Origin of the sequence: Mesorhizobium sp. BR1-1-15 (assembly GCF_020165475.1) — a bacterium.
Lineage (GTDB): Bacteria > Pseudomonadota > Alphaproteobacteria > Rhizobiales > Rhizobiaceae > Mesorhizobium.
This window is the reverse complement of record NZ_JAIUIF010000011.1, coordinates 1-115343: the sequence shown is the minus strand read 5'-3', so window position 1 is coordinate 115343 and position 115343 is coordinate 1. Positions and strand designations below refer to the sequence as shown.

General features: G+C 62.3%; 104 protein-coding genes, 2 tRNA genes and 3 pseudogenes (1 of these 109 running past the window's edge). 39 read left to right on the top strand and 70 right to left on the bottom strand.

Going from position 1 to position 115343, the window contains the following annotated elements; genetic code table 11:
* A protein-coding gene (locus LB541_RS19430; RefSeq protein ID WP_224619358.1) for a GumC family protein crosses the window boundary here: on the bottom strand, positions 1-657 show its start. 1593 nt of this gene lie to the left of the window's left edge; 657 of the gene's 2250 nt are visible here — the first part of the coding sequence; its start codon is at positions 655-657; its stop codon lies beyond the left edge, outside the window.
* Between the two features lie 253 nt (positions 658-910).
* Here LB541_RS19430 and LB541_RS19425 point away from each other — a divergent pair, with 253 nt between their 5' ends.
* From LB541_RS19425 to LB541_RS19410, 4 genes are all read left to right on the top strand, one after another.
* Positions 911-1474, top strand: coding sequence for a polysaccharide biosynthesis/export family protein (locus tag LB541_RS19425; RefSeq protein ID WP_140493982.1), 564 nt, complete (start codon positions 911-913; stop codon positions 1472-1474).
* Positions 1475-1483: 9 nt separating this feature from the next.
* Positions 1484-2614: a glycosyltransferase family 4 protein gene (locus LB541_RS19420; protein ID WP_224619356.1), complete on the top strand. Its 1131-nt coding sequence runs from the start codon at positions 1484-1486 to the stop codon at positions 2612-2614.
* Between the two features lie 93 nt (positions 2615-2707).
* A complete protein-coding gene (locus LB541_RS19415) occupies positions 2708-4243 on the top strand; it encodes an undecaprenyl-phosphate glucose phosphotransferase (protein WP_224619353.1) in 1536 nt (511 codons plus the stop codon).
* Entirely contained in the window at positions 4240-5514 is a 1275-nt protein-coding gene (locus LB541_RS19410; RefSeq protein WP_140493988.1) for an O-antigen ligase family protein, read from the top strand. Before LB541_RS19415 ends, LB541_RS19410 begins: the two co-directional genes overlap by 4 nt.
* 80 nt (positions 5515-5594) lie before the next feature.
* Here the strand turns inward: LB541_RS19410 and LB541_RS19405 are convergent, their stop codons facing one another.
* The 3 genes from LB541_RS19405 to LB541_RS19395 form a co-directional block, all read right to left on the bottom strand.
* Entirely contained in the window at positions 5595-6104 is a 510-nt protein-coding gene (locus LB541_RS19405) for a ferritin-like domain-containing protein (protein ID WP_140493990.1), read from the bottom strand.
* A gap of 118 nt (positions 6105-6222) precedes the next feature.
* Positions 6223-6825 (bottom strand): DUF4142 domain-containing protein, encoded by a 603-nt coding sequence (locus LB541_RS19400; protein WP_140493992.1) that lies wholly within the window; start codon positions 6823-6825, stop codon positions 6223-6225.
* Positions 6826-6874: 49 nt separating this feature from the next.
* Positions 6875-8272, bottom strand: coding sequence for a cytochrome B6 (locus tag LB541_RS19395; RefSeq protein WP_140556988.1), 1398 nt, complete (start codon positions 8270-8272; stop codon positions 6875-6877).
* A gap of 389 nt (positions 8273-8661) precedes the next feature.
* On the opposite strand from LB541_RS19395, the gene LB541_RS19390 reads away from it, so the two are divergent.
* Positions 8662-8738: transfer RNA gene (locus LB541_RS19390), tRNA-Pro, on the top strand.
* Between the two features lie 46 nt (positions 8739-8784).
* Here LB541_RS19390 and LB541_RS19385 read toward each other — a convergent pair.
* Complete coding sequence (locus tag LB541_RS19385) at positions 8785-9246, bottom strand: YbaK/EbsC family protein (RefSeq protein ID WP_140521801.1); 462 nt, start codon at positions 9244-9246, stop codon at positions 8785-8787.
* A 138-nt stretch (positions 9247-9384) separates the two neighbouring features.
* Positions 9385-9669 carry a helix-turn-helix domain-containing protein gene (locus LB541_RS19380; protein WP_140521799.1) on the bottom strand — a complete coding sequence of 95 codons (285 nt, stop codon included), beginning with the start codon at positions 9667-9669 and terminating at the stop codon, positions 9385-9387.
* Positions 9670-9954: 285 nt separating this feature from the next.
* On the opposite strand from LB541_RS19380, the gene LB541_RS19375 reads away from it, so the two are divergent.
* Together LB541_RS19375 and LB541_RS19370 are read left to right on the top strand one after the other, a co-directional pair.
* Positions 9955-10566 (top strand): hypothetical protein, encoded by a 612-nt coding sequence (locus tag LB541_RS19375; RefSeq protein ID WP_224619351.1) that lies wholly within the window; start codon positions 9955-9957, stop codon positions 10564-10566.
* A gap of 220 nt (positions 10567-10786) precedes the next feature.
* Positions 10787-10972 carry a hypothetical protein gene (locus LB541_RS19370; protein WP_140494001.1) on the top strand — a complete coding sequence of 62 codons (186 nt, stop codon included), beginning with the start codon at positions 10787-10789 and terminating at the stop codon, positions 10970-10972.
* Positions 10973-11255: 283 nt separating this feature from the next.
* Here LB541_RS19370 and LB541_RS19365 read toward each other — a convergent pair whose 3' ends face one another.
* The 7 genes from LB541_RS19365 to LB541_RS19335 form a co-directional block, all read right to left on the bottom strand.
* A complete protein-coding gene (locus LB541_RS19365; RefSeq protein WP_140494003.1) occupies positions 11256-11558 on the bottom strand; it encodes a hypothetical protein in 303 nt (100 codons plus the stop codon).
* Between the two features lie 98 nt (positions 11559-11656).
* Entirely contained in the window at positions 11657-12196 is a 540-nt protein-coding gene (locus LB541_RS19360) for a MerR family transcriptional regulator (RefSeq protein ID WP_140494005.1), read from the bottom strand.
* Positions 12197-12420: 224 nt separating this feature from the next.
* Positions 12421-12744, bottom strand: a complete 324-nt coding sequence (locus LB541_RS19355; RefSeq protein WP_140494007.1) for an integration host factor subunit alpha — start codon at positions 12742-12744, stop codon at positions 12421-12423.
* A 100-nt stretch (positions 12745-12844) separates the two neighbouring features.
* The gene (locus LB541_RS19350; RefSeq protein ID WP_140494008.1) at positions 12845-13816 is read right to left on the bottom strand and encodes a beta-ketoacyl-ACP synthase III; all 972 of its coding nucleotides are present in this window, start codon (positions 13814-13816) and stop codon (positions 12845-12847) included.
* A gap of 9 nt (positions 13817-13825) precedes the next feature.
* Positions 13826-14896, bottom strand: a complete 1071-nt coding sequence (gene plsX, locus LB541_RS19345; protein WP_140494009.1) for a phosphate acyltransferase PlsX — start codon at positions 14894-14896, stop codon at positions 13826-13828.
* Between the two features lie 119 nt (positions 14897-15015).
* A complete protein-coding gene (locus LB541_RS19340) occupies positions 15016-15564 on the bottom strand; it encodes a YceD family protein (RefSeq protein WP_224619349.1) in 549 nt (182 codons plus the stop codon).
* Entirely contained in the window at positions 15561-16109 is a 549-nt protein-coding gene (locus LB541_RS19335) for a ubiquinol-cytochrome C chaperone family protein (RefSeq protein WP_140494013.1), read from the bottom strand. Before LB541_RS19335 ends, LB541_RS19340 begins: the two co-directional genes overlap by 4 nt.
* Before the next feature lie 114 nt (positions 16110-16223).
* On the opposite strand from LB541_RS19335, the gene LB541_RS19330 reads away from it, so the two are divergent.
* The gene (locus LB541_RS19330) at positions 16224-16739 is read left to right on the top strand and encodes an outer membrane protein assembly factor BamE (protein ID WP_140494015.1); all 516 of its coding nucleotides are present in this window, start codon (positions 16224-16226) and stop codon (positions 16737-16739) included.
* Positions 16740-16982: 243 nt separating this feature from the next.
* On the opposite strand, the gene LB541_RS19325 is transcribed toward LB541_RS19330, so the two are convergent.
* Positions 16983-19124 (bottom strand): sodium-translocating pyrophosphatase, encoded by a 2142-nt coding sequence (locus LB541_RS19325; RefSeq protein WP_140521791.1) that lies wholly within the window; start codon positions 19122-19124, stop codon positions 16983-16985.
* Between the two features lie 230 nt (positions 19125-19354).
* On the bottom strand, positions 19355-19855 hold the full coding sequence (locus LB541_RS19320) for a DUF2165 family protein (protein WP_140494019.1): 501 nt from the start codon (positions 19853-19855) through the stop codon (positions 19355-19357).
* Between LB541_RS19320 and LB541_RS19315 the strand changes: the two genes are divergently transcribed.
* Positions 19827-20168 carry a hypothetical protein gene (locus tag LB541_RS19315; RefSeq protein ID WP_224519177.1) on the top strand — a complete coding sequence of 114 codons (342 nt, stop codon included), beginning with the start codon at positions 19827-19829 and terminating at the stop codon, positions 20166-20168. The genes LB541_RS19320 and LB541_RS19315 overlap by 29 nt on opposite strands.
* 25 nt (positions 20169-20193) lie before the next feature.
* On the opposite strand, the gene LB541_RS19310 is transcribed toward LB541_RS19315, so the two are convergent.
* From LB541_RS19310 to LB541_RS19290, 5 genes are all read right to left on the bottom strand, one after another.
* A complete protein-coding gene (locus LB541_RS19310) occupies positions 20194-20943 on the bottom strand; it encodes an ABC transporter permease (protein WP_140494023.1) in 750 nt (249 codons plus the stop codon).
* The gene (locus LB541_RS19305) at positions 20940-21878 is read right to left on the bottom strand and encodes an ABC transporter ATP-binding protein (RefSeq protein ID WP_140515705.1); all 939 of its coding nucleotides are present in this window, start codon (positions 21876-21878) and stop codon (positions 20940-20942) included. The genes LB541_RS19310 and LB541_RS19305 overlap by 4 nt, the downstream gene beginning before the upstream one ends.
* Complete coding sequence (locus LB541_RS19300) at positions 21875-23038, bottom strand: ABC transporter permease (RefSeq protein WP_140656123.1); 1164 nt, start codon at positions 23036-23038, stop codon at positions 21875-21877. The genes LB541_RS19305 and LB541_RS19300 overlap by 4 nt, the downstream gene beginning before the upstream one ends.
* Before the next feature lie 316 nt (positions 23039-23354).
* Positions 23355-24266, bottom strand: a complete 912-nt coding sequence (locus LB541_RS19295) for an ABC transporter substrate-binding protein (RefSeq protein WP_140494029.1) — start codon at positions 24264-24266, stop codon at positions 23355-23357.
* A gap of 79 nt (positions 24267-24345) precedes the next feature.
* Complete coding sequence (locus tag LB541_RS19290; RefSeq protein ID WP_181165181.1) at positions 24346-24555, bottom strand: hypothetical protein; 210 nt, start codon at positions 24553-24555, stop codon at positions 24346-24348.
* On the opposite strand from LB541_RS19290, the gene LB541_RS19285 reads away from it, so the two are divergent.
* Entirely contained in the window at positions 24472-25044 is a 573-nt protein-coding gene (locus tag LB541_RS19285; protein ID WP_140494031.1) for an NADPH-dependent FMN reductase, read from the top strand. The genes LB541_RS19290 and LB541_RS19285 overlap by 84 nt on opposite strands.
* A gap of 14 nt (positions 25045-25058) precedes the next feature.
* On the opposite strand, the gene LB541_RS19280 is transcribed toward LB541_RS19285, so the two are convergent.
* From LB541_RS19280 to LB541_RS19220, 13 genes are all read right to left on the bottom strand, one after another.
* On the bottom strand, positions 25059-26273 hold the full coding sequence (locus LB541_RS19280) for an MFS transporter (protein WP_140494033.1): 1215 nt from the start codon (positions 26271-26273) through the stop codon (positions 25059-25061).
* Complete coding sequence (nusB, locus tag LB541_RS19275) at positions 26270-26770, bottom strand: transcription antitermination factor NusB (protein ID WP_140494035.1); 501 nt, start codon at positions 26768-26770, stop codon at positions 26270-26272. The genes LB541_RS19280 and nusB overlap by 4 nt, the downstream gene beginning before the upstream one ends.
* On the bottom strand, positions 26767-27261 hold the full coding sequence (gene ribH / locus LB541_RS19270) for a 6,7-dimethyl-8-ribityllumazine synthase (RefSeq protein WP_140494037.1): 495 nt from the start codon (positions 27259-27261) through the stop codon (positions 26767-26769). Before ribH ends, nusB begins: the two co-directional genes overlap by 4 nt.
* A gap of 237 nt (positions 27262-27498) precedes the next feature.
* Positions 27499-28116, bottom strand: coding sequence for a riboflavin synthase (locus tag LB541_RS19265; RefSeq protein WP_140515697.1), 618 nt, complete (start codon positions 28114-28116; stop codon positions 27499-27501).
* Between the two features lie 11 nt (positions 28117-28127).
* Positions 28128-29252 carry a bifunctional diaminohydroxyphosphoribosylaminopyrimidine deaminase/5-amino-6-(5-phosphoribosylamino)uracil reductase RibD gene (gene ribD / locus LB541_RS19260; RefSeq protein WP_411969798.1) on the bottom strand — a complete coding sequence of 375 codons (1125 nt, stop codon included), beginning with the start codon at positions 29250-29252 and terminating at the stop codon, positions 28128-28130.
* A gap of 2 nt (positions 29253-29254) precedes the next feature.
* Complete coding sequence (nrdR, locus tag LB541_RS19255) at positions 29255-29734, bottom strand: transcriptional regulator NrdR (protein ID WP_010915593.1); 480 nt, start codon at positions 29732-29734, stop codon at positions 29255-29257.
* Between the two features lie 139 nt (positions 29735-29873).
* The gene (locus LB541_RS19250; protein WP_140494043.1) at positions 29874-30458 is read right to left on the bottom strand and encodes a hypothetical protein; all 585 of its coding nucleotides are present in this window, start codon (positions 30456-30458) and stop codon (positions 29874-29876) included.
* Positions 30459-30539: 81 nt separating this feature from the next.
* Entirely contained in the window at positions 30540-31853 is a 1314-nt protein-coding gene (gene glyA, locus LB541_RS19245; RefSeq protein ID WP_140494046.1) for a serine hydroxymethyltransferase, read from the bottom strand.
* A gap of 181 nt (positions 31854-32034) precedes the next feature.
* A complete protein-coding gene (locus LB541_RS19240; protein WP_224619347.1) occupies positions 32035-33675 on the bottom strand; it encodes a Na+/H+ antiporter in 1641 nt (546 codons plus the stop codon).
* Between the two features lie 163 nt (positions 33676-33838).
* Complete coding sequence (locus tag LB541_RS19235) at positions 33839-35092, bottom strand: murein L,D-transpeptidase (protein ID WP_140494050.1); 1254 nt, start codon at positions 35090-35092, stop codon at positions 33839-33841.
* Positions 35093-35441: 349 nt separating this feature from the next.
* Entirely contained in the window at positions 35442-35957 is a 516-nt protein-coding gene (ldtR, locus tag LB541_RS19230) for a transcriptional regulator LdtR (RefSeq protein ID WP_013896002.1), read from the bottom strand.
* 237 nt (positions 35958-36194) lie between these two features.
* A complete protein-coding gene (locus LB541_RS19225) occupies positions 36195-36617 on the bottom strand; it encodes a DUF6163 family protein (RefSeq protein ID WP_224619344.1) in 423 nt (140 codons plus the stop codon).
* Entirely contained in the window at positions 36614-37657 is a 1044-nt protein-coding gene (locus LB541_RS19220; protein ID WP_140521769.1) for an enoyl-CoA hydratase/isomerase family protein, read from the bottom strand. The genes LB541_RS19225 and LB541_RS19220 overlap by 4 nt, the downstream gene beginning before the upstream one ends.
* A 195-nt stretch (positions 37658-37852) precedes the next feature.
* Here LB541_RS19220 and LB541_RS19215 point away from each other — a divergent pair, with 195 nt between their 5' ends.
* The 3 genes from LB541_RS19215 (at position 37853) to LB541_RS19205 (ending at position 40672) form a co-directional block, all read left to right on the top strand.
* Positions 37853-38683, top strand: a complete 831-nt coding sequence (locus LB541_RS19215) for a DUF2066 domain-containing protein (RefSeq protein ID WP_140560571.1) — start codon at positions 37853-37855, stop codon at positions 38681-38683.
* Between the two features lie 88 nt (positions 38684-38771).
* Positions 38772-39803, top strand: a complete 1032-nt coding sequence (gene hemB / locus LB541_RS19210; protein WP_224619343.1) for a porphobilinogen synthase — start codon at positions 38772-38774, stop codon at positions 39801-39803.
* 221 nt (positions 39804-40024) lie between these two features.
* Positions 40025-40672 (top strand): dihydrofolate reductase family protein, encoded by a 648-nt coding sequence (locus LB541_RS19205; RefSeq protein WP_140557014.1) that lies wholly within the window; start codon positions 40025-40027, stop codon positions 40670-40672.
* Positions 40673-40762: 90 nt separating this feature from the next.
* Here the strand turns inward: LB541_RS19205 and ppk2 are convergent, their stop codons facing one another.
* Entirely contained in the window at positions 40763-41683 is a 921-nt protein-coding gene (gene ppk2, locus LB541_RS19200; protein ID WP_140494062.1) for a polyphosphate kinase 2, read from the bottom strand.
* A 239-nt stretch (positions 41684-41922) separates the two neighbouring features.
* On the opposite strand from ppk2, the gene LB541_RS19195 reads away from it, so the two are divergent.
* Together LB541_RS19195 and LB541_RS19190 are read left to right on the top strand one after the other, a co-directional pair.
* On the top strand, positions 41923-42966 hold the full coding sequence (locus LB541_RS19195) for an aldo/keto reductase (RefSeq protein WP_140515679.1): 1044 nt from the start codon (positions 41923-41925) through the stop codon (positions 42964-42966).
* Positions 42967-43046: 80 nt separating this feature from the next.
* Positions 43047-43193 carry a hypothetical protein gene (locus tag LB541_RS19190; RefSeq protein WP_140494066.1) on the top strand — a complete coding sequence of 49 codons (147 nt, stop codon included), beginning with the start codon at positions 43047-43049 and terminating at the stop codon, positions 43191-43193.
* A gap of 27 nt (positions 43194-43220) precedes the next feature.
* On the opposite strand, the gene LB541_RS19185 is transcribed toward LB541_RS19190, so the two are convergent.
* Both LB541_RS19185 and LB541_RS19180 read right to left on the bottom strand, forming a co-directional pair.
* Complete coding sequence (locus tag LB541_RS19185) at positions 43221-43454, bottom strand: DUF982 domain-containing protein (protein ID WP_246670991.1); 234 nt, start codon at positions 43452-43454, stop codon at positions 43221-43223.
* A gap of 130 nt (positions 43455-43584) precedes the next feature.
* Positions 43585-44250 carry a GntR family transcriptional regulator gene (locus LB541_RS19180; RefSeq protein WP_140494070.1) on the bottom strand — a complete coding sequence of 222 codons (666 nt, stop codon included), beginning with the start codon at positions 44248-44250 and terminating at the stop codon, positions 43585-43587.
* Positions 44251-44368: 118 nt separating this feature from the next.
* Here LB541_RS19180 and LB541_RS19175 point away from each other — a divergent pair, with 118 nt between their 5' ends.
* Positions 44369-45622: a multidrug efflux MFS transporter gene (locus LB541_RS19175; protein ID WP_224619341.1), complete on the top strand. Its 1254-nt coding sequence runs from the start codon at positions 44369-44371 to the stop codon at positions 45620-45622.
* 36 nt (positions 45623-45658) lie between these two features.
* The gene (locus tag LB541_RS19170) at positions 45659-46024 is read left to right on the top strand and encodes a DUF423 domain-containing protein (protein WP_140515673.1); all 366 of its coding nucleotides are present in this window, start codon (positions 45659-45661) and stop codon (positions 46022-46024) included.
* A gap of 15 nt (positions 46025-46039) precedes the next feature.
* Here the strand turns inward: LB541_RS19170 and LB541_RS19165 are convergent, their stop codons facing one another.
* A complete protein-coding gene (locus tag LB541_RS19165; RefSeq protein WP_181165119.1) occupies positions 46040-46189 on the bottom strand; it encodes a hypothetical protein in 150 nt (49 codons plus the stop codon).
* 64 nt (positions 46190-46253) lie between these two features.
* Positions 46254-46397, bottom strand: coding sequence for a hypothetical protein (locus LB541_RS19160; RefSeq protein WP_140494076.1), 144 nt, complete (start codon positions 46395-46397; stop codon positions 46254-46256).
* Between the two features lie 164 nt (positions 46398-46561).
* Here LB541_RS19160 and LB541_RS19155 point away from each other — a divergent pair, with 164 nt between their 5' ends.
* The gene (locus LB541_RS19155) at positions 46562-47638 is read left to right on the top strand and encodes a substrate-binding domain-containing protein (RefSeq protein WP_224619339.1); all 1077 of its coding nucleotides are present in this window, start codon (positions 46562-46564) and stop codon (positions 47636-47638) included.
* Positions 47639-47653: 15 nt separating this feature from the next.
* Here the strand turns inward: LB541_RS19155 and LB541_RS19150 are convergent, their stop codons facing one another.
* Entirely contained in the window at positions 47654-48832 is a 1179-nt protein-coding gene (locus tag LB541_RS19150; RefSeq protein WP_140560565.1) for an OpgC family protein, read from the bottom strand.
* 201 nt (positions 48833-49033) lie between these two features.
* On the opposite strand from LB541_RS19150, the gene LB541_RS19145 reads away from it, so the two are divergent.
* Positions 49034-49693, top strand: a complete 660-nt coding sequence (locus LB541_RS19145; RefSeq protein WP_140494082.1) for an alpha/beta hydrolase — start codon at positions 49034-49036, stop codon at positions 49691-49693.
* A gap of 24 nt (positions 49694-49717) precedes the next feature.
* On the opposite strand, the gene LB541_RS19140 is transcribed toward LB541_RS19145, so the two are convergent.
* Positions 49718-50338, bottom strand: coding sequence for a TetR/AcrR family transcriptional regulator C-terminal domain-containing protein (locus tag LB541_RS19140; protein WP_224619337.1), 621 nt, complete (start codon positions 50336-50338; stop codon positions 49718-49720).
* An 80-nt stretch (positions 50339-50418) separates the two neighbouring features.
* On the opposite strand from LB541_RS19140, the gene LB541_RS19135 reads away from it, so the two are divergent.
* Entirely contained in the window at positions 50419-51609 is a 1191-nt protein-coding gene (locus LB541_RS19135; RefSeq protein ID WP_224619336.1) for a TCR/Tet family MFS transporter, read from the top strand.
* Between the two features lie 24 nt (positions 51610-51633).
* Here the strand turns inward: LB541_RS19135 and sthA are convergent, their stop codons facing one another.
* Positions 51634-53022, bottom strand: coding sequence for a Si-specific NAD(P)(+) transhydrogenase (sthA, locus tag LB541_RS19130; protein ID WP_140494088.1), 1389 nt, complete (start codon positions 53020-53022; stop codon positions 51634-51636).
* Positions 53023-53223: 201 nt separating this feature from the next.
* On the opposite strand from sthA, the gene LB541_RS19125 reads away from it, so the two are divergent.
* From LB541_RS19125 to LB541_RS19115, 3 genes are all read left to right on the top strand, one after another.
* A complete protein-coding gene (locus LB541_RS19125; protein ID WP_140494090.1) occupies positions 53224-53694 on the top strand; it encodes an RDD family protein in 471 nt (156 codons plus the stop codon).
* Between the two features lie 138 nt (positions 53695-53832).
* Positions 53833-54597, top strand: coding sequence for an arginyltransferase (locus LB541_RS19120; RefSeq protein WP_140494092.1), 765 nt, complete (start codon positions 53833-53835; stop codon positions 54595-54597).
* A gap of 126 nt (positions 54598-54723) precedes the next feature.
* Positions 54724-55620, top strand: a complete 897-nt coding sequence (locus LB541_RS19115; protein WP_140515659.1) for a DMT family transporter — start codon at positions 54724-54726, stop codon at positions 55618-55620.
* On the opposite strand, the gene LB541_RS19110 is transcribed toward LB541_RS19115, so the two are convergent.
* Positions 55608-56807 carry an AI-2E family transporter gene (locus LB541_RS19110; RefSeq protein WP_140515657.1) on the bottom strand — a complete coding sequence of 400 codons (1200 nt, stop codon included), beginning with the start codon at positions 56805-56807 and terminating at the stop codon, positions 55608-55610. The two genes, LB541_RS19115 and LB541_RS19110, sit on opposite strands and share 13 nt — an antisense overlap.
* Before the next feature lie 243 nt (positions 56808-57050).
* A complete protein-coding gene (parC, locus tag LB541_RS19105; RefSeq protein WP_140557024.1) occupies positions 57051-59303 on the bottom strand; it encodes a DNA topoisomerase IV subunit A in 2253 nt (750 codons plus the stop codon).
* Between the two features lie 312 nt (positions 59304-59615).
* On the opposite strand from parC, the gene LB541_RS19100 reads away from it, so the two are divergent.
* Positions 59616-60806: a hypothetical protein gene (locus LB541_RS19100; RefSeq protein ID WP_140557026.1), complete on the top strand. Its 1191-nt coding sequence runs from the start codon at positions 59616-59618 to the stop codon at positions 60804-60806.
* Between the two features lie 123 nt (positions 60807-60929).
* Here the strand turns inward: LB541_RS19100 and aspS are convergent, their stop codons facing one another.
* Both aspS and LB541_RS19090 read right to left on the bottom strand, forming a co-directional pair.
* Positions 60930-62720, bottom strand: coding sequence for an aspartate--tRNA ligase (aspS, locus tag LB541_RS19095; RefSeq protein WP_224619393.1), 1791 nt, complete (start codon positions 62718-62720; stop codon positions 60930-60932).
* A 179-nt stretch (positions 62721-62899) separates the two neighbouring features.
* A complete protein-coding gene (locus LB541_RS19090; protein ID WP_140624643.1) occupies positions 62900-63766 on the bottom strand; it encodes a LysR family transcriptional regulator in 867 nt (288 codons plus the stop codon).
* Here LB541_RS19090 and LB541_RS19085 point away from each other — a divergent pair.
* The 3 genes from LB541_RS19085 (at position 63766) to rnd (ending at position 67341) form a co-directional block, all read left to right on the top strand.
* Positions 63766-64770, top strand: a complete 1005-nt coding sequence (locus tag LB541_RS19085) for a DMT family transporter (protein ID WP_318012625.1) — start codon at positions 63766-63768, stop codon at positions 64768-64770. The two genes, LB541_RS19090 and LB541_RS19085, sit on opposite strands and share 1 nt — an antisense overlap.
* A 99-nt stretch (positions 64771-64869) precedes the next feature.
* On the top strand, positions 64870-66114 hold the full coding sequence (locus LB541_RS19080; RefSeq protein WP_140494106.1) for an MFS transporter: 1245 nt from the start codon (positions 64870-64872) through the stop codon (positions 66112-66114).
* 75 nt (positions 66115-66189) lie between these two features.
* Positions 66190-67341, top strand: coding sequence for a ribonuclease D (gene rnd / locus LB541_RS19075; protein WP_140631518.1), 1152 nt, complete (start codon positions 66190-66192; stop codon positions 67339-67341).
* Positions 67342-67371: 30 nt separating this feature from the next.
* On the opposite strand, the gene LB541_RS19070 is transcribed toward rnd, so the two are convergent.
* From LB541_RS19070 to LB541_RS19050, 5 genes are all read right to left on the bottom strand, one after another.
* Positions 67372-67791, bottom strand: coding sequence for an MAPEG family protein (locus LB541_RS19070; RefSeq protein ID WP_140557035.1), 420 nt, complete (start codon positions 67789-67791; stop codon positions 67372-67374).
* A 29-nt stretch (positions 67792-67820) separates the two neighbouring features.
* Positions 67821-68450 (bottom strand): hypothetical protein, encoded by a 630-nt coding sequence (locus LB541_RS19065; RefSeq protein ID WP_140494112.1) that lies wholly within the window; start codon positions 68448-68450, stop codon positions 67821-67823.
* On the bottom strand, positions 68401-69903 hold the full coding sequence (gene guaB, locus LB541_RS19060) for an IMP dehydrogenase (RefSeq protein ID WP_140761638.1): 1503 nt from the start codon (positions 69901-69903) through the stop codon (positions 68401-68403). Before guaB ends, LB541_RS19065 begins: the two co-directional genes overlap by 50 nt.
* A 137-nt stretch (positions 69904-70040) precedes the next feature.
* A complete protein-coding gene (locus LB541_RS19055) occupies positions 70041-70490 on the bottom strand; it encodes a PIN domain-containing protein (protein WP_140515645.1) in 450 nt (149 codons plus the stop codon).
* Entirely contained in the window at positions 70487-70732 is a 246-nt protein-coding gene (locus tag LB541_RS19050) for a type II toxin-antitoxin system Phd/YefM family antitoxin (RefSeq protein WP_140521745.1), read from the bottom strand. Before LB541_RS19050 ends, LB541_RS19055 begins: the two co-directional genes overlap by 4 nt.
* A 209-nt stretch (positions 70733-70941) precedes the next feature.
* On the opposite strand from LB541_RS19050, the gene LB541_RS19045 reads away from it, so the two are divergent.
* The gene (locus tag LB541_RS19045) at positions 70942-72363 is read left to right on the top strand and encodes an MFS transporter (RefSeq protein ID WP_140494120.1); all 1422 of its coding nucleotides are present in this window, start codon (positions 70942-70944) and stop codon (positions 72361-72363) included.
* Between the two features lie 6 nt (positions 72364-72369).
* Here LB541_RS19045 and LB541_RS19040 read toward each other — a convergent pair whose 3' ends face one another.
* Positions 72370-73167: an RlmE family RNA methyltransferase gene (locus LB541_RS19040; protein ID WP_224619334.1), complete on the bottom strand. Its 798-nt coding sequence runs from the start codon at positions 73165-73167 to the stop codon at positions 72370-72372.
* 343 nt (positions 73168-73510) lie between these two features.
* Positions 73511-74860 carry a Ppx/GppA phosphatase family protein gene (locus LB541_RS19035; RefSeq protein WP_224619333.1) on the bottom strand — a complete coding sequence of 450 codons (1350 nt, stop codon included), beginning with the start codon at positions 74858-74860 and terminating at the stop codon, positions 73511-73513.
* A gap of 426 nt (positions 74861-75286) precedes the next feature.
* On the opposite strand from LB541_RS19035, the gene LB541_RS19030 reads away from it, so the two are divergent.
* Positions 75287-76219, top strand: a complete 933-nt coding sequence (locus LB541_RS19030) for a lysylphosphatidylglycerol synthase domain-containing protein (RefSeq protein WP_140494126.1) — start codon at positions 75287-75289, stop codon at positions 76217-76219.
* A gap of 123 nt (positions 76220-76342) precedes the next feature.
* A tRNA-Gln gene (locus LB541_RS19025) sits at positions 76343-76416 on the top strand.
* On the opposite strand, the gene LB541_RS19020 is transcribed toward LB541_RS19025, so the two are convergent.
* From LB541_RS19020 to LB541_RS19010, 3 genes are all read right to left on the bottom strand, one after another.
* The gene (locus LB541_RS19020; RefSeq protein WP_224619332.1) at positions 76384-77973 is read right to left on the bottom strand and encodes a recombinase family protein; all 1590 of its coding nucleotides are present in this window, start codon (positions 77971-77973) and stop codon (positions 76384-76386) included. The two genes, LB541_RS19025 and LB541_RS19020, sit on opposite strands and share 33 nt — an antisense overlap.
* Positions 77974-78055: 82 nt before the next feature.
* Positions 78056-78286 carry a hypothetical protein gene (locus tag LB541_RS19015; RefSeq protein ID WP_224619331.1) on the bottom strand — a complete coding sequence of 77 codons (231 nt, stop codon included), beginning with the start codon at positions 78284-78286 and terminating at the stop codon, positions 78056-78058.
* A 92-nt stretch (positions 78287-78378) separates the two neighbouring features.
* Positions 78379-78969, bottom strand: coding sequence for a hypothetical protein (locus tag LB541_RS19010; RefSeq protein WP_224619330.1), 591 nt, complete (start codon positions 78967-78969; stop codon positions 78379-78381).
* Between the two features lie 136 nt (positions 78970-79105).
* Between LB541_RS19010 and LB541_RS19005 the strand changes: the two genes are divergently transcribed.
* From LB541_RS19005 to LB541_RS18995, 3 genes are all read left to right on the top strand, one after another.
* Complete coding sequence (locus LB541_RS19005) at positions 79106-79342, top strand: helix-turn-helix transcriptional regulator (protein WP_224619391.1); 237 nt, start codon at positions 79106-79108, stop codon at positions 79340-79342.
* Between the two features lie 281 nt (positions 79343-79623).
* A complete protein-coding gene (locus LB541_RS19000; RefSeq protein WP_224619329.1) occupies positions 79624-80523 on the top strand; it encodes a hypothetical protein in 900 nt (299 codons plus the stop codon).
* Positions 80524-80916: 393 nt separating this feature from the next.
* On the top strand, positions 80917-82524 hold the full coding sequence (locus LB541_RS18995; protein WP_224619328.1) for a DUF4435 domain-containing protein: 1608 nt from the start codon (positions 80917-80919) through the stop codon (positions 82522-82524).
* A gap of 424 nt (positions 82525-82948) precedes the next feature.
* On the opposite strand, the gene LB541_RS18990 is transcribed toward LB541_RS18995, so the two are convergent.
* From LB541_RS18990 to traA, 4 genes are all read right to left on the bottom strand, one after another.
* Entirely contained in the window at positions 82949-84142 is a 1194-nt protein-coding gene (locus LB541_RS18990; protein WP_224619327.1) for an IS91 family transposase, read from the bottom strand.
* 3 nt (positions 84143-84145) lie between these two features.
* Complete coding sequence (locus LB541_RS18985) at positions 84146-85054, bottom strand: tyrosine-type recombinase/integrase (RefSeq protein ID WP_224619325.1); 909 nt, start codon at positions 85052-85054, stop codon at positions 84146-84148.
* A 207-nt stretch (positions 85055-85261) separates the two neighbouring features.
* The gene (locus LB541_RS18980) at positions 85262-85477 is read right to left on the bottom strand and encodes a helix-turn-helix transcriptional regulator (RefSeq protein ID WP_224619324.1); all 216 of its coding nucleotides are present in this window, start codon (positions 85475-85477) and stop codon (positions 85262-85264) included.
* A 129-nt stretch (positions 85478-85606) separates the two neighbouring features.
* Positions 85607-88654 carry a Ti-type conjugative transfer relaxase TraA gene (traA, locus tag LB541_RS18975; RefSeq protein WP_224619323.1) on the bottom strand — a complete coding sequence of 1016 codons (3048 nt, stop codon included), beginning with the start codon at positions 88652-88654 and terminating at the stop codon, positions 85607-85609.
* 172 nt (positions 88655-88826) lie between these two features.
* Between traA and LB541_RS18970 the strand changes: the two genes are divergently transcribed.
* A complete protein-coding gene (locus tag LB541_RS18970; RefSeq protein WP_224619322.1) occupies positions 88827-89153 on the top strand; it encodes a conjugal transfer protein TraD in 327 nt (108 codons plus the stop codon).
* A 1-nt stretch (position 89154) separates the two neighbouring features.
* Positions 89155-89403, top strand: a complete 249-nt coding sequence (locus LB541_RS18965) for a conjugal transfer protein TraD (protein WP_224619321.1) — start codon at positions 89155-89157, stop codon at positions 89401-89403.
* 61 nt (positions 89404-89464) lie between these two features.
* Here LB541_RS18965 and tnpC read toward each other — a convergent pair.
* The 7 genes and pseudogenes from tnpC to LB541_RS18930 all read right to left on the bottom strand — a co-directional run.
* Positions 89465-90604, bottom strand: a pseudogene (gene tnpC, locus LB541_RS18960) (IS66 family transposase); the annotation flags it as partial.
* A gap of 69 nt (positions 90605-90673) precedes the next feature.
* The gene (gene tnpB, locus LB541_RS18955) at positions 90674-91000 is read right to left on the bottom strand and encodes an IS66 family insertion sequence element accessory protein TnpB (protein ID WP_263488153.1); all 327 of its coding nucleotides are present in this window, start codon (positions 90998-91000) and stop codon (positions 90674-90676) included.
* A 26-nt stretch (positions 91001-91026) separates the two neighbouring features.
* A pseudogene (gene tnpA, locus LB541_RS28705) lies at positions 91027-91383 on the bottom strand (IS66-like element accessory protein TnpA); the annotation flags it as partial.
* 425 nt (positions 91384-91808) lie between these two features.
* Positions 91809-94889, bottom strand: coding sequence for a tetratricopeptide repeat protein (locus tag LB541_RS18945; RefSeq protein WP_224619319.1), 3081 nt, complete (start codon positions 94887-94889; stop codon positions 91809-91811).
* Positions 94873-95883, bottom strand: a complete 1011-nt coding sequence (locus tag LB541_RS18940) for an AAA family ATPase (protein WP_224619318.1) — start codon at positions 95881-95883, stop codon at positions 94873-94875. Before LB541_RS18940 ends, LB541_RS18945 begins: the two co-directional genes overlap by 17 nt.
* Positions 95880-97244 carry a TIR domain-containing protein gene (locus LB541_RS18935; protein WP_224619317.1) on the bottom strand — a complete coding sequence of 455 codons (1365 nt, stop codon included), beginning with the start codon at positions 97242-97244 and terminating at the stop codon, positions 95880-95882. Before LB541_RS18935 ends, LB541_RS18940 begins: the two co-directional genes overlap by 4 nt.
* A gap of 818 nt (positions 97245-98062) precedes the next feature.
* Complete coding sequence (locus tag LB541_RS18930; protein ID WP_224619315.1) at positions 98063-99142, bottom strand: IS630 family transposase; 1080 nt, start codon at positions 99140-99142, stop codon at positions 98063-98065.
* 511 nt (positions 99143-99653) lie between these two features.
* On the opposite strand from LB541_RS18930, the gene LB541_RS18925 reads away from it, so the two are divergent.
* Both LB541_RS18925 and LB541_RS18920 read left to right on the top strand, forming a co-directional pair.
* Positions 99654-100220 carry a hypothetical protein gene (locus tag LB541_RS18925; RefSeq protein ID WP_224619313.1) on the top strand — a complete coding sequence of 189 codons (567 nt, stop codon included), beginning with the start codon at positions 99654-99656 and terminating at the stop codon, positions 100218-100220.
* Positions 100221-100245: 25 nt separating this feature from the next.
* Entirely contained in the window at positions 100246-100698 is a 453-nt protein-coding gene (locus LB541_RS18920) for a hypothetical protein (RefSeq protein WP_224619311.1), read from the top strand.
* A 501-nt stretch (positions 100699-101199) separates the two neighbouring features.
* Here LB541_RS18920 and LB541_RS18915 read toward each other — a convergent pair.
* From LB541_RS18915 to LB541_RS18905, 3 genes are all read right to left on the bottom strand, one after another.
* The gene (locus LB541_RS18915; RefSeq protein WP_224619309.1) at positions 101200-101949 is read right to left on the bottom strand and encodes a hypothetical protein; all 750 of its coding nucleotides are present in this window, start codon (positions 101947-101949) and stop codon (positions 101200-101202) included.
* 78 nt (positions 101950-102027) lie between these two features.
* Complete coding sequence (locus tag LB541_RS18910) at positions 102028-102645, bottom strand: glycoside hydrolase family 108 protein (RefSeq protein WP_224619307.1); 618 nt, start codon at positions 102643-102645, stop codon at positions 102028-102030.
* A gap of 36 nt (positions 102646-102681) precedes the next feature.
* On the bottom strand, positions 102682-105483 hold the full coding sequence (locus LB541_RS18905; RefSeq protein ID WP_224619305.1) for a CHAT domain-containing protein: 2802 nt from the start codon (positions 105481-105483) through the stop codon (positions 102682-102684).
* 577 nt (positions 105484-106060) lie between these two features.
* Between LB541_RS18905 and LB541_RS18900 the strand changes: the two genes are divergently transcribed.
* Both LB541_RS18900 and LB541_RS18895 read left to right on the top strand, forming a co-directional pair.
* Positions 106061-109879, top strand: a complete 3819-nt coding sequence (locus LB541_RS18900; RefSeq protein WP_224619303.1) for a WD40 repeat domain-containing protein — start codon at positions 106061-106063, stop codon at positions 109877-109879.
* A gap of 666 nt (positions 109880-110545) precedes the next feature.
* Positions 110546-110854, top strand: a pseudogene (locus LB541_RS18895) (transposase); the annotation flags it as partial.
* Between the two features lie 678 nt (positions 110855-111532).
* Here LB541_RS18895 and LB541_RS18890 read toward each other — a convergent pair.
* Entirely contained in the window at positions 111533-115273 is a 3741-nt protein-coding gene (locus tag LB541_RS18890; RefSeq protein WP_224619301.1) for a TIR domain-containing protein, read from the bottom strand.
* Positions 115274-115343: the final 70 nt, after the last annotated feature.

The window sequence follows — 115343 nt, the reverse complement described above, 5'->3', positions numbered from 1 at the left end:
CTCGGCATCCCTGACCTGCTTCTGCAAATCGGCGATCTCGGGAGCCAGGAAGTCCGCCGCGGCGGTGTTGGATTCGAGCTTGGCCGCGCCCTGCCCGGCAATGTAGGCGGCGGCAATGGCATCGGGGATAGCAGCCGCGAGCTTGGGATCTTCCGAGGAGAACTCGATGGCGATGATACGCGTCTTTTCGACGCCATAGACGTTGAGCTTCTCGCGCATCTTCTTCAGGACGCGCTCATCGACCGGGATATCCAGGGGATCGTTCTTCAACCCCACCAGGATCAGCAGGCGGCTGAGAGGCGACATATCGACAGTTTCATCGAATTCGTGCAATCGCGACAGATCAAGCTTCTGCGCCACCCGCTTCAGGATTTCGTTGGACGAAATGATCTGGACCTGGGTGGCGACGCCTTGCTCATCGAGGATCGGCTTGTCGCTGTCATTACTGCCGGCGGGGCGCGTGTAGACGGATTCACGCGTATCGATCTGAACCTGCGTCTGGGCCTTGTAGTGCTTGGTTGCCAGCGAAGCGAGCGCAAACGCCAACCCGGTGACCACCAGGGAGACGACCAATATTCGCAGCCAGTTCCTCGCCAGGCTGGCGAAGAGCTGCCTGAGATCGACGTCAACGTCTGCGGCCGTGGACTGAACGGACATGCATCCTACTCCGATACGGATCGCATGCACCGTAAACAACTATGGTAACTCAGCCGTTAAGATCACAGCAAGCTTCCGCTAGGACTTACTGGGAGGCGCCAAGCAAAATCGCCAAAGTTGTAAAACTCCTGTCGATCGATGCCGTATCGGTCGTACCCTTTACCGGCCATTAACCCTAACAGGACGATAACGGACGCGCTCTCAGATGTTTGCTGCGACGCCGCAGCGGCCAGTCGAAGGTATGTGTCCTGTCATGAAAAGCACTGCTTCCCTCTTTCGCGCGCTGCTTGCCGTGTCGATGCTTGCTGGCTGCTCCAGCTACCGGCCGACGCCGGCCGCCTTCCACGAGGTGCTCGATCAACCCTATCGCCTGGGCGCCGGTGACCGCGTCCGCGTCACCGTGTTCGAACAGGACGGGCTGACCAACACCTATAGTGTCGACCAGTCCGGATATCTCTCCTTCCCGCTGGTCGGTGCCGTGCCGGCGCGCGGCCACACCGCCCAGCAGATGGAAAAGGAAATCGCCGACAAACTGCGCCAAGGCTATCTGCGCGATCCCGATGTTTCCGTCGAGATCGACCGCTACAGGCCTATCTTCGTCATGGGCGAAGTGGGCGCCGCCGGCCAGTATTCCTATGTGCCCGGCCTCACCGTTCAGAAAGCCGTCGCCATTGCCGGCGGCTTCACGCCGCGCGCCAACCAGGAAAGCGTCGACATCACCCGAGATATCAACGGGAAGGTGATGACCGGCCGGGTTGTTACGTCGGACCCGCTGCTGCCCGGAGATACCGTCTATGTGCGCGAACGTCTGTTCTGACGAACACACGTGGCGGACAAACTCAGGATCGTCCATTGCTTTCGTTCACCTGTCGGCGGGATATTTCGGCATGTGCGGGACCTCGCGGAAGCTCAGGTCGCCGCCGGCCATTCGGTCGGCATCGTGTGCGATTCGACCACAGGCGGGGAATTCGAGGAGCGCTTGTTCGATCGGATGAAGGCCATACTGGCGCTCGGCATCCATCGCACGCCGATGCAGCGCCATGTCGGACTGGGGGATCTCGCCTCGGCCTGGCGCACCTACGGAATCATCAAGGAATTGCGGCCGGACGTGCTGCACGGGCACGGCGCCAAGGGTGGCGCCTATGCCCGTCTGTTCGGCTCACTGTTGCGGGTATCAAGGTCTCGCGTAGCCCGCCTTTATTCGCCGCATGGCGGTTCTCTCCACTATGACGAGAGCACGTTCACGGGAAAGCTGTTCTTCGCGCTCGAGCGATCCATGGCTCACTTCACCGACTGTCTGCTGTTCGTCTCGGACTATGAGCGACGCACCTATCGCAGGAAGGTCGGCGAGGCGCCCATTCCGAACGCGCTGATCTACAATGGCCTGCGCGCGGCTGAGTTCGACCCCGTTCCGGAGAAGCCCGGAATGGTGGACCTGCTCTACATCGGCATGATGCGTGACCTCAAGGGACCCGACATCTTCATCGACGCGCTGGCCCTTGCGGGGACACGGCTCGGACGCCCGCTGGGCGCGGTCATGGTGGGCGACGGCGACAACCTGCCTCGGTACCGCGCGCAAGTGAGGCGGCTCGGGCTTGACGGCAATGTGCGTTTCCTGCCGCCGATGCCGGCCAGGGATGCCTTTGCGCTGGGCGCGCTGGTCATCGTTCCTTCGCGCGCCGAAGCATTGCCGTATGTCGTGCTCGAGACGCTGGCGGCGGGAAAACCGATGATCGCCACGGCCGTTGGCGGCATACCGGAGATCTTCGGCGCCGATTCCCCTGCCCTGATCAGACCTGATCCGTTGCAGCTTGCCGACAAGATCGCCGAAGCGCTGGCCGATCCCGCCGCCTATCGAAAACTGATGCCCGATCGCGCCGATCTGGAGGCACGCTTCGGAGCCGATGTCATGGCTGCCGAGATCGAGAAAGCGTATTTCGCGGCGCTGGCCAAATAAACCACCGGCCCAAGCCCTTCCAAAGCCGCGCGTTGTTTCAAGGGTTTCTTAGCTCTCTTTTGCTATTGCCTGGGGGAAGCTTGCGGAAATCCCATGAACGAGATCGATCCCGTGCACCGCATTTCGGCAGAGGCTGTGCGCAAACTCGACACCCCGACCGATGGCGGCATGCCGGGCGGCATGAATGATGTCGCCCGTCAGGTCGCCTCGCAATACCGGCGCGATACGATGTCGCCGATCATGGTCAGCGGCGTCCTGCGGATGGTCGAGTTCGCAGTGCTGTTCCTTTCCGGCCTCGGCGTCTATTTCTACTTTGTCGGCTTCTTCAACTATTTCGCCTGGCAATATCCGCTGACGATCGCCGCCGCGTCGTTCCTTGCAGTGGTGCTGCTCGACGTCACCGATTGCTACCAGATCGTCTCGCTCGTGCGGCCGATCGCCAATTTTGGACGTTTGCTGCTGGTCTGGGCCGGCACGTTCGCCCTCATGGCGCTGACGGCATTCGTGATGAAGATATCTGAAAACTATTCACGATTGCTGTTCGGCACCTGGTTCGCCGTCGGTTTCATTCTCATCTTCGGCCTGCGGCTGGTGATGTCGAAGCTGATCCGGCGCTGGGCGCGCGACGGCCACATGGAGCGGCGCGCCGTCATCGTCGGCGGCGGCAAGGCAGCGGAGGTCCTGATCCGCTCGGTCGAGAGGCAGCCCTACAACGACATCCGCATTTGCGGCATTTTCGACGATCGCAGCGACAAACGCTCGCCGCCTATCGTCGCCGGCTATCCCAAGCTCGGCACAATCTCGGAGCTGATCGAATTCGCCCGCATCGCCCGCATCGACATGCTGATCGTGTCGCTGCCGCTGACCGCCGAATCGCGCGTGCTGCAATTGCTGAAGAAACTGTGGGTGCTGCCGGTCGACATCCGGCTGTCGGCGCATTCGAACGCGCTGCAGTTTCGTCCACGCGCCTATTCCTACATCGGCTCGGTGCCGATGCTCGACATCTTCGACAAGCCGATCAACGACTGGGATTCGGTGGCCAAGCGCGCCTTCGACATCGTTTTCAGCCTGATCGGCATCGTCGTGTTCTCACCGGTGATGCTGGCGACCGCTATCGCCATCAAGCTCGACAGCAAGGGACCGGTGCTGTTTCGCCAGAAGCGGCATGGTTTCAACAATGAGGTGATCGAAGTCTACAAATTCCGCTCGATGTATGCCGACCGGTCGGACCCGACCGCCAGACAGACGGTCACCAAGAACGACCCGCGCGTTACCCGCGTCGGCCGCTTCATCCGCAAGACCTCGATCGACGAGCTGCCGCAGTTCTTCAATTCGCTCTTGGGTTCGCTGTCGCTGGTCGGCCCGCGGCCGCACGCGATTGCCGCGCAGTCGCACAACCTGCTCTACAACGAAGTGGTCGACGGCTATTTCGCGCGCCACAAGGTCAAGCCCGGCGTTACCGGCTGGGCGCAGATCAATGGCTGGCGCGGCGAGATGGACACCAACGAGAAGATCCGCATGCGGACGGAATACGACCTCTATTATATCGAGAACTGGTCGATGCTGTTCGACCTGCGGATCCTGTTCCTGACGCCGATTCGGCTGCTCAACACGGAAAACGCCTATTGAGCGCGGTCACCCATGACCTGCCGCGCGCGGCGGTCAATGCGAAGCTGATCGCGCTGATTTCCTCGGGCGCGGTCGGGCTCGGCATCCTGCTTTCCGGCTTCGTCATCAGCGAGCCGGCTCCTTACGAGATCTACATGGCCGGCCTGATCGCCATCTGGGCGCTTTTCGGTTTGAGGATTTCGCACGCGGCCGCGCCGCTGCTGGTGCTTCTGGTGACGATGAATATCGGCGGCATGATCGCCATGACGCAGATGTCAGACCTCGCCAACACGCCGCTCTACCTTGCAGTGTCGCTGTTTCTCGCCTTCAGCGCGGTCTTCTTCGCATCGGTCACCGCCACGCAGCCGAGCCTCTACCGGCTGATCTTCATTGCCTATGTCGTATCCGCGGTGATGACTTCGCTACTCGGCATAGCAGGGTATTTCCATGCCTTCCCGGGCGCGGAGATGTTCACCAAATACGACCGCGCCGCAGGCGCCTTCCAGGACCCGAACGTGTTCGGGCCGTTCCTGGTGCTGCCCGGCATCTATCTGCTTTATCTGCTGCTGACCGGGCCGGTCTCGCGCATGCCGCTGCTGGCGGTGCCGCTGCTCATCATCACATCAGGCATCTTCTTTTCCTTCTCGCGCGGCGCGTGGGGCATGTTTGCCGTCTCTGCCGTTCTGCTCACCGGCTGTCTGTTCCTTCAGAGCAACAGCGGCATGTTCCGGCTGCGCGTGGTGGTGATGACCATCGCGGCATTGTCGCTGCTGGCGATCGCCATGATCGTCATCCTGCAGCTGCCCGGCGTGGCGGAGATGTTCTCCAACCGTGCCCATCTCGAACAGAGCTACGACACCGCCCGCCTCGGCCGCTTCGCCCGCTATGCGATCGGCTTCCAGATGGCGATGGAGCATCCGTTCGGCATCGGGCCTCTGGTGTTCGGCACCATCTTCGGCGAGGACACCCACGATATCTGGCTGAAGATGCTGATGGACTATGGCTGGCTCGGCTTCGTGTCGTTCCTGACGCTCGTCATCTGGACGATATGTGCCGGATTCCGCATCCTGCTGCGCGACCGGCCATGGCAGCCTTATCTCCTGTGCGCCTATGTCGCCTTCATCGGCAATGTCGGGCTCGGCACCTTCATCGATATCGACCATTGGCGCCACGTCTACCTGCTGCTCGGATTGGTCTGGGGCGCGATCGCGCTGGAACACCGTCATCAGCGGCAATTACGGCTGGCGATGCCGAAAGCTTCACGTGACCGCGGAGCGCTATCGGCTCGATAGTCGCCGCCGCCGACAGGCAGCGCGCGCTGCCGCTGTCGCACGATCATGGCCGGCGAAATTCGACGCGATGACAGGCCCGATTATCGTTTTGCGGCATCGCTGTCGGCCGCGGCGCGAGACAGGAACATCTGCGTCGTCTCGGCGAGATGGCTCTTGAGCCAATCCGCCATCGCCTCCTCTTCGCGCAGATTCTGCTCAGACACACGCGCCACCTCGGCCTCCCCTTCGGCGTTGGCCGCGGCGATGAGCATCGTGTAGGAGGCAATCTCCATATGCTCGAAAGTATAGCTGGCGAGCGAGCCCTTCATCACCTCGTCGCCGGCAAACACGCCGCTGATCGACTGGGCCATGGCGGTGAGCTTGCCGCCTGCGTCTTTCATCGCGGAGGATCCCTCTCCGATCCGGTCAAGACAGCTTTTGAGGCGCGAGGCCTGCTGCCGCGTCTCGTCGAGATGCTGACGGATGCGGTCGCCGAGTTCCGGATAGCTTTCGAGGCGTGACAGTTGCCCGGAGAGCATCGTCTCGGCCTGCTCCTCCATGGCGTGAGCGTCTCTCAGCCACTGTATCAACCAGTCGCGCGATTGTGTCATGAAGCTCTCCCTTTGGGTTGCTCGCCCAAACCGCGAGCGGAGAGGATGGCTCCGCCCGGGCTATGGCAGGTTCGGCCAGAGGCGCTGCCAACGCGCGGATTGGCCGCCGACGCGACGGTCACTTCTTGCTCTGGCCCGAGGCATCGGCCAATGCCGGGTTCACCAGCTTGCTGCGGACGTCCCGCGCCATTCGCAGATGCTCCAGTACGGCCGGCAGGATATCCGAGGCGAAATGCTGGACATCCGGATCCTGGCCGGAGCCGATCTCCCATTCAAGGAGTTGCACAGTCTTCTGATGCTCGACGATCTGGCCGCTGATGTAAGCCAGATCGAATTCGACGCCTGTAAGCTTTTCCAGCCTGGTACGCATCTCCTCGTGCTCGGCATCCAGCCCAGGCGGAAGCGGCATCTTGGCCGCTTCGGCGAGCGACTTCAGCCTGTCGTTCGCCCTCTGGTGGTCGTCAACCATCCTGCGGGCAAAGTCTTTCACCGCGGCATTTTCGGATTTTCCGGCAAGCTCGCCGAAGCGGACCTCGGCCAGACCGCCAGCAGCGGTAAGCTGCGCGAACAGCCGGTCCTGATAGTTGGTTTGGTGAGGCATTGGCTTGCCGGGAGATTCCTTCATCGTGTCCGGCGCCATGCCAGCCGGATTGCCGAACTGGGCGAAGGCGGTGGCGGCAGGCAGAAGCGCAAGCCCCACGACAGTTGCGAGTAGACGCATGCGAACCTCCTCGGGAAGCGTATCGCGCCGGATATCACGGCGCGCTTTCTCAGAGCACGAGCAGATAGGCGACCAGCGCGTCCTTTTCCGATTGGTCGAGTTTGGTGCCCAGCACCAGATTGAAGAACTCGACCGTGTCGGCGAGCGTCATCAGGCGGCCGTCATGCAAATAGGGCGGCGTGTCCTTGATGCCGCGCAGCGTGAACGTCTTGATCGGACCGTCGGGAAGCTCGACCATGTCGTTGACGGTCTGTCCTGGCTTGTAGAAACGATCGAGCTTCAGATCGTGCATGTTGTTGTCCATGAAGGACGTCTGCGGATTGTGGCATTGGGAGCAGCGGCCCTTGCCCATGAACACCGCTTCCCCTTTCAATTCCTCTGCTGACGCCAGTGCCGGATCGAGGCGGCCAAACGGATCGAGCTTAGGCGCCGGCGGGAAATCGATGATGTTTTGCATCTGTGCCATCATCGCCACCTGGTTCGGGCGGTCAGGCAGGTTGACGCCCTTGCGGGTGGCACTGACATGATCGCCATTGAAATACGCGGTGCGCTGCTCGAATTCGGTGAAATCCTCCACGGACCGCAATGAGCGCTTCGATCCATGTATCTGCTGGTTGAAGAGGCCGCGCAGACTGGTGGTGTCGAGACGGAAGCGCGCCGCCTGCGGCCTGATGTCGGGTGTCTGATGGAAGGCGGCGTTAGTGTTGAAATTGGAATGGCAATCAAGGCAGGCGACACCCATGCTCTGGCCAGCGACCTTGCGGTCCTCGGTCTGATTGAACTCTTCCTGCGGGAATGGCGTCAGCAGAAGCCGCAAACCCTCCATCTGTACTGGGGTGATGATGCCGTTCATGATCTCGTAGTAATTGCGGATGGTAAGCAGTTCGCCGCGCGAGACATCGCCGAGTTCAGGGTGGGTGGTCAGGAAAATCGGTGGCGGGAATTCGGGCGTCAGGTGATCGGGAAGATCGAAATCGACGTCGAAGCGGCGCAGATCACGGCCTTCCTGGCGGCCGATCTCGCGGATTTCCTTCTCGGGAAACACTTGGCCTCCGGCAGCCTGCTTGACATGAGGTAGCGGCAGGAAGCCAGCCGGCAGAAGACCCTGGTCACGAATATCGCCGGGGCTCATCGAGCTTAGCCTGTCCCAGGTCGAGCCACCCGCCAGCTTGACCCTGACGCCACCCTGGACCGGCTTCTTGCCGTCGGTCATCATCACGCCCGGTATCGGACGGTCAGCCAGATCATAACGTTGCTCCAAAAGCTTCTTCTGACGCTCCATCACGCCAGGCTTCTGCGCCTCGTCATCGGCTTTCACCGCGGAAAAGGGCTGGCTCGGCAATGGCCGATAGGTGATGTCAGGAGGCAGCGGATCCGAGAACGCACTGATGCTGGCCGCCGCGACGATGATCGCGCACGGAAGGCCGATATGGAGTTTGCCGGTCATTTCGTCCCTCCTAAGTTCCCCGGACGGTTGCCAAACCGGACCGGGGGCGGTTTGTTCCAAGGCGGGAGTTGGCGAAAGGGAATTTATTTCCGCCACCGGATTGAGCCATCGCCGGGCCCGTCATCTCTGAATGCAGGGCGACATCTTCCCCGCCTCGAACGGCGACGCCACGTTTGGAAAGCAATTCCCGGCCAAGAGGGCCCCGACAGGTGGAGGCATTTACTCTGAAGGAAGCCTTGCTCATGGCATGGTCCACGGAGCGACCCGGGAACGCCCGTGGGACTTCCGGTCAGGTTTGACGCGATTTATCGGCGATGGTTGGTTCTGCTTCCGGAGGCGGTTTTAGCGCTTGCGCGCCAAGCCTCGAATATATATGGCTTTGCGCGGTCCGGAGTGTAGCGCAGCCCGGTAGCGCACTTGACTGGGGGTCAAGGGGTCGTCGGTTCGAATCCGGCCACTCCGACCATTTTAAACAAGGACTTACCCCCAAAGTCCGTCTCATCTATCGCCATCTACCCCTGGCACACATCGACCCATTCGGCGCCGGTGAGATCAGCCATGCGTTGCGGTGCGATGCGCACCGCCGCGTTGGTGGCGCCGGCGGCGGGCACCACCTCTTCGAAACCGCGCAGCGACACGTCGCAATAGACCGGCAGCGGCGCCGGCAGGCCGAACGGGCAGACACCGCCGACCGGATGGCTGGTTGCCTCGATAACCTCAGCGGCCTCCAGCATGCGCGGCTTGCTGCCGAACCGATCCTTGAACTTGCGATTGTCCAGCCTGGCGGTGCCGCTGGTCACGACCAGCATGGTGCGTTCGCCGACGCGAAGGCAGATCGTCTTTGCGATCTGTGCCGGCAACACGCCGTGCGCCTGCGCAGCCAATGCTACGGTTGCCGAACTCGCGTCAGTCACGATCACGTCGATGTCAGGCGCCTTGCTGGCAAAGAAGGCACGAACGGATTCCAAGCTCATCGAAACCCCGCGGATCGAAATGACGAAGCAGCAAGCTAGGCCGGCGCGTCCATAAACACGTGCCGAAGCCTTCAGTCACGGCAAACAGAAAACCCGCCAAGGTCCCCGGCGGGTTTTCGAACATGCATGGCACTGGCGCTACAGCGCGGGGCGGTCTTGCGCGGCCCGCGCCTGCACGGCCGTGCCGAGCAGCGCCTCCTGAGGAAGCCGAAGCGCCGACGCAATACGGCGCAGTTGCGACGGATCGGCCGTCCTGCCGTTCTCGATATCCTCGATTTCGTCGACCGACAGACCGGTTGTCAGGGAAAGCTCCTCGACACTGTATCCCTTGGTTTCCCGAATCGTTCTGAGGGCGCTATGGCCTTGCCCGGCTTCGCTGGCAACCAGTTCCGGGAGGGGTTCGCGCTTTGCACTGTATGGCATTGGCAACTCCGTTGGCTGAAAGAGTTTGATGAAAATGGTGTTGCCTGAGACGGCGAGAACATGCCCGCTTGCGGGTGATTTGCCAAGTCACAAACTGGCCGTCACAGCATCGTGAACCATGCCTGGCGGACGCCGCTCGCAACCGCTCTCGATCAAGTTCTTTTGAACACCTGATCACCTCGTCCCTCGATGATTTTTACGACCCCGTTCGTTGGTTCAATTGCGCCGGCGCGAAACCCAAGACGTTGCCGGCGCGGCTGTCATTTTCCTGAAAGGATCGATGCGATGAAATTGCGGACAATCATGATCGTGCTCGGCACGCTTTCCAGCCTTGGCCTTGCTGCAACCAGCGCGCCGGCGGCAGACACGGTGCGGGTGCGCGGCGTCGTGGCCAGTTCCGACCAATCCCAGCTGACGGTGAAAAACCGCCAGGGTGGCATGGATAAGATCAAGCTCGCTGCCGGATGGAAGATATCGGGCGTCGCGGGCGCGTCGGTAAAGGACATCAAGCTCGGCGATTTCCTCGGCATAGCATCCCTGTCGAAGGCCGATGGCGGCAGCGGCGCGCTCGAGGTCGTGGTGTTTCCCGCAGCCTTGAAAGGCACGGGCGAAGGCGACCGCGCCTGGGACCTCAAGCCCAACAGCCGCATGACCAACGGCACCGTCGCCGACGTGACCGACGTGAATGGCCGCGCGGTGACGCTGACCTATGACAACGGCCAGACAAAGAAGATCTCAATCCCCGACAAGACGCCGGTCGTCACCTTTGCGCCGGCCACGCCGGCCGATCTCAAGCCCGGCGCGCCCGTCGTGGTCACCGCGACGCGCGGCGCCGACGGCACGCTGAGTGCCAACCGCGTCGTGGTCGGCAACAATGGCGTGGTCCCGCCCATGTAAGCCGGTTGCGTCTGCGGCCCCGTACCGAAATTTCTCCCGCTCATCGGCGCTGTGGGCTCAGCCTGTCGGTGGAGCCCACAGCCTTCGCCGCCAGACACATTCCAGAAACAAAATTCTATATTCGGGAAATACTGACGAAAAAAAACGGGAGCGTAATCCCGCTCGCGGCGAACAGGCTGTTGGCCTGATTCAGATTGCCTGCGAAAAAAGGAAGATATCCATGAAGAAGTCCCTCCTCTCGGCCCTCGGGCTTGCAGTTGCACTTGCATTCACCATGCCAATTCTCGGCGCGACCAGCGCTGATGCGGCGCCGATGCACAAGCATCACCGTCATCATCGCAAGCACCATCGCAGCCACCACTACCATCATCACCACCACCACAAGGTTATGGGCAAGAAGGCCTGAGCTTAACCGACTGCCAATGAGAAGACCGGCTTTGGCTTCTTGTTCGAAGCCGGTCTTCTCCTGGTTTCCTCCGGATACGCGCCGTATCAGCGCGATCTCGCAGCGCTACAACGAGCGCCTGCTCTGACGAAAAAACCCCTGTTCGTGCTGCAGACCGACAAGCTGGGGCTATGGCCCTTTTTTCGTGGCACCCACAGGCGCCGCTGTCCTAAACCGGGTGCACTTTCGGGCAACATGAATCGCCCGCGCACCGATCCAGCGGAACCGAGGAACAAAATAAAGGTCAGCGCCGGCTGAACAGCAGACTGGCGACCAGACCAAGCACCACAAAGCCGATCGCCGCGGCCGCCGCCGGATGCTCGCGGGCGGATTTCTCGATCGCCCTGCCCCGCTCGCGGATCGCCGGCAACGCATCGTGCAGACGTTCCGCAAGGTCGGAATACGTGTCAAGCGCCGCGTCGCGACCGTCTTCGTAATAGGCGCCGCCCCGCCTGGACGCAGCCTTCTTCAGGGCCGCCAATTCCCTGGAGAGTGCAGCGACCCGCCTGTCGAGATCGACGTCCGAGAGGGTCGAGAATAATGCCATGATGCGTTTCCTTGTCTGCTCAAGCCTTGTCTTGCTCAAGAAAACGTAACGCATCACCCAAAGGCGGGTTCCCGTTTCAGGCGCCGGCCGGTTGCCCGTCAGCGCACTTGGTCGAGGAGGCGCTTGCATTCGAGGAGGTCGAACAACGCTTCCTGCAACAGCGCGCGATTGTCCCGCGACAGTTTCGAAGCGTCCGGCTGGACCGGGCCTTCCTCGTCGCTCTTGCCAAGACCGAAGAAACGGCGGCTGGGCTTGACCCTCGGCTGGCCAACCAGTTCGTCATCTCCGCCGCGCGGCTGCGCTGCCGCCGTCAACGGCACCTGGTCGGCCTGCTTTCGTTGCGAGATCGCCTCGACGGCGGCCATATCGCCATTGCCGATGGCAACCAGGAAATGGTTGCCGTTTTCGCGCAACAGCTTCTGCACGCCCTTGATGGTGTAGCCCTGGTCGTAGAGCATATGGCGAATGCCCTTGATCAGTTCGACATCCTGCGGCCGGTAGTAGCGGCGGCCGCCGCCGCGTTTCATCGGCTTGATCTGGTTGAAACGCGTTTCCCAGAAGCGCAGCACGTGCTGCGGCAGATCGAGGTCTTCGGCGACCTCGCTGATGGTGCGAAAGGCGTCAGGGCTCTTGTCCATGGGCGAAATCCTCACACTGGAGCATGATCCCGGGACATGGGAACCGGCGTTCGAACGAGATGCCCTCGACAGGAGGGGAGCTCATTCCGGCTGCGCGTAACGATCACGCGGAACACCAATCCGGCCATGTTGCCGAATCGGGTCTCATTTCAGCGGTTTGTGAGGCAATATTCAAGCCCGGCATCATCGCAAGGCCTGTTTTCAACCGTGCATTTGCAGCGAGCCTACTTGCCGCCCTTTGCCTTGCCGCTCTGGTGGGAGCGCAAGATGCGGTTCTTCAGCACGTTCGACGACTTGAAGGTCATCACCCGGCGCGGCAGGATCGGCACCTCTTCGCCGGTCTTGGGATTGCGCCCGATGCGCTCGTTCTTGGAGCGGACGTGGAACGTCGCGAAAGACGACAGTTTCACCGTCTCGCCACGGACGATCGCCTCGCAGATCTCGTCCAGCACCGCCTCGACGAGTTCGGCCGATTCCGTGCGCGACAAACCTACCTTGCGGTAAACGGCTTCGGCAAGGTCGGCGCGCGTAAGTGTCTTTCCCCCCATGCGACCGTCCCATCAGCTCAAACATAAAATCGACACAACAGCGGCAGAGCCTAAGTAATTGATCCGGCAAGGTCAAGGACCGAACCGGACCGTTCGGCACTTACCAGCGAAGCAGAACCGCGCCCCAGGTGAAGCCGCCGCCCATCGCTTCCAGAAGCACAAGGTCGCCCTTTTTGATGCGGCCATCGGCAACAGCCACGGAAAGCGCCAGCGGCACGGAAGCAGCCGAGGTGTTACCGTGCAGATTGACCGTCACCACCACCTTTTCCTCAGCTATCCCGAGCTTCCTGGCGGAAGCGTCAATGATCCGTTTATTGGCCTGATGCGGCACGAACCAGTCCAGGTCGTCGGCGGTGATGCCGGCCTGCGAAAACGTCGCCTCGATGACGTCGGTGATCATGCCTACCGCATGTTTGAAGACCTCGCGGCCTTCCATCCTGAGGTAGCCGACCGTTCCCGTCGTCGAAGGCCCGCCGTCGACAAAGAGCTTGTCCTTGTGCGCGCCGTCGGAGCGCAGGCTCATCGCCAGCACGCCGCGGTCGGCAATACTGCCGCCCCCTTCGCCGGCTTCAAGAACCAGGGCGCCGGCGCCGTCGCCGAACAGTACGCAGGTCGAGCGATCGGTCCAGTCGAGGATGCGCGAAAAGGTTTCCGAGCCGATCACCAGCACGCGCTTGGCCAAGCCGCCGCGAATATAGAGGTCGGCCGTGGTTACCGCATAGACGAAACCCGAGCATACCGCCTGCAGGTCGAAGGCAAAGCCGTGATGCATGCCGAGCCGGTTCTGGATCTCGACGGCCGTGGCCGGAAAAGTATTGTTGGGCGTCGAGGTCGCCAGCACGATCAGGTCGATGTCTCCGGGCGTCAGGCCGGCATCGGCGAGCGCTGCGCGCGCCGCCGCCTCACCCAGCGAAGCGGTGGTCTCGTCGTCGGCCGCGATATGGCGCTGGCGGATGCCGGTGCGCTGGGCGATCCACTCGTCCGAGGTTTCGACCATGCCTTCAAAGTCGGCATTCTTCATGATGCGGCGGGGCAGCGCGGCGCCCATGCCGCGCACGACTGATCTGATCAAAGTTCTTTCCTATTCCTTTGCGTCGCTGACGACGTCGGATTTCCTAGATGTCTGGGCATGCGGATTGCGCGCATGGAACAAGTCCAGGTCGGCCTCGATGCGGTCGAGCAGATTGTTGCGCACCATATCGTAGCCGAGTTCGATGGCGGCGGCGAAACCATCCGAATCGGCGCCGCCGTGGCTTTTCACCACAATGCCGTTCAGCCCCAGGAAAACGCCGCCATTGGAGCGGCCGACATCCATCTTTTCGCGCAGGCGATCGAACGCGCCCTTGGCGAAGATATAGCCGATCCTGGCCATCAGCGTACGGCTCATCGCCGCCCGCAGGTAGCCGCCAATCTGGCGCACCGTGCCTTCCGCCGTCTTCAGGGCGATGTTGCCGGCGAAGCCTTCGGTGACGACGACGTCGACCACGCCCTTGCCGATATCGTCGCCCTCGACGAAACCGTGATAGTTCATCGAGGCCATATTGGCTTCACGCAGCATGCGCCCAGCCTCCTTGACCTCTTCCTGGCCCTTGATCTCCTCGACGCCGACATTGAGCAGGCCGACACTGGGCCGCGAGACGCCGAAGACCGATCGGGCCATGCCGGTTCCAAGGATGGCAAAATCAATGAGCTGGTGCGCATCCGCGCCAATGGTGGCGCCGACGTCGAGGACCACGCTTTCGCCGCGCAGCGTCGGCCAAAGTGCCGCGATCGCCGGGCGGTCGATGGTGGCCATGGTGCGCAGGCAGAATTTCGACATCGCCATCAGCGCGCCGGTGTTGCCGGCCGAGACGCAGGCGTCCGCCGTACCCGACTTGACCGCCTCGACAGCCTTCCACATCGATGACTTCCAGCGGCCATGGCGCAGTGCCTGGCTCGGCTTGTCGTCCATCCTGACGGCCACCTCGCAGTGGAAGAATTCGCTCACACCGGCCAGCTTGGGAAATTTGGCCAGTTCGGGTCGTACGGCCTCCTCCCGCCCGTAGATGACGAAGCGGACGTCGGGACGGCGGGTCGCGACCGTCATGAGCGCCGGAATGACCACGGCTGGTCCGTGATCGCCGCCCATGGCATCGATGGAAATCCTGATCACGCGGTATTCATCTCACGGTTTTGCTTAGGCGGCGGATCGTTTTAGTGATCGCGAAGGTTCGGCGAAAATAGCGGTTTTGGACATTCGCACAACCGACTTTTCCGTCGCGGGTGAGGTTTTCAGGATTTTCCCAACAGCGACCGCAGTTTCTGCTGAAATTCATTCTCCACCGGTTCGGCCTCGCGGCCGGCATCAAGCGACGCACCCGGCTTGCGCGGATAAGGATCGATGGCCAGTCCGAAGAACTGCTCGGCGAGTGCCCCGACATCGATCGTGTCGCCTGAAAATGTTTCGGGACTGTCAGGTCCATCCGCGTCGAGTAGGATCTCGCCGCCGCCTTCGAATCCCTGTCGTCCAAGCTTGGAATCCTCGGGCAGGAACAGAGCCTCGAATGATTCGTCGATATGCGCCCCAACCGGATCGAGGGTGACGATACAGGCCTGGGTGATGTCGGCCTCGACCCGGCCGCTGACCTTCACGCCATTGCGTTTCCACGGCGTCACCAGGAATTCGGCACGGTAGGCCTCGACCGAGAGCAAGCTGTGCTCTTCGGCGAGTGTTGCGCGCTGGGTGGCGTCGGCCTCGATGACCACCGGCAAGCCCTTCTGCGGCAGGCGGGCGACGTTGGCAAAAAACGATACCGGACTTTGCGGATCGGTGTGCTTCATCGATCTGCCTCCTGGGCGAGCGGAAAGGTCACCGTGCCGGAGACGATCGCCCGGCACGGCTGCGTGGCCAGCCGGTTGCGGGCATCGGCGACATAGTCGGACAGTCGTGACGCTTCCGCCCAGGCCGCGGCGTCGGGCCGGACATTGCGTGCAAGGGCGGCGGTGAGCCCATCATGATCATTGCGCTCCAATGCGTCGTCATAGGCGGCGGTGCGGCCATAAAACATCTTCGCCAGCTTTTTCATGCGCTTGGGCACTCCGACATCGCCAATGCCGAGTTCCCGCAGCGAATGGTCGACGTCGAGGAAAAACTCGTCGATCAGCACCTGCGCGATCTCCTGCGCCACGCCGTCTTCCCCACGCAGCCGGTGCTGGACCAGGAACATGTGCAGCGACAGCATTTCGAAACGCCCAAGCGGCGTGTCCGGCACATTCCAGTGGGAATAAAATACGGTCTGCCGCGCGGCCGCCACGATTTGTGCGTAAAGCGCGTCGGTGATGGCGCGGTTGGCGTGGCGTTCGCGACCAAAAAGGCGCTGGAACATGGGGATGGTCTCCGGGGACCGTTTGTTGAATTGGCCTTGTTGCATCGGCAAGCAAGCTGGTTTACCGGTTTTGCGGCCCAGCGCAAGTTGCGGCGATATAATGGAGAATTGTTGTTGCGCGCGCTGAATTTCAAGTCGACCTTCTCTTCCAGGCCCGCTGGCGCGATCTCGCTGCTGGCCATCATTGCGGCGCTTTCGGCCTGCAACAGTTCCAAGATGATCGGTGATCTGAACCCCAGCGAAACGCTGACGCAGGGGTATGTCATCGATCAGCAGGCGATCGATTCGGTGCCGGTCGGCTCAAGCCGCGAGCAGGTGCTGCTCGCGCTCGGCACGCCCTCGACGACGGCGACCTTCGACAATGAGGCCTTCTATTACATCTCGCAGACTCGCAAGCGCTACGTCGCCTTCGACAAGCCGCGGCTGATCGATCAGCATGTGCTGGCGGTTTATTTCGGGGCCGATGGGCGGGTCACCCAGATCGCCAATTACGGCCTGAAGGACGGCAAGATCTTCGATTTCATATCGCGTACCACGCCGACTGGCGGCAAGGACCAGAACTTCCTCAGCCAGATCATCAACGGCGCCAGCAAGCTGGCGCCCGGCATTCCCGGCGGCGGCACTCCCTGATCTCAGACCCGCCTCCCCTTGGGGATGGCAGCACCATCTCAGGCGACCAAAAACCCGTGGGAGCGATCCCACGGGTTTTTGTTATCATGGGGCGGGAGAGGCCGGCTCGTCGGCGATGGGCAGACAGCGACGGCAGGACGCGGACGCAGCCGTTGAAATTCGTTTTCCCCCTTCCAAAACCGCCGTCAAATAAAAACCCGCGGGGATTGCTCCCCGCGGGTTTTCAATGTCGAGCTTTGCCGCTCAGCCGTGCGCCAGCACCGCCAGCAGCAGGAGCGCCACGATATTGGTGATCTTGATCGCCGGGTTGACCGCCGGGCCGGCCGTGTCCTTGTAGGGATCGCCGACCGTATCGCCGGTCACCGAGGCCTTGTGCGCCTCGGAACCCTTCAGGTGCTTGATGCCGTCCTTGTCGGTGAATCCGTCCTCGAACGACTTCTTGGCGTTGTCCCAGGCGCCGCCGCCCGAAGTCATCGAGATGGCGACGAACAAGCCGTTGACGATGACGCCGAGCAGAGAGGCGCCGAGAGCCGCAAAGGCCGACGCTTTCGAGCCCGAGATCAGCAGCACGCCGAAATAGACGACGAGCGGCGCCAACACCGGCAGCAGCGACGGGATGATCATTTCCCGGATCGCCGCCTTGGTCAGAAGATCTACCGCGCGCGCATAGTTCGGCTTGGACGTGCCGGCCATGATGCCCGGGTCGTCACGGAACTGCTTGCGCACCTCCTCGACGATGGCGCCCGCCGCGCGGCCGACGGCCGTCATGGCGATGCCACCGAACAGATACGGGATCAAGCCGCCGAAGATCAGGCCGGCGACGACGTAGGGGTTGGAAAGATCGAAGGAGACCTCGCCCATGCCCTGGAAGTAGGGATATTTGTCGCCATTGGCGGCAAAGAATTTCAGGTCGTTCGAATAGGCCGCGAACAGCACCAGTGCGCCGAGGCCCGCCGAACCGATGGCATAGCCCTTGGTCACCGCCTTGGTGGTGTTGCCGACCGCGTCGAGCGCGTCGGTGGAGTGGCGCACTTCCTTGGGCAGGCCGGCCATTTCGGCGATGCCGCCGGCATTGTCGGTGACCGGGCCAAAGGCATCGAGCGCGACGATCATGCCGGCAAGGCCGAGCATGGTGGTGACGGCGATCGCCGTGCCGTAGAGGCCGGCGAGCTGATAGGTCGAGATGATGCCGCCGACGATGACGATGGCCGGCAGTGCCGTCGATTCCAGAGAGACCGCAAGGCCCTGGATGACGTTGGTGCCGTGCCCTGTCACCGAGGCCTGGGCGATCGAGTTGACCGGACGCTTGTTGGTGCCGGTGTAGTACTCGGTGATCACGACGATGAGACCGGTCACCACGAGGCCGATCAGGCCGCAGATGAACAGGTTCTTGCCGGTGATGACCATGCCGGCGACAGTGCCGACCTCGCCCCAGCCAAGCGTGGCCGAGGTGGCGACGCCCAAGCCCACGATGGACAACAGGCCGGTGACGATCAGCCCCTTGTAGAGCGCGCCCATGATCGAACCGTTGGAGCCGAGCTTGACGAAGAAAGTACCGACGATCGAGGTCAGGATGCAGGCGCCGCAGATAGCGAGCGGATAGAGCATCGCGGCACTCAGAACCGCGGTGCCGCCAAAGAAGATGGCGCCCAGCACCATGGTGGCGACGACTGTCACCGCATAGGTCTCGAACAGGTCGGCCGCCATACCGGCGCAGTCGCCGACATTGTCGCCGACATTGTCGGCAATGGTGGCGGGGTTGCGCGGATCATCCTCGGGAATACCAGCTTCGACCTTGCCGACCAGATCGCCGCCGACATCGGCACCCTTGGTGAAGATGCCGCCGCCGAGACGGGCGAAGATCGAGATCAGCGAGGCGCCGAAGCCGAGCGAAACCAGCGAGTCGATGACGATACGGTCATTGGGCTGAAGCCCCATGAAATGGGTGAGGATCAGGTAGTAGATCGACACGCCAAGCAGGGCAAGGCCGGCAACAAGCATGCCGGTGATGGCGCCCGACTTGAATGCGATGTCGAGGCCGGCGGCAAGGCTGTTGGAAGCGGCCTGTGCCGTGCGAACATTGGCCCGCACCGAAACATGCATGCCGATGAAGCCGGCCGCGCCCGAAAGCACGGCCCCAATCAGGAAGCCGATCGCGGCGGTGATGGACAGCAGCCACCAGGCGAGCAGCAGCACGACCACGCCGACGATGGCGATGGTGGTGTACTGGCGCGCCAGATAGGCTTGCGCGCCCTCACGGATGGCGGCGGAGATTTCCTGCATGCGTGCATTGCCCTGGTCCGACGCGAGGACCGAACGTGTCGCCCAGATGGCGTAAAGGACAGAAAGCAGGCCGCAGGCGATGACGGCGGAAATTATGGTCATGCCGGGTTTTCCTCGATTGCTGGCCCAAAAGAACCCCTCCCTGGGCCGTTGAGACAAAGACGGAATCCCGTGCGCGGAATCCCCCTCTTCGCAGCGGTGTATGCGAAACAGGGCCGCGAACGTCAAGATATTGTTCGGTTTTTGCCCGGCTTTCGCCCAAAAGAGCCAGACGGCGGCAGGTGTCGCCATGCCGCTGCTGCTTTATATCGATTGAAATCACGGATCAGCACTCAGGTTTGGCGCAGATCACCGTCTGGCTGGATGACGAAGATCAGCACCGCCAGCATGGTCATGTAGAACATGAATGCCTTCTGCTGGCCGTTCCAGATGCTCGATTGCCACATGGCGAACCACTCGCCGCCCACCACCATAAATCCAAGATACCAGATCAGGAATCCCATCGTCGCGGCGATAACGGCGAATTTCTTGGCATCGTTGAAAACCTCTCCGCTGGCATTGCGCGCTTGCCACAGGTTCCAGGCCGCGATCAGGTAGAGCAGACAGGTCAGCGCCTCGCCGGCGATGATGAGCCAGTAGCCCGTCGTCCATAGCGAGGGGTTGGTGATCGAGCGATACATCAGCGCGTTGCCGGGAAAGGTCGTGTCCATGCTCAGCACGTGCTGGACAAAGGCGAAGTTTGACCCGTAATCGGTGACGTTGCCGAAAGCGACAAGAAAGGCGAAAGCCGCCAGACAGAGACACATGACGATCTTGGAGAAGCGCAAGGTCATGGCAAGAACTCCTGCTGAAGGATCGGGGCATCGGCCCAATCAATCGCCGAGTCCCGAAGATCGCGCAACTGGCAGGCGGGTGTTGATTACGCTCACGGCCAGCGCAAGACATTATGCCGGCAAGCAAGTCATCGCCGAACCCATCGAGGCGCTGCAGCTCGGCAGCGATTGCGCCGTGGGTGATCTTGTCTCGCTCGTGAAAGCCGGCACACAACACGACTTTGCCGTCATCTGCCGCCGCTGGATCTGCAAAGAGCAAGGCATCGAACTCGAACTGACGCTCGACCACCCTGCCCGTTCAAGTGGACGTTGAAAGATCGGAGCACCGGGACAGAAGCCTACTCGGCCTGGCGCCCCATGCGCCGCGCGGCATAGCGTTCGACCGCCGACAACCCATCATAGATCAGCACGGCCAAGGCGGCGACGATCAGGCCGCCCTGCAAGATGAAAGCGAGATTGTTGGACAAGAGCCCGGCAATGATCACCTCGCCCAATGTCTTCGCTGCAACCGTCGAGCCAATGGTGGCGGTGGCCAGGCTGATAACCACCGACAGCCTTATCCCGCCGAGGATGACCGGCGCGCTGAGCGGCAATTCGACCTTCAGCAGCCTTTGCCAACCGGTCATGCCGGCACCGCGCGCCGCTTCCATGACATTGCCGGGCAACGTCGTCAAGCCGGTCAGCGCGTTCTCGAAGATCGGCAGCAGACCATAGAGGAACAATGCGATCAGCGTCGGCTTCTCGCCGAACCCGACCGCCGGCACGGCAAGCGCCAGCACCGCCACCGGCGGGAAAGTCTGGCCGATATTGACCAGGCTGCGTGACAGCGGCAGGAATTCGGCGCCGGCAGGCCTGGTGACCAGGATGGCGAGCGCGACCGCCACGATGGTGGCGGCGAGCGTGGCGATCAGCACGGTGCGCAGGTGCAGCAGCATCAGCGTCAGCAGGCTACCCTGATTGTAGATCACCGGCGCGCCGTTCTCGGTCAGCGGCTTGAGCAGCGGCTCGAACCAGCCGGGACTGGTGACGAAAGCGACCAGCAGCACCACCAGCGCAAGCCTGAGCAGCAACGGCAGCCAGGCTTTCATGCCGGCCTCGCCGCACGCTTCACCAAGCCGTCGACGGTAACGCGACCGAGCGGCTTGCCGTCGGCATCCTTGACCGGCAGCGCCGGGCGGCCGGACCAGAGAAGTTCGGCCAGCGCGTCGCGCTGGCTGGCGTCGCCAGGAATCGCCTCACCTTCCGCCGCGCCCTTTTCGACTGCGTCGCGCACGCGGCCGAGCGACAGCAGCCGAAACGGTTTTTCGCTGGCGCCGACCAGGGTCTCGACGAAGCCGCTGGCCGGCCTCGCCAGTATCTCCGCCGGCCTGGCATATTGTACCAGCTTGCCGGCATCCATGACGGCGATCTTGTCGCCCATATGCACGGCCTCTTCCATGTCGTGGGTGACGAGGATGATGGTGGTGCCGAAGCGCCTCTGGATCGCAAGCAGGTCTTCCTGCGCCTTGGTGCGGATGATCGGGTCAAGCGCGCCGAACGGCTCGTCCATCAACAGCACGTTGGGTTCGGCCGCGAGCGCGCGGGCGACGCCGACGCGCTGCTGCTGGCCGCCGGAGAGCTCGTGCGGGTAGCGCGGGCCGTAGGCCTGCGGGTCGAGCTGATAGAGCGTCATCAGTTCGTCGACGCGCGCCTTGATGCGATCCTTATCCCAGCCAAGCAGCACCGGCACGGTGGCGATGTTCTGCGCCACCGTTCGGTGCGGGAACAGGCCGTGGCCCTGGATGGCGTAGCCGATGCTGCGCCGCAGCTCGTAGCCGGGCACCGAGCGGTTGTCGGCGCCGTCGAGCTTGATGACGCCGGAAGTCGGCTCGACCAGCCGGTTGATCATGCGAAGCAGCGTCGTCTTGCCGGAGCCCGAGGTGCCGACGATGACGCAAAGGGTGCGGGGCTCGATGATCATCGAGACTTCATCGACCACCGTGGTCGCATCGTAGCGCTTGGTAATGCCTTCGATCTCGATCATGCGGGGTCCGCCCTGCGCTTGGTTGAGGTCATTTCGATCACCGCGTCGAGAATGATGGCAGCAGCGAAGGCGAGCGCGACCGTCGGCACGGCGCCAAGCAGCACCAGGTCCATCGCGGTCTGGCCGACGCCCTGGAAGACGAACACGCCGAAGCCGCCGCCGCCGATCAGGGCAGCGATGGTGGCGAGGCCGATGTTCTGTACAAGCACGATGCGGATGCCGGTGAGGATCACCGGGAAGGCCAGCGGAAACTCGACGCCGAACAGGCGTTGGCGATCGGTCATGCCCATGCCGCGCGCCGCGTCATTGGCGGCACGCGGCACACCGGCAAGGCCGACCACGGTGTTGGCGACGACCGGCAGCAGCGAATAGAGGAACAGCGCCACGAACGCAGGTGCCGTTCCGATGCCGCGGATACCGAGCGCGGCCGCTCCCGGCACATGCGCCGCCACCCAGCCGAGCGGCGCGATCAACAGGCCGAACAGCGCGATCGAGGGAATGGTCTGGACGATGTTGAGCACGTTGAGCACGCCGGCGCGCAGGCGCTCGACGCGATGGCACAGGATGCCGAGCGGCAGGCCCAGTATCACCGCCGCCGCCAGCGAACCGAGCGCCAGCGTGACATGTTTGGCGCCCTCGGCCCAGAAACTGTCGGCACGGTTGAAATATTCCTTGAGGATCGAAAGGCTGTCCCAGGATCCCGATATCAGCAGCAGCCCGATGGCGAGCGCGGCAACGACAAGCACGCCGACACGTGACCAGGGAGACAGGTTCATTCTCGTCAGCACGTCGGCCAGCAGGAGGGTAAAGGCGAAGATCAGCAGCCAAAACCCGGAGGCGGGCGAAACGCGCGCGAAGGTATTGCCTGCCGGGGTCAGGAATGTCCCGGTGACGCCGATCAACAGCGCGAGAGCCGCCAGCGTGATCACGCTCGCGGCAAGGCGCAGGACGAGCGGCGTTTTCAGCAGCGCGACAAGCGCGGCTGTGACAACGATGGCCAAAAGCAGCGGGCCGGCCAGTGCCGGAAGTGCCTCTACGATCGAGCGCGCCTGGCCGGGCACGATGCGATTGGCGCGGAACGTGGCGAAGGGTGCTACGAAAGCCGCATAGGCAGCGATCGCGGCGATGACCACGCCGAGCTTGTCGAAGCGGAGGGTCATGGCTGCCCCTCAAAGGGGGAAATCTGCCACGAGGTACACAGTTGGCTGGCGACTGGCGAAAGCCGACGCGATTTCCGATCTCCCCCCTTGCGGGGGAGATGGCCGGCAGGCCAGAGGGGGGTGTGAAGGATCGCCAACTTTCGAGCGTCGGCTTGTTCGAAAACGGTCCTATCCGAGCGCGCAGCTGTGACGAGTTGAGAGGTCGGCGGGACAGCACCCCCCTCTGTCCTGCCGGACATCTCCCCCGCAAGGGGGGAGATCGGCAGCTTCCAGAGGGGGGCGCCTCGCACCAGCATCACGGTCAGCTAAGCGCTGACTACTTCAAGAACCCATTCTTCTTCAAAAAGTCTTCCGCCACACCCTTGACCGGCTCTCCGCCGACCTGGACGCGGCCGTTGAGTTCCTGCAGCGTGATGAGGTCGAGCTTGGCGAAGACCGGCTTCAACAACGTCTCGATCTCGGGATGCTCCTTCAGCACCGCCTCGCGGATGATCGGCGCCGGCTGGTAGACCGGCTGCACGCCCTTGTCGTCGTCGAGCACGACCAGCCCGGAGGGCGCGATGCCGCCGTCAGTGCCGTAGACCATGGCGGCGTTGGCGCCATTGGTCTGGTTGGCTGCCGCCGCGATGGTCGCGGCCGTGTCGCCGCCGGAGAGCGTGATCAACTGGTCAGGCTTCAACGTGAAGCCGTAGGTGGTCTGGAACGCCGGCAGGGCCGCGGCTGAATTGACGAACTCGGCCGAGGCCGCGAGCACCACCTTGCCGCCGCCGGCGACATATTTGCCGAAATCGGACAGGGTGGCGAGCTTGTTGGTTTCGGCCACCTCCTTGCGCAGTGCGATCGCCCAGGTGTTGTTGGCCGGCGACGGCGACAGCCAGACGATCTTGTTGGCGTCGTAATCGAGCTTCTTGGCCGTCTCATAGGCCTTGGCGGCGTCCTTCCAGACCGGGTCGTCGGCCTTCTCGAAGAAGAAGGCGGCATTGCCGGTGTATTCGGGATAGATGTCGATCTCGCCGGCGGTGATCGCCTTGCGCACTACCGGCGTGCCGCCGAGCTGGATGCGGTCAGTGGTCTTGATGTTGTTGGCGTTGAGGACGAGCTGGATGATATTGCCTAGCACGCCGCCCTCGGTGTCGATCTTTGAGGAAACAACCACCTGAGCATTCGCCGATGCCGCCGTGATGCCGAGCGCGAGCGCCGCGCCAGCCAGAAGCTTGATTGAAAACATTGTGAAAATCCCTTGCTGTGAACCGGAATTCGGTGCCGCATATGAGCACGGCTCCAACGTCTCGTCGGGGCACACGGTTTCATAACAAGTGGTACAGACGCAATATTTTTGTTCGGAAGGCCAATTGCGACGCGACGCTGGCGATCTGCTGCCATCTGGCGGATAATGCGGTGAGGGTGCGGGTGGCAAACACGGAGAGCGTGTCATGGCCATACACAAAGTCGGTTACCTCATCGGCAGTCTTGCCCGGGAATCCATCAACCGCAAGCTCGCGAAGGCGCTCGTTCAACTTGCCCCTCCCGAACTCGACATGACCGAAATCGCCTTCAAGGATCTGCCACTGTACAGCTACGACTATGACGCCGACTTCCCACCGGCAGCCCGGGATTTCAAAAAGGCGATCGCCTCCGTCCAGGCCGTATTGTTCGTCACCCCGGAGTACAACCGCTCGATCCCTGGTGGATTGAAGAACGCAATCGACTGGGCCAGTCGGCCCTACGGCAAGAATTCGTTCGCGCGCAAACCGTCGGCTGTCATCGGAACATCGCCGGGCGCCATCGCGACCGCCGTCGCCCAACAAAGCCTTCGAAGCGTTCTGAGTTTCTGCAATTCGCCCCAGATGAACGCGCCTGAAGCCTACATACAGTTCACGCCGGGGCTGATCACCGACGACGGCGAGGTGACGGTCGAATCCACTGAGGACTTCCTGCGCAACTACATGGCTGAGTTTCACATGTTCATAGCGCGAGTGCTTCAGGTTCTGCCGCCGGACGCATAGATTCAAATTGGGCGTCAAGCCAGACGCAAGCTCGCAATCCTCAGCGCGCCGAGCGCGACGAAGCATAGCACGGTGACGGGAAAGATCATCCAGTTCAGCATGGTCCAGCCCCAGGCATTGTAGACCATGCCCGACATCAGCGAGGCGCAGGCCACGGAGCCGAACAGGACGAAGTCGTGGAACCCCTGCACCTTGCCCTTTTCGGAAGGCCGGTAGCTTGCCGCGACCATGGCCGTGGCGCCGATGAAGCCGAAATTCCAGCCGAGGCCGAGCAGGATCAGCGCCGTCCAGAATTGCCATAGCGCCAAGCCGGACAGCGCGACGACCGCACAGCCGATCAGCAGCAGGAGGCCGACCGCGACAATGCGTTCAGCACCGAAGCGATGGATCAGCGATCCGGTGAAGAAGCTCGGCCCGAACATTGCCATGACATGCCACGAAATGCCGAGCGTCGCATCGTCCTCCGACAGGCCGCAGCCGACCATGGCGAGCGGCGCGCCGGTCATGACGAAGCTCATCAGGGCATAGCTGCCGACCGCGCAGAAGAGTGCCGCGACGAAACGCGGCTGCGTGACGATCTCGGCCAAGGGCCGGGCATCGCTGCCGGCAATTTCCGTTCCGCCGGCGGCGGCCCTCGCCGGCAGGCGCAGCAATGACAGGATCGCCGCGCCGACGGCGGCTAGCACCAGGATGGATGCGAACGAACCGGCAAACATCACCGGTGCGAACAACTCGCGGGTGAAGATGACGATCTGCGGTCCGAGAATGGCGGTGATGATGCCGCCCGCCAGCACGAAGGAGATGGCGCGCGCCTTGAACTGCGGCGGCGCATTGTCGGCGGCGGCAAAGCGGAACTGCTGGACGAAGGCGCCACCGACACCGATCACCGTCAGGCCGAAGGCAAACAGCCAAAAACTGCCATGGAAGAGTGCCAGCGTCGCGACCAGACCGCCAAGCGCGGTGACGATCGTACCGGTCATGAAGCCGCCGCGCTGGCCCATGGCGCGGATGATGGCCGCCGCCGGCAGCGCACCGAGTGCCACGCCGAGATTGAAGCCGGTGATCGGCGCCGTCGCCAGCGACTTGTCCGGGCCGAGCAGATATTGACCGGCAAGCGCGCCCATGGAGATGGCGATGGGCGCTGCCGAACCGATGATCGCCTGCGAGGCGGCGAGGATCAACGCGGTGCGCCGCGCCTCCCTGGCCGCCTCGATGGCGACCGCCGTCATGAAGCGTCCTTGCCGCGTCCCTCGCCACGCACCCGACGGGAGACGCGATCGAGCACGGCGTTGACCAGCTTCGGCTCGTCTTCCTCGTAGAAAGCCTTGGCGATATCGACGTATTCGGAAACGATCACCGCCACCGGCACGTCTTCGCGCTTCATCAGTTCGTAGACACCGGCGCGCAGGATTGCGCGCAGTGTCGAATCGAGGCGCGACAGCGGCCAGTCATCGGTCAGCGCCTGGCGGATAACCGGATCGATGGTTTTCTGGTCCTCGACGACACCGGTGAGGATGGCGCGGAACCATTGGGCATCGGCCTCGCGGTAAAGCGCGCCATCGACTTCCTTGCCAAGGCGAAACGCTTCGTATTCGGCAGTGATCTCGAAGACGCCGCTGCCGGCGACATCCATCTGATAGAGGGCCTGCACGGCGGCAAGCCGCGCCGCGCCGCGCTTGTTGGCGTGGCGCACCGTGGGCTGTCCGGGCGAAGCGGGGTCGCTCACGATCGCGCTCCCAGTCGTTCCTTGAGCGCGATCATGGTCAGCGCCGCGCGCGCGGCAAAGCCACCCTTGTCGCCCTCCGAACGCTTGGCTCGCGTCCAGGCCTGTGCGTCGTTTTCCGTGGTCAGGATGCCGTTGCCGATACAGACCGAGTCCTGCACGGACAGGTCCATCAGTGCGCGGCTGGATTCATTGGCGACGATATCGAAGTGATAGGTGTCCCCGCGGACGACGGTGCCAAGCGCGACGAAGCCGTCATAGTTCATGCCGCCTTCCGCCGCGCCGTCCAGCGCGAAGGTAATGACGGCGGGAATTTCGAGCGAACCTGGAACGGTGACGACGTCGTAGGTCGCACCCGCTTCGTCAAGCGCGCTCGTCGCGCCTTCGAGCAGCGCGTCGGCAAGATCGTCGTGGAAGCGTGCCTCGATAACGAGAAGGTGGGCCTTCTTCTTCGGGCGAATGAACGCTTTGCCGTGTTGGGATGTGCCAGCCATAAATGTCTCCGGGATCGCCGGTGACTTAGGCCGAAGCCGGATTGATCGCAAGCACAAGATTGCCTCATTGGGACGGGGTACCGAGATCGGACAGTCTGTAGCGAGGCTTTGAGCCCAGGCAACAATGGCGTGGGCCACTACTCGGCCAGCATCTACATCGGCCACCCCAGCCGCGCTTGCACTTTGGAATTCCTGTTTTCCATCACCGCTAGTTCCTCATGAACAGCTCGGCGATGCTCAAAGCCCCTCTTTCGCCGCTTCCGCCAGGCGGGCCGCATAGCGGGCCATGGTGTCTATCTCGAGATTGACGCGGTCGCCGACCTGGCGCTCACCCCAGGTGGTGACGGTCAGCGAATGGTGGATCAGAAGCACGTCGAAGCGGGTGCCTTCCACCTTGTTGACGGTGAGCGAGGTACCGTCGAGCGCGACGGAGCCTTTCGGCGCGATGAACTTCGCCAGCCCGCGCGGCGCTTCCAGCGTGAAGCGAACGGCGTCGCCTTCATCCTTGCGCTCGACGATCTCGGCCGTACCGTCGACATGGCCCGACACGATGTGGCCGCCAAGCTCGTCGCCGATCTTCAACGCCCGCTCCAGATTGATCCGCGTGCCCGATTTCCAGCCCATCGCCGTCGTCAGCCGGAGCGCCTCCTCCCAGGCCTCGACTTCGAACCAGCGCGCGTTCGAGCCGCTGTCGGGCAAGGCCGTCACGGTAAGGCAAACGCCGCCGCATGATATCGAGGCGCCGATGGCGATGGTTTCGGGATCATAGGCGGTGTCGATACGCAATCCCACGCCTTCCCGCAGCGGCTTGACGGCCGCGACGGTGCCTATGTCGGTAACAATGCCGGTAAACATCGGTGTTGATCCTAAAAGTCTCTTATCCACTCGGCGTAGCTGTCCTCGCCGAACCGCATCTCGCGCAGTTTGCGAAATCCCGCCGGGACATGGTTGGCATCGATGGGCGATGCAATGCCCCCCTTGCCAATCGCCTCCGGTCCTCGGAACAGCACGATGCGGTCAACCAGGCCTTCCGACAGGAAGGCGCTGGCCACCTTGGCTCCACCTTCGACCAGCACGCTGGCCATACCGAGCGCGGCAAGATCCTCGAGCAGTTCCGGCAGCGCCACGCCGCCTTCATGCGTCTCGGTGCCGATGAAACGCACGCCGGCGCGTTCGAGCGTTGCCCGCCGCAGAGGATCGGCTTCCAGGCAAGCCGCGACGTAGAGCGGCACCCGGTCGACACCGGACACCAGTTTCGAAGTCTCAGGCAGCCTGATCTGCCTGTCGAGCACAATGCGCGCCGGCGACCGGTTCTCCAATCCCGGCAGACGCACCGTCAGCGCCGGGTCGTCTTCCAGCGCCGTGCCAATGCCGACCAGGATGGCATCAGCCTCGGCGCGCATCAAATAGACTTCGCGGCGCGCAATGTCGCCTGTGATCGACACCTGCCCAACACCTTCCATGCCGATCTTGCCGTCGCTGGAAAGCGCTAGCTTGAGAGTCACTTCCGGCCGTTTCCTAAGCGATCGAATGAGATAGCCGGCCATCTGCTCGGCGGCCTCCGCCGCCAGGACATTCTCCACAACATCGACGCCCGCGGTGCGCAGGATCGCGTAGCCTTGGCCTGACACGCGCGGATCGGGGTCGCTGGCGGCGCCAACGACGCGCGCGATGCCGGCATTGACCAGAGCGTTGGCGCAAGGCGGCGTGCGTCCGTGATGCGCGCAAGGCTCCAGCGTGACGTAGGCGGTGGCGCCGCGCGCCAGTTCGCCCGCTTCGGCGAGCGCCTCGGTCTCGGCATGCGGGCGGCCGCCGACAGCGGTGACGCCGGTGCCGACAATCATCGGGCCCAAGCCATCGTCGCGCACGATGAGTGTACCAACGGAAGGATTGGTTGAGGTCCGGCCCGCATTCCTGCGCGACAGTCTGAGTGCGGCTGCCATGAAACGGCGGTCAAGGGCTGCCTGTCCGGCCTCGCTGTGTTCCGCCATGCTCAGCCAGCGTCCTCTTCGCTCTTGTCCTCGTCGCCTTTCAATTCCCCCAGCAGCTCATGGAAATCCTTGGCCTCGCGGAAATTGCGGTAGACCGAGGCGAAGCGGACGTAGGCGACGTCGTCGAGCGACTTCAGCGCTTCCATGACCAGCCGCCCAACCTCGCCCGAGGCCACTTCGGTCTCGCCGGAGCTTTCCAGCTGGCGCACGATGCCGGTCACGGCACGATCGATGCGCTCGGGATCGACATTGCGCTTGCGCACCGCGATCTCGACGGAGCGCAAGAGCTTGTCGCGGTCGAAAGGCACTTTTCGCCCCGACTTCTTGACCACGACGAGGTCGCGCAACTGCACGCGCTCGAAGGTGGTGAAACGGCCGCCGCAATCGGGGCAGACGCGACGCCTGCGGATCGCCGCGCCATCCTCGGCGGGGCGCGAATCCTTCACCTGCGTATCTTCGGACTGGCAATAGGGACAGCGCATTGAGAGCCTTGGGTTCACGAATCTGGTGAGGCGAAAAGGCTTAGAGCCTTTTGCCACGATGGCAAGGCACGCAGACCCTTTCGCGTCAGAGATAGCGAGCCGCGAGGCAGATTGCCAGCACCCGCCTTCGCGCGCTTGGCTAGGGTGCAACGTCCTTGGTCGGAAAGCCGCATGATGTGCCGAGGTTGCGGTAGGCCTTGGTGAAGCCGTCCATCGGAATGCTGGCGAAAGCCTCTTTGCCGAAAGCGACATCGAGCGAGGTGACTTTGCGCATGGCTCGCAAGAGCGCGAGACTGGTCTTGGGCTGGTTGTCGACCGTCCAGCTGGGACGGCCGTTCACGGCATCGTTCGAATAGACGGTGGCGGAAACCTTGACGCCAGGATCACCAAAAGTCGCGGCGATCTTCTTGCCAGTGGGCAGGTTCCGGTTGTCGACAATAAGCATGATGGCCGGGTAGGCGTCCGGCGGCATGGCGTCGCCGTTCGAGATCGACAGCGTCAGCGTGCCCGAATTGCCGCTGGCATCGAAAAAGGCAGTCGAAGCGGCGCAGGTCTTGCGCGCATCCTGCCCGGTGTCGAGCGTATCGACGATGGTTGTCCATCTGCCGAAGGTAGCGGTGGCGGGCACTTCAGGGGCGGTCTGCGCAAGGGCAGTCCCGGGCAATGTCAGGGAAACGGCCAGCAAGCCATGGGCGCCAAGGATGGCGGGACGGAAATTACGCATCGTCTGGTCTCCAGTTCGGCGCGTCGACCGATCGGGGGTCGGCGCGCCGCTGGCGGATAAGAGATGACGCGTGGCGCGAGGTCAACCGAGATAAGGGTAGAGCGGGAATCGATCGGTCAGCGCCACGACCTTGGCCTTGACCGCGGCCTCGACCGAGGCATTGCCCTCATCGGAATTGGCGGCCTTGAGGCCATCCAGCACCTCGGCGATCAGCTTGCCTATTTCGCGGAACTCGGCCTGGCCGAAGCCGCGCGTTGTGCCGGCGGGCGTGCCGAGCCGCACGCCGGAGGTGACGAAGGGCTTTTCCGGGTCGAAGGGGATGCCGTTCTTGTTGCAAGTGATGTTGGCGCGCCCAAGCGCTGCTTCGGCGCGCTTGCCGGTGGCATTCTTGGGGCGCAGGTCGACCAGCATCAGGTGGTTGTCGGTGCCGCCCGACACGATGTCGAGGCCAGTCTCCTGTAGGCTGGACGCCAGCGCCTTGGCGTTGGCGGCGACGCTCTCGGCATAGAGCTTGAAGCTCGGCTTCAGCGCCTCGCCGAAGGCAACCGCCTTGGCGGCGATGACATGCATCAGTGGTCCGCCCTGCAGGCCAGGGAACACCGCCGAGTTCATCTTCTTGGCGATCTCCTCGTCGTTGCACAGGATCATGCCGCCGCGCGGGCCGCGCAGCGACTTGTGCGTGGTGGTCGTCACCACATGGGCATGCGGCAGCGGCGAGGGATGCACGCCGCCGGCGACGAGGCCGGCGATGTGGGCCATATCAACCATGAGGTAGGCGCCGACCGCATCGGCGATCTCGCGAAAGCGCTTCCAGTCCCAGATGCGCGAATAGGCGGTGCCGCCGGCCAGGATCAGCTTCGGCTTCGTCTCATGCGCCGTCTTCTCGATGGCGTCCATGTCGAGCAGGTGGTCGTCCTTACGCACGCCGTAGGACACGACCTTGAACCATTTGCCGCTCATGTTGACTGGCGAGCCGTGCGTCAAATGCCCGCCGGAATTGAGGTCGAGGCCCATGAAGGTGTCCCCCGGCTGCAAGAGAGCCAGGAACACCGCCTGGTTCATCTGGCTGCCGGAATTGGGCTGCACATTGGCGAAGTTGCAGCCGAATAGTTTTTTCGCGCGCTCGATCGCCAGCTCCTCGGCGACATCCACGAACTGGCAGCCGCCATAGTAGCGCTTGCCCGGATAACCCTCGGCGTATTTGTTGGTCATGATCGAACCCTGCGCTTCGAGCACGGCGCGCGAGACGATGTTCTCAGACGCGATCAGTTCGATCTCGTGGCGCTGGCGTCCGAGTTCGTTGCGGATCGCGCCGAAAATTTCCGGATCGGCATCTTCCAGCGTGGTTTCGAAGAAGGATTCGAATTTGTTCGACGCTGCCGCTGCTGTTGCCATGGCCTGAATTCCTTAGGTCCGGAGGTCGGTTTTGTCTTGCGCATGCCGTTGTCCCAAACCCCTGCACATTTTTGTGTGACAGGATTGGGTTCGCCGCGCCATTAACACAGTTGTTTTCGCCTCGCCACGTTTGCGGCGCGAAATTTGCTGGCCGGATTGCGGCAAGCAGAGCGGCGAACCGTTATTTCCTGTCGCGCCGCTGCTTCAGAAGAGCCTCGGTCAAGGTGATCTCGGAAAACAGCGCCCGCATCGTATGGTCATTGATCTCGCGGCTGAGAAACATGGCGCGTAGCGCGGCGCGCTCGGCTGCTATGCCGGCCGCCCTGAGTTCAAGCTCCAGACGGCTCGCCTCGCGCGCCTCGGCACGCGCTTCGTCGGCCTCGTCGGAGGCGGCGATGCGGCGCCGGTAGCCGGCGACGATGCTGTCGGCAACGGCGAGCCGTGCCTCGACGGCCCCGCCCTCGCCTGCCTCATTGGCGATGCTCTCGATCCTGGCGATCGCCGCATTGGCTGCGCCGACCCGCGCCCGGCGCTCCTCGGCCGCTGCCGGGTCCTCGCCCGGTTCGACCAGCCCGCGAGCGATCTTCGGCAGCGCGAGGCTGGCGATGGCCAGCGAGCAGATGATGACCCCGGCGGCGAGGAAGATCACCACGTCGCGGGCCGGGAACGGCGAGCCGTCCTGCATGGTGAGCGGCAGCGACAGGATGCCGGCCAACGTGATCGCTCCGCGCACGCCGGCGACCGATCCGGCGAGCCGCACGCGCAGGCCGAACGGCTCGGCCTTTCGCTTGCCGAGCCGCGCCGACATGGCGCCAGCCATGTCGCCGATCCAGATCCACAGGAAACGCAGGCCGATCAGGCAGAGCGTCAGCAGCAGCACTGTCAGCACCGGCTCGATGATCCAATGCCGGCTGGACAACTCCGGCGGCACTTTACGGATAATATCGGGAAACTGCAGGCCAAGCAGGATGAAGAGCGCGCCGTTGAAGACGAAGGACAGCGTCGACCACAGCGACATCGTCTGCATGCGCGCCGAGACACCGAGAAAGCGGAACATGCCGGAAACTCCGGTCAACAGGCCGGCGGTGACCGCCGCCAGGATGCCCGAGGCGCCGATATGCTCGGCTCCGAGATAGGAGACGAAAGGCACCAGGATCATGACCAGAACCTGCGCCTCCGCCGGCACGCCGCCGATGCGGTTGAGCAGTTGCAGCGCCTTGGCGGCAACGAACAGCGCCGCCATGCCGGCGAGGATGCCGGCAGCCACGGCATAGAGAAAGCTCAGCGAGGCCGCGGCGAAGGAAAAGCTGCCGGTCAATGCCGCCGCCACGGCAAAGCGGAACATGACCAGGCCCGAGGCGTCGTTGAGCAGCGACTCGCCTTCCAATATATGCATCAGCCGCGCCGGGACGATGTTCCTGTCGACTATGGAAGACACCGCCACCGCGTCAGTCGGCGACAGCACCGCGGCGAGCGCGAAAGCGACGACGAGCGGGATGCTGGGCACGAGCCAATGCAAGGCGTAGCCAAATCCGACGATGGTGAAGAAGACCAGTCCAATGGCAAGGTCGAGGATGGGGCCACGCAAGGCGACAAGCTCGCGTTTGGGCACAGCAAAGGCATCGGCGAACAGAAGCGGCGGAATGAATACGAGCAGGAACAGTTCCGGATCGATCTCGACATGCAGCCCGCGCGCCGGCCAGGCCAGCGCAGCACCCATGGCGATCTGCAGCACCGGCAGCGGCACCCGCACCAGCCGCACCGATGCACCGGAAAGCGCCACCAGGACGAGCACGACGAGGATGAAGACGGCAACTTGCATGGTCCGATTCCGGCAGTTTTGCCGACCATGCGCAATCGCCCGCGCTTCGTCCAGCCGGAGCGCGCCTACGCAGAGTTGGAGGTCAGCGGCGGTGTGAACGGCTTGGCGACAGCGACAGAAAAAGGCCGCTCAAGAGCGGCCTTTTTCCTGAATAATCAATCGCTTAAAGCGACGAAGTGATCTGCAGCTCGTTGTTTCCGTCGAGGCCATATATGTCGTCGCGGAACTGGACGACGCCGGGGCCCGTCGACCAAGCCGAGAGATAGAGGAAATGCACCGGCACCGGGTTGGTGACCTGGACCGGCGTGTTTTCGCCGGTCTTGATCGCAGCCTCGAAATGCTGGCGGTCCCAGCCGGGCGTGTCGCGCAGGATCCAAGTGACGAGGTCGCGCACGTTTTGCACGCGTACGCAACCCGAGGAATCGAAGCGCATCATCTTGCCGAACAGGCTCTGCTGCGGCGTATCGTGCATGTAGACGCCGTCCGGGCTCGGGAAATTGATCTTCACCGACGCCATGGCGTTGTCCGAACCGGGATCCTGGCGGAAACGGTACTTGGCCGCGTCGTCGGTCGACCAGTCCACATTCATCGGATCGACTTCGCTGCCATCTGGCGCAAACAGGCGAATATGGCTGTTCTTGAGATAATCGGGGTCCTTGCGCATCAATGGGATGATGTCCTTGCGCACGATCGACACCGGCGCGTTCCAATATGGATTGACGATGATCTCGTTGATCTTGGAATTGACGATCGGTGTCTGGCGATCGATCTTGCCGACGATCGCGGTATGGCGAAGCACGACGCGATCGTTCTCGACCGCCTCGACCTGCGCTGCCGGAATATCGACCAGCACATAACGGCTGCCAAGCGTGCCCGCCTTCTCCTTCAATCGCTGGAGATTGGTTTGCAACTGGCCGAGCCGGATCTGCGCCGAAACGTTCATCGCCGCGTAGGTATATTTGCCCAGCGCCCCGTCGGCCGGCAGGCCGTGGCGCAATTGGAAGCGCTTGACCGCCGAGTCGACATAGGAATCGAAGGCCGTCGAGATGCCGGCGCTCTGCGACAGGTCGCCGGCGACCATCAGGCGCTTGCGCAGCGGCACGACATCGGGATCGTCGACGCCGAGCTGCAGTTTCTTGGTCGCGGGAACCTCGACCCAGCCGCCCTGCCCGACAATGTTCTGGTACTGCGCCACAGCCTGCTCGGTGAAGGCGACGGTCTGCGGGCTGAAGATCGGCAGCGTCGAGGCCACCTTGCCGCCTGCGCTGGCGCGGGCGTCGAACTGATCGTCCCAGTTGCCGCGCGCCGAGGACTTCAGGATGTCCCCGATCACGTCCTGCGCGCTGGCGCGGCCGGCAACAACGGCGGCTGCGAGCGCGGAGGCTCCGGAAAGGAAGAAACGGCGGCTGGTTCTCATGGACGTTCCAGACATTTGTAGCAGTTCGAACACTTGCTGCGTTGATCATCGGGCGATCTCGCCCGCACTCTAAAATTGGCAATCTTAACAATTAGCCAACCATGGTCCGCATCACCTCGGTGTGAAAACGCGCAAGGCTACGCGGCTGCGGGTGAACTCATGGTCTTCACCACAGCATCACTGCCATCTTCGGTTCCATTGGAATATGGCGGCAACGTGGCCTTGGGCCCCAATTTGCTTCGGCCAGCGCAACGAAAAGAAAAGACCGATGCTTTTCGGCACCGGCCCTGACTGGAGGTCGCTGTTGCGGCCGCGCTTCTGTGGCGCGGCTTCTGATTGGGGATGTGGCTTACATCCGGTAAGCGATGGTGTCGTTCCAGAAGCGGTCGAGGCGCTGGAGGGCGCGGTTCATCTGCTTGAATTCGTCGGTGTTGATGCCGCCGACCTGCTCGATCGAGCCGACATGGCGCTCATAGAGACCGGCGACCACGTCCGCCACCTCGTTACCCTTCGGCGTCAGCGAGACGCGGACCGAACGACGGTCGATGCGCGAGCGCTGGTGGTTGATGAAGCCGAGATCGACAAGCTTCTTGAGATTGTAGGAGACGTTCGAGCCGAGATAGTAGCCCCGCGAGCGCAACTCGCCGGCAGTCAGCTCCGAATTGCCGATGTTGAAGAGCAGCAGCGCCTGGATGGCGTTGATGTCGGAACGGCCATTGCGGTCGAACTCGTCCTTGATCACGTCGAGCAGACGGCGGTGCAGGCGCTCGACCAGTTGGAGCGATTCCATGTACAGGGAACGGATTGCCTCGCGGCGATCGTCGGAAACGTTGGCGGTCTTTGCCGCCGGACGCGAATTGATCATTGTCTTTGCCTCTCGTTTGTCGCCCTGGTGATTTTTTGTTTTTCACCTTGATCGCGACACTATCGAATACTCATAAAATTCGACTTAAACGCCAAGGCTAACAAGAGCTTACCGGTAATAGGTTTCGCAAGACGCTTAACGAACGGTCACTCGAGCAAGGATAATTAACCTAAAGATTTAGCCAATGATTTCAGGGCGAAATCCGATCCGCCGGATCGCCGGCGGCGCGTGCCGGCTTCAGGTCCGGGGCGACCGCTTCTGCAGATAGATGACGAGGCGGAAAACGACATAGAGCAGCGCCACCCCCGCATGCGAGACGACGATGAGCGGGCGGTGGCCGAAGAGTTCGGGAAAGCCGGCATACATGACGATCTCCGCCGCGGCGCAGATGAACCAAATCACCGGCCCCCAGGAAGCCAGCATCCATAGGCCGGCTGCGGCAAAGGGAAAAAACACGGCGAGCATCACCGCTGTCACCTGCCAGTGGACCGGCATCAGGTCGAAGCGCCACAGCGAGCCGGGATAGAAGCCGATAAGCCTGATCCAGTACAGGATACCGAACAGCAGGCAGTATCCTGATATGATTCGCTGGAACCAGGCGAAGATAACCTCCACCCCTGAAGGCTGAAGCACGACGCGTCTGGACGTCACCTCACTCATAGCGCGAGTTCCCGTTCACCGAGCGAGGAAAAATAGGCATCGACATCCGCGTCGTCGACCGCATCGAGGGTTGCCGGCAGCCATTGCGGCTTGGAACCCTTTTCGATGATGGTGGCGCGTATGCCTTCGTAGAAATCGTGGCCCGCGAGCATCCGGTTGAGGATGCGGAACTCCATCTTCATGCATTGATCCATCGGCAGCGTCAGGCCGGCAGTGATCTGGCGCCAGGCGACACGAAGGCTGGTCGGCGAGCGCGTCAGGATCGTCGCCAGCGTCCTTGCCGCAAACTCATCGCTCCCTGCCGCCTGCTCCAGGCTGCCGATGATATCGGCAAGCGACGCCTGCGCGAAGTGATGGGCGATCGCCTCCAGCACCTGCCTGTCCGTCTCGCGCTTCGCCGGGATGAAGAAGCCGCGCAGCACCGATTCGGGATCGCCGGTGGCGGCGAGTTGGTCGAGAAAGCCAGCCTGGTCCTGCGCCTTGATCGTATGCGTGGCCAGCCCGGACCACAACGCGTCGCCATAGCGGATACGATTGCCGGTCAGCGCCAGGTACATGCCGAAGGAACCGCCAAGATCGGGCAGCAGATGGCTGGCGCCGACATCCGGGAAAAAGCCGATACCCACCTCCGGCATGGCGAACTGCGCATTTTCCGTCATCACCCGGTGCGATCCATGAAAGGAGATGCCGACGCCGCCGCCCATGACGATGCCGTCGATCAGCGCCACATAAGGTTTTTTGAAACGCGCGATCTGGGCGTTCAGCCGATACTCGTCGGCGAAGAACTCGACAGGCGGCTTACCGGCCCGGCCGGCCTCATAGATGTGGAGAATGTCGCCCCCGGCCGAAAACGCCCTACCCTCGGCCTTGACGACGACGACGTCGACGCTCCAGTCCCGCTCCCAAGCGTGCAATGCCTTGGCGAGTGCATTGACCATGCCGTGCGTGACCGCATTGAGTGCCCGCGGCCGCGTCAACGTGACGATGCCGGCCCGGCCCAGATGTTCGAAGCGGATCTCGTCGCCTCCGCCAAAATCCATCGTGAAAGAATCCCTCCCCCGCTCCGCCGGGACTGAAGTGCTAAAGCGTGGCCCATGGCCGCGTCAATGCCGGCATGCCGGCAGCGCGTCTTGGCTCGTGCCGGAGCCTAGTGCTAAAAGAGCCGTTGTCGCCGCAACGCCGGGAACCGCACGGCGACTGCGCAGCTGTAGCGGGTTTCCAATGGGGTGTTGCTCATGGCTGGATTTGCGCGCCTCGTGCCGATGACGATCGGGCTGATCGTCATTTGCCTGGCTTTGCAACCGACCCTGGCGGCAAGCCTCGCCGATCTTTACCAGTCGCAGACCATCGTCAACGGTCGGTACGAGAAGAACCGCCAGGCCGGCTTCAAACGTTGCCTCGACGCGGTTCTGGTCCGGGTTTCCGGCGACCAGCGCCTGCCGGCGAAACCGGAGATGGCGGCGCTGCGCGACAAGGCCGGCAGCTTCGTGACGGCCTTTCGCTACCGCGATCGCATGGAAGGCATTCCCAACCATGACGATCAGGGCACGTATGATCGGCCTCACAACCTCTACTGCCAGTACAGCCCGGCGATGATCGATCCGGTGCTGGCTTCGCTCGGCAGCAGGCCATGGCTGACCGAAAGGCCACGGCTGGCGGTGTTCTTGTCGACCGAGCGCGGCGTCAGGCATTTCGCGCTCGATGCCGATGACGAGCGCGGCGTGCTGATGCGCGAGTCGTTCGGCAATGCCGCCGCGCCGATCGCCATGCAGGTAACCTTCCCCACGGCAGCGCTGCTGTCGAAGGCGGGGCTGGACGACAGGATCATGCGCGACGCCGACATGGCGAAGCTGGACACGGTTGCGAAAATGGCCGGCGCCGACCAAGCGCTTTCCGGCAGCATCGTCTGGAGCGACAAGGAGTTGGGCTGGATCGCCGACTGGCGGCTGGGGAAGGCCGGCAAGACCTACGCCTGGCAAGTGCGCGGCGTCGGCTTCGACGAGGCGTTCCGTGTCGGCATGCGCGGTGCGGCGCAGATCCTTTCGGGCAACGGGAAACCCGAATAAGGACCCGACCGGATTGCTGGCACAAACGTGTCGCATTGGTCAGCACCACGGGTGCGTGATAAAAGCCGGCCAAACGAGAGTTTTGGCGATGAACAGATTCACCCCCGCAAAACCTGCCGGCGCGCGCAGCGTCGACGACATCACCGGCAGCCGCCGCTTGCGACGCATGCGCAAGGCCGACTGGTCGCGGCGCCTGGTGCAGGAGAACAAGCTTTCCGTCGACGACCTGATCTGGCCGATCTTCGTCGTCGACGGCAGACAAGTGCGCGAGCCGATCGCCGCCATGCCGGGCGTCTTCCGCCTGTCGATCGACCTTGCCGTCAAGGAGGCCGAACGCGCGGCGAAGCTAGGGATCCCCGCGCTTGCCACCTTTCCCAATGTGGACATTTCGCTGCGCGACGAGACCGGCTCGCATATCCTCGATCCCGACAACGTCATCAACCGCGCCACGCGCGCGATCAAGGACGCGGTGCCTGAGATCGGCGTCATCACCGACGCCGCGCTCGACCCGTTCACCAGCCATGGTCATGACGGCATTCTGCGCGACGGTCTCATCGTCAATGACGAGACGGTGGAACAGGTGACCGCGGCGGCCGTCATACAAGCAGCGGCCGGCGCCGACATCATCGCGCCGTCCGACATGATGGACGGCCGCATCGGAGCGATCCGCGACGCGCTCGACGCAAACGGTTTTCAGGACGTGGCGATCATGTCCTATGCGACGAAATTCGCCTCCGCCTTCTACGGGCCGTACCGCGAGGCGGTCGGCACGGCCGGCCTGCTCAAGGGCGACAAGAAGACCTATTACATCGACCACGCCAATTCAGACGAAGCGGTGCGCGAGGCCGAGCAGGACCTGGCCGAAGGCGCCGACATGCTGATGGTCAAGCCCGGCCTGCCCTATCTCGATATCATCCGCAGGCTGAAGGACGAATTTGCGGTGCCAACCTTCGCCTACCAGGTGTCGGGCGAATATTCGATGATCAAGGCGGCGGGCGCCAATGGCTGGATCGACGGCGAAAAGGCTATGCTGGAATCGCTTCTTGCGTTCAAACGCGCCGGCTGCGACGGCATTTTGACCTATTTCGCCCCTGAGGTGGCGGAGATGCTGAGAGCATAGTTTCCTCCCAGCGCCTTCAAACCATATGCTCTTCATGGAACTCACCGGCGAATGAGCCGGTATGGCGGCTGTCTCGGCAGCCGCCACTTTCACTCTGGACATCGCATGGGCGAAGTACGGATATGCATCTTCTCGATCGCTGAAAATACTACTTGCAATTTGCAATCGGTTTGCTAGAAAGTAACTGCTTGCAAAATACAACTGGTCTGAGGAGGCTTTCCATGTCCAGACTTCGCGTCAACGCATTCACCTTGTCGCTCGACGGTTACGGCGCCGGTCCCGACCAGGATTTGAAAAACCCGCTCGGGGTCGGCGGGGAAGCCCTGCACAAATGGATGATCGGTACCCGCACCTTCCGCAAGATGGTGCTCGGAGACGACGGCGGCACAACCGATACCAACGAGGCGTTCGCGGCGCGCAGCTTCGAGAATGTCGGCGCCTGGATCCTCGGCCGCAACATGTTCGGGCCGATCCGCGGCGAATGGCCTGACGAAAACTGGAAGGGCTGGTGGGGCGACAGCCCGCCCTATCATGTGCCGGTCTTCGTGCTGACCCACCATGCGCGCGAGCCGATCGTCATGGAGGGCGGCACGACCTTTTACTTCATTACGGATGGCATCCATTCGGCGCTCGAGCAGGCAAGGGCAGCGGCCAATGGCAGCGATGTGCGGGTCGGCGGCGGCGTCGCCACCATCCGGCAGTACCTCCAGGAGAGGCTCATCGACGAGATGCATCTGGCGATCTCGCCGGTGCTGCTCGGCTCCGGCGAGCACCTCTTCGCCGGGATTGATATGCCGAAGCTCGGCTACGCGTGCAGCGAACAAGTAGCGACGCCGCTTGCCACGCATGTCGTCATCAAGCGGACTTAGGAATTAGTTGTCTGCGACAGTGGGAATTGGCAACCCTTGGTGCAGATCCTTTCTCCCCGTCACTATACGGGGAGAAGGACAAACTCTCGTTCAATACTTCTCGGGCACGTAGAGCTCGCGCGGCAGCACCTGGCGCTCGTATTCGGGATTGAAGACCCGCTCGGGCAGCGTGATCTCCTCGTGCGGCACCTCTTCATAGGGAACCTGCTGCAAGAGGTGGTCGATGCAGTTCAGCCGAGCGCGCTTCTTGTCGTTGCCCTCGACGATGAACCAGGGCGCCTCCGGAATGTTGGTACGGGCGAAGGTCTCTTCCTTGGCCTTGGTGTACTGTTCCCAGCGCACCCGCGACTGCAGGTCCATCGGCGACAGCTTCCACTGCTTCATCGGATCGTGGATGCGCATCAGGAAGCGCATCTGTTGTTCCTCGTCGGTGATCGAGAACCAGTATTTGACCAGCGTGATGCCCGAACGGACCAGCATGCGCTCGAACTCCGGCACGTCACGGAAGAATTCCTCCACCTGATCGGGCCCAGCGAAACCCATCACCCGCTCGACGCCGGAACGGTTGTACCAGGAGCGGTCGAACAGAACGATCTCGCCGCCGGCCGGCAGGTGCGGCACATAACGCTGGAAATACCATTGCGACGTCTCTCGCTCGGTCGGTGCCGGAAGCGCCACGACGCGGCAGATCCGCGGGTTGAGCCGCTGGGTGATGCGCTTGATGACGCCGCCCTTGCCAGCCGAATCGCGGCCTTCGAAGATCACCACAAGCTTCTTCTTGTGGTAGGCGACCCAGGATTGCAGCTTGATCAGCTCGGATTGCAGCCCGATCAGGTCGCGAAAATACTGCATGCGGTCGATAGAAGGCGGATGCGCGTTCTTGTAGATCCTGGCGATCTCCAGCGACAGCGCCGGTTCCGACATCTCCAGTTCATAGTCCTCGTCGAGCGTGTCGGCGAGTTCGGCTTCCAGCCAGTCCCGGGCGCCGGACTTGGGTATGGATTCATTCATCGGTGTTCCTCCATCTGCAAGCTGCCGCCTCCGGCAACGACCGGGCGCACTGGTCGCGTCCTGACGGCGGCGCGCAACGCCCTGATCGACTGAGTATAGGCCGGCAATGACGGTTTTATTGCAGGGGCACGCCACGGCCGCTCATCGGTGTGCTGGGGCCGGAGGGCGACAAGCCGCACGGATTGTCCTACAAATCCAGCAACCTGATCGGGCCATTCTTCTCAATCGCGAGGACTGACATGGAATACCGCACTCTCGGCCGTTCCGGCCTGAAGGTTTCGGCGCTGACGATGGGCACCATGACCTTTGGCGGCGCCGGCCCGTTCGCGGCTGTGGGCAACAGCGATCTCGCCGAGGCGAAGCGCATGATCGATCTGTGCATCGATGCCGGCATCAATCTCATCGACACGGCCAATGTCTATTCGGACGGCCTGTCGGAGGAGATCATCGGCGAGGCACTCGGCGGCAAGCGCAGGAACGACGTGCTGATCGCCTCCAAGGCGCGCATGCGCATCGGCGACGGTCCCAATGACGAAGGCCTGTCGCGCCATCATTTGATCCGCGAATGCGAGAAAAGCCTTAAGCGGCTCAAGACCGACGTCATCGATATCTATTTCCTGCACGAATGGGACGGCGTGACGCCACTCGAAGAGACCATCGCCGCGCTCGACACGCTGGTCGGCCAGGGGAAGATCCGCTATATCGGCTGCTCCAACTATTCCGGCTGGCAGGTGATGAAGGCGCTCTCCATCAGTGACACCCGCCATCAGCCGCGCTTCGTCACCCAGCAGATCCACTACACGCTCGAAGCACGCGAAGCCGAATACGAGCTGCTGCCGATCTCGGTCGACCAGGGATTGGGCGTGCTGGTGTGGAGCCCACTGGCGGGAGGCCTGCTGTCGGGCAAGTATCACCGTGACAGCCCGACCGCGCGCCAGGTCGCCGGCTGGTCCGAACCGCCAATCCGCGACGAGGACCGGCTGTGGCGGATCGTCGATGTGCTGGTCGAAATCGGTAAGGCCCGCGGTGTGTCCGCCGCACAGGTGGCGCTTGCCTGGCTGCTTGGCCGGCCGGCTATCAGCTCGCTTGTGATCGGCGGGCGCAACGAGGCCCAGTTCAGGGACAATATCGCGGCGGCCAGCCTGACGCTGGCCGGCGAGGAACGTGATCGCCTCGACGCGGTCAGCCGCCCGCCCCTGCTCTATCCCTATTGGCATCAGCAGCTGACGGCAAAGGAGCGTTTCGGCGCCGCCGACCTTGTGATCGACCGAAGCAGCTTATAGGAACCCTGGTGCTGGCTCCGAGACGTCGGAAGGCGAACGACGCGTAGTCAGCCCACAAGAACAGCAAAAAAGGAGCCGCTATGGCACGAGCACCAAATTACGATCAGGAACGCAAAGAACGCGATCGCCAGAAGGCGGCCAAGAAGGCCGAAAAGCTGGCGGCCAAGGCTGCGGCGCGGGAGCGTCAGAAACCCGAGACTGACGCCGAGATTGAAACAGAGGAATGACGGCGCGCGGCGGCAATCCGGCCTGGATCAGGCCGGCGCCTTGTCGCTGACGAAGACGTCCACTTCACGCGCCGCCGCGATAAAGGCGCGCCTTGCGTTCATGGCCGGCTTGTCGCCGGCCAGCGCATCGTGGCAGGCCTGCAGCGCCGCGCGATGCTTGGGGGTGCGCTTGCCGGGCCAGCTGTTCATGAGATAGTCGGAAGCCTCGCGGGCCGAGCGTAAGAGCTGTGTACTTCCCGCCGTGACTGATTTGACGGTCACGGGTACTTCAAATCGGTTGTTTTCCATCGCCCGGTCCTACGCCATCGGCGTCCGCGAAGCGAGGCCGAAAGTGGGGCTCGGGGCCGGTGGTCCTTTTTTCGGCGGCGAGTGGCCTGCCCTGCAGGCCGCATTATGCCGCCACGACGGCAAATCCCCTGGCGCGAAGGCCGCGGCGATCATTGGCCAGCGACGTCAACAGACGGTCGCGACTGCCCACGATATGCTGCGAGAGCAAGCGCGCGGCTTCCTGTGCATCGCCGCTCCGCACGGCGGCCAGGATGGCATGATGTTCGGCCCAGGCGCGGCCAAGGGCCGCTCCATCGCGTACCTCCAGCCAACGGGCGCGCGAAAGCCTGGTCATCGCGTCGCGGACGGCTCGAAACAGGAATTCATTGCCGGACAGTCGCGCCAGCTCGATGTGGAAATCCATGCCGACGCGATGCCATTCCTCGCGCGGAGTGTCGTCGTCGCAGGAGACGAGCATAGCCTCGATGACATCGACGGCACTTCTGTCGGCAAGCCCGCATGTCAGCCGCAAGGCCGCGACCTCGACCGCTTCGCGGTAGACCGCGATCTGCTCGAGTTCGGCCAGGTTGATGGGCGAGACCGTCCAGCCGCGCCCGTCCCTGCCGACCAGCCCTTCGGTTTCGAGCCGCAGCAGCGCAGCCCTGACCGGCGTGCGCGAGGCGCCGAAGCGGCTTTCGATCCAGCGCTCGGTGAGTTTCTCACCCGGGCCGATCTCAAGTCCAAGGATCATCTCGCGGAGCTGCCGTTCGACGTTGTGCATCTGCGACATCGTTGTTGCCTTTTCACGTGCCCGCATTGACAGCGGTCGGGCTGTGGGTCCATGACGGATACCGACTTGGTATCCCAAAATGGTATCCACAACAATCCCTGGCACACGCAGGCACGGCATGACGCAGAACGATACGGAACAGGGCGGCTACAATATCCACTGGCGGCGCAATCTCGCCGTCTGCTTCGCGGGTTCGTTCAGCACGCTCATCGCCATGACCCTGCTCTTGCCGTTCCTGCCGCTCTATGTCGAGCAACTGGGCGTCGAGGGCCATGCGGCGATCGTGCAATGGTCGGGCATCGCCTATGGGGCGACCTTCTTCGCGGCGGCGCTCGTTGCGCCGTTATGGGGACGGCTCGGCGACCGCTACGGCCGCAAGCTGATGCTGGTGCGCGCCTCCTTCGGCATGGCGATCTGCATGTCGCTGACCGGAATGGTCGAGACGGTCTGGCAACTGGTGCTGCTGCGCCTGCTGATCGGCTTTGCCGGCGGCTATTCCTCCGGCTCGACCATATTGGTGGCCATGCAGACGCCGAAGGACCGCTCCGGCTGGGCGCTCGGTGTCTTGTCCGCTGGCATCACGGCAGGTTCGCTGGTCGGCCCCCTGCTCGGCGGCGCGCTGCCGCCGGTAATCGGCATCCGCGCGACCTTTCTGTTGTCCGGCGGCGTCATCTTCCTTGCCTTCCTGGCGACGACATTCCTGATCAAGGAGAACCAGCGCTTGCAAGCAAGCAAAGCCGCGACGGCGGCAAAGCCGAAGAGCGGCTGGTCGCAAATTGTCGACAAGCGTCCGGTCGTGGCCATGCTGACGACCGGCATGCTGCTGGCCTTCGCCACCATGTCGATCGAGCCGATCATCACCGTCTATGTGCAGCAGCTGATCGAGGACCAGAGCCGGGTGACGCTCGTTGCCGGCGTGGTGATGTCGGCGGCCGCCCTCGGCGCCATCCTGTCGGCGTCGTGGCTTGGCAGGCTCGCCGACCGCGTCGGTCATTGGAACGTCGTCGTCGGCGCGCTGGCCGTGTCGGCACTGCTGCTCATTCCGCAGGCCTTCGTCACCGACGGCTGGCAACTGATCGGGCTGCGCTTCCTGATGGGCCTGGCGCTCGGCGGTTTGCTGCCTTGCATCACCAGCGTCATCCGCCACAACATTCCCGACGGCGTCGGCGGCAACGTGCTCGGCCTTTCGATCTCGGCCCAATATGTCGGCCAAGTCGCCGGACCGCTTGCCGGCGGTTTCGTCGGCGGCCATTTCGGCATGCGGGCGGTGTTTCTCGGCACGTCGGTGCTGATGGCGCTCGGCGCGGTCTACAACTGGATTGTCCAGGCGCGGCGGACGCGGCATATGTTGATGGAAGCGAGCAAGCCCTGACAAGCTGCCCAGCCAATCAACCGAAGGAGCGTCGACATGAACCTGGCCGAAACGACCGGCAGCCGTCTGCTTGTGCTCGCCGCCGGCATCGTGGGCGCGGCGGGCGTGGCGCTGTCGGCGGCCGCCGCACATCTCGGCGGCGCCTTCACCGGTACGGCGGCATCGTTCCTGCTGATGCACGCACCGGCGTTTCTGGCCGTCGGTCTCCTCGACGCGAATCGCCCGCTGCGGATAGCCAGCATGGTGCTGCTCGTCGGGCTCGTGCTTTTCACGGGCGATCTTCTCGCCCGCGATTTTCTCGGATCGAGGCTGTTTCCGATGTCGGCGCCGATCGGAGGCACCCTGCTCATCGCAGGCTGGCTGACCATAGCTGTCTCCGCCGTGGTGCGTCGGCGACCCTGAGATGCGCGGCCGGTTTCAATCCCGGCGACGTTCAAGTCGGATCCAAAGATCGCGGTTGCGCGCCGAGAGCGTCGCGCGGCGCGGCGCCTCTGGCCGCTCCGCGGCCGTGCCGATGCCCCAATAATTGCGATAAATGTCGTCGAACAGATGCTTCATGGGATGCATGGCTCTTCTCCTCTTGATTTGAATTGAATCGATCCAATAGGCCGACGCAAAAAATTCACGCCAGTCAGCTCCGCTTGCGCGCCACCAGGAAGCGCAGATCGCGAATCCACGGGCTTGTTCCGCCGCGGCGCTTGGACTTGTTGGCGGCCGACCCGATGCTCCAGTCGTTGCGGTAGATGTCTTCGAACAGATAGTTAACAGGATGCATGGCGCACCTCCCATCTAGGTTTAATCCAGCAGGCAGATCTTAGTTGGATCGATTCAAAGATAGGCCTATGGAAGCCGCCGGTCAAGCAAAATTTGAATCGATCCAACGAAAGTGCTAGATGCAAATCGGGAACGTGCTAAATGCATGTCAGGAGGCACGCGCAAATGGCGTCACTCACCGCAGGCAATCGACGACCCGTCCGGCTGGCCGACATCGCCAAGGCAGCCGGTGTTTCGCACGGCACCGCCTCCAACGTTTTCAGCCGCCCCGAGATCGTGCGCGAAGAAGTCCGCGAACGGGTCCGTGCGGCGGCCGAGGCGATGGGCTATGCCGGCCCCGATCCCAAGGGCCGCCTGCTGCGGGCCGGCAAGGTCAACGCCATCGGCGTGGCCACCGCGGAGCCCCTCTCCTATTTCTTCGAGGATCCCTTCGCGCGCGTGATGATGGCCGGTATCTCGCAGGCCTGCGATGCGACCGGGGCCGGTATCTCGTTAGTCTCGGCGGCCAACACCGAACAGCTTGCCTGGAATATCCAGAGCGCCCTTGTCGACGGCTTCATCGTCTTCTGTATCGAAGGCGGCTCGCGCCTTGTCGAATTGGCGCGTGAGCGCAAACTGCCCTTCGTGGCGCTGGACCTGGATTCGGAGGATGGATCCGTCGCGGCGATCGGCGTCGACAACATCGCCGGCGCCAGCCTGGCGGCGCGCCATCTGACGGAACTCGGGCATCGCCGCTTTGCCGTGCTGGCGCTGCCTTTCGCCGACGGCAGGACAGGCATCATTTCGCCCGAGGAGCTTCGCGCCGCAGCCTATGCCGGGACACGCGATCGCCTCACCGGTTATTTCCGGGAGCTTTCGCGGGTTGGCATCGACACGTCCAAAGTGCCCGTGTACGAAACCGCCAACGATGCCTCCAGCACAAAGGCCGGGCTGGAAACCATCTTTGCTTCCGGCGAGCCACCCACGGCCATCCTGGCGATGTCGGACAGGATGGCCTTGGCAACGCTTGAATGGCTGAGCGCGCGCGGGCTGAATGTCCCCGATGATGTTTCGGTCATCGGTTTCGACGGCGTTCCCGAAGCAGCGCTATCCGAGCCGCCACTGACCACCGTCGCACAGCCGATCGCCGAGATGGGCCGGCTTGCGGTCAAGGCGATCCTGGAAAACGACGGCAAGGTCAGTCGGCAATTGCTGCCGGTCGAACTGATTGTGCGCGCCTCCTCGGCTCCACCGCGCCGCTGAACCGACTCGCCGACCTCAGCGGTTGGCTCTAGCCACGGCCGAGATACCGAACGACGCCTGGACGGGCTTGGCGTCCTTTTGCGTCGTCCTGGCTTTCCCCGAACCCCCGATGGTCGACAACCATTCGAGGTAGAAAGCGAGCGCGAACTGCATGGCGATGCCGGCGGCGAGCAGCAGGCTGTCATAGGCGAGGCCGCCGGGATTGATCAGCTTCATTACCTGGGCGACCATGGCGATCAGCGTGCCGGCGATGAACACCGGCAGCGAGCGCTTGCCGAGTATCGCCAGCGGATGGTCGGGTCCGGTGCGGAACAGGTTCGAGACCGCAGGCAGTGCCACCACCAGATAGCTGACCGCCAGGATGTGCAGCAGCCGCGGGAGCGACAGGAATGTCTTGTCGAAGCCGGTCAGCACCACCGGCAGGTCGAACCAGGTCACCTGGCCCCAAAGCGGACTATGCACCCATGCCAACGCGGCCAGCACATAGGCAGCGGCGGGACCGATCAGCCAGCGGTTGGCTGGAATGACGCCGCCGCGCCTGACATGCAGCATGGCGGCAAGGCCGATGTTGAACAGGAACTGCCAGGACAGCGGATTGAGGAACCACAGGCCGGGCTCGGGATAGTTCGGCGGGGCGATCTGCCAGATGCCGGCTACAAGCCACAGCAGGCCGGACACGGTCAGCGCTGCAAGCGGCCTGTAGCTGATGAACAGCAAGAAGGCCGGCGCCAGCAAAAGCAGCACCGCGTAGACCGGCAGGATGTTGTTGTAGCCGAGTTGGTGGCCGAGCGTGACGATGCCGACCAGCACCTCGGGCGTGTCCTTCATCAGCGGTTCGATGTTGATCAGCTTCAGCAGTTCCGGCCGCCGGCCGAACACCGCCGCGGCACAGAACAATGCCATTACCGCCATCGTGGTGACGATATGGGCGATATAGAGCACGCCTGCCCGCCGCCACATTTTCAGCGTCGCGAGCAGCCGGCCTCCCGGGCGGAACTTCGTGCCATAGGCAAGCGCGACCGAAATGCCCGATATCAGCACGAAAGCCTCGGCCGCATCCGAAAAGCCGAAATTCTTGTAGGTCAGGGTGTCGAAAGCCGTGCCCGGCACATGGTCGACGAAGATCGTCAGCAGCGCGAGCGCACGCAGCACATCGATGCGCGTATCGCGCTCGGTTGGAACTGGGGTGGTCATCGACAAAAGGCCTCAAAGCTGGTTGTTCATGCCCAGCAATGCGACCCCCGGCGCACCGCTTCGATTCCTCCGCGATGGAGTATATCGGCGCAGAAACGGACTGAAATGCGCCCGGTTCAATCAACTTTCGCGGAGCATGAAAATATTGCGTTTTGAAGCCGGCAAATTGAGTGAAACGAAATGTAATCAAAAGGATACGGCATGAGCGATACAAGCGTCGAAAACAGCCTGCCGCGGCTGGATCTGGCCTTTCCCTATCGCTTCTTCGGATCCGGCGGGGCCAGCGACGAATGCCTGTTCCTGCTGCATGGATCAGGTGTCGACGAGACGACCCTGGTGCCGCTGGCGAGGCAGATCGCACCGCATGCCTGCCTGGTCGCCGTGCGTGGCCGCATCGTCCAGGACGACGGCTTCCGCTGGTTCGAGCGGATCACGCCGACCAGCTTCGAGCAGGCCAGCATCCGCCGCGAGACGGCCGCTTTCGCGCGCTTCGTGGCCGAGGCCATGGAGCGGCACCGGATCGATCCGAAGCGCATGGCCTTTCTCGGCTATTCCAATGGTGCCAATCTGGTTTCCAGCCTGATGCTGCTCCATCCCGGCCTTGTCGGACGGGCGGCACTGCTGCGGCCGATGCCGGTGCTGGACGAGACGCCGGCAACCGATCTGACCGGCATCAAGGCGCTGATTGTCGCCGGCGCCGCCGACCTGACCTACGGACCCTTCGCGCCGGCGCTGGTAACGCTGCTCAGCCAGCGCGGCGCCGAGGTCGACGCGCGTATCGTCGCTTCGGGCCATGAAATCGGCGACCCCGATGCCGCGATCGTGCGGCAATGGCTTGCCCCGCCCGCTCCTGCCGCCTGACGGGCAAGACGCGGATCGCTGCGCTCAGCCTGTTTCAGCGATGCCGGCCTGCGCCCCGGCAATCAGCAAGTCGAGGCCGCTTTCGAACAGCGCCTCGTGACCGCCCGCACGATAATCGGCCAGGGCCTGGCTGAGCAGCGGGTAACCGCTTGCCTTGGCATCGAGCGCCGCACCTCGACCCGGGCCGGCCGGATATTCTGCCTGTTCCTCGAGGACGCAGCCCACCGTGTAGCGCCCGACGATCATCAGCAACCGCATGGCCATGACGGAAGGCATGCCGGCCTCGCGCAGAAAGGTGAGCAACCGTTCGACATGTTCGAGATCGCCCGGATCGGCCTCGGTACCGGCATGGACGCGCGCACCGTCGCGATAGGCCATCAAGGCGCCGCGGAAGCTGCGGGCGTTGTTGCGTACGAATTCCTGCCAGCTCTCGCCCGGCAGCGGCACCTGATGTCCATGGCCGCGCCGCAGGATCTCCTCGTTCATCGCGTCGAGCAGGGCGCGCTTGTTCCTGAAATGCCAGTAGAGCGCCGGCTGCTGGACCTTGAGCCGCTGCGCCAGCAGCCGGGTCGAGAGCGCATCGATGCCGACGTCGTTCAGCAGGTCGAGTGCCGCCGCCACGATCAGCGCCTTGTCCAGCTTCATATGCACCTCGCTTGCCCAGCCAATTTATCGGTGATAAACGCTACCTTATCACCGATAAACTTTAGGAAAGAAGCATCTCGATGAAAAGGGCCTATCTCGTCGTGCTGACGGCAATGGCGCTGGACGCGGCCGGCATCGGGCTGATCATGCCGGTGCTGCCGGGGCTGTTGCGCGAGGTTGGCCATGTCGAGGACATTGGCTGGATTTTCGGCGCGTTCCTCGCCGCCTATGCCGCCATGCAGGTGCTGTTTTCGCCCCTGCTCGGCGCGTTGTCCGACCGCTACGGCCGCCGGCCGGTGCTGCTTCTGTCGCTTGCCGGGTCGATGCTGGATTATCTGTTCATGACCTTCGCGCCGTCGCTGCCGCTGCTGTTCGTCGGCCGACTGATCGCCGGCCTAACGGGCGCCAGCATGGCGGTGGCCTCCGCCTATATGGTCGACATCAGCAGCGAAGAGCTGCGCGCCCGCGCCTTCGGCCATCTGAGCGCCGCTTTTGGCGTCGGGTTCATCGCCGGTCCGGCGCTCGGCGGCCTGCTCGGCGATGTCTGGCTGCGCGCGCCGTTCCTGGCGGCGACAGGGTTCACCGGCATCAATCTGGTGCTGGCCTTCCTTCTGCTGCCGGAGCCGGAGCGGGTCGGCGGCACAGGCGAGCCGCTGTCGTTCAACCCGCTGGCGCCGCTGCGTTGGGCCCTGACTTTTCCGGCCCTCCTGCCGCTGCTCGGCGCCTTTGCCGTGCTCGGCCTTGTCGGCGAAGTCGGCGGCACCGTCTGGGTTCTCTACGTGCAGGACAAATTCCGCTGGAGCCTTTTCACTGTGGGCATCTCGCTGGCATTGTTCGGCCTCTTCCATGCCGGAGCCCAGGGTTTCGTCGCCGGACCGATCGCCGAGCGCTGGGGCGAAAGGCGAGCGCTCATGGTCGCCATCCTTGCCGACAGCACGGCCTATGTGTCGATCGCGCTGGCCTGGCAAGGCTGGATGGCGTTCGCGCTGTTGCCGCTTTTCTGTCTCGGCGGCATCGGAGCCCCGGCGCTGCAATCGTTGCTGACGTCACGTGTCGCGGCAGATCACCAGGGGCGATTGCAAGGTGTGCTCACCAGCATGACGAGCCTGGTCTCGGTGCTCGGACCACTCGTCATCGCCATGCTCTATTTTCGCACTCGAATGGTCTTCCCAGGCATGGTGTGGGTCGCGGGCGCGACCCTCTATGTCCTCTGCCTGCCCCTGCTGCTCGCAACCGGATCGCCCACGGCCAAACGGGAGGCGGCGGAGTGAGGATAATAGTGGCCGGCGACAGGGTTATCCCTGCCCCATCCTGTTCCAGGCGTCCAGCCCGGCGATCTTATAGGCCTCGGCCAGCGTGGGATAGTTGAATGTATTGTTGACAAAGAAGTCGACCGTGCCACCCAGATTGATCACCGCCTGGCCGATGTGAATCAGTTCGGTGGCGCCCTCGCCGACGATATGCGCGCCGAGCAAGCGGCGTGTCTCGATCGAGAACAGAAGCTTCAGGAAGCCGGTGTTGACGCCCATGATGTGGCCCCGCGAGGTCTCGCGGAAACGGGCCACGCCAACCTCGTAGGCGGCGCCGCTCTCGCGCACCTGTTCCTCGGATTGGCCGACGGTGGAGATCTCGGGCACCGCGTAAATGCCATAAGGAAAGGTTTCCGGCGGCGGCGGCAAGGTCACGCCGAAAGCATGGCACGCGGCTACCCGGCCCTGCTCCATCGAGGTGGAGGCCAGGCTCGGAAAGCCGATCACGTCGCCGGCGGCGTAAATGTTGGGCACGCTGGTCTGGAAGGTGTGCGGATCGACCTTGATGCGTCCCCTGGAGTCAGCCTCGATGCCGACCGCATCGAGGCCGAGGCTACCGACATTGCCGGTGCGGCCCGCGGCGTAGAGCACGATCTCGGAACGTATGGTGCGCCCGTCGGCCAGCGTGACCTCTGCATGGTCGGGCCTGGAGGCAATCTCCTTCACGGCGCTTCCCAGCCGGATGGTCATGCCGCGGTCGCGCATCTGGTGGATGAAGTCGTCGACGATCTCACGGTCGACGAAATCGAGGATCGTGTTGCGCGGCTCGACCAGCGTCACCGGCACGTCGAGTGCCGAAAAGATCGTCGCGTATTCGACGCCGATGACCCCGGCGCCGATGACCGTCAGCGTGCGCGGCAAGCGGTCGAGCTCGAGCATTTCGTCACTGTCGAACACGCGGCTCTTGTCGAACGGCACGTCGCCCGGCCGGTGCGGCCTGGTGCCGACGGCGATCAGCGCATTGGCGAAGCCGACCTCGCTGTAGTCGCCATTGTCCGATGTCAGGCTGACCCTGTTGGGCCCGAGAAATTTCACCGCGGCGCGGGAGCTCTTGACCGTGTTGCGCATGAACTGGTGCTGCAGCACCTCGACCTCGTGGTCGAGCGTCTTGTGCAGGCGCTCGACCAAGTCTCCGACCGAGATGTCCTGCTTAACCCGATAGCCGCGCCCATAGAAGCCGCGCTCACGCCAGCCCGAGAGATTGAGCACGGTTTCGCGCAGCGTCTTCGACGGAATGGTGCCCGTGTGCACGGAAACGCCGCCCAGGCGCCGCCCCCTGTCGACGACCAGTACCGATTTGCCGAGTTTGGCCGATTGTACAGCGGCACGACGGCCGGAAGGGCCGCTGCCAATGACCAGCATGTCGTAATCCATCCTGCCCGTCCCTGCCCCTTGGCGCTTTTGGTGCGCCGCAACAAGCTAACGCCATGTCAGGCGCGAATTCAACCGGCCCGCCGGCCGCTTCCCCCGCCTTGCGCACCGGGAAAGGCTCGATCTTGATTCCGCCATCAGCCTTTACCATTTTCCCAGCAGGTGGGGCGCAGGCTAAGCAGGCCCCTGTTACGAGGAAATGACATGAACGCTCGCGTTCTCGACGGTGAAATCATCAATACCAGGCTCGACGACGTGAGGGCCTATGAAGGGGTACGCACGCGGCGTGTCCTGGCGGTCATGATCGACTATGTCATTGTCGCGCTGCTCACCATCCCTGTCGCCATCCTGGTGTTCTTCCTCGGACTTTTGACCCTCGGCCTTGGCTGGATGCTGTTTGGCGTCCTGGTCCCGGCCGTCGCGATTCTCTACATCTGGAACACGCTTGGCAGCGCCGACCAGGCGACCACGGGCATGAAGATGATGGGCATCCGGCTCGATCGGCTCGACGGCAGGCCGATCGACGGGCTCACGGCAGTGGTCCATTCGGTGCTGTTCTGGGCCGGCAACGTCATCCTGTCGCCGCTGGTGCTGCTGGTGACGCTGTTTTCCGATCGCAAGCGCACGCTGCACGACCTGCTGCTCGGCACGGTGGTCAGCCGCACCGGCCGCTGAGGCGCATTTTCGCAAGCATCGCCGCGGCGTCGGCACAAATGTGAAGGCGTCCGCATGGCCACGCCTTCACAATCCTGTTGAATTTTTCGCTTTCCGCGCCAAAGGTAGAGCGATTCGAAGGAGTGTTTCCGAGACTCGATGACGCAGCACCCGACCCAGTCGCCGCAGTTCTTCCTGACCGCGCCGTCGCCGTGCCCCTATCTCGACGGCCAGTTCGAGCGCAAGGTGTTCACGCATCTGGTCGGCGACAAGGCGTCAGAGATGAATGATCTCCTGACCCAAGGCGGGTTCCGCCGCTCCCAGAACATCGCGTACAGGCCGGCCTGCGAAACCTGCCGCGCCTGCGTCTCCGTGCGCATCCTGGCGCAGGAATTCGTCGCCAGCCGCAACATGAAGCGCGTGCTGCAGCACAATTCCGATCTCGTCGGCGCCATGCACAATGCCGAGCCCTCGACCGAACAATATTCGCTGTTCCGCAGCTATCTCGATGCCCGCCACCGCCGCGGCGGCATGTCGGACATGACGGTTCTGGACTACGCCATGATGGTCGAGGACACCCATGTCGACACCAAGGTCATCGAATATCGCCGGCGCGGGCCCGATACTTTCATCACCGGCAAGGGACAGGGCGAGCTGATCGCGGTGGCGCTCACCGACAAGATGGCCGACGGCCTGTCGATGGTGTATTCCTACTTCAATCCCGACTTCGAGGAGCGGTCTCTCGGCACGTTCATGATCCTCGATCACATCGCTCGCGCCAGGGCGATGGGGCTGCCCCATGTCTACCTGGGATACTGGGTCAACGGCTCGCGCAAGATGAATTATAAGATGCGCTTCATGCCGCAGGAGCATCTCGGCCCGAAGGGCTGGGAGCGCTACACCAACGAAGCGGTCTCACGCTGAGTTTTTCCAAGATCCACGTTTAACTGTTTCAACGCAGGGGATGCTGGTCTTTCAGCCGCTTGGCGGGAGAGTGCGTCATTGCGCCGATCGGCTGTCCCATCTGTATTTCATTACGAAAGTTTGCAAATGACGTCCCACAGCGACCACCAGAAGGGCCTTCTGATAACCGCCATTGGCGGCCTGACGCTGACCCTCGACATTCCGCTGATCCGCCTCGCCGATGGCGGCGCATGGACGATCCTGCTCTTGCGCGGGGCCGCCACCTTCATCGCCGCAATGATCATCTGGGCTGTCTGGCGGGCGCTCAGCCGAAACGCGCCTCAGCTCATTCCAGGCTGGTCGGGACTGGCGGCCGCGATATGCTACGGGCTGACCTCGATCACCTTCGTCACCGCCGTCTTCTACACCTCGACCGCCGACCTGGTGTTCATCCTGGCCTTCAACACAGTGTTCGCCGCGCTCTTGTCCTGGTTGTTTCTCCGCGAAAAGCCGCGGGCGGTGACGCTCGCGGCGATGCTGGTCATGATCCTCGGCGTGCTGGTAATCGTCGGCGGATCCGTCGGCACCGGACACCTGTTCGGCAATTTCATGGCGTTGTGTTCGGCCTTCTTCATTTCCGTGGCCATCACCATTTCGCGGGCCAGCGGCAAGGACATGGGCTTCACGGCGCTCGTCGGGGTGGTTCCGTCGCTCGTGCTGGCGGCCTTCATGGTGTCAGGTGAAGGCGTCCATGTGAGCGCGCCCTGGTGGATCATCTTTAACGGCGCCGTGATCATGCCGATTTCGTTCTTCTGCCTGGCGGCCGGTCCCAAATACATCTCCGGACCGGAAGTGGCGATGTTCTACCTTCTGGAGACCGTGCTGGCACCGGTGTGGGTATGGCTGATCTTCTCCGAAACGCCGTCACGCAACAGCCTGATCGGCGGCGCGATCCTGATCGTCACATTGGTGGTCCATTCGGTGTGGCAGTTGCATGACGGACGCAGGCGCCGCGCCGCCCTTGCGGTGCGTCATCCGGCCTGAATCTTCTTCGCCTCGCCGTCGATCTCGATCAGCGACGGCGAGCCTTCCTGTTCAGGGGAAGCAGGCATCTCGTCCATCATTTCCACCTCGCGCAGCCATTCGCGCCAGATCGCCACCAGCAGTGCCATCAGCACCGGGCCGATGAACAGGCCGAGAAAGCCCATCGTCTTGACGCCGCCGATCAGGCCGAAAAAGGTCGGCAGGAAGGGCAGTTTTATCGGCCCGCCGACGAGCTTCGGTCGCAAGGTCTTGTCGACGATGAACAGTTCGACCGTCCCCCAGATGAACAAAGCCAGGCCGGCCACCGGTGAGCCGCTGGCAGCGAGATAGATCGAAACCAGCGTGAAGGACAGCGGTGCCCCGCCGGGAATCAGCGCCATGACCCCGGTGAGCGCGCCAAGCGTCACGGGCGACGGCACGCCGGCCAGCCAGTAGGCGATGCCGAGCACCAATCCCTCGCCGATGGCGATGACGGTCATGCCGGTCACGGTCGAGGAAATGGTCGCCGGCACGACGCGTGAGATGCGCTCCCACCTCGTCGGCAGGATGCGCTCGCCCAGGCGATCGACCTGGCCGGCGAAATGCTCGCCGTCGCGATAGGCGAAGAACAGCGCGATCATCATGAACAGAAGCGTCAAAAGCAGGCCGAAGGCGCTGCCGCCAGCGGCAAGGACGCCGCGATAGATGCTGCCGATATTGGCGCCGCTGACCAGTTGGATCAGTTCGCCGATGCCGCCGGGATGGCCGAGATTGGTCGTCCATTGCTGGTTCAGCCATTCTCCTACGATAGGCAGCGTGGCGATCCAGTGCGGTGTCGGGGCGCCGTGCCGGTTGGTCTCGATCGCCCAGCCGACCCATTCGCGCACCTCGTTGATGGCGTAGGTGCCCGCGAGCGCGATCGGTATGACCAGGAAGGCAAGGATGAACAATATGGCGAAGGTGGCGGCGATGGTGCGGTTGCCGCCGACACCGGCCAAAAGCCGCCGGTAAAGCGGCCAGCTTGCGAAGGCGATGACCAGCGCGGCCAGCACCGGGAACAAGAAGCCGTGGAAGAAATAGACGCCGGCGGCAACGATCAGCACCAGCAGCCAGCGCGCCGCCGAGAGCGGTGGGATGACGGCGGCTCTGAGCGGCGTCGACAGACCGAACAGGCGCTGCCCCGGTTTCTGGATTTTCGCTTCCTTCAAACGCTCGTCTCTCCCCGGCCATCCCGCGGCTTATGCTCTGATATAGTGCAGCAATCGTGATGATAGTTCAAAGGTGATGGTGAAGCTGCGGATCTCCCCCCTCGAGGGGGAGATGGCCGGCAGGCCAGAGGGGGTAGCCGCGCGTAAGGCGCTAGCATTCTTTGTTCAAAGCAATGAGGTTGCGTCCAGTCGAACCGACCCCCTCTGTCGCCTTCGGCGGCATCTCCCCCTCGAGGGGGGAGATTACCCAAATTTCCCGGTCCTCGGGAAACCCTTCGGCACCATGCGGCCAGCCGACGCGCGGGCGCCGATCCATTCGGCCAATTCCTCGCGCGACCTTGTAAAGGTGCGGTCGGCCGAATCCTGCCAGGAAAGACCGGTCTCCAGCGTAAATGGCTTGAGATCAAGAAGCCCGCCATCCTTGTATTTCTGCAGCCGCACGCCCTTGCCGCGGCTCATTTCCGGAATGTCGGACAGCGGAAACACCAGCATCTTTCGGTTCTCGCCGACGATAGCCAGATGATCGCCGCCGACCGGCACGCAGCGCTTGGCTTCGTCGGGCGCCTTGACGTTCATCACCTGCTTGCCCTTGCGGGTGTTGGCGACGACCTCTTCCTCCGGCACGATGAAACCGTTGGCGTCATGCGAGACCAGCAGCAGCTTGCGCTTCGGATCGTGAACGAAGGCGGTGACGATGTCCTGGTCATTGTCCATGTCAACGATGATGCGGATCGGCTCGCCATGGCCGCGCCCGCCCGGCAGCCGATCGGCGCCGATGGTGTAAAATTTGCCGCCGGTGGTGAACACCAGGATCTTGTCGGTCGTCTGCGCATGGAAGGCGAGTTTCAGGCTGTCGCCTTCCTTGAACGCAAGCTGCGAATGATCGGTCAGATGACCCTTCATCGCACGCAGCCAGCCCTTTTCCGAAACCACCACGGTGACCGGCTCGCGCTCGATCATGGCATGTGCGATGTCGGTCAGGTCATGCTCGGGCGCATCGGCGAACTGGGTGCGGCGCTTACCGAGCTCGGTCTCGGGGCCGAATTTGTCCCGCAGGCTCGCAACCTCCCACTTGATCGTCCCCCATTGCTTGGCTTCGGACGCAAGCAGCGCCTCGATCTGCTTCTTTTCGGCAGTGAGGCCGTCGAATTCCTTGCGGATCTCGAATTCTTCCAGCTTGCGCAGGGCGCGCAGGCGCATGTTGAGAATGGCTTCGGCCTGGGTGTCGGTGAGCGACCAGCGGGCCATCATGACCTGCTTTGGCTCATCCTCCTCACGGATGATCTTGATCACCTCGTCGATATTGAGATAGGCGATCAGGTAGCCGGCAAGGATCTCCAGCCGTCTTTCGATCTCGCCGAGGCGGTGTTTCGAGCGGCGGATCAGCACGTCGCGACGATGCTCGAGCCATTCCTGCAGCACGCCTTTCAGTGACAGGACGTTAGGCACCTTGCCGCGCGACAGCACGTTCATGTTGAGCGGGAAACGGCTTTCAAGCTCGGTGAGCTTGAACAGCGACTCCATCAGGATGCCGGGATCGACGGAACGGCTCTTGGGCACCAGCACGACGCGGATGTCCTCGGCGCTCTCGTCCCTGATGTCCTCGAGCAGCGGCAATTTGCGCGCCATCAGGAGCTCGGCGATCTTCTCGATCAGGCGCGCCTTCTGCACGCCATAGGGGATTTCGGTGACGACGATGCTCCAGGTGCCCCTGCCCTGGTCTTCCTGGCTCCATTTTGCCCGCACGCGAAAGCCGCCACGGCCGGTTTCATAGGATTCGAGGATGGAGGCTCGGCTATCGACGATGATGCCGCCGGTCGGGAAATCCGGGCCCTGGACGAAATCCATCAGCTTGGCCACCGGCGCGTCCCGATGCTCGATCAGGTGAAGGGCGGCGTCGCAAAGTTCGGCCGCGTTGTGCGGCGGGATCGATGTCGCCATGCCGACAGCGATGCCGGACGAGCCATTGGCCAGCAGATTGGGGAAGGCGCCCGGGAGCACCACCGGCTCCTCGTCCTCCTCATTGTAGGTCGGCCGGTAGTCGACGGCATCCTCGGTGATGCCCGCGAGCAGCTCGGTCGCCACATCGGTCATGCGCGCTTCGGTGTAGCGCATGGCGGCGGCGTTATCGCCGTCAATGTTGCCGAAATTGCCCTGGCCGTCGACCAAGGGGTAGCGCATCGAGAAATCCTGCGCCAGCCGCACCAGCGCATCGTAGATCGACTGGTCGCCATGCGGGTGGAACTTGCCCATCACCTCGCCGACGATACGAGCGCATTTGGCGAAGCCCTGGTCGGGGTTCAGGCGCAGCAGGCGCATGGCGTGCATGATGCGGCGATGGACCGGCTTCAGCCCGTCGCGGACATCGGGCAGCGCCCGGTGCATGATGGTCGACAGCGCATAGGCAAGATAGCGCTCTTCGAGCGCCTTCTTCAGATCGACCGGTTCGATGTGATCGCCGCCACCATTGTCAGGCGGCAAAAGCCTTTTTCCCATGGGCTGGAACTAGCCGAGCGGGTGATTCGCGGCAAGAGGGCAAGCCTTGAAGTGGGTGCATGCCCTGCCCTGCAATACGAAGTCGCAGGCAAGCCCGCCAGCCAACATCAATCCGTTACATGCCGTCTCTATTGCGAAGCGCGACGACGCTCGGCGGCCCGGTCTCCAGCATGTTCGGATCGAGTTTGCCTTTCGCCGCGATTTTTGACCATTGTGGCGGGATGCGCCTTTTTCCCGTCCAGTTCGTCACTGAAGGGTGATGGCGCCAAAAATTGAAAAATAATTTTCAGGACACTCGCAGGGGCATTCGCGATGACAATCAAACGCTCGACTCTCAGGAAATTCGCCTTTTCGACCTTCTTGCTCACATTGCCGCTGAACGCGGCGCTCGCCCAGGACACCGCGGTCGCCGACCGGCTGAAGGCGGCACTTGCCGCGCAGGGCGTCAACATCTCCTGGACCGGCGTGACCGGCGACAACGCCAGCATGGTGTTGCAGGGCGTATCCATCAAACCGGGCGCGGAAAAAGAAGCCCTTGCGATCGGCGACGTCAAACTCGAGGGCGTGACCGAAGCCAATGGCGGCTATGATATCGCAACCGTGTCGACCTCGGCATTCGAACATAGCAAGGACGGCGTCACCCTCAATTTAAGCCCCCTCGTCATCCACGACATGATGGTTCCGGCCAGCGGCGCCAGCGGCCCGCTGGGCTCGCTGATGATGTACAAGTCCGCCGAACTCTCGAACATGAGGGTCAAGATCGCCGACAAGACCGCTTTCTCGATGGACGGGCTTGCCATCGAAATCACGCCGCCGGCCGACGGCCAAGCGATGAAATTCACCGGCACCACCGAGAAGTTCAATGCCGACCTGACGCTGGTCGAGGATCCCAAGTCGAAGGAAGTCATCAACGCACTCGGCTACCAGAACATTGCGGGCAATTTCGAGATGGCCGGCACCTGGCAGCCCACTGACGGCAAGATGGAGCTGTCGAAATACAACATTTCGGTCGAGAATGCCGGCACGCTCGGCATGACCTTCGATCTCGGCGGCTACACGCTCGACTTCATCAAGTCGCTGCAGGAAATGCAGAAGAAGATGGCCGCGCAGCCCGAAGGGGCCGACAACTCGGCGCAAGGCATGGCCATGCTCGGCCTGTTGCAGCAGCTTTCCTTCAACAGCGCCTCGATCCGTTTCGACGACGATTCGCTGACGGGCAAGGTGCTGGACTATGTCGGCAAGCAGCAAGGCATGTCGGGCAAGGATATCGCCAACCAGGCCAAGGCGATCGTGCCGTTCGGCATGGCGCAGCTCAACAATCCCGAGCTGACGGCGCAGGTAACGGCGGCGGTCGGCAAATATCTCGACGATCCGAAGAGCCTCGAAATCTCGGCTAAGCCGCCGGCGTCGGTGCCGTTCGCACTGATCATGGCGGGCGCCATGTCCAATCCGACCGACCTGCCGAAGACGCTCGGCGTCACCGTCAAGGCCAACGAAGACTGATCGAAGCGACCTCGACTTGCTTCAAGATACGAAAAGCCCGGCAGCGATGCCGGGCTTTTGTCTGCGATTCTCAATCGAACGAGTCACTTCGGAGGCTTCTTTAAAGCGCCGTCCGAAGCGCCATCATGCCTCTTTCTTGATCGGTGCGACACGCAGCGACAAGTCGCGAAGCTGCTGCGGCGTGGCTTCCGACGGCGCATTCATCAACAGGTCGTAAGCCTGCTGGTTCATCGGGAACATGGTGATCTCGCGCAGGTTCTTGGCGCCCACCAGCAACATCACGACACGGTCGATGCCGAATGCCGCTCCGCCGTGCGGCGGGGCGCCGTACTGAAACGCACGGTAAAGGCCGCCAAAGCGCTCCTCGACGGTCTGGCGATCCAGTCCGACCATCTCGAAGGCCCTGACCATGGTTTCGGGCAAATGGTTGCGGATGCCGCCCGAGGCAATCTCGAAGCCGTTGCACACGGCGTCGTACTGGAATGCCTTGATGCCGAGCGGCTCCTGGTTGTTGAGGGCGTCGATGCCGCCCTGCGGCATCGAAAACGGATTGTGGGCGAAATCGATCTTCTTCTCGTCCTCGTTCCACTCGAAGAACGGAAAGTCGACGATCCAGCACAGCTCGAAACGGTCGCGGTCGACCAGGTTCAGTTCCTCGCCGGCGCGGGTGCGCGCAGCACCCGCGAAGGAGACGAATTTCTTGTGATCGCCGGCGACGAAGAAGGCGGCATCGCCATCGGCAAGGGCCAGTTGAAGACGGATCGCCTCGGTGCGCTCCTCGCCGATGTTCTTGGCAAGCGGACCCGCGCCTTCGAGTTTCTCGCCTTCCTTGCGCCAGAAGATGTAGCCCAATCCGGGCTGCCCCTCGCCTTGCGCCCAGCTGTTCATGCGGTCGCAGAAGGCACGGCTGCCCCCGGTCTTGGCCGGAATGGCCCAGACCTCGGCCTTGGGATCGTTGGCCAGGATGTTGGCGAAGACCTTGAAGCCGGAATCACGAAAATGGTCAGAGACCGCCTGCATCTCGATCGGGTTGCGCAGATCCGGCTTGTCGGTACCGTATTTGCGCATCGCAACATCATAGGGAATGCGCGGCCAGTCCTTCGTGACGGGCTTGCCGTTGGCAAAGGCCTCGAAGACCGATGTCATCACCGGCGCCATGGTGGAAAGCACGTCATCCTGCTCGACAAAGCTCATTTCGAGGTCAAGCTGGTAGAATTCGCCGGGCAGGCGGTCGGCGCGCGGATCCTCGTCGCGGAAGCAGGGCGCGATCTGGAAATAACGATCGAAACCCGAGACCATGATCAGCTGCTTGTATTGCTGCGGCGCCTGCGGCAGCGCATAGAAAGTGCCGGGGTGAATGCGCGACGGCACCAGGAAGTCGCGCGCGCCTTCGGGCGACGATGCGGTGAGGATCGGCGTCGAGAATTCGGTGAAGCCGACCTCGCCCATGCGCTTGCGCATCTCGGCGATGATCTTCGTGCGCGCCACGATGTTCCTGTGCAGCGTCTCGCGGCGCAGGTCGAGGAAGCGGTATTTCAGCCTGATGTCCTCGGGATAGTCCGGCTCGCCGAAGACCGGCAGCGGCAATTCCTTGGCCGCCGAAAGCACTTCGATCTCGCGCGCGAAAATCTCGATCTCGCCGGTCGGCAGGTTGGCATTGGTGGTTTCAGGCAGGCGCGCCTTGACCTCGCCGTCGACGCGGATCACCCATTCGCCGCGCACTGTTTCGGCGATCTTGAAGGCCGGCGAATCGGGATCGGCGACGATTTGGGTCAGGCCATAGTGGTCGCGCAGGTCGATGAACAGCAGGCCGCCATGGTCGCGCACGCGATGCACCCAGCCCGACAGGCGAACGGAAGCGCCGACGTCGCTCTTTCTCAACTGGGCACAGGTATGGCTGCGGTAACGGTGCATTGTCATGGGCAAAAGTCCGGGATGTTGGGTTGCCGGCCGAAGCATCGCGGCCCGGCCTGAAAAATTTGCGCGAAAAGCGCATGGGAGGCCCGGTTTGTCAAGGCGAGTGGGCGGAGGGCCAGGGCAACGAACCCGGGTTGACGGGTTCTTTCGGAGCATTCGCCGGCGCGCAGGTCGCCCTATGAACCAAGGCTTGACAGCCGCAGGCGATGCGCGAGGTGATCGACGACCAATGCGGCGCTTGCGGAAGACGTTGTGGCCCGATGAAGGCGGATCTCCGCCCCGGGCAGCGGCGGCACATAAGGGCCAGGATGGACATCGCGCAGGCCGGGCGCGAGCATGCTGCCCTTGACCACGGTAACCGCAAGGCCCTGCTCGACGATCGCCTCCGTCGCGGCAAGGCTCGGGCTGACATAGGCCAGTCGCCACGGCCGGCCCGCTCTGTCGAGCGCGTCAGTCGCCCATGCGCGAAACAAGCAATCAGGGTCCGACAACGCGACGGGCAGCGGATCGAGTTCTTCGACAGAGTGGGTCCTCGCCGCCGCCCATATCGCTCTTTCGCGGCATATCAGATCGCCCTCGGCCACACCTTCCGGATGCATGGCGATGACCGCGTCAAATGATGAGCCGAGCCGTTTCAGCAGCCGCGCCGTGAGGCCGATCTCCATTTCGACCTGCATGAGCGGAAATCGCACGGCGATATCGGCGAGGAGGCGTGGCAGGATCTTGGTGCCGTAGTCCTCCATGACGCCTATCCGGATGCGTCCCGCTACCCGTTGGTTGGAGACACGGGCAATCGCCTGCTCGTTAAGTGCAAGAATGCGGCGTGCGTCGATCAGAAACCCCTCGCCGGCGGCCGTAAGCTCGACATGGGCCGTCGATCGACGGAACAGCGAAATGTCGAGGCGCTCTTCAAGGCGCTTCACCTGCAAGCTGACGGTGGCTTGCGTTCGATTGAGCTGCTCGGCGGCTCGCGTGAAAGAGAGCCGCTCGGCAACGACGACGAAAGTCCGCAACAATTCCGGATCGAGACTCCGACTGCTCATTGCGCAAGCTTATCAAGCTCATTGCATTTATTCGATTCCTTTTACCCGGTTTGCCCGATACCGCTGGACTCCGAACTGGCAGAGGGGAAGCGATGGAAACTGGAGGCGTGCTCGCGGCGATTCTCTCCAGCGCCTTTGGCGGCACCGCTGTCGGTGCAACGCGCTATCTCGCGCGTTCGCTGGATCCGCTCACCATCGGCGCGATCCGGTTCGGGGGTGGTTTTCTAGTGCTCGCCGCCGTAGCGCTTCTGCGGCGGGACAAGTGGCCTGCGAAAAGCGATTGGCCGGGCGCCGCCGCATTGGGCCTGCTGTTCTTCGGCCTATTCCCGGTGCTCTTCAACGGAGCCCTTGTCTACACGACGGCGGCGCGAGGAGCTCTGGCGCTTTCGACGCTGCCTGTGCTCACAATGCTCGCAGGCGCGGTTCTAGGGATCGAACCGCCGACGACGCGCAAGATCGTCGGCGTCCTGGTCGCGATGGCCGGAGTGGCTGTCGCGCTTGGCAGCAGCCTGACGACAGCTCCCCAGGGCGCCTGGCGCGGAGACCTCCTGATGATCGCGGCGGCATTCTGCATGGCGCTCTACAATGTCTGGTCGCGACCTTTTCTCACCCGCTGCGCGCCGACATCATTCGCCGCGTTTGGCATGGCCGTCGGCACGGCCTGCCTGTTGGCGCTGTCGACTTTGACTGGAGGCCTGACGCGACTTGCCGCGCTTGAGGCGTCGCAATGGGTTGCCAGCGGATACCTGGCCGTAATTTGCGGCGCCCTGATCTTCTTCCTCTGGGCGTTCGCGCTTGAACGTGCGCCGCCAACGCTGGTTGCCGTTTCAGTTGCCGTGAACCCCGTGACGGCATCGATCTTCGGCGCCGTCTTTCTCGGTGAGCAAATCAATGCAAACCTAATTGTCGGGCTCATCGCTGTCCTCGCGGGAATAGCCATCGCGTCGGGAGCAGCCGGGCGGTTCGCCGTGGGACGTCGAGGAGGCAGGCGCCGACTTCCTTGAACAGAAAGGCGGACACATCCTGTTGGCGCGGGGAATTGCCGCTGGTATTGACGGAAGCGATGGTTCAAGAAGGGATCACAGACATGTGATCGCCTCTTAATGTCCTCCATCCGTCCGCTGATCCCGCTCCTCATCGCCGCAGGCATCCTGCTCGGCGGCAATGGGCTGCAAAGCACGCTGATCGCGCTGCGCGGCGCGCAGGAAGGTTTTTCGGCTTCCGACATCGGCCTGATGGGCACGTTCTATTTCGCCGGCTTTCTGCTCGGCTGCCTGGCCGTCACCCGCATCCTGAAGGCGGTCGGCCATGTCAGGACCTTCTCGGCGCTGGCCGCGGCCGCCTCGGCCGGCACATTGCTCCTGGTTCTGGTCATCGACCCGGTGATGTGGTGCGCGGTGCGTTTTGCCGGCGGTTTCTGCTTCGCCGGCCTGTTCACGGTGATGGAGGCCTGGCTCAACTCCGGGGTCAGCAACAAGGACCGCGCCCGCGTGCTTGCCATCTACCGCATGGTCGACATCGGCTCGGTCACCGGCGCGCAGTTCCTCATCCCGATCTTCGGAGCAGGCGGCTTCGCCATATTCGCCATCATGTCGATGATGATCACGCTGTCGCTGGTGCCGGTATCGCTGGGCGATCGCTCCAACCCGACGCCGCCGGAAGACGTCAAGCTCGACCTGGCGCGGGTCTGGCGCATCTCGCCGCTCGGCTGTTTCGGCTGCATCGCCGTCGGCGTCACCAACAGCGCGTTCCGCACGCTGTCGCCGGTCTATGCCGAGCAGATCGGCATGTCTGTCGCCGATGTCGTCACCTTCGTCAGCGTCGGTATCTTCGGCGGCGCACTCATCCAATACCCGCTAGGCTATCTCTCCGATCGCTGGGACCGGCGCTCGGTGCTGCTGGCGACGACATGCTGCGCCATGCTGGCAGCGCTGGCGCTTGCGTTCGTGGCGGGAGCCGACCCGTTTCTCAACTTCCTCATCATCTTCATCTTCGGCTGTTTCGCCATGCCGCTCTACTCGCTGTCGGCGGCGCACTCCAACGACCGCGCCGGCGCGGGCGAGTTCGTTCTGATCAACGCCGCCTTGATGCTGTTTTATTCCTTCGGCGCCATTGGCGGCCCTTTCGCCGCATCGACGGCGATGCAGTATTTTGGCCCAAGCGCGCTGTTCGTGTTCAGCGCGCTGGTCTATGCAATCTTCATCGCCGTCATCCTCTATCGGATGCGGGCACGATCGGGCGTGCCGGCTGGCAAGCGCAGCCGCTTCACCGCGCTGTTGCGCACCTCGACGGTTTTCGCCCGGCTGGCGAGAAGAAACGGCGATCCGGACGGGCCGGACGGGCCGTGATGCGAGCGCCAACGCTTGACGAAAGCCTTCCCGGCTGAAATCTAGGAAGACCCTACTCCTGCCAAAAGCGATTTGATGCACGTCATCACCACCCAAAAAGAACTCGAGACCGTTCTCGCCGCTTTCGAAAAATCGGATTTCGTCACCGTCGACACCGAATTCATCCGGGAAACGACCTTCTGGCCGATCCTGTGCCTGATCCAGATGGCGGCGCCCGGAATAACGGCGCTGATCGATCCGCTGTCGCCAGACATCGACCTGAAGCCGTTTTTCAGGCTGATGGCCAATGAATCTGTCGTCAAAGTCTTCCATGCCGCGCGGCAGGACATCGAAATCATCGTCCATCTGGGCGATCTCGTTCCCCATCCGGTGTTCGATACCCAGGTTGCGGCGATGGTCTGCGGGTTCGGCGACAGCGTTTCCTACGATCAGCTCGTGCAGCGCGTCACCGGCGCGCGGCTCGACAAGTCCTCGCGCTTCACCGACTGGCGCCACCGGCCGCTGTCCGAAAAGCAGCTCGACTATGCGCTTGCCGACGTCACCCATCTTATCGAGGTCTACCAGCATCTCAGCGCCGAACTGGAGCGGGAGAACCGCGCCCACTGGCTGAACGAGGAGATGGACGTCCTGACCTCGCGCGAAACCTACGATCCGCACCCCGAGGATGCCTGGAAGCGGCTGAAGATGCGGCTGCGCAAGCCGCAGGAGCTGGCGATCGTGCAGGCCGTGGCGGCATGGCGCGAGCGCGAGGCGCGCGAACGCGACGTACCCCGCGGCCGCGTGCTCAAGGACGACGCCATCTACGAGGTGGCGCAGCAGGCGCCGCGCGACGCGGCCGCGCTGGCCAAGCTGCGCACGATACCGAAGGGCTGGGAGCGCTCCTCGACTGCGACGGCGCTGCTTGGCGCGGTCAACACCGCACTAGCTCTGCCCAAGGAGCAATTGCCGAAGCTGCCGAAGAGTTTTCAGCCGCCCGAAGGCTCGAGCGCCGCGGCGGAACTGTTGAAGGTGCTGCTCAGGATCGTGGCCGAAAAGCAAGGCGTCGCATCGAAGGTCCTGGCTTCCAGCGACGACATCGACCGCATCGCCGCCGAAGGCGAAGCCGCCGACGTGCCGGCGCTGCAGGGCTGGCGCCGCGCCGTGTTCGGCGAGGCGGCGCTGAAGCTGGTGCGCGGCGAGATCGGCATCAAGTTCGACAAGCGCAAAATAGCGGTGTTCGATTTGTAGGCGGAGCGCCCCAACGAAGGGGAGTACTGCTCAAACCACCCGGAGCAGGTGCAGCGCGAACCAGATCCAGCCCAGCAAAAGAATCACTGCCCCCAGGGAGAAAGACCGGCTGCGCAGGAGCAGATTGTTGCTGGTCAGGTGAACCCAGGCATGAAAATAGCGGGTCGCGACAAAGATCCACATCAGGGCCAAGGTCAGATAGTTGACGCCGTTGGTCAGGTGCAGCATCAGGCACAGCACATAAAAAAGCACCGGCAGTTCGAACTGGTTGCTGAGGTTGCTGGCAACCGTCACGCAGGAGGCCGGCTCGGTGGAGCGCGCCTTGTACTGGCTGACTTTGGCTTCGCCCGATTGGATGGCGACATACCTGCGCCGGGCCATGGCGCTATAGACGATGTAGACCAGCAACACGTGCGCCAGAATAGGCCAGAAAATCGATGTCTGGTTCATGAACCCTCCCCGCCCGGTGCCGGGTCAGATCAATTCTGTTTCTGACCTGCCAGCCAGAAGACGGCGATGACGATCACCGGAATTGCGAGCAGCGCGAATTTGGTGACGATCAGCGCCGAGGCGAGACCCAGGGAATCGGGATTGGCCGACAGGAAATCCGACAGAAGGCGGGCCACGGCGATGTTCTGGGCGTAGTTGGCGATCGTGTAGGGCAGCACCAGGATCAGTGCGAAGATCGATTGCATCTGGCCCGGAAGCACGCGGAAATTCCTCAACCGCCTTCCCGTTGCCAGGATCAGGCTGACCAGCGTCACCGACAACAGCGCGGGGAACAGAAGATCGAAGGTCAGATAGTGCCAGACCAGGATGATCTCGCCGCCGCGCCGGCCGAGCGCCGTCAGCCAGGCCATGCCTTCATCCGGCGTGAAGCCAAAAACGCGCATGTCGAGCGACGGCAAACCGCCACTCAACTGGCGGAAATAGAAGAACTCCATGAGCGTCATGGCGATGAAAACCGCCACCGATGCGGTGCAAAGGGCGGCAGCGTGGCGCGATAGCCGCAAGATGGTCGCGGCCAGATTGCGCCAGAACGTGTACTGGTCGGGCCGATCAGGCTCCGCCGGGATAGTTGGGGCTTTCGCGGGTGATCGTGACGTCATGGGCGTGGCTTTCACGAAGTCCGGCGTTGGATATGCGCACAAAGGTGGCGCGTTCGCGGAAATCGGCAAGGTCGCGGCCACCAACATAACCCATAGCGGCTTTCAGGCCGCCTGCAAGCTGGTGCAGCACGCCAGACACAGGTCCTTTGTAGGGGACCTGCCCCTCGATGCCTTCCGGCACCAGTTTCAGCGTGTCGCGAACCTCCGCCTGGAAGTATCGGTCGGCCGAGCCGCGCGCCATGGCGCCGACCGAACCCATGCCGCGATAGGCCTTGAAGGAGCGGCCCTGGTGCAGATAGACCTCGCCCGGGCTTTCGTCGGTGCCGGCAAGCAGCGAGCCGATCATGGCGGCACTGGCGCCGGCGGCAAGCGCCTTGGCCAGATCGCCGGAATATTTGATGCCGCCATCGGCGATCACCGAGGCGCCCGATTTGTGCGCAGTTTCCACCGCCGACATGATGGCCGACAGCTGCGGCACGCCGACGCCGGCGACGATGCGGGTGGTGCAGATGGAGCCGGGGCCGATGCCGATCTTGACGGCATCGGCGCCGGCATCGATCAGCGCCTGGGTGCCCTCGGCGGTGGCGACGTTGCCGGCCAGGATGCGCACCGAATTGGAGAGTTTTTTCGCCCGCGTGACGGCATCGAGGACACGCTGCGAATGGCCATGCGCGGTGTCGATGACCAGAAGGTCGACGCCCGCCTCGATCAGGCGCTCGGCGCGCTCGAAACCGTCGTCGCCGACGCTGGTGGCGGCCGCGGCGCGCAGACGCCCCTGCGCGTCCTTGGTGGCGTGCGGGTTGAGCTGCGATTTCTCGATGTCCTTGACGGTGATCAGCCCCACGCAATTGCCCTGCTTGTCGACGACGACGAGCTTTTCGATGCGGTGCTGATGCAGAAGCCGCTTGGCCTCGTCCTGGTCGACATTCTCCTTGACCGTGATCAGGTTCTCACGGGTCATCAATTCGTAGACCTTCTGCGCCGGATCGGAGGCGAAGCGCACGTCGCGATTGGTCAGGATGCCGACCAGCCGGCCGCTCTTGTGGCCGCCGGAGCCGCCATTCTCGACCACCGGAATACCCGAGATCGAGTAGGTGCGCATCAGCGACAACGCGTCGGCCAGCGTCGCGTCGGGACCGATGGTGACCGGGTTGACCACCATGCCGGATTCGAATTTCTTCACCTGCCGCACCTGCTCGGCCTGCTCGGCCGGCGAGAAATTGCGGTGGATGACGCCGATGCCGCCGGCCTGCGCCATGGCGATGGCAAGCCTTGCCTCCGTGACGGTATCCATGGCCGCCGACAGGATCGGCACGTTGAGGTCGATGTCGCCGGCAATCCGGGTGCGGATGTCGGTCTGGCCGGGCATGACTTCGGAATGGCCGGGCTGCAAAAGCACGTCGTCAAAGGTCAGCGCCAGCGCGCCGGTGGACGTTTCGATGATTTTTGCCATGGCCAGCCCTTTGAATGCGGGAAAAGCGCTGGACCGGGATGGACAGCGCGACTCTCTTCTTCCCTTTCAGGATTGGCGGTGGCTGGTACCACGTCCCGGCACGGAAGAAAAGCCGATCGTTGCGGACGCTTCAGCTTCTATTGCGAACCAAGGAAAGCATCCAGCAAAGCGTGACGCGGCGATGCAAAGGGGTTGACGACGGTTACACCGCCCCAGGTGAAGCCGTCCTGCAGGTCTTCCGACAGAAGCAGCCGGCAACCCGTTTGGGATGCAGCCGAAAGAATGACGGCATCCCAGATGCCGAAGCGATGGTCCGCCGCAAGATCGACAGCCATCGTCATCACCTCCGGCGTCGTCCCAGCAACCGGGAACGCGTCGCGCCAGCTAAGCAGCGCATCCCGAGCCTCCTGGCGCGACCTTCCGGCTTTGCGGACGAGGACATTGAACAGTTCACCCAGCACCTGGACCGGAACAATGGCAGCGTCTTGTGGAACCTTGCGCAGCAGTTCGAGAACGTGGTCGCGTTTGTCTACGTTGTTAACGCCCTCTGCGTAGGCAAGAATGTTGGTGTCGAGCGCGACCCTCACAGGTCATCCTCGTAGAGCTCATCGCGGGTCCAGCGTCCTGCATCGGCAACTGGCTGCCGTTCGAGTCGCGACAGCAATGCCGCGCGCGAGCGGGAGGCCACACCCTCGTGCCTCTCCGCAGGCACGATCCGTGCCACCGGCCGACCATGGCTTGTCACGACGTAGCTCTGGCCCTCGCGTACCTCACGCAGGATGCGAGAAAATCTGCGATTGGCATCGGCTGCCGAAACGGCCTCTTCCATGATCATAACGTCCTGTAGTTATTTTCACTACAATAGGGATAGTGTCCGTTTTTTGCAAGCAATCGTGTATCGCAGCCGCCACCGGAGGTTGCGGTCGCATAAAAGTGACAGCAATTTAACACGACATTGGTGTCCAGCCGTGATAACCGCCCTGCCTGCCGGCAAACTCCCGGTCGGCAACATCTGGAATCAAGCCCGGACGCGTTCCTTTGAACCGAACCATTCCGCTCATATTGGCGGTCGCTCTTTTCATGGAAAACATGGATTCGACCGTCATCGCCACATCGCTGCCGGCGATCGCCCTCGACATCCACACCAGCCCGATCGCGCTCAAGCTGGCGTTGACCTCCTATCTTGTGTCGCTGGCGATCTTCATTCCCATCAGCGGCTGGATGGCGGATCGCTTCGGCGCCAAGAACGTTTTCCGCGCCGCGATCGCGGTGTTCATCGTCGGTTCGGTCGCCTGCGCCGTTTCGGGCTCGCTGCCGGCCTTCGTGGTGTCGCGCTTCCTGCAAGGCATAGGCGGCGCCATGATGACGCCGGTCGGGCGCCTGGTGCTGGTGCGCGCCACGCCCAAGAGCGAACTTGTCGCGGCGATGTCCTGGCTGACCGTGCCGGCATTGGTGGGCCCGCTGGTCGGACCGCCGATCGGCGGCTTCATCACCACCTACTTCACCTGGCACTGGATCTTCCTGATCAATGTGCCGATCGGCCTGATCGGCATCTGGCTGGCCACCCGCTTCCTGCCGGAAACCGAATCGATGGAGACGCCGCCGCTCGATTTCGTCGGCTTCGTGCTGAGCGGGCTGGCGGCGTCCGGCGTCGTGTTCGGCCTGTCAGTGATCAGCTTGCCCTATCTGCCGCCGGCGACCGGCTTCATCACCGTGGGCGTCGGGCTGGTGTCGGGCGCTCTCTACCTCATGCATGCGCGCCGTGCCAGGAACCCCCTGCTGGCGCTCGACTTGTTCCGCAACCAGGTATTCCGCTCCTCCGTGCTTGGCGGCGGACTTTTCCGCATCGGCATCGGCGCCGTGCCGTTCCTGCTGCCGCTGATGTTCCAGATCGGTTTCGGGCTGACGCCGTTCCAGTCCGGCATGATTACCTTCGTCTCCGCGATCGGCGCCATCGGCATGAAATTCGTCACAGCGCTGATCTTCCGCGTCGTCGGCTTTCGTCGCGTGCTGATCGTCGGCTCGCTGGTGGCCGCCGCGTCGATCGCCGTCAACGGCCTGTTCACGCCCGATACGCCCTATCTCTTGATGCTGGCCATGCTGCTGGTGGGCGGCTTCATCCGCTCGATGTTCTTTACCGGCATCAACGCCCTCGCCTACGCCGAGGTTTCAGCCGAGGACACGAGCAAGGCAACACCGATCGCCGCCGTGTTCCAGCAACTGTCGATCGCGCTGGGCGTGGCGGTTGCCGGCGGCATCCTGGAAGTATCGACGGGTATCCACGGCGGCCCGTTGACATTGCCGGACTTCCATACCGCCTTCTTCATCGTCGCGGCAATTTCCGCCGCCGCATCGCTGTCGTTCATGCGGCTGGCGCCCGATGCCGGCAACGCCGTATCGGGCCACGGCCGCCTGACCATGCCCAAGCCGCTGGAACCGGTGAGGTCGCCGGGGGAGTGAGACGGTTCAGCCGTCGCCGTCCGCCGGCCCTTCGCCATGGCTCCGTGCGCTCAAGTTCTTCGAGACATCCACTGGACGTTCCGATCCGCCTGATGGCGGACCGGATTCTCGCCCTTTGAAATCCTTCGCCAGTAGATACAGCTCCACCGACTCATCGCGCGACGCAGGCGGCTTGACGTGGTGGACGGACCGGAAATTCTTCTTCAGCATCGAGAGCAGCTCGTTTTCGGCGCCGCCCTGGAACGTCTTGGCCAGGAAGTGGCCGCCCGGCTTCAGCACCGACAGCGCGAAATCGGCGGCCACCTCGCACAGATGCATGGTGCGGATGTGGTCGGTCCGCTTGTGGCCGGTGGTGGGCGCCGCCATGTCGGACAGCACGACATCGGGATCGCCGCCAAGCGTCTCGGCCAGCTTCCCCGGCGCCTCGGGATCGAGGAAATCCATCAACAGCACCGGCGCGCCGGGCACCGCGTCCATCTCGAGATAGTCGATGCCTACGACATGCGGATTTTCCGCGGTCGATTTGGTCCGCGCGGCCGCGACCTGGCACCAGCCGCCGGGGGCCGCACCAAGGTCGATCACCTTCATGCCGGGTTTCAGCAGATGGTGCTTGTCGTCGATCTCGATCAGCTTGTAGGCCGCGCGCGAGCGGTAGCCGTCAGCCTTGGAGCGCTGGACGTAGGGATCGTTGATGTGACGCTGCAGCCAGCGGCGCGACGATTCCTTCAGCCCGCTTTTCTTCTTGATCCGCGTCTTCAGCACGCGAATGCCGGCCGAGCCCGGCTTTTCCGGTTTCTTGGTCATTGGTTGACTTCTTGTCCAAGTTTTCTCGCTTGCCGGGTTGTGGCCGTTTTTCGGCGGCAGCGCGTTTGGCAAACGGCTTCCCCCACTCCGTCGCTGCTTCGCAGCGCCACCTCTCCCCCCTCCGGAGGGAGAGGAAGGGCGCCAAGATTGGCTAGCTCGCGCCAATCCTCTCCCCCGTCGATCGGGGGAGAGGTGTCGAGCGAAGCTCGACGGAGTGGGGGTCGACTGCTCACCGGAGCAACGCTTGCGCCAGCTTGCCCGAGCGTGACTTCTGGACAAACGGAACCGTTTGTCCGCGAAAACCGGTCGCCACTTTTCGCTGACGCGGTCCTGCGGTTCGGGATCATGTTCTGCCGCGCCCATCGTTGCGCCAGACGCCGTCATCGGCCATCAGCTCGCTCAATATGCCCTCGCGCAAGCCACGGTCGGCAACGCGCAGCCGCTCCGACGGCCACACGGCGCGGATCGCTTCCAGAATGGCGCAGCCGGCCAGCACCAGGTCGGCGCGGTCCGCGCCGATGCAGGGATTGGCGACACGCTGCTGGAAATCCCAGCCGACCAGCTTTTCGACCATGCGGTCGACGCTGTCCCTGTCCATCCACAGGCCGTCGACGCGGCGGCGGTCGTAGCGCTCGAGATCGAGATGGACGCCAGCCAGCGTCGTCACCGTTCCGGAAGTGCCCAGCAGATGAAATTTCGGGCTGGCCTTGAGGTGGCTAAGCCGATCGCGGCCATCGAAGGCGGCGAGCCGGGCGGCGACGTCGTCGACCATGGCGCCAAAAATCTCGCGCGTCACCGTGCGGCCGCCGAAACGCTCGGCCAGCGAGACGACGCCGACCGGCAACGACGTCCATGACACTATATGGTTGGCGAGCCGCGGCGAGCGGCGGCCGGTGAGATCGATCAGCGCGATCTCGGAGGAGCCGCCGCCGATGTCGAACAGCACGACGCCCTGCGTGTCGCGCTCGACCAGCGAACCGCAGCCGGACACCGCGAGCCGGGCTTCGGTCTGTCGGTCGATGATTTCGAGCTTGAGGCCAGCCTCGCGCTCGACGCGCTCCAGGAATTCGACCCCGTTCGCCGCCGAGCGGCAGGCCTCGGTGGCGATCAGCCGCGCCTTTCTGATCTTGCGGTTGCGCAGTTTCTCGCCGCAGACTTTCAGGGCCTCGACCGCGCGGTCCATCGCCGGTTGGCCGAGGCGGCCGCTGGCCGTGAGCCCCTCGCCCAGTCGCACGATGCGCGAAAAGGCGTCGATGACGCGAAACTGGCCATGACGCGCCGGCACGGCGACCAGCAGCCGGCAATTGTTGGTGCCGAGATCGAGCGCGGCGAAGACCGGCAATTCTGGCATCGGCGGCCGATGAGCCCCCGATTCGGGCCGAGCCACCGCGATGGGCGGTGTGGCTATGCCTGCAAGCGCCGCGCCAGCCGCGGCGGCGCGTGCCGTCGGCGCCCCGTTCGCCGCGGGACGGATATCGTCGCGCGCAAAAACCTTGCGCCCGCGCCGGCGTTTGCGCCTTTTCTTGGCCCTGCCCTTTTGATGGTGGTTCGCGTCGCTCGCCTGCCCGTCGGCGGAGCGTGGCTCCGTCGGGCGGCGTTGCTGCCATTTGGCGGTCCCCGGGCCTGCCGGCCCCGGGGAAGCGCTGGACGCGCCCACCTCCGGCGCGCCGGCGCCGGTGTCGCGGTCTTCCACTGTCGTTCCTTCCGGCGCCGCGCGAACCGGCGAACGGACGCAGCAGGCGCTTCTTTGTTTCAAGTTGCCGCCAGACTAGCAGCGCCGGCCCGGATCACCAAGTGCCGCATGGCACGAATTTTGCCGGCTGTCCGCAAACCGCCTGCTGCCGCGTCTTACGCAAAGTGGGGGTAAACAGCGACTTTCAGCACAAATGCATGCGGAGACGGTCGCATGGCCGGGCCGATATTCCCGCTCGGCTGTCGATTTTCCGCCTCTCGACGACGATAACGATTGCGGCTTGCCATGGCGGCAAGGGCCGGCGGTTGAATAGCCGGCTTCGATGAGGCATCTCTGAAATAGAGGGGGCAAAGCGATCGGAATCGCCGACCGCTTTCCCGCAATGACAGCGAAGGCAACGGGCCCGCAACGCATGGCAGTCAGGCAATGAACTGGAGACGCTATTTCTGGCCGGTCGTCGGCGTCGGGGCGGTGATTTTCTCGCTCCTGCTGCTCTGGCACGAATTGCGCGGCATTTCGCTGGATGATGTCTGGGACGGTATTGCGGCGATCCCGGCCCGCGGCTGGATCCTCGCGGGGCTGAGCTCGGTTGTCGCCTACGCCTCGCTCGCCGGCTACGACCACATCGCGCTCCTGCATATCGGCAAACGCGTATCGTGGCTGTTCGTCACGCTGTGCTCCTTCACCACCTACGCGCTGTCGCACAATATCGGCGGCTCGGTGTTTTCGGGCGCCGTCATCCGTTATCGCGCCTATGGCACGAGGGGATTGAGCGGACAGGACGTCGGCGTGCTGGTGGCGATCTGCTGGATTACCTTCGTGCTGTCGACGGTACTTGCCTCCGGCCTCGTTCTGGTGCTCGAACCGCAGATCATCGACCGCTTCTCCGGCATAGCCCATCACGGCCTGTCGCGGGCTGCGGGCATCGTCATGCTTGCCGTCGTCGCCGCCTATATCTTCGGCAGCTGGCTGCATCTGCGGCCGCTGAAGATCGGCAGCTTTCAGATTCACTATCCGGCCCTGCCGATCGTGGCGCGACAATTACTGATCGGCCCGATCGAACTCCTGGCGGCAGCCGCGATCATCTTCTTTGCCCTCCCCGGGACCCATAACCCCGGCTATTTCGTGGTGCTCGGCGTGTTCCTCGTCTCCTTCTCGATCGCGCAGATCTCGCACGCGCCGGGTGGGCTGGGCGTGTTCGAGGTGGTGTTCCTGGCCGGGCTCTCCGACATGGACCCCGTGGGCGTGCTGGCGGCCCTGCTGGTATTCCGGCTGTTTTATCTCATCGTCCCGCTGTTTCTGGGCCTGGGCATCGTGCTCTATTTCGAGCGCTCGCAGTTCGGGCGGACAGGCAATTGAAAAGCCGCGCCGAAACATCACAATTGAAACACCGGCAGGCTTGACTATTTTCTGCTGGCGGCTACAAGGCAGCGCTCACAGCGGTTCGCCCGCTCGGCCCGCGCGGTTTATGACCTCGCCTGCTGGGGAATAGGTTAACGGTAGACCCACGGACTCTGACTCCGTTAGTCCTGGTTCGAATCCAGGTTCCCCAGCCAAACTGGACTCCCTGTCGATAAAGCTGCCTGCTGTGCACCCATTGCTGCGCCGGCCACGACCGTTTCCGCAAGTAGATCAAACGGTTGCCTAAAGACGGCGTGAACTTCGCCTTTGTCCCATTTGCAGTTCGACAGCACCAGATTCAGGAGTCGATTTTTCTCGTGCGCAGGCTGTTTCGCAAACAGTCGGCTGGCGTTGCGTGCCAGTTCCAACAGCCGGATGCCGTCCTCCATGTACGATTCCTCGGCGCTACCATGACGCTCTATCTCGCGAAGCAGCCGCGTCTGTTCGATCCGCCACTGTGCTGACATCCGATCGTAGAAGGCGTTGTCGATGCGGCCATCGAGCTTGTCGAGATACATGGCATGCAGCCGATCCTCGAGCCGCTTGTACTCGACCTGACATCGATGGATCGCTTGTTCATGCTCGCGGCGCTCGTCGGCATGGCTGGCCAAGAGGCCTGCCTTTACCCATTCCAGTATCTCTTCGTCGAAATGCAAACGGTCAAGCAGGTTGGCGAATGTCTGGTCGAGCACCTCCTCGCGGACATATTTGCGGCGGCAATCACCGTATCCACCCCGACCTTTGTTGGTATGCCCCGTGCAGTGATAATAGACGTATTTGCTCTTCTTGATCTCGGCCACGATGGCGCAGCCGCATTCGGTGCAGGTCATCAAGCCGATAAAGGCGAACTCTTTTCCTATCGGGTGGGTCGGCACCGCATTGCGGCCTGTCAGAACGCCCTGTACGCGCTCCCATAGTTGGATCGACACGAGAGGTTCGTGCTTGCCCTCGTGCAATTTGCCGTTCCACAGGAACAGTCCGGTATAGAGGCGGTTGCGCAGGATCATATGCACGGTGCTGACCGGAACCGGGTTGCCGCTCTTGGGATAAATCAGCCCCTCGCCATGGGCTGCCTTAGCCAAGGCCTTGAGCGAATACCGGCCGGTTGCGTAACGCTCGAACAGCTGTGTGACGACTGGAGCCAGTTCAGGATGCGGCTCAATAACCTTTCTGCCATCCTTCCCAGTGGTGTTGATATAGCCCAGCGGAGCCTTTGTCGGCCATATGCCCTGCTCCGCCTTCTCCATCTGCCCCTTGCGGGCTTCTTCTGACAGGTTGTCGATATAGTTCTTGGCCATCAAGACCTTGATGCCGTGCATAAACTTTTCCGATGAGCGTGAGTCGCGCGAAAGTATCACGCCCTCCTTCGCCAGGTGGATTTCGACATCCAACTCGTCGAGCGTGACCCAGTCTTTCAGATTTCGATAAAGCCGGTCTGTCTTCTCCACCAAGACAATCTGGATGCCGGGATGCTTGCGCAGATATTTGACCATTTCGGTGAAGTTGGTCCGGCCAGTGGTCTTGGCCGTCTCAACGTCCACAAACTCCTGCGCAATATCGAACCGCTGTTGTTGGGCATAATCGCGCAACAGCTTGCATTGAGCCGGGATGGAGAAACCTTCCTTGTCCTGCTCCTTGGAGGATACGCGGGCGTAAAGCAGCGCCTTTGTAAGACCTGCGGGCCTTGCGACCTTCATAAGTCGCTGGTTCATCGTAGACGCCTCCTTCCCTCCATGGTCATCGCATCTGCCGCCGACGGACTGAGCCGGCGATGAGGGAGCCATGAAGCGCCTGCTATTCGCGCCGGTCAATTCGGTCCCATTCGGCGAGGATGCGAAAGAAGCCACCGAGATTATCGACGATTTGCCGGGCATCTTCCGTTGAGAGGGGCCGCTCCATGCGGGCCTCAAACAAGCGGGCCGTTCGTTCCAGAAATGCTTCGTCAATGGCGCGTTGGCGCGAAAACAGATTGGTTTGGGGGTTGCGTTCAACGCTGCGTTTTGTAACGCGTCGCTTCGCTTTCACCAGTTCCGTCCCGACCACATCTGCATCGGGAAAAGATTCGCTGAAATTGCCTCAGCGGCGAATGGCCGTTATGTGCGCTTGCGTATCCTTTTCTACTTTGTATCAATCCCAGCGGCCGGTTGCTGACCAAAATGAAGGTCCGCGGTGCGCTTTCCGAGACCGATCAAATCGGCCGCGATTGCTTGATATCGCCGACAGTCCGCCTGAACGATGGATCGATCAGGTCGCTCAAGCGGCACACTCCCGGTGATTTCCTTCAAGTCATGCAGGATCGACTCGATATGTGGCCAGGGAAAATCTGTTGGGTCGTCGATGTCGCGATCTGCGCCCACGATTATCTCCAGCTTGGCGACAACGCCGAGAAGTGAGTGTGCGGGCGTACGCGGAAGTCTATCCTGAATCTTCAAAGCCGCTGTCGCAGCCTCGACTTCCGCTTGGTAGGCGATCGAGTAACCAACCTTCGCATCCGTCGGCACCGGACAGGCTGCGCTGAGAACGCGCGTTTCCAGGCGTTGCTGAAGTCGGCAGAGAACCTGCGAGACATGCTGCGCCCGCAACCAGTCTCCTAGCAGCGCAAGCGCCGGATCTGCTTCGTCGGAACGAGCAGATCTTTTTGTAGCCTGCTCGCCACCTCCCCCGAGCGTGACGGAAGACAAAGTCATGCTATTGTCGGAATCAGCCATGATCCGAGCTCCACAACAGCTTGCACGTGGCCAGGCCGGATCGGTGTTGCATCACCTATCCGGCCGCCCAATTGAAATCGAGACTACACAAAGTGCAGCATATGATCAATCGAAATCACTATATTATGGTGATTTTATGAACCCGGTGCAGTGTCGCATGGCACGAGCTGCATTGGGCTGGGGCGTTTTAGAGCTTGCTAAGGAGGCCGGAGTCTCAACTCAAACGGTTGTGCGATTCGAACGAGGCGAGACGTTGAAGCAGTCCACAATAGTTCAGCTTAAAGCAACGTTCGAGGCAGCCGGAATAGAGTTCATTGCAGAGAATGGCGGTGGCCCTGGTGTGCGCTTGTCACGCGGTATTGCAAACACCTAGCCGAAGGCGGCACCTGCGGGCGGCATTACGGATTATCCGTTCCCGATCAATGTCAGCAATGCGCCTCATTTCGGTCGTTCGCCACGCATTCGGTTGATTCTGAAAGCGGCCATCGCTTTCGTCTTCCCTTTCATCGCGTTCTGATGACAACGGTTGGGTGACGGCTTGCAAGGAAGAGCAGGGAATTGCGGGCTAAAGTAAAGGATGGCGTCTAGCGCGGCCGGATTCGCTGGCGGCAGAAACGACGACGTCTTAGTCTGTTGGCTTAGAGAGTCCTGCGATTGACGATCGCGCTGGGGCAACCCAAAGGGAACACCTCAATGCTGTCGTCTTCGACCCTGGCCTTGGCCGAGACCCTGTCCGAGAAATTATCTAACCCCTTCTTGGACAAGGTGCTTGCGGGCTCGCTCGGTGTTGCCTGGGACAGCGCCAATCCTATCAGAGCGAACCTTTTCGCGGCAGGTATCCGGGAACTCGTGACCTACGTCCTTCACGATCTTGCTCCAGATGAGCAGGTGAAGGCATGTGATTGGTATTTGCTCGCCCAGGAATACGCTGCGAAGAACAACGTTGAGACCAAAGGCAAAATTACTCGCATTGATCGAATGATTTACGCGACCCAGGGTGGCCTTTCGGACGGTTCTCTTGAAGAACTCGGGGTCAACGTCGAGGTTGATCACAAGAAGCTTAGATCAGTTATGGACGAACTTTCCAAATACACCCATGTCAGGCCCGGATCCCTACTCGAAGGCGATGAAGCAGTGAGTGAGTTCATGCGGAATACCTTTCACGCGGTAATCCGATTTCTCGATGCAGTCACCGAGGTCAGAGACACAATTGCAGAGGCCGTTTCTCAGACAATCAATGAGGTGGCCGACCAGGCTTTAACAGAAAGCGTTGTCCAGGAACTTGATGAGCTTTCAACGCATACGCTAGTGGACGAGGTAGTCGCTCACGATATCCGTGTCGTAACGATTGGCCCGAAGGAGATCGAATTTCGCGTAAACGGAACGGTTTACGTTCAACTGAACTACGGTTCGGGATCAGATTTTCGCCGCGGCGAAGGTGTGTCTCTCTCAGACAAATATCCCTTTTCGGTCAGAATGGCCGCCTCCGTTGCCGACATGCGTCCCTACACACTGGAGCGTGCGTCCGTGGACAATAGCAGCTTCTATGAATGAGCGGCGGCTCCTAGCTAAATACTGCTGGCCTTCAAACAGATCCGAGCAAGCCAAGGCGCACGGAGTGAAATAGGCGAACTCGATATCTTGTCGACATGGAAGACGCGCTGCTCCTGGCAGAGCGGACCGAAATCTGACGTTGGGGGGTCATCCGGCGCGACACGGATGAATGCTTCGACGGGGCCATGGGTCTCGACGACCCCACCATCATGGGATGGAAGCCGGTCTGTCTGCTTTTATTGGTATCGATCTGAAAGCGGACACGCTGACCACCCGATATTGCTTCTGCTCGGTGTCGCTGAAGGCGTCTGCGGGGACTACCTGTGGAAGCATTGCAACAGGACTTGATTGCTAGTCGTGGCCGCCTACAGATCAATCGAAAGGGAGAGGTAAATGGCTATCGGGGCAATCACGATCCCATCTGTACAGGGCGACGTGCCGCTCACTCTTGAGGCTGGCAAGTCTACCGTTTTCATAGGCGCCAACGGTGCTGGCAAGACACGCTTGGGTGTCATGATCGAAAGCCGGTTTCAGGGCCACGCCGAAGTTCATCGTATTGCCGCCCATCGTTCACTCGCGATGAATACCGCAGTTCAGCCGCCTAGTTTAGATCGTGCACTGAACCAGTTGCGGTACGGATACCCAGAGGGCAATAACAAGCTTGGGCATCGCTGGCAGTCAAATCCGGCGATTGCTATGCTGTCGGATTTTGATCACCTTATTGCAGCTCTTTACGCCGAAGAGAATAATGTGTCAGTCAAGTTCAGGCAGGAGGTGAGAGCTAACCCGGCAACTCAAGTGGCCACGACCAAGCTCGATGTCTTACAAGAAATTTGGCAAGAACTCCTGCCGCATCGGTCTCTCATTGTAGACGCGTCCGACGTAAAGACTGCTCCATCGGGCCAACAAAATTCATCGTATAACGCGGCAGAGATGAGCGATGGCGAGAGGGTAATTTTCTATCTTATCGGCCAAGCGCTAATCGCGCAGCATAACACCATTCTTATCATCGACGAACCAGAACTTCATATCAACAAGTCCGTTTTGTCGAAGCTCTATGATAAAATTGAAACTAGTAGGCCGGACTGCGCCATAGTTTATATTACTCACGATGTGGAGTTTGCCGCGTCTCGCCACGCCGCCACCAAGTTTGTGTTACGTGCATATCAGAAGAGCCCTGAACAGTGGGACATCGAGCATGTCCCTGAAGACACCGACATTCCAGATGACGTCGTTGCCCTGATCGTCGGCAGTCGCCTCCCTGTGCTCTTCGTGGAAGGAGACGGAGGGAGCCTAGATATAGCCCTCTATCGTCGTGTCTTCGAAGGTTTTACCGTTATACCCGTCGGCAACTGCGATCAGGTGATTCACACTGTCTCTAGCTTTGCCAGCCGCAAGGAACTCCACCGCGTAGGCTGTGCGGGAATAATCGATGCCGATGGGCGATCCGTTCAAGAGAGCCAGTACTTGGCTGGGAAGTCTGTCTACACGCTGCCTGTCTCAGAGGTTGAAAACCTATTGCTGCTGCCGACGGTTTTCAAGGAGTTGGCAAAGGCACTTGCATTTAACGAAGTTGAAGCGGATCAAAAGCTTGCCGATCTCAAGGCGCGTGTGATCAGGCTGGCATCCAATGAGATTGATCGAATTAGCCTCGATTACACGAGGCGTCGGATAGACGCGATGGTGAAGAAAATAGGTCTTACTGCAACTGACATTGGAACGCTGGAGACCGATTTCCGTAACGCGACTTTAGCGGTAGATCCTCGGGGAATTTTCATGAATATGCAGTTGGAGCTAACGAACGCTGTGGCTATCAGCGATTATGAAACCATTCTGCGCCACTACGACAACAAAGGACTGCTAGCGGAGGCTGCAACTCTGTTGGGGTACCAAAAGAAGTCACTCGAGGAATTCATAGGCAGAACTTTGCGCAGTCAGAGCCAGCCAGCCTTGCTTGCTGCCATAGTAAGTCAGTTGCCTACGCCTGTTCCGCGCCCGTAGCGTCACAGCCTGGGCTAGTGACCTGCTTTGGGCTAAATTCGCAGTGCACTTGAACGACCGTGACGGGGTCGGGATTTGAACGGCTGTTCGTGACGAAATCGAACCAATAGCTGCCGGTCCGCTGTCGTGAAGAGTTTCGGGCGCCGGCAGGCGTACGAAAGTCCCCGAGGAAGGAACCCGCGGGCCACAGGTGACTGCTATGGAGATTTCGATTTGCGGCGGATGTCGGCGATGGCGCGATCGCCGCGGGGAAGCGCCGGGTTTGATGCGAACGGCCCGCTTCGTTGCGCTTCCGCGCGGTATTGCCGACCCGGCACGCGGTTGGGTGCGGCCCTGTCGGGGTCGTTGATCACCATGGACACGCGTGGGTCCGTTGCCGGAGGCTGAGTGCCTGCGGCTGAAGGCTGGAGCATGCCATGCCTGGTCATGGAGAGTTCTCCCGGTTCGTCGCCGTGGTGTCCGGCGGTCCGCGCGGCTGTCGCCACCGTTCGAACGTCTCGATGATGATCATGCTTCCGCCGCAGCACCGGCATGGCGGACGGAAGTCAGTCGGTTCTACTGAGTTGTCGTCCTCCGACGGCGCAGCGACGTTCAGCAGTTCGCGGGCGCGTGCGAGGCTGGTTTTGCGAGCAGAGCCGGCGAGCAGGCCGTAGTGCCGGATGCGGTGGAAGCCACGTGGCAGGATGTGGAGCAGGAATCGGCGGATGAACTCGTCGGTGGCGAGCGTCATGACCTGCTGCCGATCGGCGCCGTCGCGGCGGTAGTCCTTGTAGCGGAAGGTGACGCCGTCCTCGTCGAAACGGATGAGGCGCCGGTTCGAGATCGCGACCCGGTGCGTGTAGCGCGACAGGTAGGCGAGCACCGCTTCCGGTCCCGCGAACGGCGCCTTGGCGTACACGACCCAGCGCTTCTTGCGGACCGGCGACAGGTGCCGCACGAATGCCTGCCGCACGGACAGGTGCGCCATCGATCCGAAGAAGGTGAGCCGGCCGGCATCGTGCAGCGCAACCAACCGAGAGAGGAACAGACGGCGGAACAGCTTGCCGAGCACGCGCACCGGCAGCAGGAAGGCCGGACGCGACGATATCCACCGGCTTCCGTCCGGCGAGATGCCACCGCCCGGCACGATCATGTGCACGTGCGGATGGTGTGTCATCGCCGAGCCCCAGGTATGGAGCACCGCGGTGATTCCGATGCGCGCGCCGAGATGCTTCGGATCCGCAGCGATCGTCAGCATCGTCTCCGATGCCGCCTTGAACAGCAGGTCGTAGACCGCCGCCTTGTTGTGGAAGGCGATGTCGGCGACCTCGGCGGGCAGGGTGAAGACAACGTGGAAGTAGCCGACCGGCAGCAGGTCGGCCTCGCGCTCGGCCAACCATGTCCTTGCCGTAGCACCCTGGCACTTCGGGCAGTGCCGGTTGCGGCAGGAGTTGTAGGCGACGCGCCATTGGCCGCAGTCCTCGCAAGCCTCGACGTGACCGCCAAGGGCCGCGGTGCGGCAATACTCGATCGCCGACATGACCTTGAGCTGGGCGAGGCTCAGGTGACCTGCATGGGCAGCCCGGTAAACGGGTCCGGCAGCACGGAAGATGTCGGCAACCTCTATCGAGGCGCGCACGGCTCAGATGTCGGGCGAGACCTCTCCCGGCTTGAATAGCCCGAGCTTGTCGAGCGGGCTCATCACGGCACGCACCGTGCGGGTCGCCACCTTCGCGTAAAGGGCGGTGTTGCTGAGCTTGGCATGCCCGAGCAGGACCTGGATGATCCGGATGTCGGTGCCGTCCTCCAGCAGGTGGGTGGCGAAGCTGTGGCGCAGCGTGTGCGGCCCGACCCGCTTGGCGATGTCGGCCGCCCGGGCCGCCTCGACGACGATGCGATAGAGCTGCCGCGTGCTGATCGGCTTCATTGCGTGCTGTCCGGGGAACAGCCAGCCGTCGCGGTGCATCACGCCCTGCTGACGTCCGATCTTCCACCACTCACGCAGAAGCGTGAGCAGGTCCTCCGAGAGCATGGCGTTGCGATAGCGCCCGCCCTTGCCACGCTCGACGCGCAGCAGCATGCGCTCGCTGTCGACGTCGGCAACCTTCAGCATCGACACCTCGGCAACACGCAGGCCCGCGCCATAGGCGACTGACAATGCGGCCTGGTGCTTGAGACACGTGGTGGCGTTGAGCAGCCGGGCCACCTCGTCGCGGCTGAGCACCACGGGCAGGTTGCGCGGATGCGCCAGCCGGACAAGCCTGCGCGCCAGGTCCGGGCGGTCGAGCGTGTGGGTGAAGAAGAAGCGCAGTGCCGACACGATGCTGTTCATCGTCGGTACGGGAACGCCGTCCTCCTGCTGCTCGATCTGGAACCGGCGCAGGTCGTCGGCGGTAGCGGTGTCTGGTGAACGCCCGAGGAATGTCGCCAGGCGTCCGATGTCGCGGAGATAGTTGCGCTGTGTCTCGCGTGAGAAGCGCCGCATGTTCATGTCGTCGATCAGCCGCTGGCGCAGCGGGCTGACGGGTGCATCGAGAACGGGGTGCTGCATGGTCAGGCTCCTTGTTGAAGAAGCCCGTCATGCTCTGCCCCCGCCGGACCACGCTCAACGCCAGCGCGACGACCGGTTCTTGACCACTACCTCAACCGCAGGCGCCCCTCCCGCGCAGCGGGTTCGTTCCCCGGCCCCTTCCCAGTCATTGAACTTGTCTCAGAGAGGAGTGTTCAACGTCGACAGCAACGTACCACTCCGCCGCGTCTACTCGCTGTTTTTTCGTGATGCGCCGGTGTGCCATACAACGGGATCAGCAATCCACCGATTGACATCGGATTCCCGCCAGCCCGCACCGTTGATGCTGATCTTGATCTGGGCTGGGAACGTGCCTTCGGCGATCTTGCGATAGATGGTTGAACGGGACAGGCCGGTCCGGGCAAGGACGGTTTTGAGGCGTATGATACGATCCGGCTCGGGCATAGCTTACCTGCACCTCACTGGTTGTTGCTGATTTCTGCTGGGACAGACAGGACGAACCCCATGCCGGAGGCAATCAGGTTTGTCTCCTCAGCCGACTGCGGCGTGGAAACGGCGGCAAATCGGCAGGCCTTAGATTCCAATCCCCCGCCCCTTACCGATGCCATGGCTGAAGGCGAGTTCCGCGCCCAGGCGACGGCCCGTCTCCACGTTGATCCCAAGGTCGCGCTTCCGGTTTGCCAGCAGGGATTCAAGCTGCGGATCGCGTTCAAGGCTCTTGGCCATATCGGACATGGCCAAGCGCGTTGACTTGTAGCCCGACATGTCGCCGGCCAGATATTGCTCCCTTCCGGTACGGTCGAGCTTTTGCCAACGTTCCACGAACCGGTCGGCGCGGCCGCCGGGATCGAGGTCCATCCCAGTGCGAATTTCCGTTTCAAGCTGGAGAGCAAGCACGATGCGGCCGACGCGGCCGGCCCCCGCCTCGCGGACAAGTTCGGGATTCTTGACATAGGCCGCTTCGGCATCGCGCCAGCCATACGGCCGCACCTTCTCGAAAGCGCTACGGGCATCCCTCAATTCGCGCATCTGCTCGGGACTGCCCTGCCCGTCGGCATTTCCAGTACTGAGGATCGCGTCGAGCGCGCGCGCGTGGCGCACAAGCGCCTTGGTGCGAGCGCTGCGCAACGCCGCTTCCGCGTCCATCGGCATATCCCTGTCGCGCGGCACTCCAGTAGCAGAAGGATATCTTTCCGGCGTCCGGACTGCATCTCCGGTCCGCACCCCAACACTCTCCCTTCCCGGCCCGCTCCCACGGTCCTGCATGGGCTCGCCCTCAACAGGCGAGCGCAACCCGTCCAGCAGTCCCCCGATCCTGTCGCGCAGCTTCTCCGGAACGACGCGGCGCACGATCTCGACCAGGCGCTCACAGAACGTGATGCCGCGCCGCTCGGCATAGTGTTGCGCCGGGTCGATCTGCTCGTAATCCGACGCCATATCCTTGGCGCGGTCGCGTGACAGCGTACGGTCCAGGCGGTCCCGCGTACTGAAGTCGTCGCCGCCATAGTGCAGGTCCATCCCGTCGCGATGCCGCGACAGTGCGACATAGCTACCATGTGCATCCATGCCAGGTGTTGCGAGCACATGGGTCCGGTCGACGGTCATGCCCTGCGCCTTGTGAATGGTCGCGGCATAACCGTGGTCGATGTGCGCGTAGTCTTTCAGATCGAAGCGCACCGATCTGTCGTCATCGGTGCGCACGGTCATGCTCTGTGTGCTGACTTCCTCCACGATGCCGAGTGTGCCGTTTTTGACGCCAAGCCCGCGCTCGTTGCGCAGGAACATGACCCGGTCGCCGCTGGCGAAGTTCCTTGCACCGCGTTCCACATTCACGTGAACCTCGTCGCCGAGATCTCCAGCAGCACGCAGCCGCTCGCGCGCTGCCTGGTTCAGCGCGCACACCTCGTCGTTTGTGTGGGTGAGGATGATACGGCTTGCCTCTGGCTGCGCCTGCCTGTCGCGATCCCAGCGCTCGACGAGTTCAGCTCGCGCTTCTTCGCGCGTTGCAGCCTGATGCACCATGCCTTTCGCGTCATAGGCGTTGATCGCGGCGCCAATCCTGCCGCTTGCCAGATCGCGCGTGGCGTCACGCTGCCAGTCCTCGCGCTGACGGCGCACCTGGCCAATTTCGACACCTCCGTGTCGCTCGTGGATAGAGCGGAATGCAGCACCCGCTTCGATCGCCTGCAACTGCTGCGGATCGCCGACGAGCACGACTTTTGCGCCAACGTCCGCAGCATGGGAGAGCACGCGCTCCAACTGGCGCGTGCCGACCATGCCGGCCTCATCGATCACCAGGACATCGCGCGCGGTGAGTAGATCGCGGCCCTGTCCCCAGCTGTGTTCAATGCTGGCGATGGTGCGTGACTGGATGCCTGATCCGCCCTCCAGATTATCAGTGGCAATGCCGGACAGTGCCGCGCCTCGAACCTCATAGCCCGCCGCTGCCCAGGCCTGGCGCGCAACGCCCAGCATGGCGCTCTTGCCCGTTCCGGCAAAGCCGACGACGACACCAAGACCGCGACCATCGGTGATGTGCGCAAGCGCATCGGTCTGCTCGCCTGACAGAACAAGGCCGCGTTGCGCAGCCCGCGCCAGTGCTGCCTCGCGATGTGCGTCACTCACCGCGTGGCGCTCGTCCAAGTCGACCCGCTCCGCCGCGCGGTGAAGGCGCTGTTCGGTGTCGATCATCTGGCGGGTGGTGAAGCGATCTTCTCCACGTCCGTCCTTGCCGAGTTCGATCAGATCCGGCGCCTTGCCGACCGCGCCCATGACCTCGTTGAACTGATCGAGCCCATCGCTGTGCCGATGCGCGAACTTCGCGATGTCTTTTCGGGTGAAGGTCGATTGCTGATGCGTGATGGCATCCAGCGCCACGGATGGATCCGCAATGATGCGCGCGCCATTGTTGCGCGCGATCTCGCGGTGCAGCTCGGCGCGATCTGCTTCACTATCGCCAGCAGCAAGGCCGCTGCCCTCGATGCGCTGGGCCGGTGCACCGATCTGGGTTTGCGGCTCCAGGGAAATGCCCTGCGCTTCCAGACTGCGATGATCGATGCGGGCATCGATGTCGAGTTCGGCAAGACGTTCATTGGCAAGCTCGGCCCATCGCTCGCGCCAGCGTTCGACCAGCTGGGTAGCATTCCAGTCTCGAACCTTTGACCCAAAACCATTCTCGTCCACGGCCCGCATGGTGAGCATCACATGGACATGCGGTTTCGGGCTGCCATCCTCCGCCCTGTCCCAATGCACATTGAGATCGGCGACCATGCCCCGGCTTACGAACTCGACTTGTACAAAGTCGCGCGCCAACTCGATGCCTTGCGCCTGGCTGAGTTCGCGCGGGAGCGCAAACTCGACCTCGCGGGCAAGCTGCGCATCCTTGCGGACCTCGAACGCCTCGACATCGTTCCACAGCCGTTCGCGGTCGCGCCAGGCCTCGGGTGCATTCGCAGGCAGCATCACCTCGGAATGGACGACACCGCGCTTGGCCGAAAAATCATGGCTTCGATCAATGCGCTCGTCACGCAGCCGCGAAGCCGAGCGGTAGGCGGCCGACGCTACAGCACTGCTCCCGGCCTTGCGGCCAATGACCTTTACGTGAAGATGATAGATCGCCATCGCGACCAGATCATTTGCACGGCAAAGCCCACGTCGGCACGACGTATAAGCGCGCCCTCCCTCGAAAAATTCTCGGGATGGACCAGCCCGTCCCGGGCTGTCTCGGCAACCCTGAAGCCTTCCGGCAGGTGCTCAACTATCATTCACAAATGGACAATCAATGGAGACAGCCATGCGCAAACCACGAGACTTCGACGCCGAACTGAAGGCGCTGGAAGTCAAAGCGCGAGAACTCAAAACGCGAAAAGTGCAGCAACTTGGCGAGCTGGTGATCGCCACCGGCGCCGATCAGCTCAATACCGACGAACTGGCCGGCGCACTGGTCGCGATCGCTGAAACGAAAGACACGTCAAAACGTGAGGCATGGGCCAAGCGTGGGGTGATGTTTTTCGAGGGCGGGTCCCGGCGAGCTGCTTCGACATCTCAGCGCAACCCTCGCAGCGCTCCAGCACAACCGGGCAGCGCGCAATCGCCAGCAAGCGGCACAGGCTCGCAATGATATGCGCACCTGGCAGGTCGAGCGTCGCAAGCGCACACGGCAGCTCATCGAACTTGGCGGTCTCGTCGTCAAGGCAGGCATTGTCGAGCTCACCAATGAAGATCGCGCCATCATTCACGGCGCGCTGCTTTGGATCGCCGCCAAGCTACAGAGCCATGAAGGCGAGCATGCGCGTGACCTGTGGCGAGCGAAGGGAAGGCAGGCGTTCGACGCGGAACGGAATGACATGCAAAGGGGCCAGCAAAAGTAGCAGTGGCTGGCGAACAGCGGGCAGCTCAAGCTCCGGACAGCGCTCTGCCCGGCATGTCCTTGTCAACGATCGGGCGGCTCTTTTCCTGGCGTATGGCGCGGCGCTGCTCGACGGATCGTCCACGAATATCATCTTCGATTCTGTAAAGTTCGGCGATCCGCCGGAGCGCCTCGCTGGCGATCGGCGCGGGACCGGCCGCAGCGAGTTCGTAGAAGCGGCGACGGACATGTGCCCAGCAGAAGGCAAGCGTGACGCCGCTCTTTTCGGCGAGCACGCGATAGCCGCCATAACCGTCGACCTGCAGGATTCCGGTATAGCCTGCGAGATGAGCGATCGGACGTTCGGCCTTTCGGTCCGGCGCCTAGACATAGGCGACGCCCGGCGGATCGGCTCCCTCCCGTGGCCGGCCATCGCGGGCATAGGCCCAGAGCTGGCCTGTCTTGGTCTTGCCGCGTCCGGGATCGAGCACCGGCGCAGTGGTCTCGTCAGCGAAGAGTTTTGGTGAGGTCTTCAACTTACCAAGCAGCCGCTCGTGCACCGGACGCAGATGCCAGGCGGCGCGGCCGACCCAGTCGGCAAGGGTTGAACGGTCGAGATTGATGCCCTGCCGGGCGTAGATCTGCGCCTGACGATAGAGCGGCAGGTGATCGGCATATTTGGACACCAGCACCTGGGCGACCGTCGCCTCGGTCGGCAGGCCGCCTTCGATCAGCCGCGCGGGCGCCGGAGCCTGCACGACAACGTCCTCGCAGGCGCGACAAGCATATTTGGGGCGGCGCACGACGATCACCCGCAGCTGCGCGGGAACGATGTCCAGCCGCTCGCTCACGTCTTCGCCGATCCGGTGCAGGCCATTGCGACAGCAAGGACAGGCATGGTCGTCGACGTCGATCACCATCTCCAGGCGAGGAAGATGGGCCGGCAGCGCGCCGCGGTTCATCCGGCGCTTCGCGGTGCGTGCCAGACGCTCGGCCGGGGCGGCCTGCTCGGTCTCTTCCTCGCCGGCCGCCTCGATCTGCTCTGCTTCCTCAAGCCCCAGCAGAAGCTGGTCTTCCGGCAGCGTCTCGGCACGCCGGCCGAAGCGGTGACGCTGCAATTCCTTGATGATCTGGATCAGACGGGCATTCTCGACGTCGCGCGCCAGGACCATCGCCTTCAGCGCGTCCGGATCGTCGGGAAGCTGGTCAGCAGTCATCGCCATGACAGGATCAGACCATATTCACCGACAGCCCGCGGCAGCGGAATCCAGACTGATTCACTTCGTCGCGGGTCAGCCCGCCTGGGCTGGAACGCGGGTCTGGCGCGCCTCGTGGACCCGCCGCCAGTCGAGACCTTCGAGCAGCGCCGGCAGCTGCGTGGCCGTCAGCCGCATCATGCCGTCATGCACTTTCGGCCAGCGGAACTCCCCATCCTCCAAACGCTTGGCGTAGAGGCAAACCCCGGTGCCATCCCAGAAGATCAGCTGGATCCGGTCAGTCCGCTTCGCCCGGAAGACGTAGACGGCGCCGCTGAACGGATCGGCGCCCATCATCTCGCGTACTAGCGCCGCCAATCCCTCCGCACCCTTGCGGAAGTCCACGGGCTTCATCGCGACCATGACCTTGACCGCGCCCGTCGGCCCGATCACGACGGCGCTTTCAGCGCGCGGATCACCGCCGCCACCGTCCTGGCGTCAGCGCCACGGCCGACCCGCATGGCGACGCCGTTGATCTCCAGCTCGATCACGCCGGCATCCCGGGCGGCTTTCTGCTTCCGCGGCCGCCTTGCCGCTGGTTCAGGCCTCGGCGCTGCAATCACCGCCGGAACAAATAGCGGTTCTGGTTCTGCTGCCGGCGCTTCCGTCAACGGCAGACGAGCGGCCCGACGCCAAGCGAATAGTTGCTGCGGGGACAAAGCGTATCGCCGGGCCACCGCGCTCACGGTCTCGCCGGCTTCGTAGCTATCCGCCACGATCCGCGCTTTCTCCTCCGGCAACCATTCGCGCCGCCGGCCGGCGCCCGTGAAAACTCGAACCGTCGCGCAGGCTCAGGATCGCTGGACTTAAGCGTAATCTCTGAAATCGTCATATGTCGAAGCCCTCAAAGGCTCCGAACATCGTCCTTCACAGCCCGATACGAAAGGTGGCGTCAGAACACCGCTTACAGTCGATCCAGCGTTCCGGCATCACCAGCCTGCGCGGCCTGCCGTAGCCTTAAACAACCGAGGCCTTCGAACGGCTCGCAACGGAAAGTGGCAAGTTTCCAATGTGCGCAATCTATTGCGCCGTTCCCTCGAGGGTGGTCGGTTTTGATAGGCGGGAAAATGGGAGCCGGCGTTGAAGGCCGGTCTCGCCAATCAGAAGCTCCTGCGACGAATGCAAGAAACCACGCCTTCGAGGCACTATGCGTGACAAGCGCCCCTGCGCCTCACTGAATGCCGGGCCTTGTCGCTAAACGGTCCAACGCGTTAGTCGCTTGCTGAAGCCCCTGATCAGCCGCGTTGCGGTACAGGACCAGTGCCTCGTCAATCTTGCCCTGGCTTTCGAGTATCTGGCCAAGGTAGTACTGAGAATACTCGTTTCCGGTGTCGGCCGAGGCTTTGAGTTGGCCCACTATCAGCTTCAGATCAAGGCCAAGTTCGGCGAGCTTGACCTGATCGGTAGTCGCCTCAATCTCGTAGATCAAGTCGACGGCTTCTGTGTTGCCGAGACGGGCCGCGAATATCGCCCAGTAAAGCGCCTGATCGACGTTTTTCCCGACACCTTGCTCCCGAAGGTAATTTTCGGCCAGTTTTTCTGCCGCATAAGGGTTGGCAGACCATTCGATGCCCTTCAAAAAATATCTGTTTGCCATATAAAAGTCCTGCGGGTATCCATCGCAGATATTTCCGAATTGGTAAAAGGAACCCACATCGGCTGCCGAATCGCCGTCCTCGCGGTCCGCCCCAAGCTTTTGTATTTCGCAGTATTTCTGTTGGTCTTTTTCGAATCCGAATTCTCCATCGCGAAAGGAATATGCGTAATTACCCAGAGTCGCTCCGCCCCGATCCATATACTCCTTCAGAAGCCTCTTTCTCTCATTGTGATAATAATCACTATTGAATTCAGAACTCTGGTAAACTACCGCAAGATTCCTACCAGCTTCAATAGACCCAAGTTTGTATGCTATATCAAAATATTTTGCTGCCTTTAATTGATCACGATCAAATATTCCTGTATGATACTCGTATCCGATATCGTTTATTGCGGCGATGTAGTTTATCTTCTTCAATTCGAAGAGAACGGTGCGGACGATTTCAATCTCGCTAGCCTGAATATTGGGTTTCGAGGCGAGTGCCCGCACATATTGGTAGCGAAAACGCGGCTTGTCCGGCTCGCGCTCCGTCGCGACTTTACACGCGGCGACGACCCGACCGATGTACCCCCCCCGATCCAACAAAAAGCTTGTCAGACCCGGTCCGATTGCATCCGTTTGGAACTGGCTCGTGCCCCATAGATCGCAGTCATCGATCGGCATCACGGCCAGAGCCCCAAACGAGCCAGCTGCGGCTAGTACTGCACCACATGCCGCGGCGACTGCGAGCCGGCGCAGTGGCCGGCGCGCGACCTTCTTTGCCCACTCTTCCGGCAGGGCGAAGAGTTGGTTCGTCGAGGCGAGGCCGGGCAAGAGGTAGTCGACCAGGATGCGGTCGGAGCGGATGCGCTCGGCCGGCGGCGCGCCAGCTTCTTTCGGCGCTGAGACCTCCATGGCCGCGGCTGACGGACGTATGGCAGCCGTGATGCCAATCGCCTCGAGCAGCAGCGCCCGCACCTTGCGCCGTTCAGGGGCGGTGAGCCTTTCCAAGAGACGGGAGCGCATCCAGTCGGGCATCCAACCATGCCGGTACCAGGGGAGCTGCGCGACGCGAAGAATGTCGGGTGCGAGCGTCATCGGCTGGCCGCCGCGCTTGCCAAGCCGGTCGCGAAGATAGAGCGTCAGCAGCCAGCGTAATTCAGGATAGACCGAGGTAGCCGAGATCCAGCGGTAGGTCTCGGACCCAGCTTTCTGCTGGAGTTCGGCGACGAAGTCGTCGACTTCCGCTGAGGGTGGCGGCGCGCCCTGCATCCAGCGGTCAGCGCGCTCGTTGATGCGCGCGACCATCCGTTCCAGTGCCGGCGCGCTTGCGCGTGCCGTTATCGGGGGCTCGAATGCGAGCAGGCGAGCCGCAACAGCGCGGAGCCCCGCAGCCGAGGCATGCGCGATTTGGAGGCCCTTGGGCAGCGCCCAGCCGAGTGGGCCCATGTCGGATGCTTCCTCCGGAACGACGAGGAAGGTGCGCGCCACGTCAACGATCTCCGCAATCCAGGCCTTGGGCGCGCCGGAACCTGGATTGAGGAATTCGCTCTCGGAGGCGAAGAATAGGAAGATCGCGCCCGGAAAGCCGCCGAGCACGGAAGATAGAGCCTTGATCTCGCCGGAGCGCCTGCGTCGACAAGTCCAGGGTGAGCGGTCGAAGTCGAACTGCTCGACGAAAAGGCCGGCGTTCCGCAGTGTCTCCACCATTGCCTCGCCATAGGAGGCGAGATGGTCGCGCGGGCTACGTCGGTCGATCAGAACGACGATATCAGCAGGCACCGGCCGCGTGCGCCAGCGCGGCGTTAGCAGACCGCCCTGCTCGGCGGTCGCGATCGCCATCGCCTCAGGGTCGATCTCGCGGATCTCGTCGCGCGCCAAGCTGCGCAAGGACTGGAGGTCGGTGAGGAGCGCGCGGTCCCCGAAGCGCGGTCGGTCGCCGCGGAACGAAAGCGGTAGCGTGCGCAGATTCTGGCGCAGGCTCTCGCGTCGCAGATGCGCAAGCGTCAGATATACCAGCCCGCCAAACGCCGCAGCATAGACCAGCCATGGCAGCGCCACTACCACCGACTTCTGCCAACCGAACTCCGTGTAATACCAGCGCAGCGTCCGGTTCCACGGCGACTGCTTCGGAAGCTCCAGTTCCTTGATTGGGAAATTGCGGATCCAGTCGAGTAGCAGCCTGTTTGCGTCTATGGCGACCGCCGATCCAGACGTCAAGTTCGCCGGCTTGTTAACCGGCCGATCGATAGACTGCATCGCGAGTACGACGACCGCGATCGTGACCGCGATGACCAACGCTGACACCGCCCGCGTGGCGCCGGAGCGCAGGATGCGCCGCAGCCAAGTCTTTCTCTCCTCCGCGTCGCCGCTCGGCGGCGGCCCCTCCTTGCCATCCACCACCGCGTTCGACTCAGAGAACATAGCGCGGAAATGGTCATGGCACATCGCCTGCTGCGCCGGAGTGCCAGCGAGCACGGGCACGACGAGGCGCGCCAGCGCACCCTCTGCCTCCGGCATGGCGCCGGCGCTTTCTAGCCGCGACAACAGAAGGAAGAGCCGCGATTCCTGCTCTGCGCCGACGGCCAGCCCCTCAAGCCTGAGCCGCCCGAGGTACTCGGGCAGCCGGCTGTAGAAGGCGTCGCCGGCCAACGGAGATTCAGCCGCGCCCGCCATCGCGCCATCTCGAAAGCAGGTCCCCGACTCGTGACTGGTCGCCGCTGATCTTTGCGAGCGCTGGCAGACTGCGGCGCGCGAACTCCCGCGCCGCCGGATCGGAGAGCGAGGTCGATGGCGAGGCGCCTAGCCGAACCATGGCGCTCAACCAGTTGAGCAACTCCGAGGTTCCTGGCTTCTTGTCCAGCCCCGACGCCTCATCGCGCACGAACAGCGCGAATTTCACCGCGTCGCGAATCAGGGCAAGTCCAGCGTCCTTCGGGAAATAACCCGGCAGGCGCGCAAGGACAATCTGCTCCATCGACTCTGCATCGGGAAAGGGGATGTTATAGTAGATGCAGCGGCGCAGGAACGCGTCCGGTAGCGACTTCTCCGAGTTGTTGGTTATCACCACGATCGGGTGATGGTCGGGATCAGCCTCGACAGCGCGATTGCCGAGTTCAGGGATGCGGAAATACATTCGCTCGATCTCGTTCAGAATGTCGTTCGGGAAATCGCGCGGCGCCTTCTCCACCTCATCTATCAGCACGACCGACCGCCGCTTGCCGGGGTGGACGTACCCTGCCGGCAGCACATCTTGCACTGCCTTCGGTTCGTTGGCGCGCACAATCGCCTCGCCGAGCGCGTTGTAGGTTATGTAGTCTGCCGGCCGGCCGGCTCCGGAGCCGAGCTCCTTCGCGGTGAAACGCCCGAGTGTGTCGTATCCGTAGAACAGGTCGCGCGCCTGCGATGTCGACTTGGTCTCGAAGGCAAGCGGCGCGTCCAGCCCGAGTTCGAAGGCGACGCTTACTGCGAGCACAGTCTTTCCCGTTCCCGGCTCGCCGGTCACCATCAGAGGCTGGCGCAAGAGCAGCGAAACATTCACAGCATCGACCAGCCCCGGATCGCGGCGGTATTTACGCGGATCGCGCAGCTCGGCGCCCGGTGAAGCGGGAAGCGGCTTCGGGGCGGAGGGCGGCGCAGTCGATGGCGTCGCCGGATAGAGCATGGTCATGAGGCAGCATTCCCGGATGAGAGCGCGTCAGCGTTGATCTTCATCTCGTCCATGATCGTCCTTAGAAATGACGCGGCCTGCGACATCGGCACGGTGCGCTCGCCTATGCCGAGCGCGCCGGTGAAGAATTTTCGCAGCCGCTGGCGCAAATCCGGCGGTGCCTCGGACGCGAAATCGGCGTTCTCGTCAATCCAGGCGTCTATGTCGTCGTAGCCAACATGGCCGAGCTGGGGCAGGATCGCCGTCGTCGCGCGATCGCCTGACGACCTCGAAAGCGCTGTCAGGTCGTCCAGAACCCGCACTATAGACGATCCGCGCCTGAATGGCCAAAAGCGCTCGTTGGCGTAGCAGAACCGTCCGACCAGGACGATTGGATAGCGGCGCTCCACCGTATTCAGGCGGCTCCACCAACCGATCCACTCTCCGAGTAGGCGGCGGTGGCCGTCATTCCACCTGCGGATGTCGATGTCGAAATAGAGGAACAGCGCCCCGCTCTGGCACTCAAGCCTGCGCTCGATCGCCAAGATGCCCGAGCGCGACTTCAGCCCAAGCTTTTCCGTTAGCTCGTATTCCAGCTCGTCGAGGTGATCTTTGATTTCGTTTGCGTCGAGGCGAGGGCTGAGGTCAGCGGGCCAGCGCAGCAGCCGGTCGTCGACAGGGCCCGAGAGCTTGTTGCGTCGCAACAAGTCTGGCAAGTCGATGATAAAGAGCTGTTCGACGAAGATGTCCGCGCATTGCGAATCCTCGCCGATAACGAAAAACATCTGCGGCCGCACCAAATCGCGCTCGAGCTCCGTCTCCACCGCCTCACGGAAACGCCTTCGCTGCGTGCGGCGGTTGCAGAGATAGGGCAGCAGGCGAGCGAAGCGTCTTGAACGCACCTGCGACACTTGGGCCGGCATGTCGCCTTCGCGCAGCACGAAGCGACGCAACTCGGCGACCAAACCTTCGACATCGGCAGAGCCTTCGCGCCCAAACCCGGAGAGGTCGACGGCCTGCCTGATCCGTATCAGGCCGCTCATCTCATCGCGGCCAATGTCATCGATCCTGGCAATTACCAGCTTGTCGTTGATGCTGCCGTGATCGAATTCGCGGAAAAGTGAGTCGGAACGCGCCGGATTGTTAGAATTCCGCGAGAGAAAGAACAGCACACAGGCCGCCCCTTCATAGCCCTTGCGGATCTCGGCATCCCAGTCGGCGCCCGGCCGTATCCCCGGCAGCACTAGGCGGTGCTCAGCAAGGCCGGCCTCACCTGGCCGGTCGATCCACAGCGGGATTCCTGCCGCCAGCAGCGCCTCAAGGACCGGCTTCAGCACCGGTTTGTCCAGATTGGCATGGGAAACGAAGACGTAACGCATCATCGGCGAAGCGCCTAACCGCAGCGTGGCATGGCATTCGAGGAATGAGCGTAAAACGCTGCAAATCGCTCCCGACGCGCACTGCCCAGAACCGATATCCCCAAGCGTTCCGACATGCGCACAATCTTACTCCGGTTTCTAACAAAACCTGCACCAGGCTAACTCTAGGCCCTTGAACAGCGAAATGTAAATGCTCCTTGGCTTCAGTACCGCATGGGCAGGCGCGCTTAAGGACCTTACTACTCCAACGCCGAGTTTAGAAGTATAACACGCTTAAATTCGCAGTTGAATTTGAATCTGCCGGGTACCAGAAATTCTGGTTCCGGCTAGCGATGACTCTGCCGATCCAGGTTCAGACAGCAGAGAGTCCTGAATTGACGATTCAGTTACGTTCGGAAGCACCGCCGACTACCGAACTAAGGCAGCTTTCGGATGCGCAGAGTAGCACAGCATTTCCGATGTCCGGTTTCTCGGACACGATGTAGGACCAATTGCGCTGGGCCTGGCTTGGCACAATTCGCACGGGGCTCTGTATCGTCACCAAGCGCGTCGAGCAATTGCGTGATATGAGCCGGGCCGACAATCGTCAGGATCTAGAGCAGGCTCGGAAGATGCTGCGCTCAAAAGAATGTGCAAAACGTCCACTTTTCTGCTGGTTTAACGTCTCACCGAATGACTTGAGGTATTATGGCGGGTCCACCGTCTTTAGTCGAAGCCAGCGTTCTGCCTCGTCATAGAAGGAAATGCTCGATACAGAATTTGCGAGATCTTCCAATTTTGCCAAGGCAGCAAGCCTGTTCCGCTCAGGCCACTTAGTTATCCTAGTGGATGGAATCTAACACTTGGTGCCCGCGTTTGACGGCAGCAATGATCTTGTCAGGGTCGGCGGTCCAGGTGAAGGGCTTTGGTTGCCGGTTGTGCTCTTCGAGGAAGCGGTTGATTGCCGCCTGGAGGTCGACGACAGAGTGGAAGACGCCTCGCCTGAGGCGACGCTTCGACAGTTTTGCGAAGAAGCCCTCGACCGCGTTGAGCCACGAGCACGAGGTTGGCGTGAAGTGGAAAGTGAAGCGCTGATGGCGGTCGAGCCAGGCACGCACCTTGGGGTGCTTGTGGGCGGCGTAGTTGTCGAGGACGACGTGGACGACCTTGCCGGCCGGCACTTTCGCCTCGATAGCGTTGAGAAAGCGGATGAACTCCTGATGGCGGTGGCGTTGCATGTTGCGACCGATAACGGTGCCGTCGAGCACGTTGAGGGCGGCAAACAGTGTGGTCGTGCCATTCCGCTTGTAGTCGTGGGTCATGGTGCCGAGCCTACCCTTCTTCATGGGCAGGCCAAGTTGAGTACGGTCGAGCGCCTGGATCTGGCTCTTCTCGTCGACCGACAGAACGATGGTATGAACTGGCGGATCAACATAGAGGCCGACGACGTCGCGCAGTTTGTCGACGAACTGCGGATCGTTGGAGAGCTTGAACTGGCGCCAGCGGTTGGGCTGCAGCCCGTGCGCCTTCCAGATGCGCCTGACCGCGCTGGCGCTGATGCTGGCCGCCGCCGCCATCATGTCGGCGGTCCAGTGCGTTGTCTCGCCAGGCGGGTCCTGCAACGTCAACGCCACAACGCGCTCGGCTACCTCAGGCCCGAGCGGCGCAATGCGCGAGGGTCGCGTCTTGTCGCGCAACAGTCCTTCGAAGCCTTCCGTGGCGAAGCGCTCCTGCCAACGCCATACGCAGGTCTTGGACTTGCCGGTTTGCCGCATGATCTCGACGGTGCCCACGCCGTCGCTGCTCAATAGAATGATCTCGGCGCGCCAAACATGCTTCTGCGGCGCATTGCGATCCCTGATCAGCGCACTGAGGCGCTGGCGATCAATCGACGAAACAGTGACGGATATTCCTGTGCGCATGCACCAGACTCGCATGCGCACCCGCGAAAAGGAATCCCAAGCTGGACTCTTATGTCAGGCGGGAACCACTAGCGAGCTGATCGAGCAATTCATTGAGGCCTGCACCGCTCGTCAGTTGGCCGGCCACGCGCCGCGCATTGGTCCTGGAACATCTTCAGGCTTTAGCCTTGCAAGAAGCGGAATTGTGCGCTTAGCCTGTAGCCAAGCTGCCCCTAGCTCAAACAACACGAGTCTATCGGCTATATCCTCATCACGGTGCGCATGGCTTACGAAGATTTTCACCTTTCCACTCGTCACCACAATCATTGACCTCCCGTGCACTTCGTTTTTACCGAGCCCTGAAACGCTTATGTAGGGCTTCCACCTCGTGTGAGAAGGCCGATGCGCGGGATGGCAACCCCTTCATCAGCGCTGGACCGGCGCCGAGGCCCGACTTCAGCAACCCGCGACTCCTCCTTGGCCTTCCGATATCTTGTCTTCCAGGCAGAGGCGCTGAAAATGGGAGCCTAACTTGGCCATCTCACTGCTCTTCACAGGACACATGGTCGACAAGCCCGGGCGCCCAAAGCCGCGCTTTCCGGCCGATCTGGAGAAAGCGGCTTCAATGCGCATCGTCGAAGCCATAAGGTCACATGTGCCGATTCGCCCACCGACAACCGAAGCCGTCATGGGCTTTGCCAGCGGTGCGATGGGTGGCGACATATTGTTTCACGAGCAATGCCGGGCCCATGGAATCCGGACGACGATCGTGCTGCCCTTCTCGCCGGACGTCTTTGTGCGGACGTCGGTGCAGGGTATTCCCCACAGCAATTGGGAGCATCGTTTCTGGCAGCTTTGGAATGACACCCCCGAGGCGCGGCGCGAAACGATGGACCTGCCGGAGACGGACGAGGCATACGGCTCCTGCAACATTCGCCTGTTCGAGCTAGCGCGCCGACACGGCAAGGTTCACCTGATCGCGCTGTGGGACGGCAAAAGCAGCGACGGGCCTGGCGGAACAGCCGATCTTGTAGCCCGCGCCAGCCAGTCTAGCAAGCCGGACATCATCGAGCCTGCAAGTTTGAGGACAGGATCATAGCTCCAAGCATATTTGAGAGGGGACAATGCCAAGACCACTCTGCTTCATGGTGATGCCGTACGGCCGGAAACCGACTCAGGTCGAACAGGGCAGTGGCCCCGGCGACATCGATTTCAATGCCCTTTGGGACAAAGCGTACGTACCGGTGATTGAGGAGCTTGGATATGAGCCGAATCGTGCGGATCAGGACACGGGCGCATTGATCATCACCCAGATGCCTGAAAGGCTCTATTTCGCGGACCTTGTACTGGCGGACGTGACCATCCCGAACGGCAACGTTTACTACGATCTCGGCATTCGCCACGCGGCAAGGGAGAAAGGCTGCGTGCTTCTGGCGGCCGATTGGTCGAAACGTCTCTTTAACGTCACGCAGTGCGAACGATTACACACCCCTTGCGGAAGGAAATATCGAGCCTCGAGGGTGTCGTCGCCAGGTTCCGAAATTACCTGCCGTCTGCCACCGGTTAGCCGGGGCTAGACGCCACAAAGAGGAGCAGTGCGACCTACACGAGGACAGCACCAAACACAATGTGGGCAAGCGATAGGGATCTAGACTTTGAAAGCGGAGATTGGTCGATCTGGCATCGAGTGGGTGCGATTCTCGCCTAGCCTTGCACGTTTTTTTCCGCTCCCGATGTATTCATCTCGTACGTTCGCTGTGGTGGCGCCACAAGCGATTGCGCATTTGGCCGATGCTAAGCCGATGTCGAGCGCAAGTTCTGCTACCACATTGACAATGGGATACGACTCCGGCAGGTGCGCGCTCACATCAAGCGTCCCGCGCGCATCACGCAGCTGTGATCGTAGGCTCGTCCGCGGCGCTCGACTCGCGGGCGGTTGATGCCGCGGTGAAGGGTAGGAGCTCAGGGCTTCAAGGCGCAGCATGGTCATCATCGAGCTGCCGACAAATCCGATTCCATCGCGATTTGGAAACCGCTGGTATGAGGAATAGTTCCCGTTCGCGAGCCTTCCACCAAAGTCAGATACTGATATTCTTTATGTTACTTAAGATGAATGGGCCAACCTTTTCCTGGAGGGCGACCTCTGATGTTGCAATTGTCTGAGGGCTCATACTCATCTGGCTTTGGCCGCTCTTCATTGCCCCATCGGACGAGTGGAATTTGAAGAAGAGTACTTGGGTCAGATCATCCGAAGTCTGCAGGACAAAATAGGCGGCTTTCAGCGTAGCTCCGCCTCCGACTCCGCCGTCGACGTAGCTCAACCCGAAATTTGCGGTTCTGACCTTGATGCTCTTCTTTTGGAACACCGTGATCCACGGCGCGTCCTGATCCATGGAATGAAGCCCGTTCAGCACCGCAATGATGATCGAGCTCGCAGCGGCACCAGGACCGAAGATCGCAGTGACGATCGGAATGATCGCCTTATGCAGATCGGCGTTCTTGTCGGAGATGGTCTGTTGCGTGAGGCCGCTCGAGGTGACTTGCCATCCGATTTTCTTCATTACGCTGTTAAAGGCGTCGAAATATGCGGCAGGGTCCGGATTCCCGGCCGTCGCCTTGTCGGCCGCGAGTTGGCCGAGCAGCAGCGCGTTGCTGATCGCTGGACGAATCGACTGAGGCACGGTGTTGCTGAATTCGGCCATCTGCGAGCCGACGGTCACTGCCTGATGCGCGCCTGTGAAATCGGGGGGCGGCTCCTGCACTTCCGCTCCCCTCGTGGGTGCCTCCGGTAGCTCAAGACTTTGGATATACGACGTAATCTCAGACATGAGTTGCTTCCCTCTGAACAGTGGACTTCCGCAAGGTCGTGCCCACGACCACGCGCCTCAAGGAGCGGACCTGCGCCGTCACCATGTTTCAATCGTTTCGTCTGGCGAGATGTCGGGCACGCGTTCGATATGGTCCGTGTCGCCGAAATTGGTCTCGTGGGGCCCGCGCTTCGCGAAGCCATGCACTCCTGCTTCCCCGCGCAGCGCATTAAGGCGGTTCATCCAGCCAACGAGGAACCTATCCTGCCCCGGCGCCTGCGCGAACCGGCGGTAGAGCGCTTCGCGGATGGAGCAGTAGCGCGCGACCGTGTCCGGGGGGCTGCACGCGTCGCAGGCCTCCTGCGTCTTCGCGCCGAAATTTCCGTCCACGCCGACTCCGACGGCCTGCTGGAGCATCTTCACCGCACGCACCGGTCCCATATTGACCGCGGTGTCGAACTGGACGAGGTCGATGTGAGATTGAAGCACATCGCACCTAGCCTTCTTCCAGTAATTGTTTGAATAGATGGCGGCGACCTCGGCATTCGAAATCCCCTTGACGTCCGCAGCGGGCTGGCCCTGGCTCGCGCGCCAAACGTTGTAGACGTTCTGGGTCACCCCCTTCATGGTGCGACCGCCGTGGTCCTGCGGATCGTCCACGAAGCCGCCTTCCCAGCGAAGGACAAAGGCGAGAGCGTCGTTGTAGGCAGCATCCATGGCTAATCTCCTTCCATGTTGTCTTGGCCGAAAATGTCACTTGGCCAGGAATTCACTCTCGATGAATTGTCTGAGTTCCGCGACCCACACTCTGATACGCTGCCGCGTCGTATCGGTCTCGCTTGCCCCGCCTCTGAAAATATCTTCGTAGAATTCAAGCTGCTCGGTCACGGACCGCATTTTGACCGGCGAGCCAATATAGCGCCAGACGCGCTTGTATGCATTTTTGATTGTGCCCGAGTCTTCCTGCGCCGCATTCATGATGGCGACAGTCGTCCGGGCGTCGGGCGATTGGATAAGTGTCCAGAAGTCCGCCTCATCGGGCGCTGGCTGCTCGACGATGCGTTGCAGGTCCCTACCAACGACAGCATCGCAAGCCGTTCCGTCGCGCAGGGCCAAGCAGATCGCTGCGTTGTAGGCGATCAATCGGGGATAATCGTTCCCACCGAGCTCGACCGCCATTTCAGCGCACTCCCTCATCCTCTTAAGGGCATCGTTCGCGGCAGGGTCCGAAGGCTGAACCTGGGCAAGCCGCTTCCAGCAGCCCGCTTCCAGGGAGAGGCGCTCCGGCGTCGGACCCACCGCTTCGGTCAGCGACACCACCTTGGTCAACGCATCCTGGATCGCCGCGATCGCATCCGCTGGACTCTTCCCCTCCGCAAGCCCCCTGCGAAATTCGCTGACAGCGTTGCGGGAACGGAGATTGGCGAGCTGCTCGACCGCTTTCAGCTTGAACGCAGCCGTCTCGTTCTTGATTGCTGCGGAATAATAGTCGATCGCCTCGGGAAGAGCTCCAAGCTCCGCCCGCGCCTCCGCGAGAGCCGCGCAGAGCGGCGCCGACTTGAGCCAGCCCTTCCGCATTGCTTCGCCTTCGATTTTGACGAGCCGGTCTTGCTGGACCTTCAGATCGCGCTCCAGGCCGACGTTCACGTCTCCGCTGATCTGCTCGGCGGCCATGATCGCCTCCGAAACGCCCACGAACTGGTCGGCCTCGTCGGTAGCCGCTGGCGGCGCCGGCACGACGCGCAGGCGATAGTCGGGGTCGCCGTAGCATTGGAACGCGCCCCAGCTGTTGTTGTCTGGTTTTGTTTCGTAGGCCGCCCTTCTTGCCCGCAGCGTCGCCTCGCCGAACCTGGCGCCGTCGAGCATCTCTGAATAGAAGCGCAGGCCGAACGCCTTGGCGCAGTCGTCGTCGACCTCCCAGCCGGCGACGACAACGCAGCGCACGCCGAGCTGGATCAATTGCACGGCTACGCTCGCCGCCAGTTCGGGCCGCCCCTCGAGGCTCTCCTGCCGGGCCTTGTCCTCGGCCGTCGCGTCGATCTTGCCGAGGTTGCAGCAATTGACGAAAAATACGGCGGGGCTGACGGGCAGCTTCGACAGCACCGAAGGCCCCATCACGACGCCGTCCCCGAGAACCACGCCGGTCACCCGCCGGTTGACTCCGTCGGCGCCGGTCATGTCGTAGTCGACGACGCCGTGGGCGGAGATGTGCACGATCTCCCATGCCTGCCCCAGGAGTTGCTTGAAAATCTGGTTCGGGGTGGCCGCCGCTTTGACCAACAGCGTCACGTCGTGGCTTTGCCTCGTCGCGCCCAAGAGCTCAGCGAGGGCCGTCGCCTCCGCTTCTGCGCCGGGGAGCGCGCCAAAGCCCTTCATGGGCTCCGCGCCCGGATCGCCGATGACGAGCGCCTTGGGCTTGCCCCGAGCAGCGAAGACCTTCTCTGAGAACTGGGTCTGCAATAATTGCCGCACTATCCCGGCGCGGACGGCGGGTGGCGCGAGCTTCGGCGCGTTCGTGTCCTCGGCGCTCATCCAGGGCCGCCGGTCATCGAGCAATTCCCACGGAAACGCCGCGCTCTGTTCGTCGAGAATGAGTCGCTTGTTCTGCTCCTCAGCACTGCGGTGCTTCAGCGATTCCGGCCACAGCAATTCGAACAGGATGCGCCCGGGCGAGATCGGCGCGCCGTCGAGGTCGACATTCTGAGCCGTCCTGCGCATCAGCGGTGCGACGATGTCGAGGTTGGCGGCGATCGTTCGCGCCTCGGTCCGCGCGAAGCCGCCGCCGACGGTGAACGAGAGGGTGCGATCCTCCGCCCTTCCGACGGGGGGCACTGTGATCTGGATCGGCTCCCACCAGTTCGGGTCCGGCGAGATCGGCGCATTGCGGCGGCCTCCGCCGCGGGGGCTGAAGCGGGGCGGGAGCCTGAAGACGCCCTCAAGAACAGGGTCGTTCTCGATCGCCTTCCTTACGGCCCGCCATGTCTCGTACGCGCGATCTTCGTAGAGCTCGATAATTTCGACTACACTGAGCCGGGCGCCATTCCTTTGCAATCCGGCGAGCATGGCGTTCGCCTGGCTTGTCGCTTGAAGCAGCGCTTGCACGCAGCTGTTGCGGTCGAGACCCACTCCACCGGCCCCGACCAGAAGAGTGCTCAGTCCCATCGGTGCCTTCGGGTCCGCGGAGTTCGCGCCGACGTAAGCCCGGTCCAGCGACTCGACCATAAAGGCGAGAATTCCTCGACGCAGTGTTTCGCGAAGCGCGCCGATCGAAAGGCTGGCGGGCTGGCCGAGTCCCACGACCACGGCCCCGGAGGGCCGCCAGCTCGGATCGACGAGAATGGCGCAGGTTCCGATCCGCCCGGGGTACAGGCCCAGCTTGCGTCGCTCGGTGAGCCTGAAGCCCAAAGCCCGATCCAATCGGGCTTCCGTCCCAGCGAAGGTGTCGCCGATGTAATGACCGACAAGAACGGGGAACCGCGCGAAGGCGAGGTGTCCATGAACGACGCAAAGATCGATCCTGTCATTCTGCGTTTCGCGCGGATCAGTATCACTCATCACGCCCCCTTGTGACGACGAAGTAGCCCGTTCCGCTACGCCGATACCTGATAGACAGTCTCTTTTACGCGCCGCCATTGAGCTTAATTGTAGGAATTTCAATAGTTTATCGACCGCCACCTCATAGTATCGCGTGCACCGAGCAGGCCACTTAGCCGCCTGCAGAAATCGATTGCTATCCTTCTAGATTTTATACTGTTGTGCGCATGCATTGGGCTACACCCCATGCAATTTACTCAAGTTCACCTCGAACGACAAAGGATCATAGTGAAAGAGGCGAGCAGAGGTGTCAATGACCACGGAGTCCGGACCCTATTTTTTCGCGCAAAAGGGAACCCGGCTTTCGGTATTGAGACGCCTTTAACAGCGTAATGAAGAAAATCGGATGGCAAGTCACCTCGGCCGAGGCTCACAAACAGATCGTGACAGAAAGCCGATGGAGCGCGCAAGCGCGCTCTGGGGTGCGGTTGTATCGTCGCGCCTTTATAAATTGCGTCCCTCAAGAGGTTCGTCTAAAACGAGTTTTGATTGCCCGCCTGATATGGCGTGTCGCGGTTTCCAAAGTTGGCTCAGCCAGATGACTGCAGAGAGCGACGAACCGAAGGTTGCGATTGGCATGCGGGCCGGGCACATCTCGCCACTATCTAAGAGCGATGCCCATCAGAAATACGACTACGATGCGTTTATTTCTTACCGTCGGGGTGATGCAAGCCAACTCGCCCATTGGATCAGAAATAAACTGCAGCGGACTCGTCTGCCCTTGGAAATCGTCGCCGAATTGTCACCCGAGAACAAGGAGCTTTACGAACGCCGGCCCCAAATCTGGTTAGACACCTCATACGAAAAATCAAGCGACGATTTTCTTCTTAAGAAGGTGTTTCCAGCTCTCGATAAGTCGGCTCGGCTCATTGTGGTATCCACGCCTCTGGCACTTGAGAGTATTCGATCGAGCGATGGTCAAAGTGAGAACAATTGGTTAGTTCGAGAGATCGACCATTTCGTTGGCAGTCTTCCGACGAGCCTTGGGGAGCGCCCGATCGATCTTGTCTTCGGCCCAGGCGCCGTCGAGGGTTTGTACCCCGGGCGCCTCTCGGAGAGAGAGCGCTGGGATTGGATAGATCTCCGAGAATACAACGGGTGGCGTGGCAGCACTTTCAGTGACGCGCTTGATGATGGCGTCACAAAGTTAGTCGCAGCGCTCTATGACGTTCCGGATCGATACCTGCCACTTCTACGCCGCGAGGAGCATCGACGCCGTCAAAGGGCGATTCTGGGATTCGCGATTGCCGGCTTTTGCATTGCTGCATTCACCACGGCGCTTGCTATATGGGGTTTTTCTGAGCGGTCAAACGCCTTGACTGCACTCCAAGTCGCCCTCACAACGCGAGCTCAGATGTCGGTTCGGCTTGCGGCCGAGGAACTGAGCAAGAAAGATCCCGATCACGCATTGGTAGCGGGATTGGCCGGGGTCGAGACGCCGAGTATGCTTGAGCCAGATCATGCATTAATAGGCGAGTCCATAACTGCAATATCCAGCAGTCTTTCTGAGGAAACATTTGGCGCGACGTTACGCGCCCATGCTGATGCGGTGTTGAGAGCCTTCTTTGGACCCGCCGGTACATCGATAGTAACCATTGGTGCAGATGACAGAGTGATTGCGTGGAGGCGAGGCAAGGGGCAAGCGATTCGGCCATCTGGGAGCGCTCAACTTGCTGGAGATGTATTTGCAGCAACGTCAGATGGAGGGCTCGTCGCGTCCGGCTCGGCAAACGGCAACGTCACCTTCTGGAGTGCACCTGGCTCGGATCTCTCTCCCAAACCTTACAATTTTGGCGAGCCTGCTGTCATGCTCGCTCTAAGCAATGACCAACAGCTCGCGGCCGGCGTAGGTACTAGCGGAAAGCTGGTAGTGTGGAACGTTTCGGAGAATGAGACGGTCTGGGCCGACTCGACTGCGGGATCATCGTTTATTGCATTCGGCCGAACTTGCAACTGCTTGGTCCTTGGTTTGGCGACCGGTGACCTCCAAATACGGCCGTTGGACCGCAAGGCGCCACCAGAGCTGGTTCATGGCGCGTCAGGCAAGGTTACAAACGGCGCTTTCGGGCGAGCCGGACAGTTCGTTTTCAGCACGGACGACGGGCGTCTGTGGCTGACATCAGAGCACCAATGGCCAGCAGCGATCGGTATTGGTCGGCACGAGGGAGGTGTCACGGACATTGCCGTCTCCCCCGCCGCGGATTTTGCCGCTACAGCCGGCGTTGATGGAGTTGTTCGCTTCTGGGATCTTCGATCAGGATCAGAGGTTACAAACACAGCGTCAGAGCACGGCGAGGCGGTTACCCGAGTTGCATTCGCTCCGAATGGTGACAGCGTTGCGTTGGCTTACGCCGATGGAACCATTGCGCTCTGGGACATTAGCGACGCAAGGTCCCCCGCTTTTGAGACTCTGCTGCTGCGTGGGCACACTGCGCCCATTTTGGATCTGAGCTTTAGTCCGGACGGAAAGTGGCTGCTGAGCGCATCATTGGATGGGACCGCACGCCTTTGGCTCGTGCAGACGGCCTCAGTCTCTGACTCGCGCCAAGCCCACGATGGACCAGCAATCAATGCTCTCGCGAGCGGCGGCCATTGGGCACTAACTGCTGGCATCGAAGACAAGCTAGTCCGTCTTTGGAGCGGCCCGCCTTGGAAGCCCATTTACTCAATTTCCGTAGACGCTCCACCTAGCAAATTGGCACTTTCAGCTGATGGACGACGAGCTTTTATTGGAACTCGGACCGGCGACATACTTCAATGGCAGACTGACGGGTCGAAGGTTAATCGAATTTCACACGACAATGGTGTAATTAGCTCACTCAATATCTCGCCCGATCAGGCCACTTTGTCTGCCATCGGGGTCAACGGGACGCTTCAAGTGTGCAAAATCGCGGAGACGACTTCGCAGTGCGCCCCGGAGGGGCCACCGCTCGGATGGGGCTATTCCGTGACCAGCAGCGAAGACGGACGTTGGATAGGTGCCTCTGGCGGAACCGAGGGAGGTAGTGGGTGGGGGTTGGTGTGGGACCTTCACGCAAACAAGGGGTTCACGCTAGAGGGGCACACCGATCGGGTGTTATCAATTCAGTTCGATCGCTCAGGGGAGAGGGCCGTTACCGCTTCATGGGATGGGACGGCGCGAATTTGGGACTTGGCTACGGGACGAGAGATCGTTCGAATTGAGGAGCAAAAGGGCCGCTTGTCCACCGCCGGATTTAGCCCAGATGGCAAATGGATAGCGACATGTTCTTACGACAGGACTATACGGATTTGGCGGGTGCTGCCCTCTGGCTCGGCGAGCAAGCTGATTGTCCTATCAGCGCGCGACGGTACTCTGGTTTCTGATGAATTTAGTGTCGGTCAAATACAATTCGACCCAACTGGCAGTTTACTGGCCGCCACGCTGCTGACCGGTGACATCAAACTCTGGCATATGCCTGATGGAGTACCTCGTGGACTCCTCAAGGGAGATGGCTCTGGTACTCTCATCTTCTCCTTCCAGCCTGATGGCTCTCAATTAACCGGCACCACGGCGCGGGGGCGCTTGCTGAGGTGGGACGTGTCGCCTGCGCTAGTCGTAGCCGACAACGTGCTCTTATCATTGGCTCGTGGTTTCGTGCCGCTAGCGGGATCGTTAGCGGGGAAGCTGGAGCAGCCCGCAAACGGCTCGTCTGGCGCGTCGGAAACTTGTTCCTATGAAAGGGAACACTATATTGGCCTTCCGCCTCATCGCCTGTCGGGAGCCGCGCGCGCGCGCCAACAGGTAATTATCCCAACCGGCTGTCAATCAGGATCCACGAGCGACAAGGGGACCCTCAAGGGCGGACTAATCGCGGAGGCCGAGGGTGATTTTGCAACCGCCGCATCCAATTTCAATGCAGCAGCTAGCAACGGGGCCGCAGCAGCTCTCATCGGATTGGGAGACCTCGGCTTCGTTGACGAGTTTGGTGGCGAAGGCCTCACGGACCCTTTGACCGAGTACACCCGCGCTCGCGATCTGGGGGCACCATTTTCCGATTCCAGGCTGGGGTGGCTTCTCCTGACAACGGGCGAAGGAGATCTCGAGCAGATAAAGTCGCACTTTGTTCGATCGATTGAAAAAGGTGACGCAGATGGATTTGCCGGCCTTGCCTGGCTCTATCAACAGCATAGTCTATCGCCGAAAGACCTTGAGATGGCCTTCTCGCAATATATCAACGCGCAGTATGCCTACGAACGTGACGGCGATCTTGTTCACGCTCAACAGATAGCCGAGCAAAGATCAATGCTCGCACAATTGTTGGCGCCAGAGCGTGTCGCGAACTCCTTTCTTGCAGCTAGGCGGTCGATCCAAATGTCGACGAGCGCGCAGCAATGAGTAACCCTCGCGCAATCGCTGGGATAGCCGCGGCGTTGCTAGCCCTCACCAACGCTGCGATCGCAAGCGAGGCCAAGCCGCTATCCCCGGTCCACGCCACTCAATTCGAATTCACTACATTCCTTCATAATCGGCCTCTGGAGCTGGGTCTTCTACTGGGAAAGCATTTTAGCGATGTGGTCCCTGGACAGAAATGGGATAGTTTCCCTTCGCCTGAAGAGTATAAGAATCAATCTATTCGATACGGAGTTTTTGAGAGACCGCCCTTGATAAAGGGCTGGGACTTTCTTGGTAACAATTACTGCGTATCGCATTACAGTATGTTTATACTTTTTTTTAATCGCGGTTTTGTATTCAAAGTTGAGTTGCGATTTGTTGCGGATACATTCGCAGGGGTGATTAAGTCGAACGATCCCGCTTTCTGCGGTGACGAGACACCTATATTTACGGCGATAGCTAAGAAACTAGGAGGATCCTCTACCCAAACCCATGATGAGTATGTAATAAAGAGATATACTAATACTTATGTCGAGACATTGTCAACCGGTGGTGGCAATACAGACTGGAGTTGGGATCTTCGAGGAGGCCCAAGCCTTCCGAATTTCTAAGAGGCCGTTTGGAAAATCGCTTAGCTGGGGTGATGGCGAGTTGTGATTCAGGCTCTGGATGGGTACAAAACAGAGTCGTGGCCAGATGGCCCAGATCGCCAAGCGTTACCCCATCTGATTTGACGGACGAGGAATGGGACCAGATTAGCCTGCTGACGCCCAAGCCCGGGCGTCGTGGCCGTTCGCGTGAGGCCGATTTCCCGGAGGTGATCAACCCCGTGCGCTACCTGGTCCGCCCCGGTTGTGGCTGGCGGCTGCTGCCGATCCGCTTCGGGCTCTCTCAGGCGGTCTACGGCTGGTTCGCTGGTTCCGCGAATTGGCGCGGCCCTTTCTGTTCCAGACCATCCACGACGCGACGCTGATGCTGAGCACCGCGCCGACGGCCAAAGGCTGGGATGTAGCTTTTTCGCGAACGCGCAAGCCTGCCCAGCCCATGCTGGATACGCACTCCGGATACGATGTGAGATGTGAAGGGCTCCCCGGCCGTCTCTGCACACTACACTTTTTCTTCTTGGGTGATCATTCAAGCGCAGCGGCAGGACGCTTCAAGACTTCGCCTTAGTGCCATACGCACTTCTACGGCGCCGGCTTCGGAAGTCCCAACGGACCGGCATGGGATCACGGACGTCGACGGGATCGGCGACCCGCAGCACCGCATCGCCAATCTGTTCTGACGAAATCGGATCGTCTTGCCGCCGCCACACACCCAGCCCGTTCGAAACCCGCCGGTTCGACCTTGCTAAAGCAAATGCAGAATGCCTTCATCGACCGCCCGATGGCGTTCGCTAAATCGAGGAACTTGGCGTTTGATTTCCGCAGATCACCGGTGCGCGCCTAGAGTATCTGACAAGATCGGCGCGCCAGACAGGATGAACCTGAGCATTGCGCGGTTTGGCCCGCCCGCGTCTGGGCCGAAGAACGAACCCCCTGCGCGGGACGGCCGTGTGAGATGAGGTAGAAGGGGTACGAGCCGGTCGTCGCCCCAGGGTTCGCTCAGTCCAGAGCGCAAAGAAGGCCAAAAGCCCCCTAACCTCTCGGCTACCCCTCACCGGCGTTGCGCCGCGATTGCAGTCTTTCGCACTTGCACCTCGGCCCACGCGGCAGCCACGGCCTCCGGCGGCAAAGAGCGAGCCAATGTTGCCGTGCGCGCGCGGGCGATGGCGGCGGTTGCCGTGTCGCCAACTTCCGCGTAGAGCCACTCGGCGATGGCGTAGCCGCGGAACGCCGCGAGGCCGTCGTCGGCGCCCTGCTCCTCCGTGTCGGCCTGGCGCGCGAGCCGGAGCTGCGCGGCCGGGTCGCCGCGCTCGGCGGCCTCGAGCCAGATGCGGCGGGATTCGGCCTGGTCGGCGGGTGCGGCGGATTCTGTGAGGGCAAGCGCCAGTGCGTTGCCGGCGGCGACCACGCCCTTCTCATAGGCGGTGCGCAGCAGGCCGCTGGCGCGCGCCACATCGCGCTCGATGCCGCGGGCGTTGAAGTAGAGCAGCCCCAGATTCATGAAGGCCGACGGATAGGTTCTGTCGACCGCCGCCTGATAGTTCGCGCGCGCCAGATCGAATTGCTGCGAGGCTTCGTAGGCGCGCCCTAGCTGATAGAGGAAGCGCGGTTCGCCCGGCGCCATCTCGACCGCCTTAGTGCAGGCATCGATCGCGGCGGTGGCGTTTAGCGAGGCAAGCAGCACGCCCACCGTTGTCCGCGCCGGATCGAACGGGTTGGCCGCAAGCCGGTCGCACTCGTCGATATTCACCGTCGTACCGGTGTTCGCTTCGAGATCTTCCTCGAGGAAGAAATCGCGGCGCTCGCCGGCGAACAGGGCCCGTGGTGAGCGCGCCTGCAGCAGCGGCAGCGTGGTGCCCTCGGGCAGGGGCTCCGGCAGATCGAAGATCCAGATCAGCCCGTCGGCGGCCGCGGAGGAAGTCAATATGCGCTTGTTGTCGGGGCTGAACGCCACGTGGCCCATCGGGTCGCGCGCCCGCGCTGGGGCGGCGATCTCGCTGCCGGTCTGGAGGTTCCATACGCGGACGTTGAACGCCTGGTCAGTCGTCGCGCCCATCGTCTCGTCGGGGCTGAGAGCGAAATTGACGACGCCAGACCCGACGTCGATCCGCCGGAGCAAGGCGCCGGCATCGGTATCCCAGATGCGGACGACGCCATCGAGCGACGCAGTGACGGCGCTGCTGCCATCGCCGAGGAACAGCGCGTCGTTGATCAGATCGGCATGGCCCGGAAGCGTGACGAGTTGCTTGCCCGTCGCGGCGTCCCAGATGCGAGCGGTGCCGTCCCAGCCACCGGTGATCACCCGAGCGCCGTCGCGCGAGAACCGCGCACTCTGGACAAAGCGCGAATGCCCCGAGAGGAGCGCGAGCTGCTTGCCGGTCGCCACCTCGTAAATGCGGGCGAAGGTATCCATCGACGGGATTACCACGCGCAGGCCGTCCGGAGTCCATTGTACGTCTTCGACATGATCGGTATTGCCCTCGAAATGGCGAAGCTCCTTGCCCTCGGCAACGTCCCAAAGCCGCGCGATCCTGTCCTCGGACCAGCTGACTAGCTGGCGCGAATCCGGACTGAAGGTGAGGCCGTTCAACGGGCTGCCGATCTCGAGAACATGCTCGAGTTTCCTGGTCTTGACCTCCCACAGGCGGATCGTTCCGTCCTGGGAGCGTGTGGCGAGCGTCTGGCCGTCAGGGCTGAACACGGCATCGTCCAGCCGGTCTGTGTGCCCCTGCAGCGTCGCAATCCAGTCGCCGGTGTCGGTGTCCCAGAGGCGCGCCGTCCTATCCGGCGAGTAGGTGACCACGAGCCTGCCGTCAGGACTGTAGTGCGCCCCGCTCACATAGTCAGAATGTGCCTGCACCAGCAGCCACCGATGATCGATATTGGGATCCCAGACGCGGGCCGTATTGTCGAGGGAGGTTGAGAGCAGGCGCTTGCTGTCCGGACTCCAGGCCAGGCCGGTAATCGAGTGTTGGTGGCCGCTCAGCACGCCCAATGCGGCGCCGGTCCAGGCATCCCAGATCCGCACTGTGCCATCCTGCGATCCGGAGGCAATGAGCTTGCCGTCGGGACTATAGGCCACCTCGTTCACCCAATTGGTATGGCCGGACAGGATACGCTGGGTCTTGCCGCTCGACACCTCCCAGATGCGGGCATTCTTGTACTCGGTGGCCGCGACGATGTAGAGCCCGTTCTGACTGAAGGACGCCGATTTCACGTCGTAGAGGTTGAAATCGCCGCCGCCGAAGGTGCGGATCGCTTCGCCTGTAGCGGCGTTCCACAAATGGGCAGAGCTATCTAGCCCGCCGGTCAGCACCTTCGTGCCATCGGGGCTGAAGGTGACGAAGCTGATCGTCCCCTCGTGCCCTGTCAGCGTGGCAATCTCGGCTCCGGTCTCGACGTTCCAGAGGCGCGCGACCTTGTCATTGGCAATCGTCGCGAGCTCCTTGCCATCGGGCGAGAAGACGGCGTCCACCAGATAGTTCGTATGGCCGACTAGCGTATGCAATGTCTCGCCCGTCACGGCGTCCCAGATCCGGGCTTCCCGGTCCCATCCCGCCGTTGCGATGCGCTTGCCGTCCGGACTGAAATGCGCCCGCCAGATGCCGGCAGCGTGGCCGATCAAACGCTTCAATTCCGCACCCGTCGCGACATCCCAGATGCGGGCGGTGCCATCGTCCGATGCGGTAACCACGGTCTTCCCATCGGGGCTGAACTCGACATTGCGGACCGTCGAGAGGTGGCCGGTGAGCACATGCAGTTCGGCGCCGTTCACGGCGTCCCAGATGCGCGCCGTGCCGTCATCCGACGCGGTGGCCATCAGCTTGCCGTCGGGGCTGTAAGCGGCGCCGCTCACATAGCCTGTGTGTCCGGCAAGCACGCCCACCAGCCGATCCTTGCTGATGGTTCGCTCCATCGCTGCCACCGCCTCGTCCACCAGCGGCCGGTCGGCCAATTGTAGATCATGCGGCAGGGCCACCAGCGTCAGCGCCGAGGCCAGATCGACATTGCCGGCGTCGAGCTGGCGCTCGGCGGCATCGGCGAGGAATTTCGACTGATTGATCTGGGCGGCCGCAAGCCGCTGCTTGGCGAGCCCCTCGGCATTCTGCGCGGCGCCCTGCATCAATAAGGCATAGCCGCTCAGCATCGCGAGCACGACAGCGAGAGCGACCGAGCCTGCGGCGATGGCGACGAGGCGTCGCCGCGCCCGCTCCTGCTGGCGCTGGCGCAGATCGTCGTAGCGGCAGCCTAGCACCGTCGCGAGAATGCGGAGAATCTCGCTGTTGAGCGCACGCAAGCTATTACGGCGACTATCGGCGCGGATATCCGCGGCCAGTGGCTGGGACTCACCCGCGGCGCCCGAATAGAGCGTGCGCGGAAAGGCGGTCTCTGGATCGCCCTCGATCAGCAGCGGCAGGATATTGCTGCCCTTCCCCATCTCGCGGAACGCGGCGATTTCGGCCGAAACCCAATCAGACTCCTTGGCGCGCGGCGAGCAGACCGCCACAAGATAGCGCGCCGCCATCAACGCTTCACGAATGGCCTTGGTCAGGTCGCTATTGGTGGCAAATTCCTCGCGATCGCGGAACACGCGAGTCAGGCGGGCCGGGATGCCTTTCCGCACCAGCGCCCTTGGCGTCCGGAATGCCTCGAGCCGCCGATGCAGCCGGGTCGCGATCTCTTCATCGACACCGCCATGCCGATAGCTGATGAAGATGTCGAAGCCGGCCGTTGCGAGTGCGGCGCTCGGCGGTGTCGGCACAACCTCATTGTCAGAAGTCGCCGTGTCCATCGCCGTCTCCCAAGACGGCAACAGCTTACCGCGGCGGCTGGAATAGGCGCAACCGAGATATTCCCCGCCC

Coding starts and splice junctions, on each gene's coding strand:
- LB541_RS19425 (WP_140493982.1), top strand. CDS start 911: ATGAAAAGCACTGCTTCCCTCTTTCGCGCGCTGCTTGCCGTGTCGATG.
- LB541_RS19415 (WP_224619353.1), top strand. CDS start 2,708: ATGAACGAGATCGATCCCGTGCACCGCATTTCGGCAGAGGCTGTGCGC.
- LB541_RS19405 (WP_140493990.1), bottom strand. CDS start 6,104: ATGACACAATCGCGCGACTGGTTGATACAGTGGCTGAGAGACGCTCAC.
- LB541_RS19400 (WP_140493992.1), bottom strand. CDS start 6,825: ATGCGTCTACTCGCAACTGTCGTGGGGCTTGCGCTTCTGCCTGCCGCC.
- LB541_RS19395 (WP_140556988.1), bottom strand. CDS start 8,272: ATGACCGGCAAACTCCATATCGGCCTTCCGTGCGCGATCATCGTCGCG.
- LB541_RS19385 (WP_140521801.1), bottom strand. CDS start 9,246: ATGAGCTTGGAATCCGTTCGTGCCTTCTTTGCCAGCAAGGCGCCTGAC.
- LB541_RS19380 (WP_140521799.1), bottom strand. CDS start 9,669: ATGCCATACAGTGCAAAGCGCGAACCCCTCCCGGAACTGGTTGCCAGC.
- LB541_RS19375 (WP_224619351.1), top strand. CDS start 9,955: ATGAAATTGCGGACAATCATGATCGTGCTCGGCACGCTTTCCAGCCTT.
- LB541_RS19370 (WP_140494001.1), top strand. CDS start 10,787: ATGAAGAAGTCCCTCCTCTCGGCCCTCGGGCTTGCAGTTGCACTTGCA.
- LB541_RS19365 (WP_140494003.1), bottom strand. CDS start 11,558: ATGGCATTATTCTCGACCCTCTCGGACGTCGATCTCGACAGGCGGGTC.
- LB541_RS19360 (WP_140494005.1), bottom strand. CDS start 12,196: ATGGACAAGAGCCCTGACGCCTTTCGCACCATCAGCGAGGTCGCCGAA.
- LB541_RS19355 (WP_140494007.1), bottom strand. CDS start 12,744: ATGGGGGGAAAGACACTTACGCGCGCCGACCTTGCCGAAGCCGTTTAC.
- LB541_RS19340 (WP_224619349.1), bottom strand. CDS start 15,564: ATGAAGCACACCGATCCGCAAAGTCCGGTATCGTTTTTTGCCAACGTC.
- LB541_RS19335 (WP_140494013.1), bottom strand. CDS start 16,109: ATGTTCCAGCGCCTTTTTGGTCGCGAACGCCACGCCAACCGCGCCATC.
- LB541_RS19325 (WP_140521791.1), bottom strand. CDS start 19,124: ATGACCATAATTTCCGCCGTCATCGCCTGCGGCCTGCTTTCTGTCCTT.
- LB541_RS19315 (WP_224519177.1), top strand. CDS start 19,827: ATGACGATCTTGGAGAAGCGCAAGGTCATGGCAAGAACTCCTGCTGAA.
- LB541_RS19320 (WP_140494019.1), bottom strand. CDS start 19,855: ATGACCTTGCGCTTCTCCAAGATCGTCATGTGTCTCTGTCTGGCGGCT.
- LB541_RS19310 (WP_140494023.1), bottom strand. CDS start 20,943: ATGAAAGCCTGGCTGCCGTTGCTGCTCAGGCTTGCGCTGGTGGTGCTG.
- LB541_RS19305 (WP_140515705.1), bottom strand. CDS start 21,878: ATGATCGAGATCGAAGGCATTACCAAGCGCTACGATGCGACCACGGTG.
- LB541_RS19300 (WP_140656123.1), bottom strand. CDS start 23,038: ATGACCCTCCGCTTCGACAAGCTCGGCGTGGTCATCGCCGCGATCGCT.
- LB541_RS19295 (WP_140494029.1), bottom strand. CDS start 24,266: ATGTTTTCAATCAAGCTTCTGGCTGGCGCGGCGCTCGCGCTCGGCATC.
- LB541_RS19285 (WP_140494031.1), top strand. CDS start 24,472: ATGGCCATACACAAAGTCGGTTACCTCATCGGCAGTCTTGCCCGGGAA.
- LB541_RS19280 (WP_140494033.1), bottom strand. CDS start 26,273: ATGACGGCGGTCGCCATCGAGGCGGCCAGGGAGGCGCGGCGCACCGCG.
- ribH (WP_140494037.1), bottom strand. CDS start 27,261: ATGGCTGGCACATCCCAACACGGCAAAGCGTTCATTCGCCCGAAGAAG.
- LB541_RS19265 (WP_140515697.1), bottom strand. CDS start 28,116: ATGTTTACCGGCATTGTTACCGACATAGGCACCGTCGCGGCCGTCAAG.
- ribD (WP_411969798.1), bottom strand. CDS start 29,252: ATGGCGGAACACAGCGAGGCCGGACAGGCAGCCCTTGACCGCCGTTTC.
- nrdR (WP_010915593.1), bottom strand. CDS start 29,734: ATGCGCTGTCCCTATTGCCAGTCCGAAGATACGCAGGTGAAGGATTCG.
- LB541_RS19250 (WP_140494043.1), bottom strand. CDS start 30,458: ATGCGTAATTTCCGTCCCGCCATCCTTGGCGCCCATGGCTTGCTGGCC.
- glyA (WP_140494046.1), bottom strand. CDS start 31,853: ATGGCAACAGCAGCGGCAGCGTCGAACAAATTCGAATCCTTCTTCGAA.
- LB541_RS19240 (WP_224619347.1), bottom strand. CDS start 33,675: ATGCAAGTTGCCGTCTTCATCCTCGTCGTGCTCGTCCTGGTGGCGCTT.
- LB541_RS19235 (WP_140494050.1), bottom strand. CDS start 35,092: ATGAGAACCAGCCGCCGTTTCTTCCTTTCCGGAGCCTCCGCGCTCGCA.
- ldtR (WP_013896002.1), bottom strand. CDS start 35,957: ATGATCAATTCGCGTCCGGCGGCAAAGACCGCCAACGTTTCCGACGAT.
- LB541_RS19225 (WP_224619344.1), bottom strand. CDS start 36,617: ATGAGTGAGGTGACGTCCAGACGCGTCGTGCTTCAGCCTTCAGGGGTG.
- LB541_RS19220 (WP_140521769.1), bottom strand. CDS start 37,657: ATGGATTTTGGCGGAGGCGACGAGATCCGCTTCGAACATCTGGGCCGG.
- LB541_RS19215 (WP_140560571.1), top strand. CDS start 37,853: ATGGCTGGATTTGCGCGCCTCGTGCCGATGACGATCGGGCTGATCGTC.
- hemB (WP_224619343.1), top strand. CDS start 38,772: ATGAACAGATTCACCCCCGCAAAACCTGCCGGCGCGCGCAGCGTCGAC.
- LB541_RS19205 (WP_140557014.1), top strand. CDS start 40,025: ATGTCCAGACTTCGCGTCAACGCATTCACCTTGTCGCTCGACGGTTAC.
- ppk2 (WP_140494062.1), bottom strand. CDS start 41,683: ATGAATGAATCCATACCCAAGTCCGGCGCCCGGGACTGGCTGGAAGCC.
- LB541_RS19195 (WP_140515679.1), top strand. CDS start 41,923: ATGGAATACCGCACTCTCGGCCGTTCCGGCCTGAAGGTTTCGGCGCTG.
- LB541_RS19190 (WP_140494066.1), top strand. CDS start 43,047: ATGGCACGAGCACCAAATTACGATCAGGAACGCAAAGAACGCGATCGC.
- LB541_RS19180 (WP_140494070.1), bottom strand. CDS start 44,250: ATGTCGCAGATGCACAACGTCGAACGGCAGCTCCGCGAGATGATCCTT.
- LB541_RS19175 (WP_224619341.1), top strand. CDS start 44,369: ATGACGCAGAACGATACGGAACAGGGCGGCTACAATATCCACTGGCGG.
- LB541_RS19170 (WP_140515673.1), top strand. CDS start 45,659: ATGAACCTGGCCGAAACGACCGGCAGCCGTCTGCTTGTGCTCGCCGCC.
- LB541_RS19165 (WP_181165119.1), bottom strand. CDS start 46,189: ATGCATCCCATGAAGCATCTGTTCGACGACATTTATCGCAATTATTGG.
- LB541_RS19160 (WP_140494076.1), bottom strand. CDS start 46,397: ATGCATCCTGTTAACTATCTGTTCGAAGACATCTACCGCAACGACTGG.
- LB541_RS19155 (WP_224619339.1), top strand. CDS start 46,562: ATGGCGTCACTCACCGCAGGCAATCGACGACCCGTCCGGCTGGCCGAC.
- LB541_RS19150 (WP_140560565.1), bottom strand. CDS start 48,832: ATGACCACCCCAGTTCCAACCGAGCGCGATACGCGCATCGATGTGCTG.
- LB541_RS19145 (WP_140494082.1), top strand. CDS start 49,034: ATGAGCGATACAAGCGTCGAAAACAGCCTGCCGCGGCTGGATCTGGCC.
- LB541_RS19140 (WP_224619337.1), bottom strand. CDS start 50,338: ATGAAGCTGGACAAGGCGCTGATCGTGGCGGCGGCACTCGACCTGCTG.
- LB541_RS19135 (WP_224619336.1), top strand. CDS start 50,419: ATGAAAAGGGCCTATCTCGTCGTGCTGACGGCAATGGCGCTGGACGCG.
- sthA (WP_140494088.1), bottom strand. CDS start 53,022: ATGGATTACGACATGCTGGTCATTGGCAGCGGCCCTTCCGGCCGTCGT.
- LB541_RS19125 (WP_140494090.1), top strand. CDS start 53,224: ATGAACGCTCGCGTTCTCGACGGTGAAATCATCAATACCAGGCTCGAC.
- LB541_RS19120 (WP_140494092.1), top strand. CDS start 53,833: ATGACGCAGCACCCGACCCAGTCGCCGCAGTTCTTCCTGACCGCGCCG.
- LB541_RS19115 (WP_140515659.1), top strand. CDS start 54,724: ATGACGTCCCACAGCGACCACCAGAAGGGCCTTCTGATAACCGCCATT.
- parC (WP_140557024.1), bottom strand. CDS start 59,303: ATGGGAAAAAGGCTTTTGCCGCCTGACAATGGTGGCGGCGATCACATC.
- LB541_RS19100 (WP_140557026.1), top strand. CDS start 59,616: ATGACAATCAAACGCTCGACTCTCAGGAAATTCGCCTTTTCGACCTTC.
- aspS (WP_224619393.1), bottom strand. CDS start 62,720: ATGCACCGTTACCGCAGCCATACCTGTGCCCAGTTGAGAAAGAGCGAC.
- LB541_RS19090 (WP_140624643.1), bottom strand. CDS start 63,766: ATGAGCAGTCGGAGTCTCGATCCGGAATTGTTGCGGACTTTCGTCGTC.
- LB541_RS19080 (WP_140494106.1), top strand. CDS start 64,870: ATGTCCTCCATCCGTCCGCTGATCCCGCTCCTCATCGCCGCAGGCATC.
- rnd (WP_140631518.1), top strand. CDS start 66,190: ATGCACGTCATCACCACCCAAAAAGAACTCGAGACCGTTCTCGCCGCT.
- LB541_RS19070 (WP_140557035.1), bottom strand. CDS start 67,791: ATGAACCAGACATCGATTTTCTGGCCTATTCTGGCGCACGTGTTGCTG.
- LB541_RS19065 (WP_140494112.1), bottom strand. CDS start 68,450: ATGACGTCACGATCACCCGCGAAAGCCCCAACTATCCCGGCGGAGCCT.
- guaB (WP_140761638.1), bottom strand. CDS start 69,903: ATGGCAAAAATCATCGAAACGTCCACCGGCGCGCTGGCGCTGACCTTT.
- LB541_RS19050 (WP_140521745.1), bottom strand. CDS start 70,732: ATGGAAGAGGCCGTTTCGGCAGCCGATGCCAATCGCAGATTTTCTCGC.
- LB541_RS19040 (WP_224619334.1), bottom strand. CDS start 73,167: ATGACCAAGAAACCGGAAAAGCCGGGCTCGGCCGGCATTCGCGTGCTG.
- LB541_RS19030 (WP_140494126.1), top strand. CDS start 75,287: ATGAACTGGAGACGCTATTTCTGGCCGGTCGTCGGCGTCGGGGCGGTG.
- LB541_RS19020 (WP_224619332.1), bottom strand. CDS start 77,973: ATGAACCAGCGACTTATGAAGGTCGCAAGGCCCGCAGGTCTTACAAAG.
- LB541_RS19010 (WP_224619330.1), bottom strand. CDS start 78,969: ATGGCTGATTCCGACAATAGCATGACTTTGTCTTCCGTCACGCTCGGG.
- LB541_RS19005 (WP_224619391.1), top strand. CDS start 79,106: ATGAACCCGGTGCAGTGTCGCATGGCACGAGCTGCATTGGGCTGGGGC.
- LB541_RS18995 (WP_224619328.1), top strand. CDS start 80,917: ATGGCTATCGGGGCAATCACGATCCCATCTGTACAGGGCGACGTGCCG.
- LB541_RS18985 (WP_224619325.1), bottom strand. CDS start 85,054: ATGCAGCACCCCGTTCTCGATGCACCCGTCAGCCCGCTGCGCCAGCGG.
- LB541_RS18980 (WP_224619324.1), bottom strand. CDS start 85,477: ATGCCCGAGCCGGATCGTATCATACGCCTCAAAACCGTCCTTGCCCGG.
- traA (WP_224619323.1), bottom strand. CDS start 88,654: ATGGCGATCTATCATCTTCACGTAAAGGTCATTGGCCGCAAGGCCGGG.
- LB541_RS18970 (WP_224619322.1), top strand. CDS start 88,827: ATGCGCAAACCACGAGACTTCGACGCCGAACTGAAGGCGCTGGAAGTC.
- LB541_RS18965 (WP_224619321.1), top strand. CDS start 89,155: ATGCGCACCTGGCAGGTCGAGCGTCGCAAGCGCACACGGCAGCTCATC.
- tnpB (WP_263488153.1), bottom strand. CDS start 91,000: ATGGTCGCGATGAAGCCCGTGGACTTCCGCAAGGGTGCGGAGGGATTG.
- LB541_RS18945 (WP_224619319.1), bottom strand. CDS start 94,889: ATGGCGGGCGCGGCTGAATCTCCGTTGGCCGGCGACGCCTTCTACAGC.
- LB541_RS18940 (WP_224619318.1), bottom strand. CDS start 95,883: ATGACCATGCTCTATCCGGCGACGCCATCGACTGCGCCGCCCTCCGCC.
- LB541_RS18935 (WP_224619317.1), bottom strand. CDS start 97,244: ATGATGCGTTACGTCTTCGTTTCCCATGCCAATCTGGACAAACCGGTG.
- LB541_RS18930 (WP_224619315.1), bottom strand. CDS start 99,142: ATGCGCACAGGAATATCCGTCACTGTTTCGTCGATTGATCGCCAGCGC.
- LB541_RS18920 (WP_224619311.1), top strand. CDS start 100,246: ATGCCAAGACCACTCTGCTTCATGGTGATGCCGTACGGCCGGAAACCG.
- LB541_RS18915 (WP_224619309.1), bottom strand. CDS start 101,949: ATGTCTGAGATTACGTCGTATATCCAAAGTCTTGAGCTACCGGAGGCA.
- LB541_RS18910 (WP_224619307.1), bottom strand. CDS start 102,645: ATGGATGCTGCCTACAACGACGCTCTCGCCTTTGTCCTTCGCTGGGAA.
- LB541_RS18905 (WP_224619305.1), bottom strand. CDS start 105,483: ATGAGTGATACTGATCCGCGCGAAACGCAGAATGACAGGATCGATCTT.
- LB541_RS18900 (WP_224619303.1), top strand. CDS start 106,061: ATGACTGCAGAGAGCGACGAACCGAAGGTTGCGATTGGCATGCGGGCC.
- LB541_RS18890 (WP_224619301.1), bottom strand. CDS start 115,273: ATGGACACGGCGACTTCTGACAATGAGGTTGTGCCGACACCGCCGAGC.